Consider the following 115,343-nt stretch of genomic DNA (forward strand, 5'->3'; position numbering starts at 1 on the left):
CGGCAGCCGCTCTTTGCGCTGCGGCGGCTGCTGCTGCTCGCTGAGACTCCTGCTGCCGTCGTTGTTGCTCTTGTTGTTGCCTTCGTTGTTGCTCTTGCTGCTGTCGTCGTTGCTGCTCCTGTTGGCGCTGTCTTTGTTCTTGCAGCTGCTGTCTCTGTTGTTGTTCTTGCTGGCGACGTTGCTGCTCCTGTTGGCGACGTTGCTGCTCTTGTTGGCGACGTTGCTGCTCTTGTTGTCTGCGCTGTTGTTCTTGGCGACGTTGCTGTTCCTGCTGTTGCCTCTGCCGTGCTTCCTGCTGACGTCTTTGCTGTTCTTGCTGTTGTCTACGTTGTAGTTCCTGTTGGCGGCGTTGCTGTTCTTGCTGTTGCCTTCGCTGCTGTTCCTGTTGACGTCTTTGCTGTTCTTGCTGCTGTTGTTGACGTAGTTGGCTCTGCTGTTGCATTCCCCGCTGCGCTGCCTGCTGCATATTTCTTTGAACCTGCTGCGTTTTTTGGTTTTGTAAAGTAGGTTTTTGTAATTTTTGCACTGCGGGAGTGGAGCGAATTGAAGTCATTGGTTTTGCCGGTTGAGTTATCGCTCTCTGAGGTACCCTGGGTTGAGTATTTTGCATTGTCACTGGCGCAAAAAACCGTTGTGTTGAACGATGATTTGGATTAATGACATATACTGGTGCTTTAATGGGTACGCTAGGCTTATTCGATGATGTAGAACTGCTGGATATAGACTTATATACAGGCTGTATTCTTATTCCAGAAGAGGAATTTGGTACAGGTTTCATTGTAGGTAATGGTTTGTTATTCTCAGGGCATGGTTTTTGTATACTTTTATTTTGAGCAGGAATCGATTGCGTCTTACCTTTTGAATGATTGCTATTTGAATTATCTGTCCTGGGTTTATATGAATCTGGCTTTCTTTGATTGATATAATGCTGTTTTTGATTTTTTACCGCATTTTGTTGTTCAGCCAGAGCTTTCTTTTTAGATTCATTTGCTTTAGTGGTTGTTGTATTTAATGACGGCCTATAATTCATTCCTATTGTTGAAGATAATGAGTTTATAGGCTGTTTTGGCTGTGGTTTAATAGTGTAAGTTCTATTTAAACCTGGTTTTTTTACAATTTTTGGTTTATCAGTGTTATCGTGGCTTGCGTTTGATGTTAATTTTTTTTGCACATTTTTTAAAAAATCAGGTGCTGTTTCGTCTAAATTTTCAAATGTTAACTCCTTTTTAGTATATTGCTGCATGATACTTAAAAATGTTCTTCTGGGTGGAGGATTGCTATTTGATGCTTTGTGTTCATCTGGCTTTGCGTGACTGGCAGATGCTATTTCCTCAGTTTTTTCTAATACCAGCTCCTTTTTAGTATATTGCTGCATAATACCCAAAAATGTTCTTCTGGGTTGAGGATTAGCATTTGATGTTTTGTGTTCATCTGGCGTTGCGTGACTGGCAGATGCTATTTCCTCAGTTTTTTCTAATACCAACTCTTTTTTAGTATATTGCTGCATAATACCTAAAAATGTTCTTCTAGGTTGAGGATTTGTATTTGATGGCTTGTGCTCATTTGAAACTGCATGACCTACAGGTGTTATTCTTCCTGCGTTATTAACCGCGAGCTCCTTTTTAGTATATTGTTGCATAATACCTAAAAACGTTTTTTTGGGTTGACGATTGGTATTTGATAGCTTGGATTCATCCAATACTGGAGAATGCCCTGATAGGCTGTTATTTTCAGATCTCTCTTTTTTTGAATAGCTGTTCATTAAATCTTTAAAAGTTGGCTTTTCCTTCGGGGCACTCTTTGCAGACATATTTTTATTGATTTGTGTAGTTGCGTTTTTTGATGTGGAAGATTGGGTAGTTTTATTATTTCCATAAACAAAATACGGATCTTTTAGGTTATTTTGCTTTTTGTACTCAGGATGAATGGAATCCTGCTTGTTTTCACTTGCACTTTCCGGTTTCTTTGCTTCAGAATTACTGCTAAATTTAATTGCATTTGGGGCACAAATTGGAAAACAAGAGGGGTAGTTATATAATTTTGTTATATCGTATGCCGTCTGCTGTTTTTTGTTTTTGATAGTTGGATCAACTTTCAATACTTTTAAAAAATGCTTCAATGCAACGCTACGACCATTTTGAGCTGCGATATGAAAAGCTGTATTACCTTGAGAATCTTGAGAATTAAGGAATTCGTGGTTATGTCCTACCTCACTAACAAGCGTATCGATTAGTTGTAAATAGCCATTAGCAGCCGCCATGTGCAACAGTGTTTTATTATTTGAAGTAGAATGCGGTTGCGTTAACAACGCATGTAATTGCTTTTCTGTACAAATATTTTTTGCGTGAGCAAGTAAGGTTTGAAAATGTTTAAATAAATTATTGTGTACAGTATAGGAAAAGTAGGCATGCAGTTCTTCTGCTTTTAATTCAGGTATCTTTTTTAGTTCAATATTAGTGCTAGAATTTCGTTGTTTATTAGCCGGGGCGCCATTAGGTATTGCCCATTCATGATACCCACCTCGAGCCCTATAGTCAGGATGAATTACTCGCCAAAACATACTTTTAGAATTATGTTGTACCTCGGGTACCAAGCGCATTACCCCCAACCGCTGGTCACCTGCAGTACTTGATGAGCAATGCTCCCAACGAAATTTTTCATGACATTTTTGGGGATTCTCTTTAATACTTGAGATAAGCTCTTCATTGGTAATATCAGAACACAATTGCGTTTTTTCTAATGTTAGTTGCTCAAGGTGTTGTAATAATAATTGATTACAGATTTCATAGTGCTTTTCCCTGGATAAGCCAAATTGTTTCTTTTTTAACTGTATCTCAAAATAACAGCTATAAGCCGTTGGTTGCAACATTTTTTTACTGTTTAAACTATTTAACATCGTATAAAGACTCCAAAAGAAGATTGAAGTCAGACTTAATATAACTATGGCGGATAGGTGTAATATCCTCATCATCGTCACAATCATCCAACACCATTTCGCCGTACTCAAAGAGCCATACTTCTGGCCGATTATTATGCCACTTTAAATAATAGATAGAACCGTGATCATCCTCGGCAAATGGTAAAGTCTCGGCCGCCAACTCATCTGCAAAATTATTAATTGTGTCCCATATATTACGATCACCATTCTTAACAATACCAACAAAATAAAAATGACTTAATGTTAAAACATTATTATTTTCATCAAAAAAATAACTCCATTTTGGACGACAACCATTATAGTTAATCCAAATATCTTTTAGGTATTTTGGTATAGGATGGCCAAAGTGATACTCGAGTTCAGTTATATCCTCTTCAGCAATTTTTGGTTTATCTTTATGAACATAGGGAGAAAAATCTAACTGTTCAAGTGAAAAAGGATGCGACTTTCGAAATTTAATTAGTTGCTGATATGCGTTTTCATATTCATCATCATCTCCTAAAAGCAGCCTCTTATCTTCGTCCGTTAGTTTTTCTTCTGCGAATATTGTTTGATAAATCAAATGACCTCTCGCTAAATGTAAAGCCTCCACTCCATCGTTATTTTCAAGAGTTAGATCAGCATTTTCCTCTATTAAAAACTCCACAATATTTAAATGACTTCCACTCGCCGCATACATTAATGCTGAATAACCCTGATTATCTTGAAAATTAATTTCAGCACCCTTTCCCAGTGCCTTTTCTAGCGAAGGAAGATCATTTGTTTTTGCTGAAAAAAGCAGCTCATAATTAATGATTAATTGATAAAGTTCTTTGTTGTTTAGTGCATAATCACAAGCAACTTTACCATCATGATTGGTTAATAGCGGATTCGCCCCTATTGTTAACAGATATTCCGCAAGCTCCAGATTTGAATTTATGGCAGACAGTATTAAAGCTGTATTACCATCATCGAACTGTTGTAAATTTATATCGATACCTGATTCTGCTAAAGATTTTATTTCATTTAGAGATGCTGGATTACTTTTGACATGCTGGATAAAGTAATTTATTTCTTTGCTGTTATTGTTAACCATAATTTTCTAAATTTCCCTGTTATTAGCCCTGCGATAAAAAATTCTTAAATAGTATAAATACGACTTAATTACTTTTAGCACAACTTTTAAACCTAGTTAAAACCGGGCATACTACTTTCAAAAAAAACATTTTGATTTTGCTCATAGGTAATCACTTTGGGTACCTCAGTATTGTTTACTTCCAAAATTCCTTCTTCAACAAAGGTTGAAAATATATCGGGATCTGTTATTAAATCAAACATATTTTGTCCATTTTCAAGACATACAGAAGTATCTGCACCTTCACTAATCAAAAATTGAATGGCTTCAAGATTGTTATTTTCTGCAGCAATAAGTAGAGCTGTGTATCCATCACCGCCAGAAAAATCTATAGAAGCACCCCTTGCCAAAGAATTTCGCATAGCCTTAATATTGCCTTGGGAAGCTGCAATTAAAAATTCATAACTTTTTAATAATACATATCCATGGGACTGGCTTAATGCAAGATCACTTGCTTTTTCACCATGCTTATTAGTTATAAGAGGATTTGCGCCTTGCTTTAGCAGATATTCAACTAATCGCTCATTTTCAGCATCAACTGCAATCATTAATGCAGTATATCCATCTTTATTTTGAAAATTTATATCAGCACCCTCCATCAAAAACTCTTTCACCTTTTGCATTCGAACGTCATACCCACTTACATATTCTAAAAACAGGGTATTTGTTCGTTCTTGTACTGGTAACTTATTTAATAACGCTTTTTTCTCTAGCTTTAACAATAAATCATGGATTGATGAGCCAACGGGTGCCAGATCACTTGCTTTTTGCCCAAAAGAGTTTGTTACAAATGGATCAAATTTCGGCATCTTTGCAAGATATTCAGCTACTTCATAATTTCTATAAGCTATAGCTAACATAACCAGGGTATACTCATTGTATGGTGATAAAAGTACGTTAATATCATAGTCTTCCCGTTCACAACCGATAAACTCACAGATACTTTCCGTACATTCTTTATTCATAAGTTGTTTAGCAAGAGAATCAATGTGAGAAAGTTTCGATTTATAATAAGCTAATTTTTCCTCCTTTTTTTGGGATAAGACCGATTGAATGCGCTTAGCTTCCTCTATTTTTATGCGCTTTTTATTCTCTTTTTCGTTTAATATTTCTTTCTCAACTATAATCCTTAATAGCTCATTTGTATTCAATGGGCGCTGCAGTTCTTTTTCTGCTTTTTCTATTAAAGGCTTTGCCCGATACATTGCATCCCTTCTTTGAACTATAGCTGCATCCAGCCTCCAATTTTCTTCCCGTGTACGCACTTCGCTTTCTGTTTTTCTCTTAGTTTCTTCACTTAACTTAATCTTTTCTAGTTTTTCTAATTCTTTTAGCTCTTCAAGTTTTCTTGTCTCTTCTCGTTTTTTGGCTTTTATTTCTTTTTTAATCTCTTCTCTAAAATCAGCTTCTTCTTGTAATCTGGCTTTTACTTTTAATCTGACGGCTTCAAATTTTTCAACACTGTCATGACTGCCCCAGATTTGCGAGCGAGCCTCCTCTAACAATCTGGATTCTTCCAGCCAGTTAGCTTCCCCCTGCTTTCTAGCTTCTAACGACTTTCTGGCTTCTTCCAGCTTTCTGGCTTCTTCCAGCTTTCTGGCTTCTTCCAGCTTTCTGGCTTCTTCCAGCTTTCTGGCTTCTTCCAACTTTCTGGCTTCTTCCAACTTTCTGGCCTCTTCCAACTTTCTGGCTTCCTCCCTTTTTCTGGCTTCTACCAGCATTCTGGCTTCTTCTGGTAATTTGTCTTCCTCCAGCTTTCTTGCCTCCTCCAACTTTCTTGACTCCTCTAGCTTTCTTGCCTCCTCCAGCTTTCTTGCCTCCTTCAGCTTTCTTAACTCCTCCAGCTTTATTGCCTCTTCCAGCTTTCTTGCCTCTTCCAACTTTCTTGCCTCTTCCAACTTTCTGGCCTCTTCCAATTTTCTGACCTCTTCCAACTTTCTGGCCTCTTCCTGCTTTCTAGCCTCTTCTTGCTTTCTAGCCTCTTCCAGCTTTCTAGCTTCTTCCTCCGCTCTAAGCTTCTCTTGCCTTTCAGCTTCTCGTTCTTTAATCAGTTTCTTCCTTTTAACCTCTTCTTCTCTGAGCTTCACTTGTTCCGGAAATGTAAGTTTTTCAACATTAGGCATATCCGTAAAAGCTTGAGGGCAAGGAGAAATTACCAGCATATCTGGTCTTAAGTGCAATTTAAAAACTGTTTCATAGAGTGAATCTTTTGAAAATGTTGACCAAAAACCGCCCAATTCTTTCGACGCATAAAAACCGCTAGTTCTACAAAATATGGCATCTGATGAAAACTTCATTTGATTACTATATTTTCCAAAGACCATACTTGCTGTCCATAAATACCTGCAGTTATCAACCGGTCCAGATATAAAAATACCACCATTTTTTGGTGTGGGACACTCATCTGCCCTAGACAGCAAATAGCTAATCATAGCCATAGCAAATCGGACTCTATCTGCTTCATTTATTGGAAATACCTCCTTTGGTATATCTCCGACGGATTTTTCATTCTGGTTACTATTACCATACATTTCTGATATTCCTTTTATTATCCAAATTAATTGCGAGGATTAATCAATCTTATTGATTTTATTAACTAAATTTCCATTCAAGTTATTGAATTTTTTTGAATTATATTAACGCATTTTTTTCAAGTCAATTGAAATGTCAGCCATTATAAATTTCTATCTAACAATACATATAACAACTGCTATGAAAAATAATATTTTTTTCGTGCAGAACAATATTTGTAGGCTGGGTCGAAACCACCACATATTGCCTTGTACAAAGTATTTTTTTATAGAGTAATTATAAATTTTTCTCTCCTTTGTTATAATATTCCCTAAAATTTCTTATTAGCGTTTTAAAATGTCTGAAAAAAATAGTATGGATTTACAAAAGGTTAAAGCCAACTCCGAAGCTTTTGTCATTAATGCTGGCGGTAAAGTATTAGACTGGCTACCAATTATTGAATGGAGTGAGCCGCGACCATTACAAGATATAATAGAACGAGCATTAATTATAAACGCCATGTATCAGCTACACATTGGAGCGCCGAAACAGTATATTGCTGAATGGTTAAGCAGAAACAATCTTTCACATGCGTTAAGTTCCCAAGAAGCGTCAATTTTTGACAATCCTTCCTTCAACTTAACCGATGATGAAAATTTTTATCTATATTTTTCATTAGATGCATTATGGGCAATTGCCTGGGCAACCAATTTGACTAATGATTTATCGTTCAATGAGCCTATAGGAAGCGAGTTAGCTCAATTAAGTCCTAACTTGCAACTTAATGAGAATGGCGATAAATACATTAAAATGATGCGATTAAGGTCTACTATTGAATTATATTCAATGCGTGATTTGTATTACAGGCTGCATTGGTGGTTACAAAATGAGTTTGATAATACTGCGCTGGTAGATGAGCAGCTTTATTTTTCTGTGTTAGAAAGGCGGAAAGCTCTTGAATGGATTATGGATGTGAATAGTACATGGGATAGTGTTGATATGAGTCTGTAGGAATTGAGTGTTGAGCTTTACAGTCCAACATTCCTTAATTACGCTGCGCTGCATCAAGGCTAAGTCCAGTTTGAGTTAAAGTTCTCTTATGTACAATTGTTGTTCATTTTAATTAGACCCTGGGCCTGAAAGCCTGGGTTGCTTACTCCGATGCTCTACCTCTTCGCATTCTTTGCCTTTCTCCTTAGCGCCTTCCTGTTCAATCGCTCTTTTTAGCCCTTTGGGTGCACCAAGCAAGGTTATCGACAAGTAACTGCTTAACTTATAGTCAAAATCATTTTTACCTGCTATTGCCAGATTCATTTGTTCTGTATCTTTTGCTTCTCGAATTTTACTGAAAAAATAAGCATCAGATTCATAAATATTGCGAAGCACAAATTGAGCGCTTAAAAATTGTAGAGAAGGTACTTCCTGGTACAGGCGGAAATGCATTGAATTGAACAGGCATTGACATTTCCTAATATAATCGCCCGAAACATCCCCGGTTTTTAAGCTTAATAAATGCATGCGCATGGCTTTGTATATGGGAATTGCCTGATAGTGCTTAATGAAGGACAATGCCTCTTGTTTGGCTTGCAAATCAGCAGTTTCATCCGAACTAAAAATTGTGATGACGGCTAAAATGTAATTCGCTTCAAATTCCAGTTTATTTATTAAATCTTTAACCGACTTGAGATACTGTATTTCCTGAGCAAGCGTATGAGCAGTTTTGGTCGGATTGTTAAGCTTATCACCAGCTTCTAAACATTTTTTCCGCTGCTCTTTTAAATTATGAGCGATTTGATTAACCTCATTAAACAAAGTGGTAAATACTTGATCGTGATCAGTATAATTAGCCGCTTTTAACCGCTCGGACAGTTGCACTTCAAAGCCATCAAATTTATCCAATAAGCTCTCTATTTGGTGAAAAATTGCTGATAACCCTCCATTCCATGTCAAAGGAGGAAAAGGAATTTTAATAAATTTAAAATTATTGAGTACAAATTGTTCGTTGATATTAAGTAAATGCCTAAGTTCCTCCTGTAAATTACTATTCTTATCAAGTGTGGAAAGCCTGGCAAAATCATGTTCATCTAAAATTAGTTTTTTACGGAGGATGGACGGTATATTATCTGGAAATTTGCTATTAAATGCTAAAATCGGTTTCATTGCTTCGGCAAATGTCTCCATTATTTTAGCTTGCTCTTCAGTCAGATTAAAGCCAATGGCACCTCCAAACATTGCCAATAATTCCAGAAGTTTAAACACCGCTGAATTGAGTTTACTATAATCCTCATAGGTTTTTTTATAAGTTGCCAAAACAATTCGAAAATGCCTGTTTAACATGGACTCATGCCGCTTAAATCCCAAATTACTATTAAATCCCAAACTGACTAATTTCCAGCACAACTCTTCAATTTCAGCAACAGACTCTGGTTCAAGCGCCAGTGTTGGATTTTGACTCAAAGCAGAAAAAACAAGATCTAAAAGAGAATCATAATCGCATAGAATTGAACGCCTGGTATAGGTTGTGTAGTTATCTACGAGGTAACTGGCAACAGAACATCTTAGGCGCTTGACAGCAAAAGCCAATGCACTGTGTTCTCCGGGTAATAGCTGCAACGGTTCAAGACTTAGTAAATATTCCACCATGGGAATATTCCCTCTATCTATAGCGATTTCGACTGGAGTCCATCCGTGTCTACCTTTCTCAACAATCGAAATCATTCCTGAATAAGTCTCTAGCAAAGACTTTAACAAATCAAGCTTATCATCTGCAACCAATTCATGTACTAACATGTGCCGAACCTGGTCCCAAACTATATGAAATGTTTTTTTACTAATAATGCGCTTTATTAATTCGGTTAAAGATTTATATAGGGCACGCCCTATTACTGATGCGATATAATTATTTTGTAAAAAGTTATCAATTAAATAATCAACCGCCTGTTGCTTTCTTTGAATTTCAGCCAGGGATATTGCCTCAGTTAGCGAAAATTTGTTATCGTACTGTAGATAAAACTTGATAAGCCCCTCATTTTGCCGTTCAGCTGCTTGAACAAACATATGGTTGCGTGTCTCATACGGTATGGTAGTTGCTTTATGCCTGACGGCCAGCCTTATCATTAATTCCGTGTGTGCCGGGTTGAAATTTGCATTAAAAAACAAGGGATTATGCTCGTCAAGTTTTTCTAGCGGCTGTTGTCCATACATTGAAGGCCTATAACGGGATGAGAAAATCCCACAAAATATCTCGATATATTCTCTAACTTTTGGATATTCAATAATTTTGTCCAGTACAAACAACAAAGGATCGACATTTTGCAAACGACCAGTTGCCAGCTTTCTCGGTATACAGTGTTGCCGCAATAAACTCTTCATGACATCGAAACGGGCTTTTTCAAGCGCAATCACAAACGGCGTTATACCTTCATCAATACCAGAAGTTAACGGGTTTCACTGTTACAATCTACACCGATTCAGTATTAAAATGTTAGTTACGCTTTTAATTTTTTGATTTCCTGCTGATCAGAAAAATCAAAGCGGGTCTGGCCTATTTGCTGGTAGGATTCATGGCCTTTTCCGGCGACTAAAATAATATCATCGGCTGTTGCCAGGTTGATTGCTTTTTCTATTGCCTGACGGCGGTCGATGATTTTGTAGATACCGGTTTTTTTAGCCTGAATACCCTGTTCGATATCGTGCAAAATCTGCTCGGGATCCTCTGTTCTGGGGTTGTCGCTGGTAATAATAGCGATATCGGCGTAATCGCAGGCAATTTTGCCCATGAGCGGCCGTTTGGTTTTATCTCTGTCGCCGCCGCAGCCGAAGACAACGATGATTTTATCTTTCTTTACTTTGGCAAGCGTTGCCAGAACATTCTCCAGCGCATCAGGCGTATGGGCATAATCAACGATTGCATACGGTTTCTGGCTGACTACTTCCATTCGGCCAGGCGCAGGTTTCAGTTTTTGCATTACCGCCAGAACATGTTCTGCGGAATAACCGTTGAGCATCAGACTGGTAAAAATGGCCAAGGCGTTATAGATATTAAAAAATCCGAGCGCCTGAATAACCATTTCATGTCTGCCCCAGGGCGATTCGACTTCAATGCGTGTTCCGGCTAAATTAATATCCCAGCTAACCGCTCTGACATCCGCAGGATTTTTAATACCGTAAGTCACTACTTCACAATTTTTATGTGCAGCAGCCTTCATTAAACCGGCATAAGCGTCATCATTATTAATAATGGCTTGTTGCAGTGAGCCGACTGCGAACAGTTTTGCCTTGGCCGCCGCATAAGCTTCCATAGTCTGATGAAAATCGAGGTGATCATGGGTCAGGTTAGTAAAAATCGCCTGTCTGAAAGCAATTTCATCAACTCGATGCAGCGCCAGCGCATGAGAAGACACTTCCATACATGCCTGTTCAATGCCGCTTTTCAGATAATCGTGGAATAACCCTTGCAAACAAAGCGCATCCGGGGTTGTGTTATTCAGTGGCTGAATAGCGCTGACCTGCCCCTGCCCCAGAGTGCCGATATAAGCGGAATCATGACCCAACAGCTCATGAGCCTGCGCCAGCTGATAGGCAATTGTGGTTTTGCCATTGGTACCGGTAACGCCGGTTACTGTCAGCGCACGTGATGGCTCCTGGTAAAAACGGCTGGCGATCAGCGCCAGTAAGTTAGCCAGATTGGGAACAGGAACCATGGTCACAGTAGTGGGTAACAGTACCCCGACAGGCCAGTTTTCCGGCTCATAAACTATCGCTGCAGCTCCAGCTGAAATTGCCTGATTAACAAAAAGCCGGCCATCGGTTGCAGCGCCAGGATAGGCGATAAATAAATAACCCGGCTTTACCTTACGGCTATCATTATGCAATCCAACAATGTCGCAATCAGTGATTGCATGCTTGAGCCAAGGGTGCAGCAGTTCTGTCAGTTTCATAATTATTTACCTGTTGTGTTATCGGGGGGAACATCCAGGGTTCGTAACGCGCCCGCCATGACTTTAGCAAAGAGCGGGCCGGCAACTGCGCCGCCATAGTAACCGCTTCGTGTCGGTTCATGGATAACTACTACAACCGCAAGCCTTGGATTTGATACCGGAGCAATACCGGCAAAGCTTGAAATATGTCGATTGGCCTCATAGCCTTTTTTGCCAGCAATACGGGCTGTACCGGTTTTACCCGCTACCCGATAGCCCGGAACACGCGCTTGCTTTCCAGTACCTTCGTTACCCAGCACAGCTTCCATCATCGCTAAAACCTGAGCAGCAGTTTTTTCATCCATAACCTGCTCTCTAACCACATTTGTTTCACCATGTAACAGAGTCACCGGAGTAACCTTGCCATGATTGGCAAAAATCATATAGGCTTTCGCCAGTTGCAATACAGTCACAGACATACCATAGCCAAAGCTGACCGTAGCCAATACGAATGGATTGGCATCTTTTGCTTTTACTATGCCGCCATCGCTTTCACCAGGATAACCGCTTTCAGTACGCTGGCCAAACCCGCTGCGTTGCAACAGTCCAAGCAATTGCTCCGGCGGACTTAACAAAATCATTTTGGTCACGCCAACGTTCGAAGAATGCTGCAATACGCCGGTTACGTCGAGTACGCCATAGTTATGAACATCGCGGATCGTGTGGCCATGAACAGTCATCCAGCTGGGCCTGGTATCAATAATGGTTTGCGGCGTGATCAAGCCGCTGCCCAGCGCACTGGCAATACTAAATGGCTTAATAACCGAACCCGGCTCAAAAGTATCGGTAATCGCCTTATTGCGGTAACTGTCGCGCGTATAGCGTTCACGGGCATTGGGATTAAAGGATGGCGCGTTTGCTGCAGCCAGAATCTCGCCGGTTTGAGTATCAACAACAACAACCGAGCCGGATTTGGCCGAGAATTTCTCCAGAGTATTGGTAAGTTCATTATAGGCCAGATACTGAATACGTCTATCGATGCTCAAAACCAGATCGTGGCCCGGTCGGGGCTCTTTTAATACGCCAAGTTCTTCAATAACCCGGCCAGTCCGATCTTTTAAAACCCGTTTCTTGCCTGGCACTCCCATTAACCAATCCTGATAGGCAAGCTCCAGCCCTTCGATACCGGTATCATCAATATTGGTAAACCCGATTAATTGCGCTGTGCTGTCAGCCTCCGGATAATAGCGTTTGAACTCTTGTTGAAAATTGACGCCCGGGATCTTTAACTGCTCAATTTTTCTGGCAATAGCAGGCGGTAACTGTCTTTTCAGATATAAAAATTCGCGTTTGCTGGCATGTGTCACTTGGGCTTTTAATTTTGCCTGCTGAATATTAAGCAAGCGGGCTAATTGACCAAGTTGTTCTTTTGTTGGAGAAAACTCATGAGGATTAACCCATACTGATTTCACTGGCGTACTGACTGCCAGAGGGGTACCGTTGCGGTCAGTAATCATGCCGCGGTAAGCAGGGATATCGATCACCCGCAGGCTGCGGGCATCCCCCTGCCCTTTTAAAAATTGCCGATGCAAGACGGTCAGATCGAGCATGCGCCAACACAAAATACTTAACAACACAACAAAAAAGGTCGCGATAGTAATTAATCGCGCTTTATGCCCCTTTTTATTCATTTCGATTGCAATACAAACGTTTCTTTATCAGCAGGCAAGTGCATTCGCAATTCTTTGACTGCCATTGCTTCAACACGTGCCGGAGTAGCAAGGCTTGCCTGCTCAAGTAACAATTGTCCCCATTGTAATTGCAATTGATTCATTTGTTGTTCCAATTGCTGCAATTGACTAAAGCTCGAACGTTGCTCATTGGTCGTATACACAACCACTATTGCACTGACCAAGACTGCAAGCAACAGAGTTAATAACAGGCACACTTGTCCAGATAGTCTCATAGCACTTAATTGTCCATTAAATAAATTGCTTTGATTAATCGCCCTGGCTGCGGCATTCATGCTGTCTTCTCCCCTATTCTCAGTACTGCGCTACGTGCTCTCACGTTGGTATCTATTTCTTCTTGTTCCGGTTTAATCGCTTTGCCAATCCGCCTGAAATTGACTTTTATCTCCGAAGCCCTTATCGGTACACCTGGCGGTGGCCGGTCGCCCTCCTCCTGACGTTTCATAAACTGTTTTACAATTCGGTCTTCAAGGGAATGGAAACTGATAACCGCCACTCGCCCGCCTACTGCCAGAACTGCAAAAACCTGATTTAAAAAAGACTCCAGGTCGGCCAATTCCTGATTAATAAATATCCGAATCGCCTGAAAAACACGAGTTGCCGGATGCTTGTGTTTTTCCCATTTGGGATTTGCCTGTTTCACAATTTCAGCCAGGACGTCTGTAGTTGTGACAGGCGATTTTTGCCTGGCCTCCACAATCGCCCGCGCAATTCGGCCAGCAAACCGTTCTTCACCGTATTCGCGAAAAATTTTTGCCATATCTTCCGCTTTTGCGCTGTTAATATAACCAGCGGCGTCCAGCTCCTGTTCAAGGTTCATCCGCATATCAAGCGGCCCGGACTGCATAAAGCTGAACCCTCTCGCCGGATCATCCAACTGGGGAGATGAAACGCCCAGATCCAGCAAAATTCCATCTACTTTTCCCAATACCCCAGCTTCTCTGGCAAATTCACCAATCTGGGCAAACGATCCATGAAAAATCTGAAAGCGCGGATCATCGCCAAAGCATTTTTCAGCATGCGCAATCGCCTCGGGATCTTTATCGATTGCCAATAACCTGCCATTGGGCGCCAGGCCTTCCAAAATGGCTCGGCTATGTCCGCCACGGCCAAAAGTGCCGTCTATATATATACCGTCTGGTTTAATCGCCAGACCCTCGATTGCCTGTCTGAGCAATACCGGCTGATGCGCCATTACTTTTTCCACTATCTACAAATAATTACAAAGAAAACGTCTTCATTTCATCAGGAAGAGTATCTTGTTGCGCCGCTTCTTCAGCCAGCCAGCAATCACGTCTTTCCTGCCAAATTTTTTCATCCCAGATTTCAAATTTATTTCCTTGGCCGATTAACACCGCTTCTTTTTCAAGTTTTGCGTATTCACGCAGAAGCGGCGGCAATAACAGCCGAAAATTACTATCCAGCTCTACATCAGTGGCATGTCCCATCAATAAACGTTGGATCCGCCTGGCTGCTGCATTAAAGCTTGGTAAGCGCTGTAACTTTTCCTCAATTAGCAGCCATTCAGATGCCGTATAAAGCAACAAACATGTTTCTTCAGTATCAATAGTCACCACCAGGGAGGACTTTTGATCTTCCCCTAACGCATTACGGTAGCGCGTCGGCACAGCAAACCGACCTTTCCCGTCAATTGTGATCGCATTGATTCCTCGAAACATTTTTTTACTTGTGGGTCAAGTTAAAAAACCTTTCTCCACAATTCTCCACTTTTTTTATATTTTATTCCACTTTTATACACTATAGGTACACAAATTTCCAATCGTCAACACTTTTTCAGGATTTTTTATTGGAAAAATGTTGCGATTGTTTATATTGTGGATTTAATGCTGTTAATTTGGCTTTGTAGTATTAAGTAATTGCAATTGAATTGTTGGGCTTAACAGCCCAACCTACGCTGATTTGATCTTAATTTTTCGAAGACAACCACGTGATAACGGAGTTACAACTGAAAAAAACCATCGTTACAACAAAAAACCAACTATCTGTTCATTATCGCAGCTTGCCGCACACCCTGCAAGACCAGATCCGGCATTAATATATGGTAGATATCGCTCTTTTCAAACAAAGACGCGAAACCACCGGTTGCCAGAACCAGACAGTCCTGTTCAGGAAAAGCTTCCGCTTTGATATTCGCAATTAACTCCTTGCAAGCGCCGACTGCACCAAAGAAGACGCCTGACTGGATACTTTCTGAGGTTGAACGGCCAATTGCCTGTTCTGAGCGAATGATCTCTACCGCTGACAGTTTAGCGGTATTATTCGACAACGCATCGACCGACAGGCGCACTCCCGGCAGAATGGCACCGCCAAGATAGGCTTTGCGGGCGTCAATGACACAAAAAGTTGTTGCGGTCCCATAGTCAATAACAATAATGTTTTGGGCGGGAAACGCCTGTGTCGCGGCAATTGCATTGGCGATCCGATCAGCTCCGACTTCAATAGGATTGCGGTATTTGATATTAAGCCCTGTTTTTACTCCGGCCTGGAGAAAAAAAGGTTCAACATTGAAGTATTTAACGCAAGCTGACCGTAATGAGTAATCCATTTGCGGAACAACCGAGCATATGGCGATTTCATTAATCAATTCAGGGTCGCAATTATTTTCCCGTAGTACTGTTTTTAAGAAAATACCCAATTCATCCGATGTACTGGCTTTTGAAGTATGGCGAAAACGCAGACGAATTTCATCATCAGTAAAAACACCGCCATAGATATGGGAATTACCGACGTCAATACAGAGCATCATAGATAACAAGATTATGAAATTAAGAATGGATGATAGTAATAGCTGGATTCAGGATTGGCAAGAGAAATATCGGTGAGGAGTAAGGAAAAGTCGGTCGATAAGCCGGGTTCTGTCGCGGACAATCATTCATCTGGGATATGTGTCGCCACATACCTCAAGCAACCTACCCGAATCTCGTATGGGTCATACGTTCCTGCATAAGCAGGGCAGATTCCTATTTGGTCTTGCTCCGAGTGGGGTTTTCCCTGCCACGCCTGTTGCCAGTCGCGCGGTGCGCTCTTACCGCACCATTTCACCCTTACCTGCCGCATAATACGGAAGGCGGTATATTTTCTGTGGCACTTTCCGTAGGCTCGCGCCTCCCAGGAGTTACCTGGCACTTTACCCTATGGAGCCCGGACTTTCCTCCCTTTGACTAGCAAAGAGCGATTGCCTGACCGACTTTGTTACTAATAATAGCAAACTGCCCGCGTTAATACCAGATCTATTATCCGCGAGTTCCGATAAACTCATCATCAAAATAGCGTTTCAGTTTAGTACGCAATGTTCCACGGCTTACACCCAGGACACGCGCTGCTTTTGATTGGTTATAGCGGGTCATTTCCATAACAGTACGGAATAAAGGCGCTTCTACTTCTTCAACGATAAGTTGATATAGGTTAAGGTTCGCTTCTTTACTGCCAACTGTATTCAAATAGTTTTTAACTGCACTGACCACTTGTTGTGTCAACGCCTCATTTACCTGTTCGATACCTTGCATAACTGCGCTCATGATTCTCTCCATAAGGTTCAAATAGTTTATTTTTAAAACACCATTTTTTTGAAATAGTGCACCGTGCTTCATATACTAACAAACATGACAAAGAATGTAAACATTGTTTGTTTGATATTCATTTCTTAACGGAAGCTTAAGGAAAAAATGCGCATTTATCAAGCTTTTTTTATCAAAGTATGTCTTTTGAGAAAGAAATAATATCTTTTTGTACAATATATAGTCTATTTTGGCTTTTTAACTTATGTTGTATTGCTGGAGTAAGGCAGAACCAGTATTTCAAGACTTTGTGCTGGACAATTTTTTTGTATTACATGTAGGTTGGGTCGTTTTGAGTCATTAAAGATATTTATCAGGTAAGCTAGGTAACGCCGCTAAAGTTATTTTTTGTTTATTTAAAGCACAGATTTTTAAATTTACCCCGATCTGCCCCCTCTCCCGCGACAGGAATTTGAATAGTATACTGATGGTTCTTCGCGGGAGAGGGTTGGGGAGAGGGAAGTGGGCAAATCGATACTGTGCCATAGTCTAATAATAAGTCACGCCAGGCAGCCCCTGTTCGAAGGATTCAGCAAACAGCTTCCAAAAATTAGCGATCATTTTTCCCATGCCTCCCTTTAGGCTTTGGTAATAATTTTTTTCGTGACATTCCCTCTCCCCAACCCTCTCCCGCGAAGGACCACATCATACTATTCAAATTCCTTTCGCGGGAGAGGGGGCAGATCGAGGTAAATTTAAAAATCTGTGCTTTAAATAAACAAAAAATAACTTAATGGGCGTTACTTATTTCAATCATAATTGAAAATCCGAATGTTGGGTCAAAACGGCTCAACCTGCAATGTTGTTCTTCTGCAACCGCAATTACCAATTCTCATTAAGGGTAATTTTCAAGCTTAATAAATTTTTTTCCAGGAATTCTCACTATAATAAGAATTAAATAAAAATGAAATGGCGCCATTTTATGATCTTCTATGCACATACATTCTTCTCTTTCAGAATTGGAGATCGCTATACTTTTGCAAAAATTGGTTTAAATCAGTTTACTCTTCTTGAGAATGAGCTCGGAATAAAAAAAGGAGCATTTACCCAACGAATGAAAGATATCCGGGAGCTTGTTTTAACACATAAAGATCCTGCACTGAACTTGCAAGGTGGGGGCTCCAGCCAGCGGGAGATAAACCTTAATTGCGCTGCGTTGCATCAATGCGATTGATGCATTAATAAGATTTAATATCTGCAATACCATGAATTTCTACCGGGGCTCTATCAGGAAACTCAGCCATTAATTTTAAGGAACCTCCCATAGCTGAAATATATTTATTCAATGTTGAAATTAACATATCAGAGCGTTTTTCTAACCTGGATATCCCTTCTTGTTTCATATGTAAAACTTGACCAAGATCTTGCTGGGTCTTCTCAAGAGCCAAGCGTAAATCGCGTAGAGTCATTTCTTCTGCGATTAATTGATTAGCTCGTTTCTGGATCATACTTTTTCTCTCGGTTGAGAGAGAATTCATTTTATCCTTAAGTGATCTAGCCATATTCACCTCACTTTTTTAAGTTTGATAAATGCATATCAAACCGCTGATCAGCTTTTTTAATTAAATCTTTATAAAATCTCTTTTCACTTCCCCCTGATTTATCGCCGCAAATAAGCAAAATCCCTTGACGGGAGGATCAAAGGCAAACGCGAGTCGCCATACTCCATTATCGGCATTAAATCGAAGTTCTTTCATATTAGAATGTTTAGAACCCTTTAGAGTATCTACATGAGGCCGACCTAATTCTGGCCCAAACCTTTCTAAAACTTTTAAATGAGCCAAACATTCATTTTGAACTAAATCACTTAGTTCATCGAATTCCAAATCAAAATCTTCTTGAAATATAATTTTCCAGTTCATATTATTTATTATGTCTTTAAAAACATATGATGTCAAGTGCATATTTCTCGATGCACGCCGTGTAATTGTAAGCTTCCAATCTCTGCCAGTAAGTCCTTTCCTTTAAACGCTTTTTCCAAACCCTCAGATGCCAGAGTGGCATCTGGGAGCGTCAGGAGGGCTTCATACGTGTTTGGAAAAAGCGTTAAAGGAAAGGGCTTACCCGCTCTGAACTTGCAAGGCATAGATGCCTAAAAACGGGATAGAAACCTTGATTACGCTTCGCTGCATCAAGGCTACTCTCTATTTATTCAACAAAGCCCTCCCGGTACGGGAGAGGGGGAAATTTGAATCTCTGCGGTAAGTCCTTTTATGGGGGCAATTCCTACCTAAACTGTGAAGCTTTCGCCGCAGCCGCACTGTCCTTTTTCATTCGGGTTGGTGTAGACGAATTTCTGGTTTAAGCCTTGTCTGATATAATCAACAGTCATGCCCTTGATGAAAGGATAGCTTTTTTTATCAATATAAATTTTATATTCCTGAGATAAGGGCAGGACGATATCTGTTTCTTCCGCAGCATGAACATAGTCAATAACATAGGACAGTCCTGAGCAGCCGGTTTTTTTGACTGAGAAACGTACGCCGCTGCACTGCTGTTGCTGGTTGAGGTAATTTAAAATGTGTGCTTTGGCAGACTCGCTTAAGGTTAAACCAGTCAATTTGCTTGCTTCGTGTTGCACTACCTCAGTCATTACTCTTCTCCAATCTGCTATTCATTAAATTGACAATATCTTTATAACTTTTCTCAACCTTCAGGGCGATTGCATATAACTGGGCTGGTATTTCCAGTTTTTCCACCAAAAGCCTGTAATCCAGGCTCGGATGCCCGGTCAGGCTGGTCTGCTCGCAATGTCTGCAGACCCATTCCAGAGCGGCAATCAGATAAGGGTTGCCATAGGCTTTAAAACAGGTTCGGACAATCTGGCCAGCCTCGTTACTTTGCCAATAAAGATCAAAAAATTCGCCATGCTCGGGGTCGCCGGCTCTTACAGTAACCGTAAACGGCAGAGAAAGATCCAGCACACCTATGTGCTTTGGCTGAAAAAAACAGCTTTCGACTATTTTATTATAATTCATAAAGGTGAAATTTCACGCAAACGTGTAACCTGCTCAGTAATAATTTTAATCGCCTGCTCAACCTGCTCACGGGTAGTAAAACGGCCCAGCGATAACCGAATGGAGCTATAAGCCAATTCAGCGCTTAATCCCAGTGATTGTAACACATACGACGGCTGATGGCTTGCTGAAGTACAGGCTGACGCATTTGAAACCGCTAATTCGCGCAAGGCATATAGCAAGGATGTTCCTTCTATACCAGTAAAACTGATATTCAGGTTGCCGGCCACCCGCTGCTCCGGATGGCCATTTAACCGGATACCGGGCAAATGCCGGATGCCCTGCCATAATTGTTGCCTTAACGCCAGAATTCTTGCCTGGTCAGTCTCTCTGCACTGCTCAGCTATAGCAAAAGCTTCGCCCATTCCTGCAATCTGATGAGTGGGCAAAGTGCCTGAGCGCAGACCGTTTTCATGCCCGCCGCCAAAAGATTGCGGCTGTATTCTGACGCGCGGCCGTGAACGGACATACAACGCCCCTATGCCTTTGGGACCATAATTTTTATGGGCGGAAAACGCCATAAGATCCACCGGCAACTCACGCAGGTTTATCGCAATTTTGCCGGCGCTTTGCGCCGCGTCGCAATGAAAGATAATACCCTTGTTCCGCAAAGTGTTGCCAATGTTCACAATATCCTGCACTACGCCAATCTCGTTATTGACGTGCATAATAGAAACCAGAATCGTTTCGCTGGTAATCGCTTCTGCCAGATTATTTAACTCCAGAAGCCCATCTGGTTCAGGCTTAAGGTAAGTCACCTTGAATCCTTCTTTTTCCAACTGATGAAAGGAATCAAGAACAGCCTTATGCTCAGTGGTCATGGTAATGACGTGCCGGCCTTTGCGCTGGTAAAAACGGGCTGCACCAAGAATGGCCAGATTATTAGCTTCAGTAGCGCCGGAAGTAAATACTATTTCGTGCGGTTCGGCATGGACGGCAGAGGCGACTTGCATTCTGGCCTCTTCAACCGCACAGGCAGCTATTTTGCCGTAAATATGAGTCGTTGACGCCGGATTGCCAAAATGGCTGTCGCAATCAAGATAATCGAGCATTTTAGCCCGTACCCGCGGATCTAGCGGGGTAGTTGCCATGTAATCAAAATAAATCGGCAAATCACTCATGATCCTGGCTCCGATTGCTTCGGGCGGCCCATTTCAGGGCATTTTGCATGTGGCTTAAAATGCCTCTCAGAATATTAACTTCCATCTGTTCCAGCCGCGCCCGGTTAAACAGGCGGCGCAAACGCTGTTGCAGCCGTTTGCCATTTTCAGGTTTTAAAAAATTAATTTCTTTTAATACTTCAGCAAGGTGTTGGTAGAAGCGCTCGATTTCCTCAATATCCGCCTGCGGTTCCTGCCGGCAGGCAACCTGCCCGGCAGGAGACAGCAATTTCATACGTAATTCATAAACGATGATCTGTACCGCCTGCGCCAGGTTTAATGAACTGTATTCAGGATTTGAAGGAATATTGACGTGATAATTACAACGCAGGAGCTCTTCATTGGTCAGACCAGCATGTTCCCTGCCAAACACAATTGCAATTTCACTGCTATCGGAATTGCGGGCAACCATGTCTGCCAATTCAGTTGTCGTTAATCCTTCTAACGCCAAATCACGCGGACGGGCGCTGGTTGCAATAGCCAAATGACAACCTTGCAAAGCGTTATCCAAAGAATCGACTACCACACAATTGGCTAAAATATCATCAGCGCCGGCAGCCATTTCATTCGCCCTCAGATCAGGAAATATTTTGGGCGTAACCAGATACAGCCTGGAAAAACCCATAGTTTTCATCGCGCGCGCTGTGGCGCCTATATTTCCAGGATGAGTAGTAGCAACTAAAACAATACGGACAGAATTAAAGTTCATGAGTCAGGTTAATTTAAAATATCTGGATCTAATATACCATCTGTGCAAAAAAAATGTGATAGAATTGCTGCCTTTGTCGATCTAAAGAGCAATTTTTTATGCAACCATTACTAAATATAGCCGTTACTGCTGCCCGGCAGGCAGGCGATATCATTAATCGCCATATCGAAATGCTGGATAGAATCAAAGTCACTGCCAAAAGCAGTGACGAATCATTCAGTGAAGTCGATATCAAGGCTGAACAGGCAATTATCAGCACTATTCTTAAAGCCTACCCTGAGCACGGCATTATTGCAGAGGAAAGCGGTACGCATAACCCGGATGCTGAATCGGTATGGATCATCGATCCTATCGATGGTACAACCAATTTTCTACATGGCTTTCCTTATTATTGCGTCTCGATTGCTCATCGAATAAAAGGCCGTATTGAGCATGCTGTGGTTTATGATCCCATTAGACATGAATGTTTTTCTGCCAGCCGCGGCCGGGGGGCTCAGTTAAATGATCGCCGAATCAGAGTATCAAAGCAGACACAATTGAGCTCATCTTTGCTGGGTTCCGGCCTTCGCCTGCATAATGAAAATCTGGCGCAGCGTTATCTGCCGAGCTTTGAAGCCATGGTCGGCAAATGCGCGGGGCTAAGACGAACAGGCTCTGCAGCGCTTGATTTAGCCTATGTCGCCTGCGGCAGGCTGGATGGTTTCTGGGATTTTGGTTTAAGAGTCTGGGATATAGCGGCAGCGACTTTAATTCTTAAGGAAGCCGGCGGCCTGATTAGCGATATGCAAGGCGGAGAAGATTATCTCAAACAAGGTGATGTCGTTGCCGGTACACCAAAAGTATTTAAAGCGTTGTTACAGACATTGGCGCCGGTTGTCAGGCGGTAATTGTTTTTATTGCGTCAAATATTGAATCAGGATAATGTTGTGTCAGATGACTTATAGTCGTCAAATAAATGGATTTTGAACAAAAGTAACTATATGCTTATTTTCCCTTCTCATCGAGAGGGACTTTGTTAAATAAATAGTACTGTCATTCCCGCGAAGGCGGGAATCCATGTCTCAAGTTAGCGCCTAACTTTGTTTGATGGATGGATCCCCCGCCTTCGCGGGGATGACAAATGGTTGGTTTGATTATTTTACATACAATCAAACTTTCCCAAATGACTTATTCAACAAAGCCATCGAGAGGGGAAAGGGATGTTATTTTTATAAGGAGTGAGAATGACCAGGATTCATATGAACAATCTTGGCGAGCTTGTGGGGCAACAGCTGGATGAGCGGGATTTTGCTCAGCTGTCACCCGATGATATGTCTTTGCAGGCAGATGACATCATTTCAGTGTTAAGCACTCATATGAATGAATTGTTTGAACAGCAGGCAAACACTACAGAGAACGCCGTATACTGGGAAAATCTTAAGCCCGGACTGAAACAATCACTGATAAACACTCTTAAAGCTTTACAACGTAAAGCTCAAACCGAGCTAATTCGCCCTGACAGCAATGACATTAAAACCATTTTTTTTCAGCACGCTCAAACCACGCCCGCTCAAACGCCGCGCCATCATGCCCGGATACAAAACCAGGCGAGCAATCGGGCAGCCGCACTTTATGGCATGGCCATGCTGGCTGGGTGTTTTGTAGTATTGAGCGGAGCCGTGGTTGGTTCATTTCTTGTCTGTATGATTGGATTTACAGTGGTGATGGCAGCGCTTGTGGCTTGCCTGATTCATTATAAGGGTTGGCAGAATGTTCCTCAAGCGGAACCAGCTTTGCAGTCTTTGTGATGTTGGAGAGGAGTGTTGGGCTTTACAGCCCATAGCCGTCAAGCTAAGCCAGGTACATAGGAAATTAGAATAGTAAATGTACAAAATTCCTTAACTGCCTGCTATGGGTTTTACAGCACATATTCGTTCGGCCTGAGGAAAATGCGGAGCATTTGTCTCGAAGGCGTGGCACTGTACCACAGGCTTCGAGACAGCGCTAAAGCGCTTCCTCAGCCCGAACGATATTGTGAAATGTATAAATTTAATTCCTTAGCTTGACGGCTATGGGCTGTAAAGCCCAACACTCTTTTTTGGCCCTTGGATTTACTGATATTGCCGCCATGACTGTCTGCCGAATATTTGTTGTCCCGGGTTTTCACCAACTTTCTGGATGCCGCCGCTGGTTCCTGGTAAATACTTATACTCTTTAGTGCCGGCATTTAATACCGACGGAGTAGTGATAAGCCCTACTTCCGATTTAAGACCGCTTGCAGGCACAAGGTTACTGGTACCGCCAGAACTGTATGTTACTGAATCCGATTCATTAAACGCGCCATCCCGATTCATATCAAAAACATTATAATTCAAACGGCTGCCATTAAGTGCATTAAGTTCCATCAACCAACTCTCACCGCCATAGTCACAGGGATCGCTGGTTGGAATAATCGTTGAGAAAATCAGTTTGCCGCTGATATACAGCAAGCTGGAAACCACGCGCTCCCCTCTTGCCTGACCATTAACGATAAGGTCAAGATACCAGCCGCGATCATTATTGGCCAGCAAATTATCACTGACCACTCTGGCATTATTATCTTCTGACAGAATAAACTGCTGACGTAATTGCGCCCTGCCAGAGATTGCCGTGGTATTGTCATCCCGCAAAGCATAAACGCTCTGGACGCTTACATCGGTTTTATCGCTGGTTTCGATGTATTTACCCGTCGCAATATAAATCTGCAAACCAAAACTGCTATAATTCAGGCGGGAAACCGTTGGTCTGGCGGTAATAGGTTGCCGCTTGCCATTGCTGTCCACAGCCACAAAAAACGGACTCGGTTTGCCTGATTTTTTATAACTGAAATCCCAGCTGTTCGGGTTTTCCGACGTTATATCAATTTTCCACAAATTACCAAACAAATCACCGACATAAATATAATCAGCGATAAAATTACCATCCAGATCCACTACAATAGGGCTACTCATGCCATTGGGCCGGCCCTGGTTCAGAGGATCCTGGCTCATGCCAACGCCAGTGTCGAGTTTTTTAATCAGAGCGCCGGTTGTGATGTTGACGATATAAAGTACCGCGTTACCGGTTGTACTTACTCTGCCATCAGACACAGTATTATTATAACCATTACCGAAAATAGCGGCCCATTCGCCATTCGCTAACCGGACAATAGCAGCCTGGCTGTAACTATAACCCATATCAATATCGTCATTGTCATTGAATTCCCATTTAACGATATTACCAGCGTTTGCCTCGGTAAACTGAGCAGGATCAGTCACATCTAGCGCGTACACGCCCTGCCCGCCGGCATTGAGTGTTCCAACCAGCATTGTGCGCCAATTACCCGACGCAAACACATCAATCACTGTCGGCGAACCATCGGTATAATAACGGTGGGTATAGGCCGCATTAGTTAACTGATTTAAGTTGCTGTACACTTCCGAAGGGACATATGCAAACAGTTCATTTCCTTCCATTGCATCAAATGCATGCAGTAAACCGTCATTACTGCCGACATAAATAACCGGTTTGCGGTTTAGATTATTTTGCCTGAAACTGCTGTATGAAACAGCATTTTCAGCAGCGGAGCCTGACCAGATTGCCGGGTAAAATAATGACGGCGCACCAATTACGATAGGTGTTGAATTAATAATGTCGCCGAGCAACGTGCTTCGATTACGGAAACTGCCGCCATTGCTGCTTTCCTGTGATTTATCGCCCCGTAAATAATTTAACCGTATACCGCCTAATCCATCCGCAACTCCTGTTACCGGATTAAGATTGAGGGCATTTATCTGTACCGTATCCAGATCGCTGGTTCCTGGCATTGCCGCATTAGAGGGCCAGCGGAATTTTATTCCTTTTCTGGTAGAGGGTTTGTAGGTCAATATATTTCGGCCGCTATTATAATTTTGAGCATTTAATTTTACGGCGGCATCCCATAAGGAGCCCATCGGCCCGCCGCCGTTAGTCAAAATATTTCCAGTTGCCGGATCAATCGCATAGGACAAAAGCTGGCCGCTCCAGTCCTTGGTTTTAAATATCGCCTGATAAATACGGGTATTGCTGGTCAGAAAACCGCTACTAAGCGCCGCTGCTGAAAATGAACCGGAACGGTCAAGAATTTGCTCAAATGCTTTGGCCAGGCTAAGTCTAAGGTTATTAGCATTCGTGACCATAAAATAATTATCCGGATCGCCGCTCTCCGAACTGCTATACTCACTGACCACATCAGGAACATTATTGCCGTTGGTATCATTAAAACCACCCCATTTGGCCGCATACCACAATGGGGAATTGAATGTTATGGCTGACGGCGTACCGCTTGGGGTAAATACTCTGGTTGCTATTGTCGGTAAACGGCCTCGCGGCGTATTCAGAAAATAATCAATATCGGAGCTCAAAGGCGTATCCAAATCCCTGACTTCCAGATACACGCCATCAGCAGTGGTTCCTGAAATAATATATCCCATATGCTGAATAATTGAGCCGGCAGCGTAAATGCTCTCGGAGGTAATAGTCAGGGTATTATTAGCATTTACCGTGATCGTATATTTGACAATTGCATCCATATCAAAATCCGCGCCCTGCTGTAAATCGGCAAAATTAACCCGAAACACCCCGCCAGTATCTGTTAATGATTCAATATAAAAATCAACAATTTCATTGGTTGGCTGATATTGCCCCTGCGCACTGTTAATACTCAAGCCGGATACAGACTTTCCAAATGGAATAATAGTGATCGTGTTATTGCCGACCTTGAATTTGATCTGCGGCTTGGGCGAGGATAGCGCAACAAAATAGGATTTTGCATTTTGCTCCCCTTTAGCGCTGTTTAAATCATTGGTATACGCATAATAGGAAACACTGGCCGGATAATAACTGCCCTGTGAATTGGTTTCCTGAGGGGCAAGGCCGCGGATATTGCCAAAACCGGTCACTATTTTTGGCGTTGGCGCGCCATCATTATTACCTTGCGACTGGCCAATAAAAGCAAGTACGCTTGAAAAACCTTCATAATTAAAAATAGTCTGCGCCAACCCATTTGCATCAAGCGGCGGATTTAAATCGCCGGAAAACGAATCAAAATAACTGCCCGGTACCTGATCGCTATCATAGGTAGGCTCGACATCGCTTAACACCAGAATATTGGATTTGGCGCAATAAGGATTGGTCGAATAAGGATTTTGCCAGGCTGGTTTGGGCAAACCAAGCGTCACATCAGGACCAGTCGAATAGTTAAAGGCGGCCGTTGCCGCGCCTTTGCCGGCCAGATAACGCACCGCTTCATACATGATTTCGGCCAGCGGATTGCCCCACATTTCACACTCGCCGTTAACGATATTGCGAGTCGAAATATAACCGCAGGAATAATTATAATCGGTACCAAAACTGGTTACGGTAAGCTTATTAATCGCAGAGATGATGCCATTGACGGTGGTAAATTGTCCGGTATTGAGGTTGATTTCATTAGTGATGCTGCTAATATTTTTACGCAACACGCCGCCGCTTAAGTTATTTTTATAACTGCCGGTCATTAACCCAAACATCATGGAATTATTTTCGCCAAACTCCTGCAGCAGACCAATAGGCTTATATTGACCATTAGGATACAAACGGCAATTGTCCTCAAGGCCAACGGCGGAATCACAGACTTTAACCCGCACAACATAATCGGTAATGCCGGAAATAAGCGGTCCGCTACCGCCATTCAGCGCCCTTGAGCCGGCAACGGGAACCTCGATACTCACCCACTCCCAAATACGGTAGGGTTGATTTAATGCCACTCGAAGCAGGGGATTGGTTGTACCATTGCGCAGAGTGGTATTGGCAAATAAATGATACTTACCCGCTGAGGGCGTAGTAAGCGGTGTATAATCACCAATGTTATAACCATTAACTGCAAGGCTCTGAAATTCCTTACCCCAGCTATGGCCGTCCTGAGGAATATACGCCCGCTCCAATATGGTGGCTGACGTACTGTCAGTCTGGCGATAACCGCCATACAATACTTTGCGGATCGCATCAAGCCGGGACGTGGTCAGATAATTTAAAAAATTTCCGCTCCATGAGCCTGGGCATTTTCCATCTGCCGTTACTGAGGTTGGATAAAAATATTGCCCGGAGCTATTGTAGGCATAACATTTTTTGTTATCAAAATAACCATAATAAAAAATCGACGGTTTAAAATAGATATCAATCTGGCCATCGCCATCAATATCAGAAGTATCATTATAAGCTTCAAAATACAGTTTATGATCCCGGCTCATGACAAGCATATTCAACGGCGGCACGCGATCGGTGATAAACAGCGGCGACTGCGAAATATCCAGCGGCGCTGCCGATACTTGCGGAGCGACAACTAACAATAACAGGAAAATCTGCAACCAGGAGCGATACATCAGAACCTCCTTGCGGTTGTGGTTTGTAAAATTGTTACCGCGTCATCCGTTGCCCCGGTACCGCGTGCAGTGACCTGATAATAATAAACACCAGTACTTTTGGATGAGGAACTTCCCACCACTGGCGAATCAGGAACAAACTGCAAAAACTCGATAATATAGCGAGGCGGTGCGGCAATATTTTTCAATGCACCATTAAAAGCAGCGGAATTAGCCTGCCACCAGGAGGCTGACTGGCCCGCATAATCAAAATTTATAAACAAATTCTGTACACAGGGAAACTCTGGGCACTGTTCATAAAGCGTCGGTTCCTGCTGTAAGGATACGATCCAGTCTTCACCGGCCGATAACGCCGACTCTGCTGCCCTGAAAGACAATTCCTTATCTTGCAGATTGGCAGTCATTTTTTCCTGCATATGAGTCACCTGAATTGCTGTTACCCCAATCAGAGTAATAACAAACAGCAACAATAAGGTTGTCGCCAGCGTTGCTCCCTGCATTGTCTTCATGTTGAAAGCCCTCGATTCCGCAACGTAACAAATACTTCCCATTGCCGCCTTAATTTTCTGTCTGTCGGTGTCACAGTTGACCCGTTATAAACATAAGGCTGAATTTTATTGTTGACATTTTCGACCGTGGCAAGCAATAAATTAATACGGATGCTGATAACGTTGTTCCAATTATTAGCCGCGTTAATCTGGGTAGCAGTCTGGTAGCTGTCTACAACATTGTCGGTATTGGTATCAACGCCATAAGTAATACGCATACGTTCTACGCCTTCGGCCAACTCTATTTCATTACCGTTTATATCCTGCCTCATCAAGGCATAAACGGGTTGTCCCTGTGCATTAACCCGTCCGGTATTTTTAATATAATAGGCATAATAAAGCAGTTGCATAATCTGTGCGGTATGCAAGTAAGGTATGCTTAAGTCATTGGCATTATTATTAGTTACAGTGTGAGTAATCGCGGTTGCATTGGAATTTGCGCCAGCGATAAATATATCACCGATAACACAGTTGGTGATCATAATTGGCATACCGGCCTGAATATCCAGGCGATCGTAGACCAAAATTGGATTATTGGTTCTGTTCATATCCTCACGAAGCTGTACTCCTCTATTGGAAGCCATACGGATTTCAACCACATCATTTCCGGTAACCGCCTTGCCGGTAATATTAGCAGGTAAAGCCGGACTGAAAGTACTGCTTAAGCCATCAAAACCAAGCAATGGCGTGTCATAATTTAACACTATAGAGGGATTTGTGACCAAATTTGTCACTTTTACCTGACGCTGATTTGCACAGCCCTGAAAGCCGGCCATTCGGAGATCTTTGGCGAGAATATAGGCCGCATATCGGCCATTTTCCTGCAAACGGGCCAAGCCATCCTGAATTCGGTAAGTCGTTTTGTTACTTAAATAAACCGCACCGGCTATTGCGATCAGAAGCGCACCCAGACTGGTTGCGATTAAAAACTCTACGATTGAAAAGCCTGCAGCTGATTTAAACCTCATATGACCACCTCCATAGCCAGACAAGTTAAATCAACATCCGCATCCCCGCTACATCCGAGGCCAGCCGCGCCGGTTCGCGCATTATCCCAGCGTATGGTAATCACAAACTGATTGCCATTCCGGGTTATTGTTCCCTGCCCTGAAGGCAATAACAGTCTATTGGCGGTATTCCATTCATTAGTATCACGCAAGGCAATTTCGGAAGCGGAACAGGTAGTGCAGCTGGGCATGGCCGGGATACCAGTCACTGAATTATAAAAGCCGGCCGTGACTCCGGTTGGATTGGCAACCAGGCGATCAATCATGTTACTGATTTGTGCAACGGCAATAGAACGCAGCTGGGCCGATTGGTTGTATCGAATTGCATTTGCCTGTAATGCGGCAATACCAAGCAAGCCGATAGCGAGCACTACGGTGCTTATCAGGACTTCCAGTAGGCTAAATCCATTCTGTCTGCGAAGTTGTCGCTGCATTGCTGTACTCGAAAAAAGGGTAAATTACTTTCAAGCAAGATTTGTTCCTCTTATAATTATAGCATGTAGGTTGGGTCGTTTGACCCAACATTTCCCTTTATTCAACCATCTTTTGTTGGGTCAAACGACCCAACCTGCACAGAGAGTTATTATTGTCAATAAATGATCTTTTATTGTAAAATAAGATCAATTCAATCACAAAAAGAATATTCTATGTTTGATGCCATTTACCAAGCCGCCAAAAATAACAAAACTTCCGAATTGAAAGATCAATTCCTTAACTACATAAATTCAAAACCGCCCTTTCTGACCCCCGCAGGTCAACACGCATTGGAGGGAAATGATAAAGCCGTTGAACTCTTAAGACGTTACGGCGCCTGCCCGAACAGTATTGCCATGGGATATGCAATTGCTGGCAATCACGCCAAAGTTGAGGAATATCGAGCCCCTCCGCATAACGCTGACAAAGATTTAATCGCACATGGTTATGCTTTCGTCGGAAACGAAGAAAAAGTGGCGTGGTACCGAGACAAACTTAAAGCAGACATAGCATTTATTGCTGCAGGTTATGCCCTTGCCGGCAATGATAGCAAAGCGGATGAGTATTTTAAGCAGGATAAAGACCTGGCCCATTTTATTGCCGCGGCTTATGTCAGTGTTGGAAGCGACAAGAAAATGAAAGTGTATCGCGATATACATAAAGCTGATCCATCGTATATTGCTCTGGCCTATGCAACGCATAATAACCATAAAAAAGTTGAAAAATACCGAGAAAAATACAAGGCAGATGTAAATGAAATAGTTATTGGTTATGCGCTGGCTGCCAATTATGACAAAGTTGAGGAATATCGCACTAAATACAAAGCGGATGTAAACGCTATTGCCTTTGGTTATGCTTTGACGCAAAACCATGACAAAGTTGAAGAGTATTATAGCAAGCATCATGCCTGTGTAAGAAAGATTGCCAGAGCGTATTCTCCTGGTGACATGCCTGTGTTTTACAAGGCGGTTTACTATTTGGATAAAAAGAAAAATAACACAGCCAATGAACTGATTGGAGTATTAATTCGTTTGAAAAATGGCCAAAATAGCCATAATCCTTACTGGATGAACAGTAAACAGAAGCTCGATCGTCTGGTCAAAGCGATTAATAAGTTAGAGAAAGACGCGCCTCTCTCAACTCTGGTGCAAGATAAAAACTCTGAACTTCACAAGGCGCTTAATTACCAGCGGATTACCCCGGGATGGTTCAGCAATGCCCGTTCGCTGGAGAAGGTGATTAATGCAGCAAAAGCGCCAGAGGCCGTATCTCGACGTGGAGGAAAACCTTGAGTAAAGGAATAAATTTCCACATTTCACTACATCGTTCGGGCTGAGGAAGCGCTTTAGCGCTGTCTCGAAGCCTTTGTACAGTGCCAAGCCTTCGAGGTAAATGCTCTGCATTTTCCTCACTGCCATTAAGTTAAGAAAATATGTCATCCCCGCGAAGGCGGGGATCTATCCATCAAACAAGGTAAGGAGCCAACTTGAGAAATGGATTCCCGCCTTCGCGGGAATGACAGTATCATTAACTTAATAGCAATGCGCATTTTCCTCAGGCCGAACGGATATGTCAAACGACCCAACCGCATTTACATTTTTATTCCGGGTTGTAATCCTAATGCTGCGGGTAAGCGATCGGCCATGGCGGTGCCAATATTTTTGCTTACGCGCTCGAATACGCTTTCTTTATAGGTATAGTCAACAACCTGATCAATTTTTATAATATCGCGCGCTACCTGACCGCTGCTGGCGAAGCCGTCAATTAAACCGCGTGTTTTCGCTTCCATACCGGTCCAGAACAAACCGGAAAAAGTCAGGTTATCGATTTGTAAACGATCGCCGCGGCCTTGTTTGACTTTGGCAATAAATTGCTGATGTACTTCATCCAGCATAGTTTGCAAATATTGCTCCTGTTCAGGTACAACAGGTGAAAACGGATCAAGAAAGCCTTTATTCGCGCCAGCTGTTCTTAAACGGCGGGTAACACCGAGTTTCTGTATCGCATCGACAAAACCAAAACCATTAAACAAAACGCCAATTGAACCAACCATACTGACTTCATTGGCATAAATCTGATCAGCCGCCGCGGCAACATAATAAGCGGCCGAAGCACACATATCCACACATACCGCATAGACTTTAACGCCAGGATACATTGCCTGGTAACGTTTCAGCGAATTATACATATAATCCGCCTGCACCGGGCTGCCGCCGGGGCTGTTAATACGCAAGACTAATGCTTTCAGGCCGGAATTCTTATAAGCAGCATCCAGACCCTTGGTAAAATTCTCAGCGTTGGCATCTGAAGTATCAAAAATCTCGCCGTTAATATCAATCAGGCCGACATGCGGTTTGGTTTTCCAGCCCTTGCTGTCCTCTGAAAAACCAAATCCCTGAAAAAATATCCATACCGCCAGCAATAAAACCAAAATTCTTGTAATCCACCGCCAGCGCCTCTTGCGGCGCTGTTCGCGCATAAACTCAATAACAATCTGATTTAACAATGTCTGCGAATCTGGCGTATTATTAGGAGATGAGTTAGAAATATTAATCATGCTAGCTACTTGATTTTATTAAATGTAACCTCATTTTACGGTAGGTAGCCAATAATTTAAACCTATTTTCCCAAGAGGTGCCCTGATGCGTATGGACAAGCTTACTTCCAAATTTCAAATGGCGTTAGCTGATGCTCAATCACTGGCGTTAGGCAAGGACAATAATTTCATTGAGCCTGAACATGTCATGAAAGCCCTGCTTGATCAACAAGGCGGCAGCGCCCGGCCCTTGCTCACTAAAGCAGGAGCCAATTTATCACAATTACGCAATCAGCTTGACCAGGCAATCGCTGCCTTCCCCAACGTATCAGGAACCGGCGGCGATGTTCATATTTCAAGCGCTCTGAATCGGCTGTTAAATTTAACCGACAAGCTGGCGCAACAAAAAAAAGATGCTTACATCTCCAGTGAATTGTTTATTCTCGCTGCGATCAGTGAAGAAAGTCAGCTAGCCCGTATCCTGAAACAGTCAGGCGCCACCCAACAAACAATTGAACGCGCAATTAATGAAGTCAGAGGCGGCGAAACAATCAATGATCCCAATGCAGAAGAACAAAGGCAGGCATTGGAAAAATATACGCTGGATCTCACCGAACGTGCCGAGCAAGGCAAACTTGATCCGGTAATTGGCCGTGATGATGAAATCCGGCGCACTATTCAGGTATTGCAGCGCCGAACCAAAAATAATCCCGTGTTAATCGGCGAACCGGGGGTAGGTAAAACCGCTATTGTCGAAGGGTTGGCGCAACGGATTATTAATGGCGAAGTTCCCGAAGGATTAAAAAACAAACGCCTGTTGTCGCTTGATATGGGGGCGTTAATTGCCGGTGCGAAATTCCGCGGTGAGTTTGAGGAAAGGCTTAAAGCTGTGTTAAATGATCTCGCTAAACAGGAAGGCCAGATTATCCTGTTTATTGATGAATTGCATACCATGGTTGGCGCCGGTAAGGCCGAAGGCGCCATGGATGCGGGTAATATGCTCAAACCTGCCCTCGCCCGCGGCGAATTACACTGCATAGGCGCGACTACTCTGGATGAATATCGCCAATACATCGAGAAAGACGCAGCGCTTGAACGCCGTTTCCAGAAAGTACTGGTGGACGAACCAAATGTAGAAGATACCATTGCGATTTTGCGTGGCTTAAAAGAACGTTATGAAGTTCACCATGGCGTTGAAATCACTGATCCGGCCATTGTTGCTGCAGCCACGCTATCACATCGTTATATCAGCGATCGCCAGCTGCCGGATAAAGCCATTGATTTAATTGACGAAGCAGCCAGCCAAATCCGAATGGAAATAGACTCTAAACCGGAGGCGCTTGACAAGCTGGAACGCCGCCTGATCCAATTCAAGATTGAGCGTGAGGCGCTTAAAAAGGAACCCGATGAAGCCTCGAAAAAGCGATTACATGATTTGGAAGGCAGTATCAGCGAACTGGAGAAAACGTATGCTGATCTCGAAGAAATCTGGAAAGCTGAAAAAGCGACCCTGCAAGGGGCGACTCAAATCAAAGAATCGCTTGAGCAGGCCAAAAACGAGCTGGAAACAGCCCGCCGCGCCGGCGATTTGACTCGCATGTCTGAACTGCAGTATGGCCGTATACCAGAACTGGAAAAACAGCTTGCCCGGGTTAACGAAGTTGAAAGCGCTGAAACCACGCTGGTGCGTAACAAGGTAACTGAAGAGGAAATTGCCGAGGTTGTTTCCAAATGGACAGGCATACCGGTTGCCAAAATGCTGGAAGGCGAGCGCGAAAAACTGCTGCACATGGAAGAAGAACTGCATAAACGCCTGATAGGCCAAAACGAAGCGGTCGATGCGGTTGCCAATGCAATTCGCCGTTCACGCGCCGGTTTGTCCGATCCTAACCGCCCTGTCGGCTCATTCCTGTTTTTAGGCCCGACCGGCGTTGGTAAAACCGAATTATGCAAGGCGCTGGCGATTTTCCTGTTTGATACGCCGGAAGCAATGGTACGCATTGATATGTCTGAATTTATGGAAAAACACTCTGTTGCCCGCTTGATTGGCGCTCCACCCGGTTATGTCGGTTACGAGGAAGGCGGGTATTTAACTGAAGCGGTACGGCGTAAGCCCTATTCTGTGATTCTGCTTGATGAAATTGAAAAAGCGCACCCTGACGTCTTTAATATTTTATTGCAGGTAATGGACGATGGCCGATTAACCGACGGCCAGGGCCGTACTGTCGATTTCCGTAATACAGTAATTGTCATGACCTCGAATCTGGGTTCGCATTTAATTCAGGATATGGCCTCCAAACTTAATTATGAGCAAATCAAGGAAGCCGTTATGGGCGTAGTCAGCCAGCATTTCCGGCCTGAATTCATTAACCGCATTGATGACGCAATTGTTTTTCATCCGCTTACCAAAGAGCAGATTGCAACCATTGCCGCCATCCAGATTGGAAGTCTGCAACAACGGCTGGCAACTCAGGATATCAAATTGCAGGTTGACGCAGAATCCCTGGCTCATCTCGCTGCCGCCGGTTTTGATCCGGTTTACGGAGCAAGGCCGCTGAAACGAACCATTCAGCAAAAACTGGAAAACCCATTAGCCCAGGCTTTGCTGACTGGAGAGTTTAAGCCAGGAGAGACCATTAAAGTAACCTGGGAAGAGGATAAATTAAAGTTTACGGCAGACAAATCCTGATTGATGCAATTTTAGTGCAGCGCAATGCTGCACTAAAGTTTTACCCGAACATATATGTATTCGTATTGCACTAACCAGCAAGGCCAGCGTCCTCAAGGCAGCGCACATCCACCTTTGCACAGGACAACCACTCCTGTTATAGAATTATTAAGAAAATTATATTAGCCTATTAAGCACACTCAATAGCGATTTGTTAACAAGACTTAAGGATAAAAGGATGCAAAGGAATAGCAAAGTTACAATGCTGCAAAGGATAGGGGCAGGTTTACTATTCTGCCTGACAGCAATGGCGGCGCAGGCGGGCATACCACTGTGGACAATAGTGCCGGCATTAGGGAGTAACCCGACCCAGATTATACCAGCTAATGGCACAGGCAGCGTACAATATGTGGTGCAAAACCAGTCTCAAAAGCCTAAGCAATTAGTGATAACGCCGATACCCGGCATTGCCCAAACAGCGCCATGCCATCTGAGCCCTAAAGGCCAGGCAGGCAGCAGTTGCAACTTAACGCTTGCCATTACGGGCAGCGCCTTGCCTCCCGGCGGCATCCATGGCGGTCCGGTATTATGTCAAGCCAATGCAGACGGCAGCCCAAACTCAGACCAATGTTATCGGCCAAGCCAGGCCAATAGCCTCAACATTACGCTGATTACCGCCCCAAACGTTGCGACTATTACAGTGACAGGCTCGCCATTACTATTATTCCCTGCGTATCCAAATCTCTCCGGTATCACCCGGACAATAACCGTAACCAATCAATCAACCGACGTAACCGCGATGAACGTCACGGCCACGCTTCCGGCTGACTGGGCGGATGTGACGCAAGATGCGTCTAATTGTACTACGATTGCCCCCGGGGCAAGCTGCGTGCTAGCCTTTACCCCCGGCACTTCGGTGCATGAAGCGACCCTGGTACCGGTTGCAGGAAGCAATACCAACACCCTTAACCCAAGCCTTGCCGTGCGCTACCCATGGGTAACTAATGAGCGTGTGTATGCCATTCTGCCAGACCTTGCCAATAATGTCATTTATCTGGGGGGCGATTTTAGTTATGTTGGACCGAACACCGGGTATGGCGTTCCAATCGATAGCGGCAGCGCGCAGCCGTTGGCCGCTTTCCCCCGCGTAAATGGTAGTGTTTATGCGGTTATTTCCGACGGCAATGATGGCTGGTACATCGGTGGAACGTTTACTCAAGTGGGCGGCATCACGCGCAACCGGATAGCCCATATTTTATCTGATTATAGCGTGGACACCACGTTTGACCCTAATGCCAATAACAGCGTGTACGCTTTGGCGCTAAGCGGCAGCACTGTGTATGCCGGCGGCTTATTCACCACCATTGGCGGCCAGGCCCGTAGAGGCATTGCCGCCCTGAATGCCAGCGATGGGCTCGCGACCTCCTGGAATCCCAATGCTAATAGCTTCGTGTACGCCTTGGCGCTAAGCGGCAGCACGGTATATGCGGGCGGCGACTTCACCGCCATCGGTAATCAGATTACACAAGGTTTTGCTGTCTTAGCCCAATAAAATGGAGCCGGAGCGCTGAAAGAAACGCCCCGGCAAGGCCCTGCGTCCTCAAGGCGGCGGACATCCACCTTTGCACAGGACATCCACTCCTACTATAGAATTATTAAGGAAATTATATTAGCCTATTAAGCATACGCGTAGGTTGGGTCGTTCCGACCCAACATTACCAATTTTAGTGCAGCGCAATGCTGCACTAAAGTGTTACCCGCACATATATATTTTCGTATTGCACTAACCAATGAGACAGACTTTCTGCATGTAGAGGCTTTAAAAAAATACTATCTCGCTTACGATTTAATCTGACCTATTGCATGATTTTTAGCTTACAAATCAATAAGATTTAATACACGCTCTGGGATTGTGATATTAATGGGTTTTTATTATTGGTAAATAATCGAAATAAAATGATACACTATGAACATATTAATCAAATAAAACACAATTATCATGAAGTTACCTTTAAAAGAACCCTTAACTGCGCGCTACCTCTATCTAAGTCCTGAGAACACCATCCACATTTTCATGCCCATAGTCAGTGGCTCAACTATTGGCTTGGACAATACTTGCAAGGCGGTTTATGCTTTACAAGTATTTTTTGGCAAAGGCAGCTACTCAAATAAAAAGGAGAGCCTCAAAACGGAGTTATTAGCCTATAAAGAAGCTTTGGAAAGCGATATGAGCCTACCTGGAGCAACCTCGTGTCTGACCACAAAAAAACAAGAAAGGCTGGCTCAAATTGATGGGTATTTAACGGTGCTCGCCGCTGTGGAAAACCATTCGGAACTGAACTGCCTTAATTCAGGATTTCCAAGCTATCCAGAATCGTTAGTAGGCATGATGAAAAACCACGCCACATCAAACCTGTACAGCATGGTTCTGCGCCCCGAAGAGCAAGATGGTTATCTACGTACTGAAGGAGTAAATCCTCTATTTCGTGTGGCACACAAGAGCGTATCACGAAATATAGAGTCCGCCCAGTCGCCATTACAAAAAGCACTCATCAAAGCCTTTACCCCCTTAACCTTTCAGGATTTAAAAGCACAGATAATCAATAAGGTATTGGAACAATTAGAGGCAGACAATCAACCGTTTAAATTTGAAATTTTAATATCCCTTCTAGAAAAAACAGTACAAAAAAAATTGGGTGTCGCCCTTGATTTTAGCAAAACGTCCGAAGGTGTGCCCATCACCCAAGATTATATAAACAATGTCTTGTGTTTTGATAACAACATCAAGTTGGAATACTATATCGGCGCCTTATATGATTTCTGTGCCGAAGATGTATTCACAACAACAATAGTATCGCCCTTTAAATACTTAACCGAGGCAGAACGCTGGTCCATAGCCACCCAATTTTTATTAGGCCTGACCAACATCTATGCCGTGACAAAAGATAAAACGCGCGAGGAGTCGAATTGGGGGGAGGTTCTTGATAAGCAGCCGGAGTTAAGTACGGAACTCGCTCAAATTATGGCTCAAGCGCAACAAGACAATGCAAACATTGAAGAGGTGTGTTTGTTATGGCTAAATAAGAAGGCTCACGAATTCAAATTAAAAACTCCATTCACTACTGAAGACATCAAAACCATCAAACAAGACTTTGCAAAGCGTTACATGCAAATCAAAGACGCACCGCATTTTGATGAGTTTTTTGTATTAGACCCCGAGAAAAAAGGTCCCTTCGTCATGCACCAAGGGTCAATAGGCGTCAGTTTTGCCAGCTTTGTCAGCTTATTGGGTTTAGCGCCCGAATTACTCCAACCTTTAGAAAAAGCGCGTCAAGAAGCACCTCACTTAAATGTAGACATCTCCAATGAAAACACACTGGTGCAAAACGATGTGGAAATCAATACCGCATCCCTCGATAAGGCTGAATTGCAGGCCTTATACGAACGAATAAACAGCCACCAAGACCCAAAACTTAAAGAGCAACTCGCAGCCCAACTCAAAATAGAGCGCCCTGATTTCGAACCGCAAATCAATTCCAGGCAATTCTTACAATTAGTGGCCTACGGCCAACAGAATGAGGCCGAAAATCTACTTAAAAAAGATCGGGAGCTTGCGCAAGAACTTCTCATAGCTTATGACATCCCCTTCACCGATTATTCCGGCCGCACCTTTACCTGCAGTGCCTACGAGTATACCTGGTGGGCCAAAGACTCGCATATGCGCTTTATGCTGGAGCGCTACATGAATGATGACACTAAAAAAACGCTCTTAAAGCGCGTGCAATATATTGAAGAGCTTATAGATTCAGACACTTTTTTTAAACGACCCAGAGGACTTGTCTATACTCAACAGGCGAAAGAATACCGCAGTGCTCATTTTGATTTAACGCCCTTAAAGAATGCATTAAGGACGTATATTGAAGCCTACGAGCAAAGCCCTAAGCGCACGAAAGAGGATTGGGAGGCACTCGATGCAGTCTGGATACAGGTAAACTTACCACAACGAGAAGTGCCCGCTCATATTGCTCAGGAATATTGTCACCCTGCGCGGTCATTTGACGATGTAGCCAAAAACCCTGCCTTATTGGACGCGTCAAATCCTGCCAATCTCGAGCGAACGCTTAAATTTTATAACTGTAATACAGGTTTCTTTCATGAATGGTTTACTCCCCAGCAGGTTCCAGAGGGTTCTGGGTTGGGTTCTTCATTTGCTATAATGCGCGCGACGCGTGCGAGTGGGGCGGGTGGGGATGAATCTTCGTGCTCTCAATTCGCCGCCATTGATTTATCGGCTATAGAAGCTATTGATGAAGTGAGAACAAAAGACCTTAAGCGGTCTTTTAAGCATCTTGCGGAAGTAACAATAGAGGGAAAAGCGGCGGTGTTAGAGTAAGACATTTGCGATATTTGCATTTACGCTTGCATAACCCATCCCCTGACAACATACTCGCAATTTCTGCCCGCAACTATTCTCCACTCAAAACACGGACATACTGCTTTGTAATCTGGCCGTAGGCCTGGCGGGCTTTTCTTGTAACGCCTTCCATTCTTTTATCGCATTACCCTGAGCTACGCCAAATGCCTTGTCAAATTCTCCTCTGCCGCCACAGTCAGCAAATATCGTGTTTTGAGATGCATCCAATGAACTGATGACACACTCCAAAACCTCATAAGCAGCTTTACGGCTCGCAGGGTCAGGTTGATTATTGACATTGATTTCCAACAGAGGTTCCAAAATAGCGTTTAGAGCTTTATTCTTCTGCTCCCAGACTAAAAAATAACAACCTTGCAACGCGTAATAAAAGGCATCATGCATTTTACTCTTGAAACTCTCAAGCTCCTCATTGATATTCTGTTTATTGATTATTTCGGGAAAACAGGTATTAATATAAGCAAGCATCCCACCCATGGGAAAAATTCGAGTAAATTTACCTAGCGCTTCTTTCCTCGGAATTTCTTTCTTTTTGAATTGCTCTTTCAACTCTGTTATCGCGTCATCAATCAATTTTTCCCGCCGGAGCATTTCCTGATAGAATTTTTTGATAAACAGAACAGGTTTGGCCTGTTGAACAGCCGGCATTTTTTCTACAGCAACTTTGGCACGCGAAATAATGTTCTCAAGGTGTTCGACGAGATCTTTACCGTCATCAAGCTTCTCTTCGGCGATGAGAGCATATCTTTTAGGGTCTTTTTTTATATAATTAAGGTAGGCCTCACAACAGGTGAGGAAAGTAAGCATATCCAAATGCTGTTTTATGCCTAATCCCCATTCCCTGGACTGAGCGACTGCAGTGCCTTTCTCATCTAATGACTCAATATGGAACAACTCCTTGATAATTACAAAAAGCTCACTGTTCTCAGGCTTACCGTTTACTGTTCTGAGAGCCGCTTGAAAAAGACTTGGGGCGTAAGGGGCTGGATTTCGGTATTGATTAAAGATCCGCATATACCGATAACAAACAGAGCCGAAAATTATTTGTTTTGCATTGCTTATCTGACCTTCATGCTTTACATCCAAATTCTCAGTAGCATCCTTTTGAATTGCTTTAATATGGTTGATTTCATTCAGGCGTTTATTGTCAGGCAATTCACCTTTCTTCTTTTTGATAGCCAGGTAACTTTTTTCGAGTTCTTCTGTAATAATTTTCGTTAATTCTGTAAAGTCTATTTCATAACAGTTATTGGCATAACGGTAATTTTTCTCAAATTCAGGGGTTAGTTGATACAGATCTTTCGTTAGTATATATACTTTTGCTTGCAAAGAGTTGCCAGGCATAATGTCCTCCTTAACAGGGGCAATCACTTCCTTTTGTATCACTCAAGTGCCCTTTCTTTTTTTATAACAGTCTGTTAAACAATTTGCAACAGGACCGGGGACATTAGCTTTTGTAGTCTGCAAATTGGATCGCAGACTACAAAACATGAGAGCAATATGAATATTATGCAGGCAAAGTAGAAAAATGCAAATCAAGGCGATTGGCTAACTGCTGATGAATATTGTCAAAACCGCGGTTACTCATAATAACAATACCATCACCCGCTTTAGCGTAATCAGCAACGTTTTCTATAATGGCATTGGTATTTGCTAATAACTGATGCGGACATGACCAGTTTTTTGCTAATGAAGCCAAATCAAATTGCTCAGGATTAAGGATAAATGCCATATCGACCTGAGACAGCGCTTTATCCATACTATCGCCATGAACACCTGAGCGCATGGTATATGAAGCAAATTCCAGTACAGCCAGAATCCGTTTATGGCGCTTGCTTTGGGTTAAAGCCTGAATCGTTTTGGTAATCGCAGTGGGATGATGGGCAAAATCATCATACACGGTAATGCCATGGCGTTCTGCTCTCACTTCCAGGCGGCGTTTGACCGGCATAAATGATTCAAGCGCGTGAGCGGCCACCTTGGGGTCAACACCAGCATGAAAACTGGCGGCAATTGCAGCAAGGCCATTTTCAACATTAAACCGGCCTATTAATGACCAATGTACCTCGGCAACCTTTTGACCTTTATGCCAGACCGCAAAAGCGCGGCCGCTTTCTTCCAGCAGCTCAGCCCGCCAGTCGCTATCGCCATCAAAAGCCATTTCTTCCATCCGGGAAAAAACGCCGCGGGCAACAACGGCATTCAACGCTGCGTCATCGCGGGGCTTAAGAACCACGCCTTTACCGGGAACGGTTTTCAGATAATAGTGGAATTGCTGTTGTATTGCCTCAAGATTGGCATAAATATCCGCATGATCAAATTCCAGATTATTAAGAATGGCTATTTCAGGCCGGTAATGCATCAGTTTGGGCCGTTTATCAAAATAGGCGCTGTCATACTCATCCGCTTCAATCACGAACCAATTGCCGCTACCCAAATGCGAGCTGGCATTAAAATTGGGCGCTACGCCGCCAATCAGAAAACCGGGGTTTAGACCCGCCTGATGTAAAATATGCGCTAACATGGAGGTAGTGGTTGTTTTACCGTGCGTACCAGAGACAGCAAGAACTCTGTAGCGGGGTAAAATATTTTCGGCCAGCCATTGCGGCCCTGAAATATAATTTTTACCAGCATCAATCACCGCTTCCAAAACTGGCATGCCGCGTTTGATTGCATTTCCCACAATAACCAGATCCGCTTTTAAAGCAAGCTCAGTATCCTCGTAACCTTCAACCCACTCAATGCCTTTTGACTGGAGCAAGTCGCTTACCGGCGGGTAACAATTAGCATCACAACCGGTTACTTTAAAGCCCGCATCTCTCGCCAGCACCGCCAGGCCGCTCATGAATGTTCCACTAATACCGAGTATGTGTAAATGCATAGGTTTATATCCTGAATAATTTGCACTTTTTTAGCATAATTTTACCGTGAAAAGCAAGATGTGGAAGAATGTGGGAAGGAGCAGGCCGGGTCGTTCTGACCCAGCCATACTTAATTAACCGATAGTATAAGTCACCTGACCAGGAGAACGGGTTTTCTCAACAGGATAATCAGTTTCTGTTGTTTTATCGTCATGCTCGCAGATTGCCAGCTTACCTTCCAGGGTAAATTTCAGTTTGATTTTTTTGGCATCATTTGTATCGGTTTTAAAGTTCATTTTACCGAACATCAGAGCGCCATCTGGGGTATTTTCAACAACATAAACACGCTCTGAATGGGCAGGAATTGTCTGGTCATTATTAGGGTTAATTACAGCGCCGTTGCTTAAAGTAATCTTTTGGCTGGTAATCGCATGCGGCAGGTTATTTCTGATTTTTATTTGAAAGCCGTTGCATAAAGTAGATGCATGAGATACACCAACAGATAACAAAGAAGCAAAGCAAATTAATTTTAATTTATTCATGATAAACCTCATTATTTTTATTAAGTAAATCTCTACTTTTTCTCACCACCAATAGTGACATTATGAGATTATTATTTAGTGACTATTATGTCAATATTTTTGATACATTATTTTGACATAAGTAGAATAAAGTGAGCATAGTAGTTCGCTGGAGGTTTGTTTTTAATCTTATTCGTAACTCCCCACGTCATCCCGAGCGCAGCGAGGGATCTCCCTGCAGCGGCACATACTAAAATATTGAAAAAAACACTCGAAAGATTATGCGGTGGATCGACTGGTGTATTTTGAAGTTTGTTCGGGTATCGTCGTGGCTATTGAGCGAGAAAAGCAAATCAAAGGCTGGTCACGAAAAAAGAAGCAGGATCTGATTAATTCATTAAATCCTGAGTGGGACGATTTATATCGATCGTTATGTTAGAGATTGTGCCACTGCAGGGAGATCCCTCGCTGCGCTCGGGATGACGTGGGGAGTTACTCTTATTCAGCGTATGTTTATTGAGTGTTGGGCTTTATAGCCAACACCCCATTTTTTAATTAAGATAGGAAACCGCAAGAACATTAAAAGCGAGTAGCCCGAAACTGATAAGAATTGAGGTTAACCAATCAATTTCTATCGCGGCTTTAAAGATATAAGCCGTTGCCAGAAACTGCCATGCGCTAAGCGCCATGGTAACCAGCAGATACAAAATTGCCAATAATAACATTACCATCTGCTCCAGGTTTGATTTCAGCAAAAAAGGCGCAGTCAGCATCAGCGGAAACGCTAACAGATGAATAATCCAGCTGCAAGCAATCAAGGTAGTAAAAGTCTGCAAAAATCGACTGGTTTTATTATGTAATCTAAGCACCAGCCAAACATACAAACCATATGAACCCAGTAAAATTAATCCAGCGAAAAAAAGCATTGCCAATGGCGCAGCTATTGGTTTAGGCGCATAGGTCCACTGGAACACAAGCGTTAGCCAATATACGATTAGGAATAATCCCAATAAAAAAGCAGAGTAAGGCGTATTAGCCGGCGATTCTTTAAACAGGGCAACCAGCCAATAACGCTTGAGCAGTTCTTTCATACATCACCCTATACCTTTTTCTTTTTGATAATACTTACCTGCTGCACCACCGGCTGCTTCCATGGCCCGGAAACTTTATAGGTATAACCGCTGATTTTCTGCATTCCCTTACTGATGATTTTACTGGCAACCCAGGTTGCAATACCGGCAATCGGACCGCCGGCAATGGTCGCGACTACGGGCAAACTCGCAGTGATATGCGGAGAAATCCTCAAATCGAGGTTATATAATTGCCGCGCGATATCCAAATCGCCAGCCATGCTGGCATAAGCAATCGGGCCATCAATATAGCTGTCGGTTGTTGTCATCAGTCCTTTTTTTATTTTAAAAGACCCGGTAAAAATATCAAAACTATATCCGTCATTGGACAGATCACTGAAATCAAGTTTCAACCGTCTTGGAATTGTTTGCAAGCTCAAAATACTTAAGAGTTTGCCAAGCCCCAGTTTTTCCTCTGTCTCAGCGCTTAAATTGGTAATTCTGCCATTTTTTAATGTGATTGCCAGTTGGCCGGAAACATCCGACAGTGAAAAATCCTGATATGCGCCGGGCCACTTTCCTTCAAAGCTTATCAGTCCTTTTTTCGCTTCAACCGCAGGACTTATTTGCAGACGGTGCAGAATTCCCGCCAGATTCATCACTTTAAGATTGGCATTAATTTCAGTCTGGTTAATCGTATCATTTTGAGTCCAGGAGCCGATGGCGCTTAACGAATAATCCGGGGTTGTCATCTGACAACTGTCCAGTTTCCAGCTATCATTGACTACCGTCGCCTTGATTGCGAGCTCACCCAAATCCATTGTATTGTATTTAAAGTCACTGATAATCAGATCAAGGTTAGGCATATCTTTGACTTTCAAATCTGAAAGTTGTTTGTTGTTGGGATTGTCTGGCGCTTTCTGCCAGTATAAACGCCGCAATTGCCCCCCTAGCTGGTTATCCTCAAGACGATAATTTAATTTACCGGCAATTTTCTCCTGATTCACTTCAACCGACCATTCACCAGATTTTATCTTGGCGGCACGCAAAGCGGCATTATCAAATTCCTGACCCGCAATTAACGCTTTTTTGATAGAAATATCAATAGAATCAAGATGCGTGCTTAATGAGTTATTGTTGGTGACCGGCGGTAATTTTGCCAGCGCTGAGCGCCATTGCTCCCAATCAAATACCGGCACAACTCCGATCACGCGCACCCCTTGTTGAACCGAGCCTGATGCTGATACATTGCCTAGCCGAATAATACCTTTTTGCAGGCTAAAATCGCTCTTGCTGCCTGAAAACCATAAATCACTGCTTATACGCCTGTCATAATCCGACCTCAGATGAACGGCTTTCTCCGGATTAAAATCAACATCAATCGTCAACGGGGTTTTATCCTGGGCTTTTTTACCTAACGGTTCCGGCAAGTTAATCGCAACACCCTGCAAGGTCGTTTTGATCTGCAAATGATCCAGATCGGTCCGGTTATCGGTTAAAATCAGCAGGCTGTCTAACGCCAGCTCCCCCTCCATTAGTGAAAAAACAGCCAGCTTTAATTTGTCGCGTAAGACATCAATGGTGGTTTTTGCTTTAATTTGAACCCGGGTATACGGGCTCGGTTTGCGGAATGATTTGATTAACAGGCTGACCGGATAATCCATAATTTCCGCTTTCAATGTACTGTCTAACACACCTTCCTGATCAAATTGCAAAGAACCGTTCACCGCCTTTAACTGGACATCATTTAATGATTGTTTAACCAGAATAGCATTATTATCAAATTCGACATCCCCTAATGCCAGAACATCATCATTTTCCGGATAAAGAGGAACTTCAAGCTGCAAATCAAGATTAACCGGCCCGGTCAACTCAAGCATTTTCAGAGTAGAGAGTTTTTGTTTTAATGGCGTTGTAAACACATAAGCCAATGCCCGGGCTGAATCCAGTTGTGAGCGACTATGAATCAGCAGCGTTTCGCGATCGAGCCCTACGTCATCAATACGCAGATTGGCGTTATTAATAATATTACCCTGCAGATTGCCATGAACGACATTGACATCCAGATTACGTTTGTCAAACTGGAGATAAGCTTCTAAATCGGTTGCTAACGGCCAATGCGGCGCAAAAACCAGATCAACGCCCTGCGTATACCCTTTTATCCAAAACTCCCCGGGCTGTTTATCAAACGGAAAATCGGCCGCCTGACCATTGATTGCAACTTCGGCAACCAGGCTTTCAATTTCCTTGATATCATTTTTAAGCCAATCTTCAAGTTTTTTCTTCAGATACTCCCCAGGCAGATATTGCAACCAGTGCTGTGCATGTTTTGCAGATAATTGTGCTGATAAATTAATTTGTCCTGCTGAATCAGCCGTTACATCGTCAATTGCTCCAGTTGCGCTCAGCACCAGATCGGGATGTTCTATCACCATGCGCTCCATCGTGACGCGCGTACCACGACTAAGCTCTTTCCATTCCAGAGCGCCATTAAGCGTCTTCAGTGTAACCGCAGGCAACCATTTAGGTTTAATAACCAACTGTTCACTATCAAACTCAACCTGCCCTTCGGCCGGCTGCCAGTTCAATACGCCGGACAGATTTTTAACCGCAGGAATAGTATCTTGCTGCCGCCAGCTTAAACCGGAAAAATGAGTCAATAAATATTCCGGACTACCGTTCACCAGATCAAGCCGGGTATCGATTAATTCGCCTCTGGGCGATGAGGCAAGAACAGGTTTCACTGTATCTGGCCAGCGCGAAACCAGATTCACCAAGGAACGGATAAGCAAATGCTTTGCATACAGCGACAAAGTATCATTTGCTTTCTTATAGCTGACCATAAACTGGTTTTCGGGCCATTCAATACCATCGGCTTTCATGCTGATCCTGTCGCCGCTCAGCTTCCAGCCATCAGCATCAGGCTGCCAGGCCAGATTAGCCTTTAACCATTCCAAATCATGTGTTACTTGTGTTTTTTTGTCATACCAGGCTATTTCACTGGCTGAAACCCGGCTCTGAAAATTTTTAATTTTATTGGCGGTAACATCAAACCATGCCTGAATATCAGCCGTCCCGCCATCAACCTTGAAATCACTGGCGGGCAGAAATTTTTGCCACTGGGCTAACTGCACATGAGTGGCTTCGAAAAAAATCTCGCCGGCTAACTGCACAGGCGATCCGGATTTAATTGCCATCTGTGCCTGCACCACAACCCGGGTTTCATCCGGCTGCGCAAAATAAGCCTTGCCTTTAATGCGGTAATTGCCGCCATGGTTAGCAATTTTCAGGTTTAACTTGCGTAAGGGAATGATAGTACCATCCTGCAAATGAATTTCAGTGGTAAAGTTTTTTATGATAATTTTCTGTTGTGCCAGCAACCAGCCGAGCAAGGCGGTATAAGCGCTGTTACCCAGTTTCACTGCCGGGTTGCTTGCAACCGATAAACCATCGATCTGCCATTGTTGATCATGCTGTCTGAGCGTTAATTTCAAATCGTCAATGTATAAAACACCGGGCTGGATCTGCCAGTGCCATAATGAACCTAAAAGATTGATTCCTACCAGCAGTTTTTTAAGCTGAATAATATCCTGGCCGCCATTCGCTACTGACACCTGTTTTAATTTAATAACCGGTTCAAACCAGTACCAGCCAGTTTCCATACTCTGAATACTGACAGGTTGTCCGATAAGCGTGGTCAGATGCCGCTCTACTTCCGATTTATACTGTTTTGCCCAAGGCGTCAAAGCCCGAAATATGCTGGAGACGACTGCAGCAGTAATAATCACTATCGCCAGACCAAACCAGCACCGTTTTAGAATTTTGCTCACTGTTTTTATTAGTTATCCGTTTTATTTTTACTATACCATTGCTTTTGTGCATACTCATCACTTTCTTTCTGTTCTGCACGTTCCTGTTTTAACTGCAACGTCAATTTTACCTTTTCAATCAATTTAACCACCGCATCTTGTTCAGCCTTTTTCTGCATATACAATTTCTCAAAATGAGTACGCTGTTTTATCAAGTGTGAAAGCTGTGCGTTGAGTTGAGATAGTGCGGTGTCAAGCTGTGAAATAAACTCGATCCGCCGGCGTAAATACCCGACCGTTGTAGCTGGCAGGTTAGTGGCGTTATTTAACTGAGTTACATAGTCCTGCCGATAATTCAATAACTGATCATGGCGTTGTTTACTGGTTAAAAACTGCTGCCTTGCCCTGGCCCAATCATTCGCGGCCTGCTGCGTGGCTTTTTCTTTAATCGCAAGCAGCTGTGTTAAACGCATCAGACGCTGGTTCATTCCCCTAGCCTTCCAATGAAGAAGCTATTTCAGCCAATTGGATTAAACTTTGTTCGAAATCAGCCTTTTCATCAATCGCCTGAGCAATATATTCCCTGATTTTTTCACGGTAGACAATGGCTTTATCCAATTGCTTGTCGCTACCCTTGGTATAAGCGCCTAATAAGACAAAATCCTTGTTTTTCTCATAAATTGACAGATATTTCTTTAATACGAGCATTTGCTCCATTTGTTCTTTGGAAACAATAGACGGCATAACCCGGCTGATAGACGCCTCAAGATCAATTGCCGGATATTGTCCTGACTCAGCCAGCTCACGGTTTAAAACAATATGACCATCAAGAATGGCGCGCGCAGCATCCGCAATAGGATCCTGTTGATCATCGCCTTCGGTTAATACAGTATAAAAAGCAGTGACTGAACCACTGCCCGGCAAGCCATTTCCTGCTCGTTCCACTAACTGGGGCAATTTGGCAAATACGGATGGCGGATATCCTTTTGTTGCAGGCGGTTCGCCGATTGACAGGGCAATTTCCCGTTGCGCCTGGGCAAAACGGGTTAATGAATCCATCAGTAATAAAACATGCTTGCCTTGATCGCGAAAATATTCAGCAATACTGGTCGCAACCATAGCGCCATGCAAACGCATCAACGGGCTTTCGTCAGCGGGTGCTGCAACCACCACTGCCCGCTCCAGCCCTTCGTCACCCAAAATGCTTTCAATAAATTCCTTCACTTCCCGGCCGCGCTCGCCTATCAGGCCAACCACAACCAAATCGGCGGTTGTATAGCGCGTCATCATACCAAGCAATACAGATTTACCAACACCACTACCGGCAAACAAACCAATCCGCTGCCCACGGCCAACTGTCAGCAGACCATTAATTGCACGCACGCCGACATCCAGCGGCCGGTCAATTACTGCCCGTTTCAGCGGATTAAAAGGCTGGCTTAACAAGGGATAGGTTTCAAGCATTTCCATCATACCGCGGGTATCGATAGGTAAACCGGCGCCATTTAATACCCGGCCCAGCAAATGATTGCCGACACTGACCTGAGCAACCCGGCCGCTGGGAGCGATAAGCATACCAGGTGCAATACCCTGAGTATGGCCAATAGACATCAAATAGGCTTTGTCATTGTCAAAGCCGACAACTTCGGCTTCAACCCGCTCTGATTTGCTAATTTTCACCCAACATCGCGCCCCTACCGGCTGATGAAACCCCTTGGCCTCGAGAGTCAACCCCACTGCCCGGCTAACCCGTCCGCAACGCCTTAATCCTGTTCCTGGATTCACACGCATTGCACGCAATGTGTTGCCCAGGGCCGACAGGAACATCATGAAGCACCATTATTATAAAAGTCAGTATCTTCTATCGCTTCGTCGGTACTGAAATAGTTGCTGAACAGATTGAGCAGCCGTGATTTAAGCCGCCCATCAAGCTCGGTGTGTTCGCCTCTTAAATAAAAATCGCCTTTAACCAACTCTTTATCAGAGGACAGCATAGTCAATAATTTACTGAATTTATTCTCATCAAGATTGGCTTTCAGCCATTCGACATCTTCGGGATTCATTACCAGTTGACGCGCCCCCTGTACTGAAGGTAATTCTGCTTTAATCTGTTCAACTATCGCCAACAGCTTTTCAGGGTGCAGGGAAAGCTCTACTCCAATACAGGCTTCGCAAATCCATAAAATAGTCTGAATCACTTCATCATTAATGGCCTTATCCAATAACCGCACCGGCTCCTGGATTAACAATAGCCATTCGGATAGCTCCGTCATTTTGGGAATGGCTTCGATTTCGGCCTGTTTTCGTCCTTCCTCATATCCCTTTTCCCGTGCCTGTTGAAGCACTTGTTCGCGCTGGGCCTCCTGCTCGGCCTGTAAATCAATCGGCGGCGGTTCAGGCTCCTTTTCTTCGGGCATCTTTAACTCCCAGACACTGAATTGGTCCGGTAATTTTTCTTCAAACGCCGGCTGGAAATCTTCGTTTTTGTCCTTCTCAATCATCATCCAGTCCTTAGATCATTTCCTCGCCGCCCTTAGTGCCAAGCGCAATCTTGCCTTCATCCGCCATGCTTCTGGCAATTGCCAGAATTTCTTTTTGAGCCTTCTCAACATCGCTGACTTTAACCGGCCCTTGCATTTCCAAATCTTCACGCAAGAGATCGCCGGCTCGTTTCGACATATTGGCGAATATTTTTTCTTTAACCGGTTCGGTTGTCCCTTTTAATGCCAGCATCAACTGTTCTGTCGACACTTCGCGCAACAAGGTCTGCACACTGCGGTTATCCATATCAATAAGGTTTTCAAAGACGAACATTTTGTCTTTAATTTTTTCGCAGACCTCCTGATCCCAGTCATTAATTTTATTCAGTACCTCTTCTTCAACTGCCCCTTCAAGGTAATTGATTACGTCAGCAACAGCTTTAATGCCCCCGACTGATGCCATTTTATTGACTTTCTGACCGCTGATCTGCTTTTCAATGACATGACCGAGCTCTGAAATCGCCTCTGGTTTTACAGTTTCGATAGTACACATCCGCAATAGCACTTCAGCCCGTTTCTCAGGCGTAAAATAACTTACAACCTCAGCGGCCTGCTCACTATCAAGGTGAATAAGGATGGTTGCAATAATCTGCGGGTGTTCGTTACGGATAACATCAGCAATGAGCCTTCCATCAAGCCATTTCAGGCGGTTTAAGCCATTGTCTTTATCAGAAACCAGAATTCGGTCAATAAAGGGTATTGCCATTTCCTCGCCAAGCGCGTTGATCAAAACCCGGCGCAAGTAGTTTTCCGCATCAACAGCAAGGCTGGTCTGATCTTCAATTGCGTGAAGAAAATCATTAAGCACATTCTGCATTTTAGCTTTACTGACATTATTCAGCGTAGCAATAGCCACGCCGACTTTTTGTACCTGCCTCGGCTCAAGATGTTTTAACACTTCAGCGGCATTTTCTTCACCCATACCCAATAGCAGTATTGCTGCACGTTCTATTCCATCCATACCTATTACCCCCGATCAACCCAGGTTTTTACTACTTGTGCAACACGCTTTGGTTCCTTATCAACAACAGTACGCAACAATGCTATCTGGGAATCATAATCTGTCGCGGCCGGCAATCCCCCTGCTCCTTCTTTGGTTTCTGACTCAGCTGTTTGCTCAACTTCTTTTTCAACAACCTTGTCGGCGGCCAGTGTCTTGAATAAAGGCCTTAAAACTCCAAAAAGTATCATAAGAATCAATAGTGCACCGGCAGTTTGTTTAACGGCAGGCCAGAACCAGTCCTGTTGCCAGAACTTCAGCTCCGGTAACGGTGCAAGCGGCTCAGGTTTGACAAAATTACTATTAACCACATTAATGCTGTCGCCGCGTTCGGCATTAAAGCCGATTGCATCGGCAACCAGGACACGGACCTGATCCAATTCTTCTTTGGATAAAGGTTTCATTTCCATTTTTTTGGTTTTTTCATCATAAACCGGCCTGTTATCAACCAATACCGCCACTGTCAAACGTTTGACAGTACCTGGCTGATTTTTGGTATGGCTAATGGTTTTATCGAGTTCAAAGTTTCTTGTACTTTGTTTCTGAAAGTCATTAGCCTCAAAATCATCGGTTTGATCGGTACTGACCTGACGGTTATTCTGCTGATTACCGGTATTGTTTTGTGGTTGCTGCAGAGCAGCGCTGCCTGGGGCACGGTTGGAGAGCGCACCTGGTACGCCAGTAGGACCCGCGCCGACATTACGCTTCTCTTCCATCGTCTGTTCGCTGCGAATAGCCGCCTGCTCGGGATTATACATTTCCTGTGTCTGCTCAAAGGATGTAAAATCGACGTCGGCAGAAACTTTTACTTTTACCCGGCCATATCCTACAAACGGCGTCAGAATATCCTGAATTTTCTGAGTATACTGTTGCTCCAGAGTCTGACGGTAATCCATAAAACGTTCAGTATTGGTAAAGAGCGTCTGTCCCGCGCCTTCACTTAATAATTGGCCATTCTGATCAACAACTGTAACTCGGCTGGCATGGAGGTTCGGAATACTTGAAGCAACCAGGTTTACAATAGATGAAATGGTTTGCTTGGTCACTTCGGCGCCAGGGTAAACATCGATAAATACCGAAGCGCTGGGTTCTTTATTATCGCGGACAAAGGCTGATTCACGAGGAATTGCGAGATGCACACGTGCGGTTTTTATATCATGAAACTGACTGACAGTACGCGCCAACTCGATTTCGAGCGCCTGTTTATAACGGGCGTTTTCCATAAACTGGCTGGTATTAAACGCATTGCTATTACCAAAAAGCTCTGCTGTAGCGCTATTGCCGCGCGGCAAACCCTCAGCGGCCAATTTCATTCGAGCCCGCTGCACATCGCTGGCAACAACCATAACTGTGCCGTTATTTTCATCCACTTTAAACGGAATGGCATTTCGTTGCAGTACATCGACTACGTCTGCGGAATCTCTTGGCGTCAACTGCCCATATAATGGCATGTAGTTAGGTTCACGCGACCATAAAACGACCGAAACGCCTATAGCAATACTTGCAGCCAAACCTAACAACAAACCCAGTTGCCTGGCCAAAGAAAGGCTGGCAAACCGGGTTGCTGCATTCAGAGCGTTTTCAGCCAATGCCATTGTTTATCTCCTGCGTCGCATATTAAACACTTGCTTCGATTAGATCGGCATATTCATGATATCCTGATAAGCCTGAACCAATTTGTTCCGAACTTGCAGGGTAGCATCAAAGGCAAGGGATGATTTTTGAGCGGCAACCATTACATCGCCAATACTGACGTTAGGATCGCCAATTTCATAACTGGTGCGCAGGTTTTCGGTAGTTTTCTGCAGGCCATTGACTTCATTCAACGCTTTACGGAACAGCGCATTAAAGGGCGACGGATCAGCCAGCGCTTCAATACTGCTGCCTCCAGCCCGGGCTGCCATAATTTGCATCTGATTAATTAATGATACTGTATTGCTTACATCACTCATGGTATATCCCTTTTCTCACACATTCTGCCTCGCCCCAAGCCTTTTGGCTATTGACCACTATGGCAACGCCCAATGCTGTATTAATTATAGTCAAAATTACACTACATATCCTTCTTCACGCATTTTTGCCAATTTATATCGCAATGTACGCTCACTGACGCCTAATACAGCAGCAACCTCCTGTCTATTACCATTATGCGCTTTTAAAGTCTGCTCGATAATATCAAATTCGTGATCCTGCAGATTTTTTTCTTCCATTTTAACTGATTCTGGCTGGCGAATGCTAGTAAAATCAGGCAGTTGTAAGTGTTCTGCTTCAATTACGCCTTGTGCCTGCAAAATTAATGCCCGTTGGATCACATTATCGAGCTCGCGAGCATTACCTGGCCAGGAGTAATTTAGCAGAAATCGCTCAGCACATGGGCTTAAACTTGGTACAATCGGCATATTATTGCTGCAATGTTTGCGAATCAGGTATTGCGCCAATGGAATAATATCGCAGGCCCGCTCGCGTAATGGCAGCCAGTGTAAGGGAAATATATTCAGACGATAATATAAATCTTCCCGGAAACGCCCATGCCGGACCTCCTCCAATAACTGCCGGTTACTGGTTGCCAACACCCGCACATCGAGACTAATCATTTTGTTGGAACCAATACGCTCAACTTCTTTTTCCTGTAATACCCGTAGCAATTTTGCCTGTAAAGGCAGGCTCATTTCGCTGACTTCATCAAGCAACAACGTTCCTCCCTGCGCTTGTTCGAATTTACCCGGCGTTGATTTATAGGCGCCGGTAAACGCCCCTTTTTCATAACCAAACAATGTTGCCTCCAGCATTTGCTCTGGAATTGCCGCACAGTTAATCGCCACAAAGGGATGTGAACGCCGGGGAGAATGATCATGGATAAAATGAGCCAGTACTTCTTTTCCGGTTCCGCTTTCACCGGTAATCATCACGCCAACATCAGACTGGGCTACCCGTAGCGCCATTGACAGTAAAGCCTGACTTTTGGGATCAGCGGCTACCGGCTGATTATCGCTGCCGTCAAAATCAGCTTTAATGTATTTATTAATTTTTTCGGTAAGCGTATTAGCGCTGAATGGTTTTTGCAGATAATCCACTGCACCGTGGCGCATGGCATTTACGGCATCATCAACTGAGCCATGAGCAGTCATCAGAATTACTGGAATCCCAGGATTTCTGCGCTGAATTTCAGCAAGAAGCTGTTGACCGTCCAGTTTGTCCATTCGAATATCGCTCAATACAATTGCAGGACTATGGCGTTCCAGCATTGCCAAAGCTTCACGGCCATCACGTGCTGCCAGGTATGAATGACCGGCAATATTCATAGTTTCCGCAATCGCTTCACGCAACACAGGATCATCTTCAACAATTAATACGTCGCTCATGATTTAATCCTTTAACATTGAACGTGTTTTAAACACGCCTTAAGGTAGATGAATAGTTATACAACATCCCTGACCGGGCGATGAAACCAGATCAGTATAACCGCCGTGTGCTTTCACAACAGCTTGCACTACCGCTAAACCAAGACCTGTTCCCTGTGCCTTGGTAGTATAAAAAGGAGCAAACGCCTGTGCTTTCACCTCCTCTGTCATACCTGGCCCGTCATCCTGGACACAAATAAAAAACGCCTGTTCACCATCAGGCTTCATCATCAAAAATATATTCTCAGCTCCAGCCTGTAAAGCATTATTTACCAGATTTAATACTGCACCGGCTAAGGATTCCTGATGAAGATAGTAATTAATGGAGGGTAATTGATTATCAATCATTATTTTTACTGCCGCTCCGTCTTCAATCATCCTGACTCTGTTCTCCAAATCCCTTGACCATGAGGGCAAGTCGACCATTGCAAGCTCTATTGCTTCGCCGCGGGCAAACAGCAGTAAATCCTGAATCTGATGTTCTATACTACGATGCGATTCCTGAATGCGGTTTAACCATTGTTGGCTGCGCGAATCGTGCGCCAACCGGTTAGTCAGATGATCGCAATAAAGCGTAGCCGACGCCAGTGGCGTCCTGATCTGGTGCGCAAGCTGTGCCGTCATATTGCCAATAGCCGCCAACCGCCCCTGATGCGCCTTGCTATGCTCATATTCCCTGCTTGCCGTCATATCAATCAGCGTAATCAGCGAACCTGGTATGCTATCCAGGCTGGATACGGAAACATTAACCCGCCTGCCATCAACCAATGAAATTTCATGGCCATCATCCTCCCGCGGCGAGAAGGCTCTGGCAATCACTGAAAGCCAGACCGAACCAAGCAAATCATTGCCAAGAAAATTTTTCGCGGCAGCATTAACCCATATCACCGTCCCCCGGGCATTCAGTACAACCAGACCACAGGTTAAGGTATTAAGAATCTCATGTTCCAATAATGCAAATGACTGCTGGCTTTTCACCGGACTTTCACTGCATAGCATAATTTATAGTGTTTTAAATAGGTTTACTATGACTTTAACAAGTTTTTCAACAAAATAGAATATGCTTGGCATAGGTTGGGAGGGCTTTGTTGAAATTATGTCGAGAAATTGAGTGTTGGGCTTTACAGCCCAACACTCCTTTGGATAAGCAGGTAAAAACTACTTTTTTTTCGCCTGCTCATCCAGTGTTTTCAGCCAGGCCAGCTTATCGGCGATTTTTGCTTCAAGCCCCCGATTCACCGGCTGATACCAGCCCGGCTCTTTCATACCCTCAGGAAAATAATTTTCACCGGCAGCATAACCATGAGGCTCATCATGAGCATACCGGTATTCGTGGCCATAGCCCAGATTTTTCATCAACTTTGTAGGCGCATTGCGCAGATGGATAGGGACTTCCCGGGTTTTGTCCTGTTTTACATAACTTCGTGCCTTGTTGTACGCGACATAGCCGGCATTGCTTTTTGCAGCGGCGGCTAGATAAATAATAGCCTGCGCCAATGCCAGTTCCCCCTCCGGCGACCCCAGTCGTTCATACGTTGCGGCCGCATCATTGGCAATCTGCATGGCGCGGGGATCGGCAAGGCCTATATCTTCCCAGGCCATCCTAATAATCCGTCGTGCCAGATAACGCGGATCGACTCCCCCATCAAGCATCCGGGTTAACCAATACAGAGCTGCATCAGGATTTGAGCCGCGTACTGATTTATGCAGGGCTGAAATCTGATCATAGAAATAATCACCGCCTTTATCAAAGCGACGTCCCGCTGGCGATAATACTTCTTGTATCAAATCAGCATTGATTGTTCGGGTCTTTTTTACTGCTGCCGCTATATCCAGTTGCTCCAGCAAATTTAACATCCGTCTGGCATCACCATCGGCGTGGGCAATCACAACGTTTATAGCCTGTTCATCAAACTCAAGATTATTTAAGAAAGGCAAGGCGCGCATAAATAGCTGCTCAAGTTCATCTTCACTTAAAGATTTAAGTACATAAACCTGAGAGCGGGATAACAGCGCTGAATTAACCTCAAACGAAGGATTCTCTGTTGTTGCGCCAATAAAGGTCAGCAAACCAGATTCAGTGAAGGGCAGCAAAGCGTCTTGCTGGGCCTTATTAAAGCGATGAATCTCATCAATAAATAAAATGGTCTGGCGCTGCATAATCAGATTCTGACGCGCTTGCTCAACCGCATCCCGAATATCCTTCACACCAGCCAGAACTGCTGACAGGGCAATCCACTCGCAATCAAAGGCTTTCGCGCTGATTTGCGCCAACGTGGTTTTACCAACTCCGGGCGGTCCCCAGAATATCATGGAGTGCGGTTTGCCTGACTCAAAAGCAAGTCTTAACGGTTTGCCTTCGGCCAGAAGATGGCTCTGACCTATCACTTCATCCCAATGCGCAGGACGTAAACGTTCCGCTAACGGAATATGGACCGGTTTGTCTTTCATTGCTTCACTACATCAACGCCTTTGGGCGGTTTGAATTTAAAAAGAGTATCAGACAAACCTGGATTATTTTTAATTTTGCTTAATTTAACAACGGTATGCTGATTGAGCTGGTCAAAAAACTCTATGCTTGTCAACGTTTCACCATTAAACGTCAGCTTGACGCGCTGAAAATTTTCTTTGCCTGATTTAGCATGTAGATCAAAGGTTTTAGTTTTCTCATTCCCGCTGGCAGTGACCGTAAAATCCCGGTTTACCGTATCATCATAACCGCTTAAAAATAATGCCGGTGTTCCCCCCAGGCCCTTCTCTTGTTTTTTAACCGTTACCTGCTCCAGATCAACGTCATAAACCCATAATTTCTGGCTATCAGCAACCACCAGTTGTTCCATAGGGCTTTTGGTTTGCCAGCGAAAACGGCCGGGACGGGAAAGCGCCATCGTACCTGACGAACTGGATACTTCCCGTTTGCCCGCTTTCACGATCTGACTAAAATTGGCAGTCATGCTATGAATCGCATTCAGTCTCGCCTGCACATCTTCGGCAGCAGTTAATGCAAAAATCGGTTTAAGAATCAGTAAAGCCAACAATCCAATGGATTTTCTCATCATTATTCCTCTGTAACTGAATTGACCAATACATCCCGGTAGCCGCCATCAAGCGGGCCAACAATCCCGGTACGCTCCATCTCTTCAACCAGACGGGCAGCGCGGTTGTAACCAATTTTTAACCGGCGCTGCACTGCTGAGATACTTGCTTTGCGGGTCTGAATAACAAACTCAACCGCCTGATCATACAAGGGATCGCTTTCTTCAGTGGCCTGTCCGCCCTCACCCTCCCCGCCGCCTTCAGCGGGATCAAAAGTCTGGGTAATCTCATCAATATACTCAGGCTCTCCTCGCGCACGCCAGTCTTCAGCTACGCCATGCACTTCATGGTCATCAACAAATGCGCCATGCACCCTTAACGGCGCACCGGTACCTGGCGCCAGATACAACATATCACCATGACCGAGCAATTGTTCTGCGCCCTGTTGATCAAGGATAGTACGAGAATCAATTTTTGAGGAAACCTGGAATGAAATTCGAGTAGGAATATTCGATTTGATTAAACCAGTCAGGACATCCACAGACGGCCGTTGGGTAGCAAGAATCAAGTGGATACCGGCCGCACGCGCCTTCTGAGCGATACGGGCAATCAATTGCTCCACTTTTTTGCCCACAACCATCATCATATCCGCTAACTCGTCAATGACGACTACAATATAGGGTAATGTCTGTAACTCAGGCGCTTTATCATCGACAGAATCAATCGGTTTCCATAATGGGTCAACCAGCGGCTCTCCGGCTGCTATTGCGTCCGTGACCTTGGTATTAAACCCGGCAAGGTTCCGTACTCCGAGAGCCGCCATCAGACGGTATCTGCGCTCCATTTCCGCCACACACCAACGCAGAGCGCTCGCCGCTTCTTTCATGTCGGTAACCACGGGCGTCAGCAAATGCGGAATACCATCATAGATTGATAGCTCAAGCATCTTGGGATCGACCATAATCAGCCTGACCTGTTCCGGCGTTGCCTTAAATAACAGGCTTAAAATCATGGCGTTAATTCCTACCGATTTACCAGAACCGGTTGTTCCTGCAACCAGCAAATGCGGCATTTTTGCCAGATCAACCACCATCGGGTGGCCGGCAATATCAACCCCCAAAGCCAGAGTTAACGGTGAGTGAGCCTGCAAATAAACGTCTGCAGACAATACGGCAGACAGTCTGACCATATCACGATACTGGTTAGGCAGCTCAAGGCCGACTACAGTTTTACCGGGAATAACCTCCACTACCCGTACGCTGGTAACAGAAAGGGAGCGGGCCAGATCCTTGGATAATGCAGACAGTTTGCTGACCTTGATTCCTGCCGCCAATTGTAATTCAAAACGGGTAATCACTGGGCCCGGATGCACCGCAACTACATCGGCCTGAATGCCAAAATCAAGCAGATGCTGCTCAACTTCACGCGACATATGCTCAAGCTCCTGATGAGTATAACCGCCCAAGGGTTTACCGGGCTGAGCTTTGTCAAGCAGCGATAAGGATGGCAGGCTGCCGGAAACGGCCGATTTTGCCGCACGCGGCGGTTTGACTGGTTTTTCAACCGGTTTTTCAACAATAGTCACTGCCGGCGCTGTCGCTGCAAGCACAGGCATCGGCTCGGCCGATTGAGGGGTAATCGCGGTCGGTGCAGACACTGACGGCTTTTCTTTCGGCTCTTTTTTTGCTGCGATTGGGAACAGGCGTTTTTCCGTTTTTGGAGCCTCAGCGGATTTGGCTCGCTGCTCTTGCATGCGCTGGCTCCACCGCATCATTTTGCCTGCCCCTGATCGGGCATAGCGAACAACAGTATTAATGGCAAGCAGAGTATAACAACCAATAAATTCGGTGGTGCGAATCCAGGAGAGGCCCGTCAACCAGGTTACGCCAACCAGAAAAATAGCCAGCAGCAACAGAGTGGCGCCCTGAATATTTAACGCATAATTAAAGCCTCTGGCTATATAATCTCCCAGCAGCCCGCCTGCACTCTGGCTGCCGTCAATTGCGATTATTCCAGGCTCCAGGCTCAATAAACCACAGCCGCCCGTCATGGCAAGAATTAAACCGCTGGCCTTCAGCAGCAAGCCATGTTGATTGACCGTACGCGTGGTACGGTGTTCCTGCAAGACTACCCAGGCAACATATGCGGCACAAACTGGCAGCAGGCAGGAAAAATAACCAAAAAGCCAATACAGGGCGTCAGCAACATATGCCCCCACTTGTCCGCCGGCATTGGCCACGCTGCCGCTTCGGCTGACATGAGTCCAGCCTGGATCAGCGGCGTTATAGGTTCCAAGCGCCAAAAGGATAAAAAGTGCTATAGTTAATACTAGAATGAACCCGCCTTCACTAAGGCGTTTCATCAAAAACACTGGCAGTTTCTTTTTTAGGTCGCCAGCGCGCTGACCTGATTCTTGTTTTGCCATAATCTATTTTAAAGTCTATGTTTTTATCTTACTATTCGTTATCTTAACATAATTGTGAGGAAGGCAGATATGCTCAGCACTACCAATCACCACCGCCTGATAATTCTAGGTTCAGGACCAGCAGGTTATACTGCCGCGGTCTACGCTGCAAGAGCTAATTTAAAACCAGTGCTTATTACCGGGATGCAACCGGGAGGTCAGCTGACTACAACAACTGAAGTTGATAACTGGCCTGGCGATGTCGAAGGCCTGATGGGTCCGGCTCTCATGGAGCGTATGCAAAAACATGCCGAACGCTTTGATACCCAGGTTGTTTTTGATCACATTGTCAAAGCTGATTTGCAGCAACGTCCTTTTGTGCTGGAAGGCGATAGCGCGACTTATACTTGCGACGCGCTGATTATTGCAACCGGCGCCTCTGCCCGTTATCTGGGGCTGGAATCGGAGCAGGCCTATCAGGGCCGCGGGGTTTCTGCCTGTGCAACCTGTGATGGCTTTTTCTATCGCAACCGTAATGTCTGTGTAGTCGGCGGCGGCAATACCGCTGTTGAGGAAGCGCTGTATTTATCCAATATTGCAGCCTCAGTCACTTTAATTCACCGCCGCGACACATTACGCGCTGAAAAAATCATGCAGGATAAATTGTTTGAGAAAGCACGCACCGGCAATATTAAACTGCAATGGAACCAGACGCTGGAAGAAGTAGTGGGTAACGGTATGAAAGTCACAGGGGTCAATCTGCGTAATACGATTGACGGCTCGATTACCAATCTGGAAACGGATGGCGTTTTTATCGCTATCGGCCATGATCCAAATACGGGTCTGTTTAAAGGCCAGCTTGATATGAGCGCTGAAGGTTATCTGAAAATCCGCTCAGGTCTGGAGGGCATGGCAACAATGACCAATATTCCAGGCGTTTTTGCCTGCGGCGATGTTGCTGATCATGTCTATCGTCAGGCAATCACTTCAGCGGGCTTTGGTTGTATGGCAGCGCTTGATGCCGAGAAATATTTCGAGCTTGGCGGCCATTGATTGTGCACGAGGATTTTTATTTCCCCCATCCTGAATATAGCGATAAGCAGGGTTTGCTGATGATAGGCGGTGATTTATCACCGCAGCGCCTTCTTACCGCCTATCAGGGCGGTATTTTTCCCTGGTTTGAGCCTGGGTGTCCTATCTTATGGTGGTCGCCCAATCCACGTCTGGTTATTTATCCGCAAGATTTTAAAGTGTCCCGCAGCCTGACGAAGTCGCTAAAAAAACCGTATCGTTTTACCATCGATACTGATTTCAAAGCCGTCATCAATGCGTGCGCTACTGTTTCAGGCCGTATTGGCAATACCTGGATCAGTAAGGATATGCTGGCAGCATATTGTGAGTTGCATGAGATGGGCTATGCCCATTCATTTGAGATCTGGAATGAACAGAATCAGTTAATTGGCGGTCTGTATGGCGTAAGCCTGGGGCGGGCGTTCTTTGGCGAATCAATGTTTCACCATGAGCGCGATGCCTCCAAAATCGCTTTTTATCATTTATGCCAAACTATGCTGGCCTGGAAGTTTGACTTTATTGACTGTCAAATGCCGACTGCCCATTTAATGCGCCTGGGCGCTAAAATTATCAGCCGGAAAGAATTTCTTTATCGTCTTGGGTTGGCGGTACAAAAACCGACTTGTGCAGGTTTATGGAGTAACAATTGCTAGAAGCATTGCCATTTTTCCGGTTTTAGTGCACTATTTGCCCTTATTTGAATATTATTTATTTTTGAGAGATATATGGCTAAAGAAGATCATATTGAAATGCTTGGTACTGTAATCGATACCCTGCCAAACACCATGTTCCGAGTGGAATTGGAAAACGGGCATATCATAACCGCGCATATTTCAGGCCGCATGCGTAAAAATTACATCCGCATTCTGACTGGTGACAAGGTAAAAGTTGAATTAACGCCTTATGATTTGACAAAAGGCCGGATTATTTTCAGAGATAAGAACTGATTATATTTGTTGGGCTATACAGCCCAACACATCCCCGTTAATCCCCCGCAATCATCATCTCATTAACCAGAATCGATCCGCACCGGGTGGAAATATTCGGGTTGACATCATTGCCCACTGCAACAATCCCTGAAAACATGTCTTTCAAATTACCTGCAATAGTAATTTCTTCAACCGGAAATTGAATTTCGCCGTTTTCAACCCAAAAACCGGTAGCGCCTCGGGAATAATCACCTGTAATACCGTTCACTCCATGCCCCATCAATTCAGTTACCAGTAATCCAGTATCCATTTTGCGCAGTAAATCCTGTAAATCACCTGCATTGGGGTCGAGGGTCAGATTGTGGACGCCGCCTGCGTTGGCTGTTGTTTTTAATCCCATGCGGCGGGCTGAATAACTACCGAGAACGTATTGGCATAAACGGCCGTCTTCGATAAAAATATTATTACGGGTAGGCACACCCTCACTATCAAATGGTGAACTGCCCAATCCTCGTAATAGATGAGGCTGTTCATAAATTTTAAAGCCGGCCGGAAAAATCTGTTTACCAAGAGAATCCAGTAAAAATGAATTTTTGCGATAAAGATTCGAACCGCTGACCGCGTTAATGAAGCTTGATAATAAGCCGCTGGACACCCGTGAGGAAAATAAAACCGGCGCCTTTTGAGTTTTTACTTTCCGCGCCCCCAATCGCCGCGTAACGCGCTCTGCTGTGCTCTCAGCCAACTTCAGCAGGCAGGATAGATCATCAGGATGACGGGCGGTTATATAATCATAATCGCGCTGCATAAGTTCGCCTTCGTGGGCAATCAGTGAGCAGCTGACGCTATGGCGTGAGCCGTGGATAATCCCTTCACCGCCATACGTATTGGCAAAGGCGTGATGAAAGGTATAAGTAGAAAAATTTACGCCATCCGAATTTTTAATCCGCGCATCCAGCGACAAGGCATGTTGTTCACAGGCCAGCGCCTTTTCAATTGCCTGTGGCGGTGTAATTGACCAGGGATGGTACAGATCAAGATCTTCAAACTGGTTAGTCATCAAATCACGATCAGCAAGCCCAAAACAGGGATCTTCAGCGCTGACCCGGGCAATATCGCAAGCAGCCGACACCAGAGCGTCAAGCGCGGCTGGCGAAATATCCGTACTGCTTGCACCACCCTTACGCTGGCCAATATACACCACCAGGCTCACGCCTTTATCTTCGCTAAATGCAACTGTCTCTACCTGCTGCATGCGCACATCAACCGAATAGCCAATGTCGTTATTCACTGAAACAGTCGCATCAGTCGCACCTTGCGCTTTCGCTCTTTTCAGGACATCATGCATTAATGCCGATAAATCGCTTGCCGTATTTTGCTGCACTCTGGTAAGATTTTCTTTAGTTTTTGGCATGGCCTTTCCAATGCTGAATAAATATGTAAACAAGGATACAAGAATACTATGTCCAGTCAAACCATTACTACAACAAAATGGCTGCAGCGCATCTGGAAACCCTTAATTCTGATTATATTTATTGTGTTCCTGTTAAATTTTGCTCTGGCAGCCACTAGCTGGCGCACTCTGTCCAAAGGGCTTGAATACCGTGATATCGATCGCAGTTATATTACACCCTGGTCGCATATTCATACTTTTCGTATTGATCTGAACGCCAATAAGCTGTCTTCAATTATGGCAAAAGACCTGGCGCTCAAACACGCTTCTGCCGATGAATACGCCAAGCACAGCAAGGCATTAATCAGCATTAACGGGGGATTTTTCGATGAGGAGTTTCACCCATTGGGTCTGCGGATCACCGATAGTCACTTGCAAAGCCCTATGAAGCAAATCAGCTGGTGGGGCGTTTTTTATACGCGCAATAATAAAGCTCATGTGGTTGCCGCACGGCAGTTCAAACGCGACAAGCAGATAAACTTTGCTATTCAGAGTGGTCCTCGCCTGTTAATTAATGGCCGTATTCCGCCGCTGAAACCAGGACGGGCGGAACGCTCAGCGCTTGGAGTAACGGCCGATGGCAAGGTTATTCTGCTGGTTACAGACAATAGCCCTCTTTCAACTACCGAGTTGGCTCAAATTATGAAAGCAGCCCCGCTTAATTGTATGAATGCGATTAATCTTGATGGCGGCAGTTCAAGTCAGTTGCGTGCACAGATTGATAAATTCCACCTTAACGTGCATGGTTTTTCTAATGTTAGCGACGCAGTGGTTGTGACGCCGCTGTCTTTGCCCTCTCCCTAACCCTCTCCCGATACGGGAGAGGGAACATCACTACTCCATTATGCCCTCTCCCGTACCGGGAGAGGGTAACATCTAAAATACTCCCTCTCCCGTATCGGGAGAGGGCTGGGGAGAGGGTAACATCTAAAATACTCCCTCTCCCGTATCGGGAGAGGGCTGGGGAGAGGGTAACATCTAAAATGCTCCCTCTCCCGTATCGGGAGAGGGCTGGGGAGAGGGTAACATCTAAAATGCTCCCTCTCCCGTATCGGGAGAGGGCTGGGGAGAGGGTAACATCTAAAATGCTCCCTCTCCCGTATCGGGAGAGGGCTAGGGAGAGGGTAACATCTAAAATGCTCCCTCTCCCGTATCGGGAGAGGGCTGGGGAGAGGGAAATTAATTTATTGCGGAGCCGGACTATAAACCGGTGGAAGCTCCATTAACACTGGCAGCTCTGTCAGGCATGTTTTAAAATTTTTGTAATTAACCCTACTGCTTTGCCCGTAAAGTAAAAAGATACGATCTAACAACATTGTACGGAAAGAATGATTATAGGTATTGCCATTACTCTTTTCAGAAAGATAATCAACAATTTTCCGTTGTAAAGTCATGCAATCATGCTCATCTTTAATGGAAAGCAAAAACTCTTCAGCACGCTCAATCCCGGTCTCGCCATGGCGGTGCCAGAATGACAATTTACATTCTTTTCTTACATAATCACTATATTCCTGCACCACAGCCTGTAGTTCTCGCTTAAGGATTGCAAGCCCTGTCTCGTTTAAAAGAATAGTATCATTTACCCTCATACAACGATAACTGGGCGACAGCAGGTTTTCACGATCCGTTGTTGCGGGCACAACTGGCAGCTGAGAAGGAACTTTCGTTTCTTGGGGGAATAAAGTATCAGCCTTGGGAAGTTTTCGCTTTTTCTTCAAAATCGATGCATCAGCCTGTGGCCTGTTATATCGATATGAATCTACAGTAACCTTTATGCCATTTCTTGGAAAATTATCTATTAAATCAACCAAATTGGCGCGCTTTGATAAATTATTATCTGATAAATCAATATGCGTCACATGGTTTGGCAACGATTTAAATAATTCCGTCAATTCGCTGTCTTTGAGTTTATCGAGACAGTTATTTTTAAACGACAGGCTGTTTACGGTCGGTTGGATATTGGCAAAAACAGTTTTTGCTTTTTCCAGCAATTTGTATTTACTGGCAAAATTATTAAAATTATGCCACTGACTTTGAAAAATAGAATTCAATGCCAGTTTCTCACAGTTTTTTGACCATGTTTCAATAATAGGAGCAAGCTCGGTAAGGTTGAACAAGCCAATATGGTTACCCGAGTAATCGATTTCTTTAAAAGAACCCTTCAGAATACGCCGAGTTAATTCTGATCCGCTTAGTTGTTCTAAATGATTATTGGCCAGATTTAATTTTATCAATGAGCCAGGTAATCCGCTCAACAAATCAAAAGCTGCGTCAGTCATGGCCCTGACAACAGTGGCAGGTTTCGGCTTGCCCAGATTTAAGCCAGATAAATCCAGTTCGATTTCATTAGCAGGGATAATAGCCAAAGCAATCTTGCCCGCATTGGGCCGCTCAGGGTTAAACTTGGATAACTTATACACAACAGAACCTCAAAAGAAAACATCATGGGCAATAATAATTCATTGAATGGTTTTTAACAATCATTATTAGATTGTAGCCTGAGTGCACTGTCATTAAATTAAGAAAATTGTCATCCCCGTGAAGGCGGGAATGACAGAATAGAAGATATTTCGGTTTATTTTACGTCAGGTTGCCATCCTGAATTGTTAAAATTCTGTCCATTTTGCTAGCCAGAGAAGTATCATGGGTAACAATTACAAGTGCGGTACTTAATGTTTTATTTAACTCAAGCATTAAATCAAACACTTTGCCCGCCGTCGCCTGATCGAGATTGCCCGTTGGTTCATCAGCGAGCACGCATTGAGGTTTATGGACTAACGCTCTGGCAATAGCCACCCGTTGGCGCTCCCCGCCCGATAATTGGGCTGGCTTATGATGAATACGATGCTCAAGCCCTACCTGTTGTAAAATATCAGCCGCCTTTTGTTTTGCTTCGCTTACAGAATGATCGCTTAATAACAAAGTCATACTAACATTTTCCAGGGCGGTAAATTCTGGCAGCAAATGATGGAACTGGTAGATAAAACCAAGATTCTGATTCCGCAGCTGACAACGCTTTTTTTCGCTGACGGATTGCCAGGAGGTACCATTAATCAGCAACTGACCGGCATTGGGGTTATCAAGGCCGCCCAGCAGATGCAGCAATGTACTTTTGCCTGAACCAGACGGTCCGACAATCGCTATCCGCTCGCCTTGCGAAACAGTTAAATTGATACCTTTTAACACTTCGACATAGGTCTGACCGTCATGGTAAGTTTTAGTCAAATTAACGCACTCAATAATCGCCTTACTCATAATGCAATGCCTCCGCAATAACTGTCCGTGACGCCCGCCAGGCTGGGTATATTGTTGCGATAAAGCTCATTAACAAAGCGACTGCACATATCTGTACCAGATCTGTTATCAATATTTTTGACGGCAGGTAATCAACAAAATAAATACTGGATGAAAGAATCTGCATGTTAAAGAACGATTGCAGACTGTTGACAATCGCAGTTGCGTTACTGGCAAGCAACACCCCGCCAATTAATCCCAACAAGGTTCCTATTGCACCAACCAGCATGCCCTGAACAATGAATATCCACAGAATAGTTGCCGGAGTAGCTCCTATGGTTCGTAAAATGGCAATTTCTGATTGCTTGTCGTTAACCACCATAACTAGCGATGAAACCAGATTAAAGGCAGCTACCGCGATAATCAACAGCAAAATAAAGAACATCATTGTTTTTTCCATTTTGACTGCCTGAAAAAATTCGCCAAACTGATCTGTCCAGTTACCGACCAGGAATTCTTCGCCCAAATCACCCGAAATTTTATACGATAATTCTGGCGCCTGATAAATATCGGCAAGCTTGAGCTTGATACCGGTGACATCATTACCTAACTGTAATAATTTCTGAGCATCTGCCAGATTAATAAAAGCAAGCTTGGTATCAAAATTAAACCCGGTACCGGCAGAAAACACGCCAACTACTGTAAACCGCTTAAAGCGAGGGATCATCCCAGCCGGCGTTACGCTGGCCTGAGGGATCATAATTGTCACTTTATCACCAACCATGGCTCCCAGATTATCAGCCATGCCGCGCCCGAGGATAATGCCAAAATCCGTTAATTTCGCCATGTCTCCAGCCAGCAGCTTCTCGTGCAGATGAGTTACCTTTTCCTCACGTTCGGGTAAGATGCCTGTAACCACCAATGGAACAACCTGACCATTAAAGGTCAGCAATCCCTGGCCGCCAATATAAGGCGCTGCAGCGGTTACACCGGGATAACCAGACAGTTTTTTCTCCATTTCCTGCCAGTTTGCCAGTTTGCCGTCCATACCGCTCACCGTAATTTCAGGCGCCATACCAAAAAAACGCTTATGGATTTCTTCATCAAAACCATTCATTACCGACAATACGGTTATTAACACCATAACGCCCAACCCGATACCAAGCATGGAGCTTAACGAGATAAAGGATACAAAATGGTTGCGTTTTTTGGCGCGGGTATAGCGTAAACCAATATAAAGCGCTAAGGGTTTGAACATAATCGGCTTCAATAATTGAAAAACATGATTGTAGTGAAATTTATGGTATTGCGAAAGCGATAGTTGATATCCGCGCGAGCAACTAACAGTCTAAACAAAAAAGACAAAAAACATTTTGATCTTAATTTTAACAATTAAGTTTATTTTTGACTATATTTATAGTAGAAGCAAAAAAATCCAGAGGACGGATCCCATGGACACTGTTGTTAATGCCCGCATCTTAAAACGTTTCCTGCTCGAAATGAGTTCAGATCCCGGTATATCGATTTCGGATGAAGTATTACTTACCTACCAACCATTATTTAAAGCGCTTGATTATGTAAAAAACCTTGCAGGCGATATTTTGAACCTGCAGCAATTGGACAACGATGTTAAGCAATGGCATATATTGCGCGATATCCTGCAGTCGGGTTGTCAATTTGGCGAAGGCAAACCTCCCGTTCTCAAAGGCATCAATGAAAACAACCTGCAAAGAAGGATTGATTTCTGGCGTCGGGATAAACAATTAAGTCACTTGCCGCAATGTGACTACTATCAGCGCACGACAGAATCGACCCTCAGCCTGAGTCTGGATGATTTGATAAAAAACAGTCAGAAAAAACTGCAGTCGTTGATCAGAAGCTTTGTCCGGCCAGAAATGAATATCAATGTAAGCAATCCGTCAGACATCTACCGGTTAATTAGCATTCTGGAATCGAAATTTAAAAAAGCGCAAAAAGAAAACAACCCTATTGCCGAAGATCTGCGTAAACGGCTGACAATAGCGCATGATCTTAAGAAGCTTAATGAATTATCAGTGCTCAATATTCCTGATGAAAAAAATGTTAATACGAAATATTGTACCCTGGCAGAATCCGCAGGCGGCGTCACTGAAAAAATATCATTAATCCGGCTGGATAAGGCCACCGAACAATTACGCAATCTCTGTAACAGCAGTTTTGATTCTATTGATGATTACTTAAGTAATCATTATGAATATAAGTTAAGCACGGAAGCGATTCTCAAATTGCCAAAACACGGCGATATTCGTGAAGTACAGAAAGAAGCCGTTGCGTTAAATATTTCACGCCTGCTTGGCTTAAATACTGCCCATTCAACCATGCTGAGCCATCAGGGACAGCCTGCGTTGTTTATCCCATTTGATCACATCAAGCTGATTAAGGAATTTGCCCGCGGCAAGGTCATGACCAAGCTCATAACAATGAGCCTTGAGCACCAGACCTATGAACATTATTCAACTATTAATCCGGTTGGCGCAGGTCTGCAGCCTAATTTGTTTATTGATGATTTTGGCAATGCCCTGGGTTTATCGTATGCCACTAACGATACTGATGCTATTGGCGGCCGGAAGAACAATAAAGGATTAATTAACAGCCGCTCTCTTTATATTTTTGATCAGGTTACCCAGACCTCAGAATGTCTGGAACTGGATTCGCGACTGAGCATGCAGCCATGCGGGCTGATCATGAAGCATACGCGGCATGGTCAGGGCCGTAACAGAACATTGATCGAAGATTCATCCTTCTGCGCCAAGTTCGACAGCCTGATGAACCTGATTCAGCAACGCAAAATGCTTCTGCAATATATCGAACGCACTATTCATCTCCACCAGGCGCGAATTAAACAACTGAACGTCATTATGGCACAGGATCTGCCCGCTCAAGAGCATAAAAAATTTGCTCAGGAACATAAACAAGTCAGCATATTGCTGGATGATATGAAACTCATCAGGCGCGCAGTTAAAGACCGTATAGCCAAAATCCATGAAATACTTCCCGCTCACAGCGAAACCATTAGCAGTATTGAAATCAGGCAGGCGCTGATTCTGGAAAAATTATTGAATAACCCGGTGCTTTATAGTGATATCGGGCGCCCTTACCGCAATCCGTGGACTTATCGCCATAATCTTAAAGTCAGTAAAATTGAGCATTACAATGACGACATGGTTGCAATAAGCTTTGACGGTAAAGTTCCACAGCCAATAAAAGCATTTATCGAGCGGCGTGGCTCGGTGTTGCTTGCCGGCAGGGGTAGCAGGCAGTTGCTGATTAGCCGCACTGATTTAGCCTCGTTGACTGAAAGTTTATTGCATCCGGAATATGTACCCAAACTACAGGCCGGACAAAACTACCTTGATCGGGCTGATTTGCTGGTTATTAGTGAAGCCTACGATAAAGGCCATCGCGATCGCATTATTGAGCGCATTGACAGTTACCAGAAAGTTATGGCCAGTCCGTCAGTAGACATTATTACCAAGCTTGAAATCATGACTGCTACTGCAGAAGATATCAAAAATCATATCCAGACTGCGAATAATAAAGGCTTTGGCATGCATGTCCTTAAAAAACTGCAGTTTGATATTCAGCAACAATTACGCAGGATGGCCTCTTTTCCAGACTTGGTTAATGACGCATTTTCAGCCGCTGTACAGCTGGATCGGATAGAAGAATTTAATAATGTATTAAAACAGGCTGTTCTGAAAAATAAAACCGGCTCGCCTGCTCTTACTCAATTTTTTAAAGATTGTATTACTAACGCCAGATTTGCCGCTAATCATTGTGAGGCCGTTGCGCAAAGCCAGCTCGTTGCCGAACTGGCGAAAGAGACAATTGCTCAGCTTACCTTAAATCCCATGGCGCCATTATTGCAGAATAAAGCAAAACGCCCTGCGCCAGCTTCTATATCAGCGCCTGACCTACTGGCCGAAGACGGAGTAGTAAAGTCTCCCAACAAACAGCCGAAACTAATAAAAGATCCCGAGGTGACACCTGCAGATGAAACAATGCCGGAAACAAGAATATTAAATCGATAACAGTATCAATTGAATTGAGGAGCCGCTATGCCTGTGCATGAACGAAGACAACATTTTCGAATTGAGGATCAGATTTATTTTGAATATAAAGTCCTTGATGCAGGAAGTTTTATCTCTGAAAAAGCCATTACAGAAGAATTATTAGGCAAAACAGGACAGCGCTATCTGGAAACTACCCAATATTTCCAAAGCCTTGATCATGAACTTGCCGAATTAACCCAGACTCTTGCATTGGGTGAGCCGACATTAGCTCATTATTTAAATCTGCTTAATGCCAAAATTGATTATCTGGCCAGGCATTTAACGATCGGCGAAAAAACACACCTCCGTAAAGTGAATATCAGCCTGGGCGGTATGGCCTTTAAATCCCGGGAGCGAATTAAAGAAAAAACCCGGTTGAAAATTGTTATTTATACCAAGCCTAAAATGATTCCAATTGTAGTTGGGGCGATCGTGGTTTACAGCCAATATTTGTCCGAGCATAGTTATCGTACTGCCGTACAGTTTGAAACATTAAACCAGGATCAGGAGCAATTATTATCACAACATATTATGCTTACCCAGGTTCAAAGCCGATTTGACTAGGTTATACTCCAAAGAGGTGTTGAGCGGCAACGCCAACACTCCTTATTGGTTTTTGATATTGCGTTTCGACATGTTCCGTTTGATTGCTTGCATGCAGCTCCGTCATGCAGGATAATCGGCTTTTATTTGTTGCAGGTTGATTATGTCAAGACAAGTATTTTGTGTGAAATTAAAACAAGAAGCGGAAGGTATGGATAAAGCGCCCTTACCCGGCGCATTAGGTGAAAAAATTCTTAATAATGTATCCAAACAAGCCTGGAAAATGTGGTTGTCTCATCAAACCATGCTAATCAATGAATACCGCTTAAGCCTGATCGATCCCCAAGCCCGCGAATTCCTGACTACCGAAATGGAAAACTACTTTTTTGGCGATGGCTCATCCAGGCCAGCAGGCTTTACTCCAAAGGAATAAAAACTGTTGGGCTTTACAGCCCATAGCCGTCAAGCTAAGTCAGGTACAGAGGAAATTAGAATAGTAAATGTACAAAATTTCTTAACTGACTGCTATGGGTTTTACAGCACATATTCGTTCGGCCTGAGGAAAATGCGGAGCATTTGTCTCGAAGGCGTGGCACTGTACCACAGGCTTCGAGACAGCGCTAAAGCGCTTCCTCAGCCCGAACGATATTGTGAAATGTAGAAATTTAATTCCTTAGCTTTACGGCCATGGGCTTTACAGCCCAACATTCCTTTGATGAAAACCTTGATTACTGTGCGCATCCTCTGCCTACTTAATAAACAAACTCATTGGCAAGGCAAATAATTTAATTTCATTTTGAGAAAAAGGTAATATCTCTTTTCCGGAATAAAAAATAACACCATATTGAAATTTAGAGGGATTAAACTCTGCCAATTTTATTAATCCTTTAAAATCATGCAAATTAACCGTGGCTGATGCTTTAATTTCAATCCCAATGATCTGATGATTATCCCTCTCCAAGACAATATCCACCTCATTTTGATACTTATCGCGAAAATGCAATAATTCCACCTTTTCTTCTGACCAACTATTTTGTTTGAGCAATTCCATATAGATTAAATTTTCTAAAAGCCCGCCAAAATGTGGGCTACCGAGTAACTGCTCTTCATTTTTTATACCTAAAAGGCTACAAGCCAAACCAGTATCTATTGATTGCAATTTCGGCATTGTGACGGCTTGTCGTTTTGCTTTGCTCTTTAAATAAGCTGGAACTCTTTTGATTATAAACATCAACTCCAAAACTTCTATATAAGCTTTAATTAACTTATCATCTTCGCTTAAGTCATTCGAAACACTTGAATATTTTAGCAGGTTCCCTGAAATACCAGCTAAATAAGGAATGAGAGATGCAAGTTTAGAACGGTAGTCGCCTTTAGCATGATATAAAACCTCAAAATCTTTAAAAAGACGACCTTCTATATATGATTTATACCATAGCTGCTTTGCACGGGGGCTTTTATTCTGAACCTCAGGGTATCCCCCTTCAAGAATACAGTTAGCCAGATCAAAGCGTGTAAGTGGAGTCAGGTTACGTACGTGAAAATTTTCGTTACATAGCAAATCGATGACATTATAATTAATGCCGTATTTTTCTGATAATGCTAATGGATATAATTCCAGTCTCGCCATATGTCCTGGTAGAGCTTCTTGTGTTTTTCCAGATCGAAAAATATCAGCTGAGCCTGTTAATAAAAATTTTCCTCTCACATGCGGCGGAAGATTATCCGATTCATGTTTTATAGCCGGGATTAATTCTGGTATATATTGAAACTCGTCTAAAACAACTTTTGTATCATGTAATGAATGGATAAAACCAATTGGATCGTTTTTTGCGGATTGGTAAATTGTTTGGTTATCAAAAGAAATATATTCAAAGCCAAAATTTTGGGCAATTATTTTTGTTAAAGTTGTTTTACCTGATTGTCGAGGTCCTGTTAAATAAATAATTCTGAACTCATCTAATAACTCACGAATAACAGGAGATAGTTTTCTTTCAATCATTGATAAACTCATAGGATTTAACATACTGTTTAATATATAACATCTATAGATAATAGCCAACTATAATCCGAGAAATCCAAGATAATAACCCGAAATATCCATGGCAATAACCCGAGAAATCCAAAATAATAATCCGAGAAATCCACGGTTTCACGCTCTATGTACATGTGCTTGGGTTCAGACCCATAGGATTAAGACTTATTCGGAATCTTGAAAAAGCCTATCAGCGCCTATCAAGGGAATAATTCGATATAACACCTCATCCATTACGGGAGGTTCTGCTTCAACAATAAACTTTGCTTTTCTATCTTTCCAGGATAGTGTTTGAATAAGGCTGGCTGCGACAACAGAGGGTTGATCAAGATTGTTGACTGGAACTTCAGTATTGCCTCCTCGAATGCTGGTACTTATTGGACAGCAGATAATCAATCCAGTCATTCTATTGTATTCTTTGGAAGATAAAACTAAAGCAGGGCGATATTTACCCACTTCTTTCCCTTTAGTTGGTTCAAAATCTAGCCAAATAATATCATTTCTTTCAGGTATGTATGAAGCAGACATTATTGCCCAACCTCATTAAGCTGAGGAGAGACGAGTAAATCTGCATGGGCTGTTTGCTCTGACAAACCTTTTAAGAGATCTGACTCGTTGAATGGAAAGTGTTTTCTTTTTTTTGATTTAGTCACAGTGAAACCTGCTTCAGAGACTTCAATATCCACTTCAGTTCCTTCTTTAAGATGAGGTATCTCACGCATTGCACCGCTTATACGTAAGGCTAAGCCGTTTCCCCATTTTTGAATTTTTGCGTGTAATGTCATATTAGCGCCTTAGGTATCAACATTATCTATAAAAAGTATACACCATGTATCAACACTTTTCCAGGAAATTGTATTAGGCAATAGCGGATTCAATAGATGCTCGTGGTTCTCAAGCTGAAAACACTACATTGAGTCTACATGAGATTTTAGATATTTGGGTTGATGCTGCATAAGCGCTTGATTTGCATGGTGGCCAGAGACGGAATCGAACCGCCGACACGAGGATTTTCAATCCTCTGCTCTACCGACTGAGCTATCTGGCCATCAAGTAGCGCTATTAAACTCTGAGATTGATTTAGAGTCAAGAAAATTTTTTAATTTCTTGCTTCTGTTTGCTTTATCCGATCAATTTGTTCTTGTTTATTACAATTAACTCTTATGTAAAGCATCAGCAAGCTCTTGCGCGATTAAATAGAGATCCTCGCCCTTGGCATAATGACTGATATTCACCGTCAAAATTACGTCACTGGATTTTAACCAGATCATCAGCGAGCTAAAACCAAGTGTGCCGCCGCTATGCCACCATGCCTCTTCGCCGAATGTTTTATCATCATGGATAATCCCCAGGCCATATTGTACCTTCAGCTTATTGGGGAGCGTTGCATTTATTGTGGTCATGAGCTCCTGCATTTGTGTGGGCGGCAATATATATCCCTGAGCCAACGCTTTTATCCAGAGTGCAGTATCATGCGATGTAGCAACCATCCCGCCTGCGGCATTTGTCCAGGAATGGCTAAAGTCAGTGATATCTTTCGGTTCATCTGGAAAATAACCACGATCCGAATAGCCATGGGCCATACGCTCCATGATCTGAGGGGAGTAACTGGCAGGTAAATAAAAAGTATCCTGTAATTGCAACGGCTCGATTAAACGGGCTTTTAATTGCCCGGTTAACTCACTACCGCTCACCTGCTCTATAATCAAACCGGCTAAAACATAGTTAGTATTAGAATAATGCCACCCAGCTCCCGGTTCAAAGTAAAGCGGTTCTTCCGTAACCAGATTTACCAGCTCTTCCGAAGTCCATTGCTGGTTAAAATCAAAATCCCCCTGGCGCACTTTTTTGTCGAGTACATCAGTATAATTATAAATACCGCTGGTGTGGTTTAATAATTGTCGGATCGTGATATTTTGCCAGGACTGCGGCAAATCAGACAGGTATTCACTAACTGAATCATCAATCGATAACTTGCCCTCCGCCTCCCAAAGCAAAATCAGCGCGGCAATAAATGATTTGGTTTCACTGCCTATCTGGAACAGGTTGTCAGGTTTTAATGCCGCACTCTGCTCAAGCGTGGTATAACCGCTGACAAAATCCCGCGGTGTACTTTCACCAGGACAAATAATACTGACTTCAATGCCGGGAATATGGTATTTCTCGCGATCAAGGTCGATGATTTGCTGCACTTTGGACGTAATATTGTCGTTGCAATGGGCATATATTGGTTGAAACACAAAGGTCAGGGTTAACCCTGCGGCAAGGTATAGATTTTTGAAATCAGGCATGCTATTCGTCCTAAAAATACAGGACGAAACTATAACAATATTTACTAATTTTGTAACTATTCCGCCGGGGAAATGTATTTTAACGAGACACCGTACCAATCTCTGAATTGGATTCCCGCCTGCGCGGGAATGACAGAGTTCATTATGGAGCAGTTCTAAACTCGGCTGAATTACTCCATTTACAGCTCCTCAGAGAGGCCATCGCCTTTGCTAACTTTACTCCCCCGGAATAAAAACCTGAACTTGACAATAATTCCCCGGACTTGGCAGCCGGGTTTTGATTAACCGCTTGTTCATTAGCCGCTGAGGCAATTACCTGTTTTAACGCTGAATTGGACAGAGTCATGACCTTGGGATCATAGACATGAAATCCAGACAATTTCAGCGCGTCCAGGTAATAGTGTTGATTGACCAGAGCCTGATTATTATTTTCATGGCTATCAATAACCGTATTCAGGGTTTGTTGTAATAGTTTGAGGTTGTGAGAAACAGGCAAAAACTGGCTTAAATTTTTAGTCAGTCTTTTTACAGAATTATAAACTTTAAGTGTATTATATTGGTCTTCTGAAGAAAGTTCATTACCTTGTTTATAAGTCAAAGCAAAGCTCTCTAACTGAGAAAAGGCATTATATAGATGACTCAGAACAAGGGTCATTTCCTGATTGCCATTTGCTTCAGCTATTGCTTTTTGCAGCCTGTCCACTACTTGTTTTGAATCCAACGTGCGTAAAAGTAACTTTGCTTCACTTTGGCCAAGGCTGCCGCCAACCTTTTTGATTTTAATTGCCTGAAGCGAGCCAAACTGTTTGAAATCAGGTATTTGCCCATAGGTTAAAGGACGCATAATAAAGTTTGCAGCATTGATTTTTTTAGCAAATTCACCTGTAAAAAACAACAAATGATCCACCAGTGCATTTCTTAATAATTCATTAGCCGCAATACCTGAATTGATTTCAAAAAAATTGGCAACCACATGCACTGTTCCTGGCTTATCTCTGTCTTCACCAAAAAATAACCAATTACCACATACTGGTAAACCCGTATGATTATCAATCACCACATGCATAAACATGGCTTCATCCATGCGCCGTTGTATCATTGCGTTAAAATAAGCTCCATCGGTCGCAAGACAGCAACTCAGTAAATTGCCGAGAAAAAATGTCAGCATTTTATTTTTATCCCAGCTCTCAACATGGAAGGAGCGAGGTTTGGTATTGGCAGGTTCTTTCTTAACCCGCATATCGATATGCAGATCTTGTAAGATTTTATAAGCTTCAGAAAAGTGATAACCCTGTTCAAAAACTCCCCCTAGCGCATCCAATACGTCGCCAGGCGTAACAGCAGATTTTATTCGTTCAATTTTAGCCGTAATTTTATTTGCTAAAGCAACAATATCATTATTTATCAATCTGGATTTGCACTTTAAAAATGCCTGCTCATCATCTTCATCACGAGCCGTTTTCAATAATTGATTTCGAAATTTCACGATTGCTGTTGAAAGCTCTGATAGCTCTTTCTTGAGGCTATTCGGATAGTGTTGTTCGAAATTGTTTACATGTTCGCGAAGTAATTTGAATGAATTCCATATAGCCAGATATTGACCATCCAATTTATAACTACATTCACCCCCAACCTCAAATGGCAATATATAGGGAAAATTGCGGGCTAAATTAACATTGACTCCGCTTTCGATAAGTTGTCGAATAATCCTTTGATTGTGTTGATTTAGCTGTTTTATCGACTCAGAGTCGCTAGCAGCATTAGTTACAAATTGCCTCAGGTTCGTGCCTTTATCCAGATCTGCCAACAGCATTTGGTCAAAAAACTCGGCATATTCATTGTGCTGTAATCTTTTTCGAGCATAGGCCAGCTTTGGCAACATCTCAATAGGCAGCTTTTCTAATAATACGTCTGCACTGATTGCTTTATCTTCAGGGAAGCGGAAGCAAGCTACAATCCTTTCGGCGAACCAGTGACTTAGAGTAGAATAATACTGATCGAGAGTATCCGCCTGCCCAGAAAACATAGCCGATTTTTTCTTAGAATCTTCTGTTAATGCAGCACCCTCTAAAGAATGTAGTTCTCCCCAGATATACAAAATATTTACCCACTTCATTCTGTGTTGATCTTGCCTTATCTGTTGTTTGAACTTCGAATAGATCTCTCGGCACGATTGTATGCCATCATCGGATATAAGTTGATACGCCTCAAGTAACCGTTGTACAGGAGCCGTTGAATTAACGCCGGTTTGTTGTAAAAAGCTAAAAATATCCTCGCCCATTATTGCTATTAATTGATTGATTTTTGGCTGATATTTTACAAAAAACGAGATTATATCTTCCTGATTTATATTCAAACCTTTACTATGAATTTTAAAAAAATGCTTAAAAAATTTTTGCGCCAGATTTTTCTGTTGGCATGTTAGCAGGGTGTCTTTAATCAAAAAATCGATCAGCTGCTCCGCTGGCTGACTAATAACGTCTTGTATTGAGTAGCCTTGTTCTTTCATTATTTGAAGAGCACGGGCAACTTTTACTGGCTGGGAATAATTGAGAACAGTACTAAAATTAACTTGCGCTTGCGGGCCTGTAAACAGTCCTCCATCTATCGATAGAAAATGGATAAGTGCGCGCTTAATTTCCTCAGGATTGGTATGTTTAATTATCATGTCAAAATAAGGCACATCGATTTTTAACAGATTTGCAAGCCTCATCTCTAAAAACAGCTCAGCAAGAGCAAGAGGATTTTCATGCTCTAATATCGCATTTAAAATAATAGGGGCAGCAGCGCCAGTAAATACACGACAACGCTTCAACATCTTTAAATACTGCTCTAAAAAAGCTTTTTGTTCATAATCAATGCCTCTGCCGAGATTAATAGTTGCCCAAGCCTTACAAGTCGCTTCGGCATTATCAACTTTTATCAGATCCGTTCCTCGAAAAATTACCAGCGCATTAGCTATGGCAGGCGGATAGTCACTACTTGTAAGAAGCTTACGGTAAAATTGCCCATCATCGCCTGCTAATAAACCTTTCCTTTGTAAGAGTAGGAGGGAATCAGCAACCCATGTTGGATGTTGATGTCCGATGACTGCATTACGATTTTCTTCGCCGTCATTCCCGGTTAATAAGCCGCTGCTATTTAAATTCTCAAGTGCCTGAACTAACTGAAATACCTGTTCATGCTTTACTAAACCATTAAAGTTAGCCTGAGCGCCAGGACCTGTTAATAATTCGGAATCATCCAGATCTTCCAGTGTATCTAGCAACCACTCTGGTTCTGTATATTCTATTAGTGCAGTGAAATTATTTTGCCCATTAATACCCTTTAGTAAACCTAATTGCTTTAAAAAAGATAGAATGGCACATACTGCAACCTTATCTTTATGCTCCAATACAGCCTTGATGTTAATGTCCGAGAGTAAATCAGTATCTTTAAAAAGTTCGCTCAAATATTCTTCTGTAATATTATTTGGTTCTTCTTTTAACATTGGCATGATTAATAACCCTCTCTCAATGAATTGGTGTCATTGTAATCTTTCAAGATTAAGTGGATATTAAGCATAAATCGGTCAATTGTATTTATCTTTGCACAGGACAGTTTTTGTAATTATATATCGATGGTAAGTTGTTTTAGGGAGCTTAGATATGCGGCGCAATTTTCAACATCCCGGGCAGGTAAGCTGCTTTGCAATCCGGTCAATAGCAATTGTGAAAATTGATTAAGTTCAGCTAGTACGGACTGGTACTCCAGTAGACTGGTGTCCTGATTGAACTGTGCTATTTTTTGCTCGACTCCGGACAAATCAAAGCCGCATTTCTCAGCCGTATTACGGGCGCCTGCCTGATCCAGGCTCGTGCTAATATGATTAATCGCTGCCTGCACCAAAACCAGTTTTTCATGCGTTTCTTTCCTTCCATCCAGCAACGCTTTTTTTGCTGGCTTTAATGGTTGGTTCTGGATTGACTCCAACAAACCTCGGCAAATCCAGAAAGCGTTGGTCAGATCATAGAGCTTTGCTTTCGCCGGCAACATAATTTGCTGGCGGTTATAGCGTAAATAAGACGCCAGCTTTTTTAATTGTTTTTGCAGCATGGTTTGCAAATCGGTGCGCCAAATCAAATTGCCCACTAGAAAACTGGTCGTAATTCCGATAAAAATACCGCCTAAACGTTCCAGCGGCGGCGCCAGATCCAAAGGCGGCCCGCCCGCCTGAGCAAGCGTGATAATGAGAGCAATATTCGCCTGTAATCCGATATAGGCATATGTAGTCAATTTAAATGAAAAATAACTGAAACCCCATACGCCAAAAAAGATCAGCAGGATTAGCAAATACAGATCCATACTGGTACATGCCAGCACAGTCAATGCTAATCCTCCACCCAGCATACAGCCCAGCGCCCGGTGCGCACTAATATTTTTCATCTCGAATAATGTTTTCCGGATTGAGATAACAATGCTGCTTACAATGCCATTTAATCCGCCCGGCCAATCGGCAAGTAACCAGAACGCCAGCGCCATGGTTGCCGACAGACCCGCTTTTATTCCATGCACCATCACATCGGGATCAGAGCGCAATTGTTCTTTGTTTGAAATTACGGCTGAGGCATTTGTCCGTTTGCTGGAAATATCGGTTAATACGGTACTGAGATTAAGTACAAAATCATGAATCTGCCGTAAGAAATGCGACACCGCAAGATATGTTGCTAATTGACTTCCTGAGTTTGCGAGAGCGGTATTAAGCGCCGAATCAAACTGATTCAGAGCCTGCCGGCTTTGCAGAGTAATATCGGCTGGCTTGCTGAAAAATTCAACGCTCAGGGTATTTAAATCCTGTTTCATGGCCTGAAATAGTTGCCTGACTGGCACTAACTCATCAGTAATTAATTTCTGCCCAGGTGAATGCTCCACTGTTGCAGTAAAAAAACTGATTGTCCGGCACAAGCCAAAACCGGCATCCAATAAGAAACGGAATTGATCAATTCTCACCCGCTCAAAGCCTATCTCGCGCCGCATAAAATCAAGCATTTCAGTCGCTTTGCGAATTTTCTTTTTCAATAGCAGTGTCTGTTTATCAACTTCGATAAATGCTTTCGGATCATTGCTGATTAATAATTGCTCGGTCTGATCCAATAAATTGGTCAACGCATTAAATACGGCTTTGACTTCTTTGTTGACATTTTCGTAAATGTTATTAGGAAAAAGACAAAAAGCAGATGCGGCAGACACCAGGACGCCAAGGCCAATATCTACCGGTCGCCAGATAGCAATATAAAACGCCTGCTCAGGATTAACAGCTACCTCAGAAATCACAAGAAAGGCGCTAAGTGCGGCAAGCAAATAGGCATAAGCGTAACGGCTGAAATTGTAGTAGTACACTGCCATGGCAATTAATGAAAAATTAGCCAGTAAATACAACGCAAAACTGTTAGCAATAAAACCTGCAATAAAAAAACCTGCCCAAGCGCCGATAATAGACCCAGCAATACGCATTAATGCTTTATCAATAATATTTCCAGTATAAATATTTGCCAGGATTACCACTGTCATCCCGGACCAATAGGGTTTATCCACATGCAAGGCAAAAGCAATTAAAACAGCCGCCAGAGCCGCAATCGCGGTTCGCAGGGCGGCTCTGTTTTCCAGTGTTCGGGGAATAAACTGTTGTAATGCGGGTAAGTATGTCATCGGTAGGTTATCGTAGTGGCGCTCGCACCTATTCGAAGCGGGTAATTCGGATCGGGATTATCAAAATAAATCCTGACCGGAAATCGTTGGGCAATCTTAATCCAATCTTCAGTCGCTTCGAGATAAGGCAAAGTAGACGGCGCAACTTTACCAGCCTGTACACGGTTGATCCCCCAGCCAATGCTGTTAACATGACCATAAAAAGTTTTACCCGGGTACATATCAAGATAGATTTTTGCCTTGTCGCCTGGTTTGATTAACCGTATTGCGGTTTCACGGTAACGGGTTACTACCCACCACTGGCTGGTTTCAACCAGGGCAAACAACCCCTCCCCTACTTTAATGTACTGGCCGGTGCGCAAATTAAAATTACTGATATAACCATCTGCCGGAGCGATAACCAGAGTATGTTCATAGAGGTAACGCGCTTTATCATAGACGGCCTTGGCCGACAGCACTTTATTATTATCAAAGTGAAGCTGAGCCATTTTTAGTTGCTGGGTATCAGCGATAACCGCCGCTTCCTGTTCTTTGATTTTTGACTCGACATCAATCAGTTTGATTTGAGCCAGGTCGCCCCGCTGTTGTAAGCGCAGGTAGCGGCTGTAATGATCTTTACTTAATGCCAGAAATGATTGGCTTTGTTTTAATTTCTGTTCGGCGACATCAATTGCCAGTTTATCATTTTCGTAATCAATTTTTGCGATATTCCAGGCGGCTTTAGCCTTGTTCATCGCGTAGAGATAGGGTCTGGGATCGATCTGGATCAGCTTTTGGCCTTTTTTGACCTGTTGGTTTTCAACCACATATAATTCAGTGACCGGACCTGCGACTAGTGATGCCATATTGACAATATTGGCAGAAACATAGGCATCGTTAGAGCGTGTGTAGTGATAGGCAAAAAAACGATAGCCCAAAAAACCCAGGCACAGCAAGGTTACCGTTGCCACATGCGGCCAATATTGAAAAGCAGCCAACCGCTCCCGATTCATTAAACAAATCCCTGGTTATAATAATATGAGGTTCAATTAACAATATAGCCAAAGGCATTGCAGTTGTGGAGTATTTCACTGATTTATTTTAATTATTTGTTATTTTGGAGGGGAATGTTGGGTCAAACGACCCAACCTACTGCATTAAACCCGAGGTTGCCAACTTTCTGATATTCATCGGCTGCTGCCTTGCTAACATTGCTGCAGGCAATTCATCCAGATAGGAAATTTGAAAATATTTCTTCCCTGCCAACGACATTAATTCTGGATCTTCCGGATATTGCAACAGCATAGGGAATAACACTGAGCCGCCTACAACTTCCCGTCTATTTGCCGGGTTCGGACTTAATCCCCACAGATTTTGGTAGGTCATTGCCATAGTCGTGCCGGGCTGATTGGGATTATCGTAATTACCAATATACATAACAACATGGCCGCCTATATAAATCAGCGATAAAAATGGCTTGCCATGAGATTTCAGGTAGTCAAGACGCTGAGCTGCTGACATTGGGGAAACATCTTCCATTTTGCCGATTGAAACTTGTTGAGAAGAATTACGCGGCAACCATATTCCGAATGGGGTTAACAAGCTTTTCATTTCCGCTGAGCAGTCATTATAAAAATAGATACCGCCCCACCCATAAGGTCTTTCAATCAACGTTTTCATCAAGTTGGCAAAATGATGGGGTGTTGCTGTAACGGGCATAATCTGAGCCTTATCGGCAGGCAATTTTGCCATTTTAATGACTGCCTGATGTCCGCTGTCAACAACAGGCACCATGACTTCAGTGACATTGGCAGCAGAATGGGCCGGGAATACTGCACCTACATAGGCGGTAAAGAGGTATTTGTCTTCTTCGTCAATGATTTCTGTTTGAGTAGAAGTAATTGCGGCCATGTGTTGTCTGGCGACGGTTGTCCAGGCATTAACGAACGTCTCATCGGTGCGTGCGATTCCCTTGCTTTCAACCCAGGCAATATACTCCGGGGTTACAACCAGCATCCAGGCGCGATCGCGTGTTTCAGCAAGGATATACACCGGCGTTCCAGCCCAAACTGCAGACTCTTGCAAGTTATCAAAAGGATAGCCCTGGCCTGCAATTTTATAATGGTAAAAATGCGCATCAGCAGTTGGTAATGCCCGGGCATTTAAATTATCCACTGCTATACCACGCCTTTCAGCAGAATAAATAATCTGACTTAATTGATCCCAGTTAATATTATTAGCAATTTTATGAATCCAGCGTTCAGAATAAGGGCGAAAATTTTCACCGTATCCAATCTGATTATCAGACTTTCCTTCATTACTGAAAAATGCCAGAATCTCCTTCTCAGTATTTTTTAAATTATTTTCTTCATTTTGTTGCGTGATTTGTCTGATATATCCTTCATCCCAGGGAGACATCATCCCAAAATAATGGTCATAGAATAAGGCCAAATGTTGTTTTTGCGTCGCGCTACTCAATATAGCTTTATCATAACCAGGGTCGGATGGATTAATCCAGTGTGATATTTTCTGGTTATAGTTTCCCATTGGAAACAAAGAAATTACATCCTGTTCAGCGTTGATTTCACCAAATAAAAACAGGCAAAAAAATATAACAAATAATTTGTTTATAATTCTCATAAAAAACACTAAAACCCTGAAAAATTTCTATTGTACATTAAACAGGATTTAATTACACAATTTAACATCATTTCGCAGCACCCGAATCAGGTTTCACACAGGCTACTTTCTATTGCAGGTAAATAGCGCCAGCTGATAATGCCTGCTTTGGCAGGCACTGCTTTTTGTGATAAACAGGGTTTATATTGGCCTGCACTGGCATAACGGATCTGCAGTACTGAAGCGAATGCCTGGATTGTTAACCGCCAATGCTCGCTGCTGAACAAGCCGAGCTCGTTTTCAATAATCAGGCAGGGCAAAAAGCCCGCGTATTCCAGAAAAAAGCGATATTGCTCACCGTTGCTGCTAATCTGACAACCCTGACCTGCAGCCAGACGCCGAATTATTTGATTAGGACTGGCTTCATCAATAATACAGCCAGGATTGATAGAATTACGTTCAGCAAATAATTGGTTGGCATGCTGTTCAAGTTTTGAGAAATTTTTCCGTTGTTCAACAACAATAGCGATTGACCTGGCATGAAGGGCAACGACTTTCAATTGAGATAACACTAATAAGGCCAACAGGCTTATAATTAGTAAGGTTGTGAATAAAACCACACCCTGTTGCCGGCGATTGCTCATGCTCTTATCCGCGTGGTAAGCGGCAATTTCTTATCATCGCCATAACCCAGAGTAATATTCAGCAGTGATGGGTAAACGGCCTCAACTGATAGCGAATTAATCAACTCGGATAACTCTTCGCTATGGCCATTCTGATAATAAAGAGTAAGTTGACTGTGCGGATTTTTGTGGATATAAAAACGCTCCTCTAGCCACTGCCCCACATAAATCGGATCGATATAAGAGTAAGCAAGCGGTTTTTGCAGAGTAAGCAGCATTCCCTCTTTCACTGATCTGGCGGTTTTAAGCAATTGGACTTCAGCATGGTAGCAATCAGCAATTAAAACCGGCTGCTTTAATGCAAAATAAGCACCGGGTTCAACTAATATCTGCTGTGCAGAATATTGATACTGTACCGTAGCAAAATGCTCACTCATTCGATTGAGAACCAGCCCATGATCGTCAATAATATATGCCAATAAGGGTACAGATTTATCCCTTCTGTCCACAGTTTCCAACTGCCCCACACTCCTGCATGGAGCAAATCCTGCCTGTCTGACACTATTTTTTATCAAATCACTGACCAGATTCAGTTCAAAATTTTGATTTAACTGTTTTTGCAGCGCCAGATAATGCTTTTTAGCGGTAACATACTGTTGCAGTAATAAGCTGATTAAAAGCGTTGATAAAAAAAGCGCTATCATAAGTTCAGTCAGGGTTAAGCCATATTCCTTTCGCATGTGGGATAAACTCGCTCTAGCTGATTACTGACCTGAAGGGATAACATGGCCTGTTCGACCGATTGATTTAGAAATTGCTGGCTTTGCCATTGCCGGGTTAAAAAACCGAGGGATGCACAGCTTATAAGAACCAAGGCGACAAGCACCTCAAAAAGGGAAAACCCTTGAAAATTCACCATTTTTATTCCTTAGACTGGACTGCGGGCATAGGGTAATCGAGTTGGCGTTCCGAAGCAAGAAACAAAAAATATTCGTTTAAGGCGCCTCGGTTGGGTCGTTTGAGCCAACATTTCTTTTATTCACCATCTTGTGTTGGGTCAAACGACCCAACCTACGGGCTTATTCGCGTTTTTTGCAATTTTAAGTATATACTAGGGGACATTTCAAATTTACAGGGAGAGTATTTTGGCTTGTGATTTTGCTGCGTTGTCCCATGCCGGGATACAGAGTTTAAGTCCTTATGTACCAGGTAAACCGATTGAAGAATTGGCTCGTGAGTTGGGAATAAGCGATATCATCAAACTGGCAAGCAATGAAAATCCGTTAGGATGCAGCCCCAAAGCGCAGGAAGCCCTGCAGCGCTTATCGATCCAACAAATTGCAAATTACCCTTCTTCGGCAATTCATCCAATGCGGGAGAAATTAAGCGCAAAACTGGATGTTGAGCCAGCAATGCTATGTCTTAGTAATGGTTCAGATTTACTATTCGGCCTCTTGCTAAAATTGTTTTGTTTACACACCGGCAAGCATGCCTTAACCCATGATCTGGCCTTTATCACCTACCAGATTCAGGCACAGGAGCTGGGCATCCCGATACGCTTTTCGCCGATTAATGAGCATTGGGACGTTGATATCCAGGCGATGATAGCGATGTGTAATAAGGACACGGGAATCATTTTTATTGCCAATCCCAATAACCCGACCGGCAAATTTATCCCTCATAATGAAATAGTACAACTATTAAATAATGTACCAGCAACAACCATTGTCGTTATTGATGAGGCTTACTATGAATTTGCTTATCCGGAGGGCGATACCAGTACCATAGAGCTGCTTGCGCAATTCCCTAATCTGGTTATAACCCGAACCTTCTCCAAAATATACGGTCTGGCTGGTTTACGGTTGGGTTATGCCATTGCCCATCCGCAAATTGTTGAACTGATCTTACGGCTTCAACTGCCCTTCAGCGTCAACCAGGCAGTATTGGAAGCAGGTTACGCGGCTCTGGATGATCAGGCGTTTATTGCCAAAACCCTGGCTAATAATACTGCCGGGATGCAGCAGATGGTCGCTGGTTTAATCAAGGCTGACTGTCATGTCATTCCCTCTCACTGTAATTTCGTTACCTTTAGTTGCCGTCTTGCTGGAGCCGTTATTTATAAACACCTATTAAGCCATGGCATTATAATCCGGCCATTGGCCGGGTATGGTTTGCCTGATTTTTTACGGGTCAGTATTGGTAAATTAGAGCAAAATGCCCGTTTTCTTGATAAATTATCATTTTGTTTATCCGAATATAGCGAGGAGTAAAATTATGACTAGCGATTTACGACAAAAACATTGTGAATCTTGTGAAGGCATTGGACAGGCGCTGTCGCCTGAACAAATTAAAAACCTGTTGCCGCAAGTCGATAAACAATGGCAGGTTATTAACAACAACGAAATTAAACGCTCTTTCAGTTTCGCCGATTTTTATGAAACCATGGCTTTTGTCAATGCAATCGCCTGGATAGCTAATCAGGAAAATCATCATCCCGATTTGGAAGTAGGTTATAACTACTGCCATGTCCGCTTTCAGACCCATGCACTGGAAGGACTATCGATGAATGATTTCATTTGTGCAGCAAAAATTGATGCTTTGATTTAAGTTTTTTGTTCAAATTGATTTAAATTTAAACTAAAAACCATTTTTTTTTAATTCTTTGTAAAGTTTTACTAGCAAAACTGTTTATCAGTGTTACAATCATGTCTGAGTTAGAAAAGGAAAAAACATGTCAGAGAAAATACGCGGTACCGTTAAGTGGTTTAACGAAGGTAAAGGTTTCGGTTTTATCGAAAGCAATGGTAAAGACTATTTTGTGCATTTCAGTGCAATTTTAGGCAGCGGATTCAAAACGCTGGCTGAAGGCGCAGCTGTAATGTTCAAACCAGGCCAAGGCCAAAAAGGTCCTCAGGCTGAAGAAGTTGAATTAGTCTAAACCCCTTCGCTATGTTGCATAAATACTGGTCGATTTTATCGATTAAGTTTATGCAACACGCTTTACCACCTTTCTAAAAGAATTCAGCAAAAATTTTATCGTTTCGCTACTATTTACAACCCAAACAATTATCTTACAATTCTACAAGCCTATATTGTGAAACGAGTATTGAGCTTTACAGCCCAACACTTCTCTTAAAAGCTACTCTTAATTATACGCCTTGGTTAGATTGGACAAATTCCTTCATTTTGATTAAAATAAATCCACTTGGTTAATTCAGGCGATAATTTATGACTGCTGCAGAAAATGATGCCCAAGACCATAATGCTAAAATTGAACAACTTCGGCAACAATACTATGATAATTTGCTATCACAAGATCAGTTCGCAGCTCAGTACAGGCAATTAATGCCTGATCTTCACCCAGAAACCTTTGCAATGATAATTATTCCTGAAATTAAAAAACGGAAAATTGGAAATAAAAACACTAATTTCATCAGGCGGACCTCTCATCACAGGCAAGAACTTATTGATAGTCTTACCAAATATATCAATAGAATTGAGCGGCCACAAAAGGTTGATAATGGACGCTCGGTGGTGAATTATGCCTTTGGATTTCTTTTCTTTAAAGAATCACAGGCTACTAACCGACATGCCAACCACTTATTGGCTGAAGAATTGAGAACCAGACTGCAATCTTCTGGCGAATCAATCAAGTCAATCTTTAGGGATGTGGAAGAGCAACGCAGGAACCTTGCACGGAATGTCAGAAACTTTAAAAATGATGACCGGGGAATAAATAGTGGTGAATTGAATGACATTATACACCAGGCAGCGCTTTGGGCCAGATTTGAAGGAATCGACCAAACCTTAGCATCAGCAGGTTTTTAACTTAATATTGGAGCTATACAGCCCATAGCCATCAACCGCCACAGTCAGCGGCATACCTATATGAGTTATTTGATTAATAATCAGAGTAAGAACCATTACCAGTCTCTCCAGTAATCCCTTTCCTTTAAAGGTTTTTTGCAAACCCTCAGATGCCAGGGATGGCATCTGGGAGCGTCAGGATGACTTCATGCGTGTTTGCAAAAAACCTTTAAAGGAAAGGGATTACCCGCTCTGAACTTACAAGGCATACGTGCCTGAACACGTGATAGAAACCTTGATTACGCTTCGCTGCATCAAGGCTACTCTCTATTTGTTCAACAAAGCCCGGGGGCTCAGACCGAACAGATATAAGTTTTACACCCCAACGCTTTTTAAATAAAGCCCCAACTTTTAAACAAACAATTCCTCCTTTTGACACTGTCGGACTCTATTCACAAAACACCCACATTTTATCCACAGGATATTCTCTTGTAATCGAATCAAAAACTAAATATAGTATCCATTCTTGTGTCTTCACTACTATATATTGTTTTCATGCTATACTTATAAAGTAGTGGATAAGTTTTAAAAAACATTGACAAAACTTATTTTCCGTGGAGCAAAAATGTCATCAGAACTTCTTGATTCGGTAAAAGATGTGCCGTACACAAGTCAACTGGAATTGACCGCGAACGCCCCTGGCTTATTGAAAATCATTAAGCGTAACCGTAAGGTTGTCAGCTATGATGAAAGAAAAATAAGGGTCGCCATTACTAAAGCATTTATTGCTGAAGAAGGCGCCAGTGCCGCAGCGTCTAATCGCATTCATCAGGAAATTGATGAAATCACTCAGCAGATTACTCAGGTTTTTAAACGCCGTTTTACTTCTGGCGGCACGATTGATATTGAGGAAATCCAGGATCAGGTTGAACTTGCTCTGATGCGTAACGGCCATTATAAAGTTGCCCGCCGTTATGTTGTATACCGCGAAGAACACCGCAAAGCGCGTGAAACAAAACTGCAACAGGATGCTGCTGAAAGTAAGGCTATCCTGATTACCATGCCCAATGGCGAACTGGAGCCGCTGGATATGGAGCGCGTGCAGACAATTGTTAATGAAGCATGCCGCGATCTGGATAATGTTGATGCAGAGCCGGTTATTAAAGATGCGCTGCGTAATCTCTACAATCAGGCCAAACTGGATGAAGTGCATAAAGCGTTGATTATGGCTGCACGTGCACTGGTTGAAAAAGAGCCTAACTATACTTATGTAAGCGCCCGTTTACTGCTTGATAGCCAACGCAGTGAAGCGCTGACCAAACTGGGTATGCAACACGAAGCGACATTTGATGAAATGATTGCGCTGTATCCTGCTTACTTTAAAACCTATATTGCTCAAGGTATTAAACAAGGTATTCTGGATTACAAACTTGGCGAATTTGATCTCGATAAACTGGCAAAAGCATTGTTGCCCAAGCGTGATATGCAGTTTACCTATCTGAGCCTGCAAACGCTTTACGATCGTTATTTCATCCATGAGCGCGGCGTACGCTATGAATTACCGCAAGCTTTCTTTATGCGGGTAGCGATGGGGCTGGCAATCAGAGAACAAAACCGTGAAGAAAAAGCTATTGAATTTTACACCCTGCTTTCTTCCTTTGATTATATGGCTTCGACACCAACTCTGTTTAACGCTGGTACAGTCAGACCGCAATTATCAAGTTGCTATCTGACCACCGTACCGGATGACCTGGACGGCATATACGGCGCGATAAAAGACAATGCCCTGCTCTCCAAGTTTGCCGGCGGTCTGGGTAATGACTGGACGCCTGTGCGTGCTATGGGCGCACACATTAAAGGTACAAACGGCAAGTCGCAAGGTGTTGTTCCTTTCTTAAATGTTGCTGACGCGACAGCAGTTGCAGTTAATCAGGGCGGTAAACGTAAAGGCGCTGTCTGCGCTTACCTGGAATGCTGGCATCGGGATGTTGAAGAGTTTCTGGAGCTGCGTAAAAACACGGGCGATGATCGCCGCCGTACACACGACATGAACACCGCGCTCTGGATTCCAGACCTGTTTATGAAACGGGTTGAAGAAGAAGGCGACTGGACTCTGTTCTCTCCTGATGAGGCCCCGGAACTGCATGACCGCTATGGTAAAGATTTTGAAACCATGTATGTTGAGTGTGAGGAAAAAGCCAGACGCGGCGAGATTCGTAACGCCCGGACATTACCAGCAGTAAAACTCTGGCGTAAAATGCTGTCCATGCTGTTTGAAACAGGTCATCCCTGGATCACTTTTAAAGATCCCTGTAACCTGCGTTCACCGCAACAGCATGCCGGCGTTATCCACAGTTCCAATCTCTGTACCGAGATTACACTGAATACGTCTGCCGATGAAATCGCGGTCTGTAACCTGGGCAGCGTCAATCTCCCGGCTCATATTAAAGACGGCAAACTGGATAAAGAAAAGTTAAAGCGCACGATTAAAACAGCAATCCGCATGTTGGATAACGTGATTGATATTAACTACTATTCTGTACCTCAGGCTCGTAACTCTAACCTTAAACACCGGCCAATCGGTATGGGTATGATGGGCTTCCAGGATGCGTTGTATGAATTGAAACTCGATTATGCCTCACAGGCTGCGGTAGAATTTGCTGATGAGTCTATGGAATTAATCAGTTACTACGCTATCGAATCATCCTGTGATTTGGCCAAAGAACGCGGCAGTTATTCTTCTTATGAAGGATCGCTGTGGAGCAAAGGTATTCTGCCGATTGACTCGATTAATCTGCTGCAGCAGACTCGTGCGCAATACCTCGAACAGGATCGTTCGCAACGGCTGGATTGGGAAAGCCTGCGAGTGAAAGTTCGCACTCAGGGCATGCGTAACTCCAATGTTATGGCAATTGCGCCAACTGCGACAATTTCCAATATTTGCGGTGTATCGCAATCGATTGAGCCGACTTACCAGAATCTGTATGTGAAATCTAACCTTTCTGGCGAGTTTACCGTGATTAATCCTTATCTGGTTGCTGATCTGAAAGCGCTTAACCTGTGGGATGAGGTAATGGTTAACGACCTGAAATACTTTAATGGCAGCGTACAACCCATTAACCGTATTCCAGCGGCGCTGAAAGCGCGTTATGCCACTGCTTTTGAAATTGATCCAATGTGGCTGGTTGAAGCGGGCTCACGCCGTCAGAAATGGATTGATCAAGCGCAATCACTGAATATTTATATGGCTAAACCATCCGGCAAAAAACTGGATCAGCTATACAAGCATGCCTGGATAAGAGGCTTAAAAACAACTTATTACTTACGCAGCTTAGGCGCCACCAACGCTGAAAAATCAACCGTTACCGATGGCGCACTTAACGCAGTCAAGATTGAGGCTGAACCTAAAGTATGTTCAATCCTTGATCCGGATTGTGAAGCCTGCCAATAAGAGGAGAATACTAATGTCATTATCAACCCTTGAAGCTGAAGCCCTCCAAAGGGGGGCAACAGGACTTGAGACTCTGGAAATGGGGGCTCACCGTATCCATGTTGACGATAAGCAAATTATTAATTGCCGTGCTGACCTGAATCAGTTGGTGCCCTTTAAATATACCTGGGCTTGGGATAAATACCTGAAAGCATGTGCTAACCACTGGATGCCCAATGAAATCAATATGAGCGCTGACGTTGCCCTGTGGAAAGATCCGTTTGGGCTTACTGAAGATGAGCGCTTGATTGTTATGCGTAATCTGGGCTTTTTCTCAACAGCAGATTCGCTGGTTGCCAATAACCTGGTACTGGCTGTTTATCGCCATATTACCAATCCGGAATGCCGTCAATACCTGCTGAGACAGGCATTCGAAGAAGCATTGCATACTCATGCCTATCAGTATGTCATTGAAAGCCTTGGACTCGATCAGGCCGAAGTATTCAACATGTATCGCGAAGTACCCTCTGTTGCGACGAAAGCGGCATGGGCCTTACCGTTTACTCAGAGCCTGGGCGATTCAAACTTCCGTACCGGCACGCCTGAAAATGATCAACGCCTGCTGCGTGACCTGATTGCGTTTTATGTCGTCTTTGAAGGTATTTTCTTCTACGTCGGCTTTACCCAGATTCTGTCTATGGGCAGACGTAACAAGATGGTTGGTACTTCTGAGCAATTCCAATATATTCTGCGTGATGAATCAATGCACATGAATTTTGGTATTGACGTTATTAACCAGATCAAAATTGAAAATCCGCATTTGTGGACCCCTGCTTTCAAAGAGGAAATGATTCAAATGATCAAAGAAGGCGTTGAGCTTGAGTATCAATACGCCAAGGACACTATGCCGAACGGTATCCTTGGTATGAATGCAGAAATGTTTGAGCACTATCTGCACTTTATTGCCAATCGCCGTCTCACTCAAATCGGCCTCCCAGAGCAATATCCAGGGGCAGAAAATCCATTCCCATGGATGAGTGAAATGCTGGACTTAAAGAAAGAAAAGAATTTCTTTGAAACCCGCGTCATCGAATACCAGGCAGGCGGAACGCTGAGCTGGGATGATGAGGAAGAACAGTCTTAATCGCAGTCGTACCCATGGAGCCAAGAGAATTTTCTTTGGCTCCTTCCTGTTGTTTACCCTTGCCAGACTAACGTATATACTTGCCTGTAAATTATCTTTGAATTCTGACAATTTATGAGTATCAGTCTTTTTGATTTGTTTTCTATTGGAATAGGACCTTCAAGCTCACATACTGTCGGCCCTATGCTCTCCGCCAATGCATTTTTACAGTTACTGCAGGAGCAGAGCCTGTTCGATGCCGCTGCCAGAGTCAAAATAGAATTGTATGGTTCTCTAGCCTTAACCGGTAAAGGTCATGGTACTGATAAGGCAATCCTGAATGGCCTGGAAGGTCAGGCGCCGGAAACAGTTGATCCGGACACCATGGTACCGCGTATGCGTGAAATTATAAGTTCGCAGACACTTAAGCTTGGCGGTACGAAAACTATCCCGTTTAACGATACCAGTGATTTTTTATTCCTGCAAAAAGAATTGCTGCCCAAACATAGTAACGGCATGCGTTTCAGCGCTTATGATGACCAGAACAGACTGTTGGTTGCTCAGGTCTATTATTCAATCGGCGGTGGTTTTATTATCACTGAGGAAAAGTTTGATCAAGCCTGTGCTGAAACAATATCGTTGCCCTACCCTTTTTCAACGGCATTTGAATTATTACAATTATGCGAACAGAACAAATTAACCATTGCCGAACTGATGATGGCCAATGAGTTAACCTGGCGTGATCGCAATAGCGTAGAACAAGGTATTCTGGCAATAGCCAAAGTGATGAATGACTGTATTGACAATGGTTGCCATCATCCGGGTATTTTACCAGGTGGATTATTATTGAAACGGCGTGCGCCTGAACTTTATCAAAAACTGATTAAACACCAGGGCATACCCAGTATATTTGAACAGTCTGACATTATGAACCGTCTTAATCTGTATGCCATGGCGGTGAATGAAGAGAATGCGGCAGGCGGACGTATTGTAACCGCTCCGACCAATGGAGCAGCGGGAATTATTCCGGCCGTATTGCGTTATTGTCAGGAGGCTCATGCCAAATTAAGCAACGAAGACATTTATGCTTATTTCCTGACGGCAGCGGCGATAGGTATTTTATACAAAAAAGGCGCTTCAATTTCTGGCGCTGAAGTGGGATGCCAGGGTGAAGTCGGGGTTGCCTCTTCCATGGCGGCAGCTGGTTTAACCGCAGTCCTGGGCGGTACTATCGGCCAGATTGAGAATGCCGCGGAAATTGCCATGGAACATCATCTGGGCATGACTTGCGACCCGGTATTAGGCCTGGTACAAATCCCCTGCATTGAACGCAACGCCATGGGCGCAGTTAAAGCGGTTAATGCCTCCCGGATGGCATTGATTGGTGATGGCCAGCATCAGATTTCACTGGATAAAGTAATAAAAACGATGAAGCAGACTGGTATGGATATGCAAAGTATCTATAAAGAAACATCCATGGGTGGGTTGGCAGTTAACCTGCCAGAATGCTAGTCAACAGAGTATGATATAGGAAGCAGTCATGGCCTGGATTTGTTTAATATTAGCCGGAATTTTTGAAGTGATATGGGCAGTTGCCTTGAAGCACACCGCTGGATTTACCAAACTTTATCCCTCAATTATTACGCTTACCGGTGCAGTAATAAGCTTTATACTGCTGGCCCAGTCCTTCAAAACTCTGCCGATTGGAACCGCCTATGCGATCTGGACAGGCATTGGAGCCGTTGGTACTGTTATTTATGGTATTTATTTTCTTGGTGAACCTGCTACTTTCATTCGGATGGGCTGTATTCTTTTAATCATATTCGCCATTATTGGTTTAAAAATAACTCACCACGGATAAGTATGCTCGTTTCCCTTTCTCGATATCATCGTAGGTTGAGTCGTTCTGACCCAACATAACAATTTTCAATATTGACTGGAGCCTGGTTATTTGAGCATGATCATTGTTGGGTCGGAACGACCCAACCTACTAACTCATTCTTTTTAAACGAAAATAAAAATCCAATTTGATTATTAATTAATCACAAATTATACTTTTACTTAAAATAATTATCGGACAGTATCATGGCAGAACAAGTGAAGGACCTGCGTGAAACCATTGATAATCAGGATATTAAGCAGTTGGAAAAGTTTTTAAAAGAAAATCCGCTCTTTGATTTAAACCATATTACAGCGAATGGATTATCTGCATTGTGGTGGGCTATTACACCGAATGACGATCAACCCTTATCCAAAGCAATTATTGCCTGCCTGCTGGAGAGCGGCCGCATTAATCCTGCTCAACCGTATTGTGGCTTTACGCCGTTTGCCGCTCTTCAAAGCCAGGATAATACCGCGGATATTCTGATAATGCTTCAGGACTGCCTGTACCGTCAGGCAACCCAACCAGCTCCCTTCTCAGGCCAGCCAGCAGCAGACAACGTAACCCTACCATCGCTGCAGGAATGGGAGATTAGCGATCAGGTATTTATTAATAGTGATTTACGCGGTACCGATTTGGCAACGGTTGATCTGAGTAATGTCACGTTCAAACAATGCGACTTGCGGTTAACTGGTATAGAGCTCAACCCAACCATCACTGCTGACCATATCAGAACGAATAAAATTGATGAGAAATTTCTTAAAATTGCCATCACTCTCAGGAATTTGGCAGCGGTGAAAGCTGCTCTTGCCAAAGGCAGTTTAACCACTAATCCGCTTTGGGAAAGCAAGGGCTGCCATCCAACCTTGCTGCATCAGGCAATCTGGCATTGGGAAAATGATCTGGATACTGAAATCATCCGGGAAATACTTGCCAGCTCCTGGTGTGTTCCTGATATTTTGACTGAAAATAATGAATTTTCTGGTAATGTATTGGAACTTGCCTGTGCCAGGAATAATTTAGCTGTGGTTAAATTACTGTTAAAAAATCCTGGTTGCGCTGAAAAATGTCTGGGGAGTATTGATCCGAAGCATTATGCCGTGTCTGATGAGTTGAAAAAGGAATTGATTAAGGCGATTGCGCAGATTCGGAAATATCGTTAAGTGTTTATCAAAGGATGTGTTGGGGCTGTAAAGCCCATAGCCGTCAAGCAAAGGAATTAAATTTCTACATTTCATAACATCGTTCGGGCTGAGGAAGCGCTTTAGCGCTGTCTCGAAGCCTGTGGTACAGTGCCACGCCTTCGAGACAAATGCTCCGCATTTTCCTCAGGCCGAACGAATATCGGCTGTAAAGCCTAACACTCAATAAACCTACCCATTATCTATGCTGTAAACATCACTGCCTGACTCGGCGTAAAAATCATCACTAATTGCATAACCTGTAATCGCTGCCAGTTTATCATTGATATAGAGAAATGGAATCTGATTGCGCTGCCAATGTGGAATCTGCCATTCCTGCAACAATTTTTTCACCGCTTTGGTCTGGCCGTGCCAGCGCATATGTTCTCCGCCAGAGCGAAAACGGATAATGATTTTACTGTCTGGCGTTATTTTTATTCCCTGCTCGCTTTTTATCGCCGTCAGTGAGCCATAGGGAAGCGGTAATGGATTAGGAAAATCATTCCATTCCAATTGGCTGTTATTAACCAGTTTCTCTTTTAGCAGATATAATTTCTGCTGATGCCTTTTTATCCGATTATCCAGCCAGGCAATCTCTGAAACACTGCCCGCTTTAGCATGAATTACTTCGGGGTAAATGCGGTTAAACGTCACGGTATCCGGCAAGCGGACTTTATTGGACTTAAGCCACACCCGAAGTACATTGTTTGCTCGCTGCCAGTCCAGATTATTTAAATATTTCAATGGCAGTTCTGTACCCGTTATTTCCAGGCAATCAAGAACCGCAAGCTGTTCAAGCAAGTCCTGCCCCTGCTGACAATGATTGGCTGTACGGGCAATAGTAGCCTGCACATTTGGCCACCGCGTCTGGATTAATGGCATGAGTTGATTACGGATAAAATTTCTGGAAAAATCACTGCTCAGATTGCTTTCATCATCAATCCATTGCAATTGATGCAATACGGCGTATTGTTCAAGTTGCTGACGGGAAAAATTCAGCAATGGCCTGGCCAGTATCCCCTTTTCAAGCGCTTTGATTGCTGGCATTGCCGCCAGACCGCTAATGCCTGCACCACGAAACAAATGCAATAACAGTGTTTCAGCCTGATCATCCCGATGGTGGGCCAATAATAAACAATCATCTTCAGTCAACAAGGATTGAAAGACTTGATAACGTGCCTCGCGGGCGCGTTCTTCAATATTGGCATCGCGAATAAATTCAACCTGCCTTGCTATAAAGGAAATATTGTGTTCCCGGCAAAATTGCTCGCAATGCAGTTGCCAGCTCAGGGCATTTTTGCTTATGCCGTGATTAATATGAACTGCTGTAATTTTGGAAAGTAAATCTGGCTGGCTGGCAAGAATATGCAGCAGTACGGTTGAATCCAGACCGCCGCTATATCCTATGTAGAGCTGGTTATAGCCTTTATAGGCCGGCCACCAGCCAGTCAGATCATTAGTCACAGGCGCCCATTGCCATAAATTTCTGATAACGCGCTTCCAGTAATTGTTCTACAGGCTGATGCTTTAAGGTATGCAACTCCTCTATCAGAATCTTTTTCAGGCGGCCAGACATTTCTTCAATATTACGGTGCGCACCGCCCAATGGCTCCTGAATGATTTCATCCACCAGGCCATGCTCAAAAATTTTATGGGCAGTAATACCCATTGCTTTTGCAGCTTCACTGGCTTTGGCAGCATCTTTCCAGAGAATAGAGGCGCAGCCCTCGGGTGAAATCACAGAATAAATACCAAACTGCAGCATTAATACCCGATCGCCAACGCCAATAGCCAACGCACCGCCGGAACCTGCTTCGCCTGTGACCGTACAGATAACCGGAGTACGCAATTTTGCCATTTCCAGCAAATTACGGGCAATCGCTTCCGACTGGTTACGCTCTTCCGCACCAATACCAGGATAAGCTCCGGCGGTATCGATAAAAGTAAACACGGGCAGTTTGAATTTTTCAGCCAGCTTCATTAAACGTAATGCTTTTCGGTATTCTTCTGGCCGTGCCATACCAAAATTGCGGTAAACCTTTTCTTTGGTACGCTTGCCTTTCTGATGGCCAAGCACCATAACCGGCTCGCCATTAAGCCGTGCCATACCGCCAATAATCGCGGGCGCTGAGGAATAATGCCTGTCGCCATGCAACTCCTGAAAATCAGTGAAAATATGCTCGATATAATCAGTAGTTTGCGGCCGCAGCGGGTGCCGTGCCATTTGAGCGACCTGCCAGGGCTCAAGGTTGGCAAAAATACTGGCGGTCAAATCGCCGCATTTTGCCTCCAGACGTGCAATTTCTTCGCTTAAATTGACTTCATTATCATTTCCGACCATGCGCAGAGCCTGAATTTTTTGCTTCAACTCTTCTATAGGCTGCTCAAAATCCAAAAATTGTAAACTCATGAATTAACTCATTGGCTTAATAAGACTGAATACGTTATGATAACTCTATCTGATTTACTATGCTACTAATTCATATCCTGATGTATCACCGCTTTGTTTCTTTACAGGCTATAACGCCTGAGAATTGCCAATTACAGGCAGATAAAATTGATATCTGGCAATTTTCCCTGAACCAGTTACTGCCGATTTTTGAAAATAAATTAAGCATTGATGAGCAGGAACGAGCCAATCGTTTTCATTTCGAGAAGCATCGCCGCCGTTTCACTGCCGCCCGCGCCACATTGCGCATTATTCTGGCAAGCTATCTGGCTTGCAAACCCGAGCAAATAGTTTTTAATTATAATTGCCATGGCAAACCCGGCATTAGCCATGCTTCGGGTATTGAATTTAACTTAAGCCATTCTGGCGAGCTGGCACTGCTGGCTGTCGGCTTAAGCCCAGTCGGCATTGATTTGGAGTTTTTTTCCGAGCGCCCCTACCTTGGTATCGCAAAAAATCTGTTTTCTGGAGAGGAATATGATTCGTTGAGCAATCTGCCGCCTGATTTAATTCAGTTGGCTTTTTTTCACATCTGGGCGCAGAAAGAAGCATTTATTAAAGCATGCGGGCTGGGCCTGTCTTATCCGACCTCGCAATTTACCGTACCAAGCCTGCCAACCACTGATCAGTTAATTAGCGATGAATTGCACAATAAACACTGGCATATGCTTTCATTTATGGCACAACCAGACTGCTGTGCTGCGGTTTGTTATGAACCATCCATCAAAACCCTTGAAAAAATTATCATAGAGCAGTAAATATGAAAAAATTTACAGCGTTACAGTTAAGTCTATTGCAACAATTAGGTGATGGACATTGCCACAGCGGCAGCGAACTAGGCCGAAAGACCGGCGTTTCACGAACAGCAATCTGGAAGCAGATCAGTCAATTAACCAATTGGGGGCTTGGTATAAACCGTTTGCCTCAGCAGGGATACCAGTTTGATAAACCATTCATTCCTTTAGATGAAACCCAAATTTTAGCGCGGCTGGCAGACAAGAATCTGCAACAACCGGTTAACATCCATTGTTTTGCTGAAATTGATTCCACTAACCAGTTTTTAAAAGAATTACCCCTAAGCAGCGATTTGGTCATTTGTTGTGCTGAAACGCAAACTCGGGGACGCGGGCGTTTTGGCCGGTCATGGATTTCCCCTTTTGGCGAAAATATTTATTTTTCAAGCCGCTGGCGGCTTGATTGCTGTTTATCAAAACTGTCCGGGTTAAGTCTGGTTGTAAGCCTGGCTGTCAGTGATTGCCTGCGTAATTATGGGATAGGTGATGAGGTAAAAATTAAATGGCCTAATGATTTATTATGGCAGCATAAAAAACTGTGCGGCATACTTATCGAAATCGTCGCGGAAAGCAATGATTGCGCCCAGATTATTATCGGCATAGGCCTGAATGTAAATGGCACCCCTTCAGCACAGCAATGCTATGAAAAACCGGCATGCTCGCTTCATGAAATCAGCGGCCGGCTTTTTGATCGCAATCAGATAATCGCTGACTTGCTGGCTGCGCTGGACAGGTATATGCAACGCTTCCTTGCTGAAGGCTTTGGCCGGTTTATTGAGGAATGGAATAAAACGGATTATTTGGCAGGAAATCGCGTTACTCTTACCCATTATGGCAACCAAATCACGGGAATGATAACCGGGGTTAATGAGCAGGGGCAATTGTGCCTGCTTAATGATGCAGGAGAGGCAGTCAGTTTTTCATCTGGGGATACGTCTTTACAGCAACCGCAGCCTTGATGCAGCGCAGTTTATCAAAGGAAGGTTGGGCTATAAAGCCAACACTCCATTAAATTACTTAACGATGCTTTGGGAATTTTTATTAAAAATCAGGAAATTAGCAAGGAGAGATAAGAGTACTTCAAGATTTCGTTCCGAGCTACTCTATTTCACTCGGAACCGGATGACTGCGAGGAAACCCGTTGTTATACCGCTTCTTCAGAATCTGTAGATTCTTTTTCTTGTTGTATGCGTAAATAGATTTCTTCCCGATGAACAGAAACATCTTTTGGCGCATTGATACCAAGGCGAACCTGGTTTCCTTTAACACCTAACACAGTGATATTAACATCATCACCAATAATTAACGTTTCACCAATACGTCTGGTTAGAATTAACATAAACTATCTCCCTAGATTGCAGTAACCGTTTAAATTTCCATAGAACGCTTCCATGGTGCTTTTAGATACCGCATATTGAATAATAATTAAACAAATTTAATTGCTTAATCTTAATTGTATACGATGTTTATTAAGAAATTATTAAGCTAACGGATTTTTTTAGGCGAAAATTTATTTTTTCTCCGCCTGAAATTTTAAGGCAACTATTATCAGGGGAATATAAACAATTAACAACCCCTAAATGCTATTAATTATATTATCTTACGAGCAACAACAACTCTTGATCCGCCACAAACAAAATTGATGCCTGCTTTAAGCGCTATAAGCTCAAAGTCAAGTATCTTCTCCAAAAGCTGATTTAACCAGCCGGGAATCTTTAATTCAGAACCGGGTTCTGAAGTGGCTGATGGAAAATATTTTTGCTTTAGCCGCGAAGCGAGCATAGCAGGCAACAGGAGAGATACAAATGATGTGCTGCGAATTATTTTAAAACCAGCCTGACGAATTTTTTGATGCAACTCATTTGCCGAATATCGGCGTACATGGCATGAGTAATCATCAACAGGACTCCACAGCCAATTATGTTGGGGAACAGTAATGATCAAAGTACCAGATGGCTTTAATGCCGTGTGCATTTGCTTAAGAACAGTTTCATCTTCTTCAATATGCTCCAGAACATCAAATGAACCAAGGCAATCAAATTCTTCGATAAAAGGCATATTTCTGGCATCCATCTGCATGAACTTGGCAAAAGGCACTCTTGACGCGGCATGACCAAGCCCCGCAGTAAACAATTCGCTTCCAGACATTTCCCGTCCAGGAAACGCATTGGCTATCCCGGACAATACGTAACCCGTACCACAACCTACTTCCAGAAATGATTTAAAATCAGGGCAATATTTTCGAATTAAATAGATAATTAATTTATTTCGGACTTTAAACCAGAAGTTTTCCTCTTCAAGTGCCGCTAAAGTTGTAAAATATTCTGATTTGAAACCTACTCCTTCAATAGCAACCGGCGAATAAGCCGGAAAACCATCTATTATATCCGTATTTGTTCCACACGAGATGCAAGATTCAATCGATGTTAAAAACACCGCGCTGCAGTTGAAACATTTTTTCATTACATACCTGTAAGTTTTAAATTAATGGGAAAGACAAAGTACTTAAATAAAATAAATAGAAATCCAGCCACCACAATTGTGGCTATTGCCTGAATCAATGCATAGGAATAATTCAACCTATCGACAAAAACAATTAATAAACCCAGATTTAGCAAATAACCCAGAAAATAAGCACAAATAAATCGCATTGAGGTGTAGAGCGCATTCCCCTGATAGGCAAAAGTCCATTTCCAGTTGCCAACCATGCTAACCGCTACCCCCAATAAGTATAGGGTTGTCATGGCAATTTTAGGGGAAAACCCTTTATATGCCATCAAAAGAAATACCAGATAGCCTAAAAGATTATTAACAAAGCCGATTAAACCATATTTAATAAATTGGATAACCGTACATCGATTGTCTTTAAGTTTTAAAGAATTAATCATCTTTCTAACACTGCGATTCCAAAACCTGCCTTACCATAATGATTGCCATTATAAAGCATATACCTCTGGCCCTCATGGTCGAATACAAAAGGATAACAGATCATTTGCGAATCCCATCCTGACGGAGAGACATCTATCCCAACCTGAGCATCATCTTTGCGCTCCCAATGGATTCCATCCGGTGATTCCGCATAACGGATACGATAAGTATCACAATTTTCAGTTGCTCGGGAGCAAAACCACATCTTGTAACAATCGTTGTCTTTAATTACTCTTGGCACCCCTAGAGCGTATTCATGCTGATCACGAAAACCGATCGCGACTGTTCCATTTCGTTCCCAATTAATACCATCCACGGATTCAGCATATTCCAGATGATAAAAGTGCTTTGCTGCTTCAGGCGTTTCTTCCCAGCGCACGCAGGAAGTAAACCAGGCTCGATACTTCCCATTCTCATAAATAACCTCTGGTGTTGCCACAAAATGAGGCTGATTGCGAGTCCGGTCAATAACTGGCCCCTGAAAACATCGCTCAAAACATTGTGTTTTTTCATTCCACTGAGCAAGCCCAATAGAGTTCCTGATTTTGACCGTTACACCGAGATTAATGCCGGTATAATAAAGCATTTTTTTGTTATTAACATTAACAATAGCATTGGGTAAAGCGCCGCTATCATCAAAGCAGCCCAATTCACCCGGCTCAAGCACTGGCTTATCATGCACATAGATCACCTTAGTAGGATCGCGCATATCAACTTCAAGAAAAGCGCCATGCCCCCGGTTATGTTTATCCCGGCACGAAAAATAAATTCGGTAAAGCGTATTATCGATTTGTTCTGCAACCGGGATCATTGCATGGGAGTACATCCAATCACTTTGTCGATCGGCGCAAAATATATGTCCAAGTTTATGCCATTTCATTATTCAATATTCCTGCTTTTAAATTTTTTTCAACCGGTGGCTTGGAACTCTGGACCGTTCGGTTGCGCTACCAATATAGACACCCTCTGGCTCACAGGATGACAGAATTAATGATCCTGCGCCAATAATTGTTTTTGCGCCAACAGTAATATGATCTCGAAAGGTTGCATTAACGCCAATAAAACAACATTCACCAATTTCCACTCGCCCAGAAATGACTATATGGGAAGCTAGAAAACAATGATCGCCTATCCTTGAATGATGGCCAATATGATTTCCGCTCCATAACGTCACATTATTGCCTATAGTTACAAAGGGTTGAATAGTATTGTCTTCAAGAATAAAGCAATTATCACCAATATTATTATTTAATACGGTAGCATGTGGACTGATATAACTTGCCAACCGGTAGCCCATTTCTCTGGCGGCATAATATTTCATTTTTCTGTTTTGGTTTAAATTTGAATAACCAAGCGCAATAAATAAATCATATTCATTTGGCGGATACGTTGCAGCCAATTGCTCGAAAGGAACAACGGGCAGCCCGCAAAATCTATCTGTGTCTAAATACTCCCGATCAACAGAAAACGCTGTAACGTGATACTCAGTATCACGAGAAAAATAATAATGGGCAAGTTCAGCCGCATCTGTTATACCAAAAATAATTAATTTTTTCATAAATCCCTGCTCCACTATTTTCGATTTAATCAGCCATTAACTCTTCCGCTACATTCTGATTATCCGCCACTGACTCTGCAATCAGCTCTTTTTTGTATATCTGCCGCACGATACTATAGGGCCGTTGTTTTACTTCGGAAAAAATCTTGGATAAGTAAATCCCGATAATTCCGATAAAGGAAATAATCAATCCGCCCAGCAGCCATACCGAGGCCATAACAGAGGTCCAGCCACTTAATATGGTATGGAAAACAAGCCGATTGATAACCAGATATCCGCTGTAAAGACCAGCAAAACTCAGAATAATTAAGCCAATATAAAAAATAGCAATCAGCGGCATATTGCTAAACGCTGTAATGGAATTCACAAACATTGCCATTTTATGGCGAAAGGTGTAAGTTGTTTCACTTGTATTAAGTTTTCGAACCATTTGCGGGGATTGCTCAAAACCGGTTATGTGCCATAAGCCAGCCATAAAAATTTCTCGCTCATTATGAAGCGTCAGCGCCTGGACATAACGCTTGGACATCAATCGGGCAACGACAATATTAGATGGCAGATTCAAGCCGGTAATTTTGCGAAACAGACCATAAAACATTTGACCGGTGACCCGCTCAAAAAAGCTACCCTGCCTCTGTTCCTGAATCCCATAGACCACATCGCATCCTGTCTTCGCCATTTGCTGAGAAAACGGAATAAGCCATTCAGGTTCTTCTTCAAGATCGCTATCAATTAAAAAAACCTTCTCGCCGCGAGCATGAGACAGGCCTGTCATCATTGCCTTATGATGACCAAAATTTCTGGAAAAATCGATTACGATAATATGCGGATTTTTCTTAGCTATTTGCAGTGCAAGCTCAAGGCTGTTATCTGGAGAACCATCATTAACCAGAATAATTTCATAAGATGAGCCGGCAAACTCGCGGGCAACTCGCTCAGCACGTGCGCAAAACTCATTAACATAAGGTGCAGATTTATAGAGCGTTGAGACAATTGAAAGCTTCATTGTGAAACATACCTCATGTAATTTTTTGAATCCTCACCACAATTAAACAACAGATCAATAATACTTACGCTACCAATAAAGTCACCCCAGAGCTGCTGATATGGCGGGTAATAGTCATAGTTAAACCAGGTCAGCGTAATGTTTTTATTATTGAACAATTCAGGATCTATATAGCAACGGGCGGCAGGACCAGATACATACTCCGAAGCCCCGGCCTGAATACACAGATTAATAATACGCTCATTTCTGCATCCATTCAGCTCATAATCCCAAGAATTCGAGATTTTGGTTTTTATTCCCAGATAATTGCAAACCAATTCGATAAAATACCTGTTCAATGCAGACAGGTTTTCAAATGATTGTTCATAAGCAGGCGCAAGAATTTGAGCTATCTCCTCATAATGTGCTGCTTTGCGATAATTGCATTCAAACTTTGCCCAATGCTTTCTTTGCCAATGTTGTGCAGGAACCACAACTTCCCGTATTGTACGATTAATGTCCTGTCCGACAGGGATACTAATCCACTCAGTGCCTTTAGGTGTTTTTATCTTATTACGGTTACGCCAGTCATTTTTAGTAAATTGCATCTCGTCATATAAAATAAACTCATCCACTGCTGCAATCATATCGAAATAGCCTTTCCAGGGAATATAATTTGACTGAGAAATAGCAATCTTTTTCATATTTTTGCCTGATACACGATAAAACATAAAAATTATGCAGCTATATTACTTGAGATGGCCCATAAGCGGAAGATTAGCTGAACTTAAGGGTTTAATAAATGAGCGAAAAATGATATTTTGAAGCAAAATCACAAAGAAGTTACGCATGATGCAATTAACCGAGCTAGGTTCCTGGAAATTACTTGAGCAGCACGCTCATAAAATGAGAGTAAAGAATTTCGGTGATCCTGATAAGAGCGACAATACTCTGTCTTTTGTTTCCCATAAAAATATTCAGATCGATTTTAGCTATCAGTGTGCTAACAGACAAACACTCGCTTTATTAGTTGCGCTGGCAAATGAACGGAATCTGAAAAATAAAATCAAGCAATTATTTCATGGCGAGTTGGTTAACCAAAGTGAACAGAAGCCAGCTCTGCATACCGCTTTACGTGCTATGGATAATAAGCCCCTGCTGGTTGATGGCAAAGACATTATGCCGGCTATTTTTGATACACGAGCGAAAATTGCGAATATTGCTGAACGCATGAATTCTGGCCGGTGGATTGGTTATTCTGGCAAAGCCATTACCGATATCGTTAATATTGGCATTGGCGGCTCTGATTTAGGGCCACGTTTCTGCATGAAAGCATTGTCTGATTTGACCAATATTAATTTGCGTTATCATTTTATATCCGATGTTGATCCTAACGCCTTTGGCAAAGTTGTCAAATACCTAAACCCGGAAACAACGCTTTTTATTATCGCTTCCAAATCCTTTACTACCCGAGAAACGCTTTATAATGCCAAAAAAGCCTTAGCCTGGATTAATCAACCCTTTTTTGTTGATCGACATTTTATTGCTGTAACCGCCAACGCTAAAAAAGCACATGAAACAGGAATTAATAATGTCCTGCCAATATGGGATTGGGTTGGTGGACGTTATTCGTCCTGCTCAGCAATTAATTTAATTACAGCAATCGCTATTGGGCATGAGCAGTTTATGGAATTACTGGCTGGTGCGAATAGTATGGATCATCATTTTTACAATACCGAATTTGATTGTAATCTGCCTGTCTTGCTTGCGCTGTTTGGAATCTGGAATAACAACTTTTTGCATATCCATAATCTTCTAATGCTGGCGTACGCGCAGCAGCTTGAGTATTTCATTCCGTTTATCCAACAGATTGATATGGAGAGTAATGGTAAATCAGTAGATAATAGCCGCCGCTCGGTAAACTATGCCACAGGACCTATGATTTGGGGAGGTCTTGGTAATCAGGCGCAGCATAGTTATTTCCAGCTTTTATGCCAAGGGACTCACCGTCTGACTGTCGACTTTATCACTATGAAGTCTTATGACCAATATCTAATTAATCAAATGTGCGCTGCAAAAATGGGCGTGCTAAGCCAGGGAGTTTATAACACTGAAAAGCCTGATTACTGTATTCCAGGCAATATTCCGCTGAATAACATTATCCTTGCCGACTGCACGCCTTTTACTATAGGCCAGTTGATTGCCCTTTATGAGCATAAAATATATGTTCAAAGTGTAATCTGGGATATTAACCCATTTGACCAGCCTGGAGTCGAAAGCGCTAAACAGCATACACTGTTAAAATCAGCCTCTGAGCTTAACTAAAAAAGCGAACAACAGCTTTAATGACAGTATCTACTTTGTCATCGGTTAAATTAAACCATAATGGCAAGCGAACCAGTCGCTCGCTTTCCGTTGTGGTATGAATATCCTCGCCAGCAAAAACCCCATATTTCATTCCGGCAGGACTGGAATGTAATGGAACATAATGGAAAACTGTTTGAACGTCAGACTGTTTCATAAAGTTAATAAAAGCAGTACGCGTTTGAAAATCGGTGCACCTCAGGTAATACATATGGGCATTATGGCTGCATCCTTCCGGAATTACAGGTCGTGCCGCTTCACCGCTTTTTTCCAAATACTCAAAAGCCGTATGGTAGTTATTCCAAATTGCCAGCCGGCGATCATTAATTTCAATTGCTGCATCAAGCTGGGCTTGCAGGTAGGCGGCTTGTAATTCGCCAGGCAAATAGCTTGAGCCAATATCACGCCAGGTATATTTATCAACTTGTCCACGTAGAAACTGTGAGCGATTAGTGCCTTTCTCGCGCATAACCTCCGCACGCTCAACAAAATCGGGATCATTAATTAATAAGGCCCCGCCTTCACCACCAGAAGTATAATTTTTGGTTTCATGAAAACTGAAACAACCCAAATGCCCTATTGTTCCTAATGGCTGGCCGAAATAATTTGCCATGACGCCTTGAGCTGCGTCTTCAATAACAAAGAGATTATGTTTTTCTGCAATGGCCATTATTGTATTCATTTCACAGGCTACGCCAGCATAGTGCACAGGTACAATTGCTTTGGTTCTAGATGTAATTGCAGCTTCAATTTTGTTTTCATCAATATTTTTAGTATCTGGCCGAATATCCACAAAAACAATTTTTGCGCCGCGTAATACAAACGCATTGGCGGTGCTGACAAAAGTATAGGACGGCATGATTACTTCATCGCCCGGCTGAATATCGATAAGTAATGCAGACATTTCCAAAGCGGCTGTGCAGGATGGGGTAAGTAAAGCTTTCAGACACCCAAAGTTAGTTTCAAACCATTGCTGGCAGTTACGTGTATAAAAACCATCACCCGATAATTTCTGATTCCGGATTGCATTTAATACCAGGTTATCTTCATTGCCTATATAGGGAGCTTGGTTAAATAAAATCATAATAATACCCTTAGATCACAGATTCTGTCTCATTAAATAATGAGAGTAAATAACTGCCATAACTATTGTTGCGATACTGTTGAGCTAGATCATATAACTCTGCTTCTGACAACCAGCCATTTTTATAAGCAATTTCCTCAAGGCATGCAATTTTAAAACCCTGCCGGTGTTCAATAGTCTGAACAAACATCCCCGCTTCCAACAGACTTTCATAAGTTCCGGTATCCAGCCATGCAAAGCCGCGGCCCAGCAGTTCAACTCTCAGCTGGTTTAATTCCAGATATATCTGATTGATTGAAGTAATCTCATACTCACCACGATTTGACGGCCTGATTTGTCTGGCAAAGTCAACCACATGGTTATCATAAAAATAAAGACCAGTTACCGCATAATTTGATTTTGGGTTCTCGGGTTTTTACTGCTTGCATTCTGTCATTAAAACTAACTACACCAAAGCGACCAGGATCTTTCACTTGATAGCCAAAAACAGTAGCCCCATTCTGGCGTGCAGCAACACTCCGCAGTAGAGGAGTAAACCCCTGACCATAAAAAATATTGTCACCCAAAACCAAAGCGACATTATTTCCAGCAATAAACTCTTCGGCAATAATAAACGCCTGGGCAATTCCTTCTGGTTTTGCCTGAACAGCGTAGCTTAAATTAATCCCAAAGTTAGAACCGTCATTTAATAACCGCTCAAAAGAAGGTTTGTCTTCAGGTGTGGTGATAATCAGAATATCTTTTATACCTGCCAGCATTAATACGGACAACGGATAATATATCATGGGCTTATCATAAATGGGTAATAATTGTTTTGATATGCCTTTGGTAATCGGGTGCAGTCTGGTTCCTGCCCCGCCTGCAAGAACGATACCTTTAGTCTTTATGTCCATCTTATTCCTGTCTCTCTAATGAATATTGCTTCAGATACCACTGGATCGTTTTCGCAATTCCGGTATGAAATTTTTCTTTTGGCTCCCAGCCCAACTCGCGTTTTATTTTGCTGTTATCAATTGCATAGCGTCTATCATGACCTTTTCTATCATTAACAAACTGAATTAAATCAGCGTAACTTTTGACCCCTGCCGGTTTATTGGGCGCCATTTGCTCCAGAAGCTCGCATATCATATGGACTATATCAATATTTTTTATCTGGTTTTGGCCGCCAATATTATAAGTCTCTCCAATTTTCCCCTGTTCTAAAACCAATTGCAGTGCTCGCGCATGATCCTCAACATATAACCAATCACGAATCTGAGCGCCATCGCCATACACAGGCAGCGGCTTGCCTGAAATAGCATTATGGATCATTAATGGAATCAATTTTTCAGGAAACTGACGCGGCCCGTAATTATTAGAACAATTTGTAATTACAACCGGTAAACCATAAGTCCTGTGCCACGCTCGTACCAGATGATCAGAGCTGGCTTTACTCGCTGAATAGGGCGAACTAGGCGCATAAGCCGTCGTCTCTGTAAAAGGCGCGTCATCTACCTCCAGGTCACCATACACTTCATCGGTAGAAATATGATGAAATCTGAACTGACTGCGAGCAGCTTCTGGAAGTGTCTGCCAGTACTCATACGCCGCCTGCAATAAATTAAACGTGCCGACAACATTGGTCTGGATAAAATCAGCAGGTCCGCTAATAGAGCGATCGACATGGGTTTCTGCTGCCAAATGCATTACGCCATCAGGCTTATACTCATCAAAAAGTCTTCTGATTTCAGGTAAACAAACAATATCAACCTGCTCGAAGAAATAGCGAGTACTGGCAGTAATTGAAACCAATGAATTTAAATCTGCCGCATAAGTCAGTTTATCAATATTAACGATCGTATGTTCAGTATTTGCAATCAGATTGTGAATTACTGCTGAACCGATAAAACCGGCTCCGCCGGTTACAAAAATTTTCATAATTATTATTTATCTATATTGAATGATACTACCGTGACACAAAATGCCAACAGTTCCCTTATCTATTGCAGCAAAGATGTTTTGCAGCATTAAAACTTTGTTCACAGAGCCTAGGCCCAATTCGGAAATTTAACAATACTCACATCACCTGGAAAAACTAAAAAATATTCCTTATTATCTGAAACCAGTGAACTACAATATGTCTGTTCTTTCTTAAAAAAATGCTGATTAAGTTCTATTTTATGAACGGTTTCTTGCAGATCGGCTATTGTCTGTGCGATTAGCTTTTTATCCATCTCGGCGAGATTCGGATATTTCTTGTCCACATCATTGCGTAAAAAACTCAATGCGCCTTTGGCATAGCTCAAAAAATCCCGACACTGATTAGAGATAAACCCAAAGTTATAAACATAAGATGTTATCGGGTGATACATGAGCGCTTCACGGTAAGCAAGGCTTCCTGCATAGTATTTATCCAGAACAATAGCATGCATGGGATCAGCCTTAATTTTATCAAAATCGGCTTTTTGTTTTAAAGGATACTGCGAAAAAACCTGAAATTGTCTGTCGTCAAATGCGAACCCCTGCAGGTTACTAAAAAAACATCCTAATAACATTGTAAATAACAATACCAGCCTTGTAATCCGCTTCCCATGTTCTGGTGTATATAAACTTTGCCAGAAAAATACTATATTTAAAGCACCTAATACACTATTGGTATAGTCTTGAATGTCTTTCATTTCAGAAATTGAAAATCCATTCAGCAGATTAAAATTACTCAGTAAAAAAGTTGCCACAGTAGTAATCAATAACCAGTTACGGGCATTTTGATTACCTGGTTTTTTTATAAAATTGGAAATAATATAGAGTATTAATCCGAAAACAGTTGTCACTGGAATAAAAAGATATCTTATCTCTGCGTAATTAAAAAATACTTGCGCCAGCTCCTGGCGAGTTTCAGGACTTAGTGAAACATAGAAAGCAAGCCTGGTAAAAAAAACGAGTATCAAATAGCTAAGCAATGAAATAACGCCAATCCTTGCAATCGGGTTTCTGATAACAATGCTGCGTTCTATAAAACAATAAAGCAAAAAATAAACATAACCCACAAAAACGGTAAAATGTAAGAAAAACAATGGCGCGAGAAGCAATAATTTGTTTTGATTAAAATGAAGATAGAGGAAACCAAAAAAGACAATAAAAAAATAACCTAAAAAGGGTGACGGTACTCTGAATACCGACGGGTAAGTTTCCCAACCAGCAACTAAATGATATAAATGGTCAGCGGTAGGTTGAACAATATAGTGACTGATTAAGGGATTCGCCCGGTTAAATAAAATTGAGCCAAAAATAATAATTAAAGCATAATATACCGCCAGAGGTTTTATTATTTTCTGTTTTTGCACTATTTTAACTAACAGAGCAAACATGATAGGTAATAAAATCAAATTGCAGGCCAGTGTTATATTCGCACCTGAAATCCCAATATACTGCAAGAATTCAAGTAAATAATAATAAAAACAACCCGGCGAATTTTTTACGCCCTGTATTGCCTGGATAGTTAAAAAAGTTTCCTCGTCCCAGGCAGTAACCGTGTAATGCGCCCCAGAAATCAGGACTAATAATTGCGGGATTATACAAGAGAAAAAGAAGAGTCCTGCAACTATTATTGAAAACCCATAACTTGGGTAAGAATATTTTTTCAAAATCGAATCCACTCCTTGCAACTTGCGCAAACGTTATTTTTTTCCTGCCTGATATTTTAGAGCAAGGATTACCAGAGGAATATAAGCTATCAATACGCCTAAAAGGCCATTAATCAGCTTATCGCTTACCAGTATCGCAAGGGGAAGCAGCCATAAGGCATTAATAAACACAACAGCAAGGGTTACCTTTAAATGACTGCCGTAATAGCGTGCCGCATGTTGATAGGCATGGCTATTATGCGCTTCTGCCAGATTTTCTTTATTAAGGGCTCGCCGCAATAATGTCATGGTGGCATCTACGATAAAAACCCCTAATAAAATTAGCCAGCTCCATAAATAATCAGGGTTAACTGTTGCTGCCTGAATTGAGAACACACCCAACACTAATCCTAAAAAACCACTACCGGCATCCCCCATAAAAATACGAGCCGGCGGAAAATTCCAAATTAAAAAACCGGCAACAGTTCCTGCCAGTACAAGCGGTAAAATCATTGCCGGGCCGTTTCCTTGCAGATAATAAATTATTGCCGCGCCACAGCAGCAAAAAATTGCTTCGCTGGCTGCAATGCCATCAATGCCATCCATGAAATTATATAAATTTAACAGCCAGACAAGATAAAAAACAGCCAGTAAATTTGTGAATACGACTGATGTCAGTTTCAGGCTGCCGATTTCAATAGCCGGCATACCACCTACCAATAATAGTGCCAGACTACAACTGGCGAAATGGACAAGTAACCGCTTTTTAGCGGAGACACCTTGCCTGTCATCCAGAAAACCGATGCTGGCAATCAGTATGCCGGAAATCAGCAGACTTAACATGTCTGATAACGTAACCAGTTTTACGGTAAACAAAACCAGCAGTGATAACAAAAAAATAATGACAAAAACTAGACCGCCGCCACGGGGGGTTGGCACTTTATGAGCGCTACGGTGGTTAGGCATATCCAGGATTTGGTTAGCCAGCGAATACTTACGGAATGAGCCGGTTAACAGATAGGAAATAGTGAGGATCAAAATCAGATACAATCCAGGCATTCGCACTCCATAGTTTAAAACGTAGCTATCTATAAAAACCCGCATATTATTTCCTCAATACAGGCGAATTACAAGCTATTCCAAAGCATGACCCGGCAAAAAAATTATAAAAGCGCTTTACAAGCAATTTAGGGAAACATATATTGCCGATAAATACTAAAAGTTACATCTTTAGGAAGGATATTACATGAGACTGCTCGTCACTGGAGCTACAGGCTTTGTTGGCAGGGAATTAATTTCTTTGCTTTCCAAACAGGATTTCGAGATTAACATGACTACCCGCTCGCCTGAAAAACTGGCCATGGGCAGTAATATTCATGTGTTTCCAGGAATAAATTTGTCAGAACAGACTGATTGGCAACCCGCCCTGACTGGTTGTGATATCGTTGTTCATCTTGCTGCACGCGTTCATATTCTCAATGATTCCGCTGCAAACCCACTAGAGGAATTCAGAGCAGTAAATACCGCAGGAACCATTAATTTGGCTAAACAGGCTGCTGCTGCCGGGGTAAAACGATTTATTTTTGTTAGCTCAGCACATGTGCTAGGAAATCAGTCAACTAATAAACTGCTTGATGAAAGTGCCCCTTATGCGCCTCATACAGATTATGCGATTTCAAAAATGGAGGCTGAGCTGGAATTAAAAGCGCTTGCAGCGAAAACCAATATGAAATTGGTCATTATTCGCCCGCCCTTGGTTTACGGCAGCGAAGTTGCGGGCAATCTCCAGCGGCTTATGTGGCTATTAACAACTGGAATACCGTTACCATTTGCCAATGCAGTCAATAAAAGAAGTATGATTGCCAGCGCCAATCTTGTTGATTTCATTTCCGTTTGCATAACCCATCCTAACGCAGCAAATGAAACGTTCGTAGTGACAGACAATCAGGATATTTCTACCGCACAGTTAATCCGGCTTCTGGCAAAAGGTATGGGAATCAAACCGCGTCTGTTTGCTTTCCCTATTTTTTTGCTGCGTACCAGCTGCAAACTACTTAAGTGTAAAATGCTCTTCAATCAGCTATACGGTTCGTTACAACTTGACGCGACCAAATCCAGAGAATTATTACAGTGGCAACCGCCGGTTGAGGTTGAGCGAGCCCTTTTTTTAACAGGCCAGGGATATATAAAGAGCAGATAGACGGCTTGAAATTTTAGCGATTTTCTGATTGAATATGCCCCCCCTTGGGGCTATCTATCCATCTTATCATAAGGCAGGAGAGCATGAATATAAATTTTGGGAGAAAGGCAATACTGACGGGAGTTGCCGGATTAGTACTGATAAACACAGTTCATGCCCAAATAGCAAACAGTCATGCGGATCTATATACCACATCGGCCTGTAATTTTGTAATTAATGCCCCCCATTATTTTGATCATAGTGTTGGAGGAGTGGATTTTACGGAGTTTAATACCAAATACATTTGGTTAAGCGCAAACATGGGTAACATGATTAGCCGATTTGACACTGATCATGATTACGAGATCATTACGCCTTTTGGCCCCTACTACTTCCGCTTGAACGGGATTGCTTATAATCCTACTGGAACCGATCAAACGTACATTTATGATATTACCTGGGCATTTGGTTCCGTGCCATCAGCAGCTGGCACTTATACGGTAAATGCGTATAATTCTGAGCGCGCGCCTGTATTTTACCGCACCATTGATACAATTGGCGATTCCATCACGTGGTGGCAGTATGGGCGTTATTTACGCTGTTTGATGCGCGATGGCGGCTTACATTATGATTTTACAGGTACTCACACCGATGTTTTCGGCTTCCCTCATGACGGCCATGGCGGCGATACCACAACGGATGTTTTAAACCGTATGGCAACTATACCAGTCGCCGACGCGTATTTTGTCCTGATTGGCACAAATGATCAAACAACCGCCATACAAACAAGCGACAATATTATTGAAATTAGCAACGAACTGCACAATAAAAACCCTTGCGCTAAAATCTATATCAGTACATTGTTACCGCGCAATGACAGCTACAACACACTTAATCAAAAAATCAATGCTAACTTAAGAAACTATAATAATTGGTGCGATAAATGCACTTTGATTGATTTAGGTAAGTATGTTTATAGCAATGTCAATTGGCCAACTTACTTCATGCCAGATGGATTA

97 protein-coding genes, 1 tRNA gene, 1 other RNA gene and 2 pseudogenes (2 of these 101 running past the window's edge) are annotated in these 115,343 nt (G+C 43.1%); 30 read left to right on the forward strand and 71 right to left on the reverse strand.

The window, feature by feature from the left end:
• From ACFORL_RS01995 to ACFORL_RS02005, 3 genes are all read right to left on the reverse strand, one after another.
• Positions 1-2,896, reverse strand: the 5' portion of a protein-coding gene (locus ACFORL_RS01995) for an ankyrin repeat domain-containing protein (protein WP_382340581.1). It extends 65 nt beyond the left edge of the window; the window shows 2,896 of its 2,961 coding nt (coding positions 1-2,896); its start codon is at positions 2,894-2,896; its stop codon lies beyond the left edge, outside the window.
• The gene (locus ACFORL_RS02000; RefSeq protein WP_382340582.1) at positions 2,886-4,013 is read right to left on the reverse strand and encodes an ankyrin repeat domain-containing protein; all 1,128 of its coding nucleotides are present in this window, start codon (positions 4,011-4,013) and stop codon (positions 2,886-2,888) included. The genes ACFORL_RS01995 and ACFORL_RS02000 overlap by 11 nt, the downstream gene beginning before the upstream one ends.
• 92 nt (positions 4,014-4,105) lie before the next feature.
• Positions 4,106-6,583 carry an ankyrin repeat domain-containing protein gene (locus ACFORL_RS02005; protein ID WP_382340584.1) on the reverse strand — a complete coding sequence of 826 codons (2,478 nt, stop codon included), beginning with the start codon at positions 6,581-6,583 and terminating at the stop codon, positions 4,106-4,108.
• Positions 6,584-6,920: 337 nt separating this feature from the next.
• On the opposite strand from ACFORL_RS02005, the gene ACFORL_RS02010 reads away from it, so the two are divergent.
• Positions 6,921-7,574: a DUF4272 domain-containing protein gene (locus ACFORL_RS02010; RefSeq protein ID WP_382340586.1), complete on the forward strand. Its 654-nt coding sequence runs from the start codon at positions 6,921-6,923 to the stop codon at positions 7,572-7,574.
• A 108-nt stretch (positions 7,575-7,682) separates the two neighbouring features.
• On the opposite strand, the gene ACFORL_RS02015 is transcribed toward ACFORL_RS02010, so the two are convergent.
• The 9 genes from ACFORL_RS02015 to ACFORL_RS02055 form a co-directional block, all read right to left on the reverse strand.
• Positions 7,683-9,968, reverse strand: a complete 2,286-nt coding sequence (locus tag ACFORL_RS02015) for a hypothetical protein (protein WP_382340588.1) — start codon at positions 9,966-9,968, stop codon at positions 7,683-7,685.
• An 83-nt stretch (positions 9,969-10,051) separates the two neighbouring features.
• Complete coding sequence (locus tag ACFORL_RS02020; protein ID WP_382340590.1) at positions 10,052-11,503, reverse strand: UDP-N-acetylmuramoyl-L-alanyl-D-glutamate--2,6-diaminopimelate ligase; 1,452 nt, start codon at positions 11,501-11,503, stop codon at positions 10,052-10,054.
• A gap of 2 nt (positions 11,504-11,505) precedes the next feature.
• Complete coding sequence (locus ACFORL_RS02025) at positions 11,506-13,173, reverse strand: peptidoglycan D,D-transpeptidase FtsI family protein (RefSeq protein WP_382340592.1); 1,668 nt, start codon at positions 13,171-13,173, stop codon at positions 11,506-11,508.
• On the reverse strand, positions 13,170-13,508 hold the full coding sequence (gene ftsL / locus ACFORL_RS02030; RefSeq protein ID WP_382340594.1) for a cell division protein FtsL: 339 nt from the start codon (positions 13,506-13,508) through the stop codon (positions 13,170-13,172). The genes ACFORL_RS02025 and ftsL overlap by 4 nt, the downstream gene beginning before the upstream one ends.
• Positions 13,505-14,428 (reverse strand): 16S rRNA (cytosine(1402)-N(4))-methyltransferase RsmH, encoded by a 924-nt coding sequence (rsmH, locus tag ACFORL_RS02035; RefSeq protein WP_382340596.1) that lies wholly within the window; start codon positions 14,426-14,428, stop codon positions 13,505-13,507. The genes ftsL and rsmH overlap by 4 nt, the downstream gene beginning before the upstream one ends.
• A 25-nt stretch (positions 14,429-14,453) precedes the next feature.
• Positions 14,454-14,912, reverse strand: a complete 459-nt coding sequence (gene mraZ / locus ACFORL_RS02040; RefSeq protein WP_382340599.1) for a division/cell wall cluster transcriptional repressor MraZ — start codon at positions 14,910-14,912, stop codon at positions 14,454-14,456.
• A 320-nt stretch (positions 14,913-15,232) separates the two neighbouring features.
• Positions 15,233-16,000: a type III pantothenate kinase gene (locus ACFORL_RS02045; RefSeq protein WP_382340601.1), complete on the reverse strand. Its 768-nt coding sequence runs from the start codon at positions 15,998-16,000 to the stop codon at positions 15,233-15,235.
• 82 nt (positions 16,001-16,082) lie between these two features.
• An RNA gene (gene rnpB, locus ACFORL_RS02050) (RNase P RNA component class A) lies at positions 16,083-16,445 on the reverse strand.
• A gap of 42 nt (positions 16,446-16,487) precedes the next feature.
• Complete coding sequence (locus tag ACFORL_RS02055) at positions 16,488-16,772, reverse strand: helix-turn-helix domain-containing protein (protein WP_382340604.1); 285 nt, start codon at positions 16,770-16,772, stop codon at positions 16,488-16,490.
• Positions 16,773-17,733: 961 nt separating this feature from the next.
• Between ACFORL_RS02055 and ACFORL_RS02060 the strand changes: the two genes are divergently transcribed.
• Positions 17,734-17,985 carry a hypothetical protein gene (locus ACFORL_RS02060; protein WP_382340606.1) on the forward strand — a complete coding sequence of 84 codons (252 nt, stop codon included), beginning with the start codon at positions 17,734-17,736 and terminating at the stop codon, positions 17,983-17,985.
• Between the two features lie 4 nt (positions 17,986-17,989).
• Here ACFORL_RS02060 and ACFORL_RS02065 read toward each other — a convergent pair whose 3' ends face one another.
• From ACFORL_RS02065 to ACFORL_RS02090, 6 genes are all read right to left on the reverse strand, one after another.
• Positions 17,990-18,313: a helix-turn-helix domain-containing protein gene (locus tag ACFORL_RS02065; RefSeq protein WP_382340607.1), complete on the reverse strand. Its 324-nt coding sequence runs from the start codon at positions 18,311-18,313 to the stop codon at positions 17,990-17,992.
• Between the two features lie 60 nt (positions 18,314-18,373).
• A complete protein-coding gene (locus ACFORL_RS02070; RefSeq protein ID WP_382340608.1) occupies positions 18,374-18,673 on the reverse strand; it encodes a type II toxin-antitoxin system RelE/ParE family toxin in 300 nt (99 codons plus the stop codon).
• Between the two features lie 368 nt (positions 18,674-19,041).
• Positions 19,042-19,404 (reverse strand): HesB/IscA family protein, encoded by a 363-nt coding sequence (locus ACFORL_RS02075; protein ID WP_382340609.1) that lies wholly within the window; start codon positions 19,402-19,404, stop codon positions 19,042-19,044.
• Positions 19,397-19,789, reverse strand: a complete 393-nt coding sequence (locus tag ACFORL_RS02080; RefSeq protein ID WP_382340611.1) for an iron-sulfur cluster assembly scaffold protein — start codon at positions 19,787-19,789, stop codon at positions 19,397-19,399. The genes ACFORL_RS02075 and ACFORL_RS02080 overlap by 8 nt, the downstream gene beginning before the upstream one ends.
• The gene (locus ACFORL_RS02085; protein WP_382340613.1) at positions 19,786-20,949 is read right to left on the reverse strand and encodes an IscS subfamily cysteine desulfurase; all 1,164 of its coding nucleotides are present in this window, start codon (positions 20,947-20,949) and stop codon (positions 19,786-19,788) included. The genes ACFORL_RS02080 and ACFORL_RS02085 overlap by 4 nt, the downstream gene beginning before the upstream one ends.
• On the reverse strand, positions 20,942-21,697 hold the full coding sequence (locus ACFORL_RS02090) for an RNA methyltransferase (protein ID WP_382340614.1): 756 nt from the start codon (positions 21,695-21,697) through the stop codon (positions 20,942-20,944). The genes ACFORL_RS02085 and ACFORL_RS02090 overlap by 8 nt, the downstream gene beginning before the upstream one ends.
• Before the next feature lie 98 nt (positions 21,698-21,795).
• Here ACFORL_RS02090 and ACFORL_RS02095 point away from each other — a divergent pair, with 98 nt between their 5' ends.
• The gene (locus tag ACFORL_RS02095; protein ID WP_382340616.1) at positions 21,796-22,584 is read left to right on the forward strand and encodes an inositol monophosphatase family protein; all 789 of its coding nucleotides are present in this window, start codon (positions 21,796-21,798) and stop codon (positions 22,582-22,584) included.
• A 336-nt stretch (positions 22,585-22,920) separates the two neighbouring features.
• A complete protein-coding gene (locus ACFORL_RS02100; RefSeq protein WP_382340618.1) occupies positions 22,921-23,484 on the forward strand; it encodes a hypothetical protein in 564 nt (187 codons plus the stop codon).
• Between the two features lie 303 nt (positions 23,485-23,787).
• On the opposite strand, the gene ACFORL_RS02105 is transcribed toward ACFORL_RS02100, so the two are convergent.
• From ACFORL_RS02105 to pilV, 4 genes are read right to left on the reverse strand one after another with little or no spacing between them, the layout of a single operon-like run.
• Positions 23,788-28,095 (reverse strand): pilus assembly protein, encoded by a 4,308-nt coding sequence (locus ACFORL_RS02105; RefSeq protein WP_382340620.1) that lies wholly within the window; start codon positions 28,093-28,095, stop codon positions 23,788-23,790.
• Entirely contained in the window at positions 28,095-28,604 is a 510-nt protein-coding gene (locus tag ACFORL_RS02110) for a pilus assembly PilX family protein (RefSeq protein WP_382340621.1), read from the reverse strand. The genes ACFORL_RS02105 and ACFORL_RS02110 overlap by 1 nt, the downstream gene beginning before the upstream one ends.
• On the reverse strand, positions 28,601-29,611 hold the full coding sequence (locus ACFORL_RS02115; RefSeq protein ID WP_382340623.1) for a PilW family protein: 1,011 nt from the start codon (positions 29,609-29,611) through the stop codon (positions 28,601-28,603). Before ACFORL_RS02115 ends, ACFORL_RS02110 begins: the two co-directional genes overlap by 4 nt.
• Positions 29,608-30,084: a type IV pilus modification protein PilV gene (pilV, locus tag ACFORL_RS02120; RefSeq protein WP_382340625.1), complete on the reverse strand. Its 477-nt coding sequence runs from the start codon at positions 30,082-30,084 to the stop codon at positions 29,608-29,610. Before pilV ends, ACFORL_RS02115 begins: the two co-directional genes overlap by 4 nt.
• A gap of 213 nt (positions 30,085-30,297) precedes the next feature.
• Here pilV and ACFORL_RS02125 point away from each other — a divergent pair, with 213 nt between their 5' ends.
• Positions 30,298-31,416: a hypothetical protein gene (locus ACFORL_RS02125; protein WP_382340627.1), complete on the forward strand. Its 1,119-nt coding sequence runs from the start codon at positions 30,298-30,300 to the stop codon at positions 31,414-31,416.
• Positions 31,417-31,715: 299 nt separating this feature from the next.
• Here the strand turns inward: ACFORL_RS02125 and ACFORL_RS02130 are convergent, their stop codons facing one another.
• Positions 31,716-32,681: a S49 family peptidase gene (locus tag ACFORL_RS02130; protein ID WP_382340629.1), complete on the reverse strand. Its 966-nt coding sequence runs from the start codon at positions 32,679-32,681 to the stop codon at positions 31,716-31,718.
• 85 nt (positions 32,682-32,766) lie between these two features.
• Here ACFORL_RS02130 and clpB point away from each other — a divergent pair, with 85 nt between their 5' ends.
• The 3 genes from clpB (at position 32,767) to ACFORL_RS02145 (ending at position 39,721) form a co-directional block, all read left to right on the forward strand.
• Positions 32,767-35,349, forward strand: coding sequence for an ATP-dependent chaperone ClpB (gene clpB, locus ACFORL_RS02135; RefSeq protein ID WP_382340631.1), 2,583 nt, complete (start codon positions 32,767-32,769; stop codon positions 35,347-35,349).
• A 217-nt stretch (positions 35,350-35,566) separates the two neighbouring features.
• Complete coding sequence (locus tag ACFORL_RS02140) at positions 35,567-36,880, forward strand: delta-60 repeat domain-containing protein (RefSeq protein WP_382340632.1); 1,314 nt, start codon at positions 35,567-35,569, stop codon at positions 36,878-36,880.
• A gap of 447 nt (positions 36,881-37,327) precedes the next feature.
• Positions 37,328-39,721: a SidC gene (locus tag ACFORL_RS02145; RefSeq protein WP_382340634.1), complete on the forward strand. Its 2,394-nt coding sequence runs from the start codon at positions 37,328-37,330 to the stop codon at positions 39,719-39,721.
• A gap of 84 nt (positions 39,722-39,805) precedes the next feature.
• On the opposite strand, the gene ACFORL_RS02150 is transcribed toward ACFORL_RS02145, so the two are convergent.
• From ACFORL_RS02150 to ACFORL_RS02160, 3 genes are all read right to left on the reverse strand, one after another.
• The gene (locus ACFORL_RS02150) at positions 39,806-41,104 is read right to left on the reverse strand and encodes a hypothetical protein (protein ID WP_382340636.1); all 1,299 of its coding nucleotides are present in this window, start codon (positions 41,102-41,104) and stop codon (positions 39,806-39,808) included.
• A 163-nt stretch (positions 41,105-41,267) separates the two neighbouring features.
• On the reverse strand, positions 41,268-42,641 hold the full coding sequence (gene mpl, locus ACFORL_RS02155; RefSeq protein WP_382340638.1) for a UDP-N-acetylmuramate:L-alanyl-gamma-D-glutamyl-meso-diaminopimelate ligase: 1,374 nt from the start codon (positions 42,639-42,641) through the stop codon (positions 41,268-41,270).
• Between the two features lie 114 nt (positions 42,642-42,755).
• Positions 42,756-43,163 carry a hypothetical protein gene (locus ACFORL_RS02160; protein WP_382340639.1) on the reverse strand — a complete coding sequence of 136 codons (408 nt, stop codon included), beginning with the start codon at positions 43,161-43,163 and terminating at the stop codon, positions 42,756-42,758.
• Between the two features lie 265 nt (positions 43,164-43,428).
• On the opposite strand from ACFORL_RS02160, the gene ACFORL_RS02165 reads away from it, so the two are divergent.
• Complete coding sequence (locus ACFORL_RS02165; protein WP_382340641.1) at positions 43,429-43,581, forward strand: hypothetical protein; 153 nt, start codon at positions 43,429-43,431, stop codon at positions 43,579-43,581.
• Positions 43,582-43,693: 112 nt separating this feature from the next.
• On the opposite strand, the gene ACFORL_RS02170 is transcribed toward ACFORL_RS02165, so the two are convergent.
• The 14 genes and pseudogenes from ACFORL_RS02170 to ACFORL_RS12795 all read right to left on the reverse strand — a co-directional run.
• Complete coding sequence (locus ACFORL_RS02170) at positions 43,694-44,233, reverse strand: hypothetical protein (RefSeq protein WP_382340642.1); 540 nt, start codon at positions 44,231-44,233, stop codon at positions 43,694-43,696.
• Between the two features lie 8 nt (positions 44,234-44,241).
• Positions 44,242-48,042: a YhdP family protein gene (locus ACFORL_RS02175; protein ID WP_382340644.1), complete on the reverse strand. Its 3,801-nt coding sequence runs from the start codon at positions 48,040-48,042 to the stop codon at positions 44,242-44,244.
• 8 nt (positions 48,043-48,050) lie between these two features.
• Positions 48,051-48,509, reverse strand: coding sequence for a flagellar export protein FliJ (fliJ, locus tag ACFORL_RS02180; protein WP_382340646.1), 459 nt, complete (start codon positions 48,507-48,509; stop codon positions 48,051-48,053).
• Between the two features lie 4 nt (positions 48,510-48,513).
• Positions 48,514-49,851 (reverse strand): flagellar protein export ATPase FliI, encoded by a 1,338-nt coding sequence (gene fliI, locus ACFORL_RS02185; RefSeq protein WP_382340648.1) that lies wholly within the window; start codon positions 49,849-49,851, stop codon positions 48,514-48,516.
• On the reverse strand, positions 49,848-50,525 hold the full coding sequence (locus ACFORL_RS02190) for a FliH/SctL family protein (RefSeq protein ID WP_382340650.1): 678 nt from the start codon (positions 50,523-50,525) through the stop codon (positions 49,848-49,850). Before ACFORL_RS02190 ends, fliI begins: the two co-directional genes overlap by 4 nt.
• A 7-nt stretch (positions 50,526-50,532) precedes the next feature.
• On the reverse strand, positions 50,533-51,522 hold the full coding sequence (gene fliG / locus ACFORL_RS02195) for a flagellar motor switch protein FliG (protein ID WP_382340652.1): 990 nt from the start codon (positions 51,520-51,522) through the stop codon (positions 50,533-50,535).
• A 5-nt stretch (positions 51,523-51,527) separates the two neighbouring features.
• Positions 51,528-53,156 carry a flagellar basal-body MS-ring/collar protein FliF gene (fliF, locus tag ACFORL_RS02200; RefSeq protein ID WP_382340653.1) on the reverse strand — a complete coding sequence of 543 codons (1,629 nt, stop codon included), beginning with the start codon at positions 53,154-53,156 and terminating at the stop codon, positions 51,528-51,530.
• A gap of 39 nt (positions 53,157-53,195) precedes the next feature.
• Positions 53,196-53,513 (reverse strand): flagellar hook-basal body complex protein FliE, encoded by a 318-nt coding sequence (fliE, locus tag ACFORL_RS02205; protein WP_382340655.1) that lies wholly within the window; start codon positions 53,511-53,513, stop codon positions 53,196-53,198.
• Positions 53,514-53,609: 96 nt separating this feature from the next.
• Positions 53,610-54,923, reverse strand: a complete 1,314-nt coding sequence (locus ACFORL_RS02210; RefSeq protein WP_382340657.1) for a sigma-54-dependent transcriptional regulator — start codon at positions 54,921-54,923, stop codon at positions 53,610-53,612.
• 39 nt (positions 54,924-54,962) lie between these two features.
• The gene (locus ACFORL_RS02215) at positions 54,963-55,961 is read right to left on the reverse strand and encodes a sensor histidine kinase (protein ID WP_382340659.1); all 999 of its coding nucleotides are present in this window, start codon (positions 55,959-55,961) and stop codon (positions 54,963-54,965) included.
• Between the two features lie 159 nt (positions 55,962-56,120).
• Positions 56,121-57,413 (reverse strand): replication-associated recombination protein A, encoded by a 1,293-nt coding sequence (locus tag ACFORL_RS02220; protein WP_382340661.1) that lies wholly within the window; start codon positions 57,411-57,413, stop codon positions 56,121-56,123.
• Entirely contained in the window at positions 57,410-58,018 is a 609-nt protein-coding gene (lolA, locus tag ACFORL_RS02225) for an outer membrane lipoprotein chaperone LolA (RefSeq protein ID WP_382340863.1), read from the reverse strand. Before lolA ends, ACFORL_RS02220 begins: the two co-directional genes overlap by 4 nt.
• A 2-nt stretch (positions 58,019-58,020) precedes the next feature.
• Positions 58,021-59,910: pseudogene (locus ACFORL_RS02230) on the reverse strand (DNA translocase FtsK); the annotation flags it as partial.
• A pseudogene (locus ACFORL_RS12795) lies at positions 59,899-60,423 on the reverse strand (DNA translocase FtsK 4TM domain-containing protein); the annotation flags it as partial. The pseudogenes ACFORL_RS02230 and ACFORL_RS12795, both read right to left, overlap by 12 nt.
• Positions 60,424-60,492: 69 nt before the next feature.
• On the opposite strand from ACFORL_RS12795, the gene trxB reads away from it, so the two are divergent.
• The 3 genes from trxB (at position 60,493) to infA (ending at position 62,420) form a co-directional block, all read left to right on the forward strand.
• Positions 60,493-61,455 carry a thioredoxin-disulfide reductase gene (gene trxB / locus ACFORL_RS02235; RefSeq protein WP_382340664.1) on the forward strand — a complete coding sequence of 321 codons (963 nt, stop codon included), beginning with the start codon at positions 60,493-60,495 and terminating at the stop codon, positions 61,453-61,455.
• A gap of 59 nt (positions 61,456-61,514) precedes the next feature.
• Positions 61,515-62,126, forward strand: a complete 612-nt coding sequence (gene aat, locus ACFORL_RS02240; RefSeq protein WP_382340866.1) for a leucyl/phenylalanyl-tRNA--protein transferase — start codon at positions 61,515-61,517, stop codon at positions 62,124-62,126.
• Between the two features lie 72 nt (positions 62,127-62,198).
• Positions 62,199-62,420, forward strand: coding sequence for a translation initiation factor IF-1 (gene infA, locus ACFORL_RS02245; protein ID WP_382340666.1), 222 nt, complete (start codon positions 62,199-62,201; stop codon positions 62,418-62,420).
• 37 nt (positions 62,421-62,457) lie between these two features.
• Here infA and pmbA read toward each other — a convergent pair whose 3' ends face one another.
• Positions 62,458-63,816: a metalloprotease PmbA gene (gene pmbA / locus ACFORL_RS02250; RefSeq protein WP_382340667.1), complete on the reverse strand. Its 1,359-nt coding sequence runs from the start codon at positions 63,814-63,816 to the stop codon at positions 62,458-62,460.
• Between the two features lie 48 nt (positions 63,817-63,864).
• On the opposite strand from pmbA, the gene ACFORL_RS02255 reads away from it, so the two are divergent.
• The gene (locus ACFORL_RS02255; protein ID WP_382340668.1) at positions 63,865-64,659 is read left to right on the forward strand and encodes a phosphodiester glycosidase family protein; all 795 of its coding nucleotides are present in this window, start codon (positions 63,865-63,867) and stop codon (positions 64,657-64,659) included.
• 380 nt (positions 64,660-65,039) lie between these two features.
• Here the strand turns inward: ACFORL_RS02255 and ACFORL_RS02260 are convergent, their stop codons facing one another.
• From ACFORL_RS02260 to ACFORL_RS02270, 3 genes are all read right to left on the reverse strand, one after another.
• Positions 65,040-66,275, reverse strand: coding sequence for a hypothetical protein (locus ACFORL_RS02260; RefSeq protein ID WP_382340670.1), 1,236 nt, complete (start codon positions 66,273-66,275; stop codon positions 65,040-65,042).
• 160 nt (positions 66,276-66,435) lie between these two features.
• A complete protein-coding gene (gene lolD / locus ACFORL_RS02265; RefSeq protein WP_382340672.1) occupies positions 66,436-67,110 on the reverse strand; it encodes a lipoprotein-releasing ABC transporter ATP-binding protein LolD in 675 nt (224 codons plus the stop codon).
• A complete protein-coding gene (locus ACFORL_RS02270) occupies positions 67,103-68,347 on the reverse strand; it encodes a lipoprotein-releasing ABC transporter permease subunit (protein ID WP_382340674.1) in 1,245 nt (414 codons plus the stop codon). Before ACFORL_RS02270 ends, lolD begins: the two co-directional genes overlap by 8 nt.
• A 193-nt stretch (positions 68,348-68,540) precedes the next feature.
• On the opposite strand from ACFORL_RS02270, the gene ACFORL_RS02275 reads away from it, so the two are divergent.
• The 3 genes from ACFORL_RS02275 to ACFORL_RS02285 all read left to right on the forward strand — a co-directional run bounded on the left by ACFORL_RS02275 (position 68,541) and on the right by ACFORL_RS02285 (position 72,156).
• Entirely contained in the window at positions 68,541-71,159 is a 2,619-nt protein-coding gene (locus ACFORL_RS02275; protein ID WP_382340676.1) for a hypothetical protein, read from the forward strand.
• A gap of 27 nt (positions 71,160-71,186) precedes the next feature.
• Positions 71,187-71,744 carry a PilZ domain-containing protein gene (locus tag ACFORL_RS02280; RefSeq protein WP_382340678.1) on the forward strand — a complete coding sequence of 186 codons (558 nt, stop codon included), beginning with the start codon at positions 71,187-71,189 and terminating at the stop codon, positions 71,742-71,744.
• A 142-nt stretch (positions 71,745-71,886) separates the two neighbouring features.
• Positions 71,887-72,156 (forward strand): oxidative damage protection protein, encoded by a 270-nt coding sequence (locus ACFORL_RS02285; RefSeq protein WP_382340680.1) that lies wholly within the window; start codon positions 71,887-71,889, stop codon positions 72,154-72,156.
• A 315-nt stretch (positions 72,157-72,471) separates the two neighbouring features.
• Here the strand turns inward: ACFORL_RS02285 and ACFORL_RS02290 are convergent, their stop codons facing one another.
• The 12 genes from ACFORL_RS02290 to ACFORL_RS02345 form a co-directional block, all read right to left on the reverse strand.
• Positions 72,472-73,725: an ATP-binding protein gene (locus ACFORL_RS02290; protein ID WP_382340682.1), complete on the reverse strand. Its 1,254-nt coding sequence runs from the start codon at positions 73,723-73,725 to the stop codon at positions 72,472-72,474.
• A 198-nt stretch (positions 73,726-73,923) separates the two neighbouring features.
• Positions 73,924-74,286, reverse strand: a complete 363-nt coding sequence (locus ACFORL_RS02295; RefSeq protein WP_382340684.1) for a type II toxin-antitoxin system PemK/MazF family toxin — start codon at positions 74,284-74,286, stop codon at positions 73,924-73,926.
• A complete protein-coding gene (locus tag ACFORL_RS02300; RefSeq protein ID WP_382340686.1) occupies positions 74,286-74,543 on the reverse strand; it encodes an AbrB/MazE/SpoVT family DNA-binding domain-containing protein in 258 nt (85 codons plus the stop codon). Before ACFORL_RS02300 ends, ACFORL_RS02295 begins: the two co-directional genes overlap by 1 nt.
• Positions 74,544-74,730: 187 nt before the next feature.
• Positions 74,731-74,806 (reverse strand) — tRNA-Phe (locus tag ACFORL_RS02305).
• A 106-nt stretch (positions 74,807-74,912) separates the two neighbouring features.
• A complete protein-coding gene (locus ACFORL_RS02310; protein WP_382340688.1) occupies positions 74,913-76,049 on the reverse strand; it encodes a serine hydrolase domain-containing protein in 1,137 nt (378 codons plus the stop codon).
• A 142-nt stretch (positions 76,050-76,191) separates the two neighbouring features.
• A complete protein-coding gene (locus ACFORL_RS02315) occupies positions 76,192-79,545 on the reverse strand; it encodes a hypothetical protein (RefSeq protein ID WP_382340690.1) in 3,354 nt (1,117 codons plus the stop codon).
• A 113-nt stretch (positions 79,546-79,658) separates the two neighbouring features.
• Positions 79,659-81,737, reverse strand: coding sequence for an FUSC family protein (locus tag ACFORL_RS02320; RefSeq protein ID WP_382340692.1), 2,079 nt, complete (start codon positions 81,735-81,737; stop codon positions 79,659-79,661).
• Positions 81,734-82,729, reverse strand: coding sequence for an HlyD family secretion protein (locus tag ACFORL_RS02325; protein WP_382340694.1), 996 nt, complete (start codon positions 82,727-82,729; stop codon positions 81,734-81,736). Before ACFORL_RS02325 ends, ACFORL_RS02320 begins: the two co-directional genes overlap by 4 nt.
• Before the next feature lie 136 nt (positions 82,730-82,865).
• On the reverse strand, positions 82,866-84,356 hold the full coding sequence (locus ACFORL_RS02330) for an SH3 domain-containing protein (protein WP_382340696.1): 1,491 nt from the start codon (positions 84,354-84,356) through the stop codon (positions 82,866-82,868).
• A gap of 86 nt (positions 84,357-84,442) precedes the next feature.
• Positions 84,443-84,979: a hypothetical protein gene (locus ACFORL_RS02335; protein WP_382340698.1), complete on the reverse strand. Its 537-nt coding sequence runs from the start codon at positions 84,977-84,979 to the stop codon at positions 84,443-84,445.
• Positions 84,976-85,698, reverse strand: coding sequence for a PilW family protein (locus ACFORL_RS02340; protein WP_382340700.1), 723 nt, complete (start codon positions 85,696-85,698; stop codon positions 84,976-84,978). Before ACFORL_RS02340 ends, ACFORL_RS02335 begins: the two co-directional genes overlap by 4 nt.
• On the reverse strand, positions 85,677-85,877 hold the full coding sequence (locus ACFORL_RS02345; protein WP_382340702.1) for a type IV pilus modification PilV family protein: 201 nt from the start codon (positions 85,875-85,877) through the stop codon (positions 85,677-85,679). Before ACFORL_RS02345 ends, ACFORL_RS02340 begins: the two co-directional genes overlap by 22 nt.
• 226 nt (positions 85,878-86,103) lie before the next feature.
• Between ACFORL_RS02345 and hisC the strand changes: the two genes are divergently transcribed.
• The 9 genes from hisC to ACFORL_RS02390 all read left to right on the forward strand — a co-directional run bounded on the left by hisC (position 86,104) and on the right by ACFORL_RS02390 (position 96,363).
• On the forward strand, positions 86,104-87,228 hold the full coding sequence (gene hisC, locus ACFORL_RS02350) for a histidinol-phosphate transaminase (RefSeq protein WP_382340703.1): 1,125 nt from the start codon (positions 86,104-86,106) through the stop codon (positions 87,226-87,228).
• Positions 87,229-87,232: 4 nt separating this feature from the next.
• Positions 87,233-87,565, forward strand: coding sequence for a 4a-hydroxytetrahydrobiopterin dehydratase (locus ACFORL_RS02355; protein ID WP_382340704.1), 333 nt, complete (start codon positions 87,233-87,235; stop codon positions 87,563-87,565).
• Between the two features lie 124 nt (positions 87,566-87,689).
• On the forward strand, positions 87,690-87,896 hold the full coding sequence (locus ACFORL_RS02360; RefSeq protein ID WP_382340706.1) for a cold-shock protein: 207 nt from the start codon (positions 87,690-87,692) through the stop codon (positions 87,894-87,896).
• 290 nt (positions 87,897-88,186) lie between these two features.
• The gene (locus ACFORL_RS02365; RefSeq protein ID WP_382340708.1) at positions 88,187-88,786 is read left to right on the forward strand and encodes a hypothetical protein; all 600 of its coding nucleotides are present in this window, start codon (positions 88,187-88,189) and stop codon (positions 88,784-88,786) included.
• Between the two features lie 604 nt (positions 88,787-89,390).
• Positions 89,391-92,216 carry a ribonucleoside-diphosphate reductase subunit alpha gene (locus tag ACFORL_RS02370; RefSeq protein ID WP_382340710.1) on the forward strand — a complete coding sequence of 942 codons (2,826 nt, stop codon included), beginning with the start codon at positions 89,391-89,393 and terminating at the stop codon, positions 92,214-92,216.
• Between the two features lie 13 nt (positions 92,217-92,229).
• Positions 92,230-93,339 carry a ribonucleotide-diphosphate reductase subunit beta gene (locus tag ACFORL_RS02375; protein ID WP_382340712.1) on the forward strand — a complete coding sequence of 370 codons (1,110 nt, stop codon included), beginning with the start codon at positions 92,230-92,232 and terminating at the stop codon, positions 93,337-93,339.
• A gap of 114 nt (positions 93,340-93,453) precedes the next feature.
• Positions 93,454-94,830, forward strand: coding sequence for an L-serine ammonia-lyase (locus ACFORL_RS02380; RefSeq protein ID WP_382340714.1), 1,377 nt, complete (start codon positions 93,454-93,456; stop codon positions 94,828-94,830).
• Between the two features lie 28 nt (positions 94,831-94,858).
• Positions 94,859-95,179, forward strand: a complete 321-nt coding sequence (gene sugE, locus ACFORL_RS02385) for a quaternary ammonium compound efflux SMR transporter SugE (protein ID WP_382340717.1) — start codon at positions 94,859-94,861, stop codon at positions 95,177-95,179.
• A 224-nt stretch (positions 95,180-95,403) separates the two neighbouring features.
• Positions 95,404-96,363, forward strand: coding sequence for a pentapeptide repeat-containing protein (locus ACFORL_RS02390; protein WP_382340719.1), 960 nt, complete (start codon positions 95,404-95,406; stop codon positions 96,361-96,363).
• Between the two features lie 210 nt (positions 96,364-96,573).
• Here ACFORL_RS02390 and tilS read toward each other — a convergent pair whose 3' ends face one another.
• Complete coding sequence (tilS, locus tag ACFORL_RS02395; protein WP_382340721.1) at positions 96,574-97,845, reverse strand: tRNA lysidine(34) synthetase TilS; 1,272 nt, start codon at positions 97,843-97,845, stop codon at positions 96,574-96,576.
• Positions 97,838-98,791 carry an acetyl-CoA carboxylase carboxyltransferase subunit alpha gene (locus ACFORL_RS02400; protein ID WP_382340722.1) on the reverse strand — a complete coding sequence of 318 codons (954 nt, stop codon included), beginning with the start codon at positions 98,789-98,791 and terminating at the stop codon, positions 97,838-97,840. The genes tilS and ACFORL_RS02400 overlap by 8 nt, the downstream gene beginning before the upstream one ends.
• 59 nt (positions 98,792-98,850) lie before the next feature.
• Between ACFORL_RS02400 and ACFORL_RS02405 the strand changes: the two genes are divergently transcribed.
• Together ACFORL_RS02405 and ACFORL_RS02410 are read left to right on the forward strand one after the other, a co-directional pair.
• The gene (locus tag ACFORL_RS02405; RefSeq protein WP_382340724.1) at positions 98,851-99,588 is read left to right on the forward strand and encodes a 4'-phosphopantetheinyl transferase family protein; all 738 of its coding nucleotides are present in this window, start codon (positions 98,851-98,853) and stop codon (positions 99,586-99,588) included.
• A 2-nt stretch (positions 99,589-99,590) separates the two neighbouring features.
• Complete coding sequence (locus tag ACFORL_RS02410; protein WP_382340725.1) at positions 99,591-100,583, forward strand: biotin--[acetyl-CoA-carboxylase] ligase; 993 nt, start codon at positions 99,591-99,593, stop codon at positions 100,581-100,583.
• A 185-nt stretch (positions 100,584-100,768) separates the two neighbouring features.
• Here ACFORL_RS02410 and csrA read toward each other — a convergent pair whose 3' ends face one another.
• The 7 genes from csrA to ACFORL_RS02445 form a co-directional block, all read right to left on the reverse strand.
• Entirely contained in the window at positions 100,769-100,963 is a 195-nt protein-coding gene (csrA, locus tag ACFORL_RS02415; RefSeq protein WP_045105668.1) for a carbon storage regulator CsrA, read from the reverse strand.
• Positions 100,964-101,214: 251 nt separating this feature from the next.
• The gene (locus tag ACFORL_RS02420) at positions 101,215-102,087 is read right to left on the reverse strand and encodes a class I SAM-dependent methyltransferase (RefSeq protein ID WP_382340727.1); all 873 of its coding nucleotides are present in this window, start codon (positions 102,085-102,087) and stop codon (positions 101,215-101,217) included.
• On the reverse strand, positions 102,087-102,512 hold the full coding sequence (locus ACFORL_RS02425; protein ID WP_382340729.1) for a GtrA family protein: 426 nt from the start codon (positions 102,510-102,512) through the stop codon (positions 102,087-102,089). The genes ACFORL_RS02420 and ACFORL_RS02425 overlap by 1 nt, the downstream gene beginning before the upstream one ends.
• The gene (locus ACFORL_RS02430; protein ID WP_382340731.1) at positions 102,509-103,432 is read right to left on the reverse strand and encodes a hypothetical protein; all 924 of its coding nucleotides are present in this window, start codon (positions 103,430-103,432) and stop codon (positions 102,509-102,511) included. The genes ACFORL_RS02425 and ACFORL_RS02430 overlap by 4 nt, the downstream gene beginning before the upstream one ends.
• 18 nt (positions 103,433-103,450) lie before the next feature.
• Positions 103,451-104,110, reverse strand: a complete 660-nt coding sequence (locus tag ACFORL_RS02435) for an acetyltransferase (protein ID WP_382340733.1) — start codon at positions 104,108-104,110, stop codon at positions 103,451-103,453.
• Positions 104,111-104,135: 25 nt separating this feature from the next.
• Positions 104,136-105,116, reverse strand: coding sequence for a glycosyltransferase family 2 protein (locus ACFORL_RS02440; protein ID WP_382340734.1), 981 nt, complete (start codon positions 105,114-105,116; stop codon positions 104,136-104,138).
• Complete coding sequence (locus tag ACFORL_RS02445) at positions 105,113-105,799, reverse strand: WbqC family protein (protein WP_382340736.1); 687 nt, start codon at positions 105,797-105,799, stop codon at positions 105,113-105,115. Before ACFORL_RS02445 ends, ACFORL_RS02440 begins: the two co-directional genes overlap by 4 nt.
• Before the next feature lie 145 nt (positions 105,800-105,944).
• Here ACFORL_RS02445 and pgi point away from each other — a divergent pair, with 145 nt between their 5' ends.
• Entirely contained in the window at positions 105,945-107,420 is a 1,476-nt protein-coding gene (pgi, locus tag ACFORL_RS02450; protein ID WP_382340738.1) for a glucose-6-phosphate isomerase, read from the forward strand.
• Here the strand turns inward: pgi and rffA are convergent.
• From rffA to ACFORL_RS02475, 6 genes are all read right to left on the reverse strand, one after another.
• Complete coding sequence (gene rffA / locus ACFORL_RS02455; protein ID WP_382340740.1) at positions 107,413-108,543, reverse strand: dTDP-4-amino-4,6-dideoxygalactose transaminase; 1,131 nt, start codon at positions 108,541-108,543, stop codon at positions 107,413-107,415. The genes pgi and rffA overlap by 8 nt on opposite strands.
• A gap of 10 nt (positions 108,544-108,553) precedes the next feature.
• Positions 108,554-108,898, reverse strand: coding sequence for a sugar phosphate nucleotidyltransferase (locus tag ACFORL_RS12800; protein WP_449280251.1), 345 nt, complete (start codon positions 108,896-108,898; stop codon positions 108,554-108,556).
• A 7-nt stretch (positions 108,899-108,905) separates the two neighbouring features.
• Entirely contained in the window at positions 108,906-109,436 is a 531-nt protein-coding gene (locus ACFORL_RS12805) for a sugar phosphate nucleotidyltransferase (RefSeq protein ID WP_449280252.1), read from the reverse strand.
• 1 nt (position 109,437) lies between these two features.
• On the reverse strand, positions 109,438-110,460 hold the full coding sequence (gene rfbB / locus ACFORL_RS02465; protein ID WP_382340742.1) for a dTDP-glucose 4,6-dehydratase: 1,023 nt from the start codon (positions 110,458-110,460) through the stop codon (positions 109,438-109,440).
• A 110-nt stretch (positions 110,461-110,570) separates the two neighbouring features.
• Complete coding sequence (locus tag ACFORL_RS02470; protein WP_382340743.1) at positions 110,571-112,166, reverse strand: hypothetical protein; 1,596 nt, start codon at positions 112,164-112,166, stop codon at positions 110,571-110,573.
• A gap of 33 nt (positions 112,167-112,199) precedes the next feature.
• Complete coding sequence (locus tag ACFORL_RS02475) at positions 112,200-113,204, reverse strand: MraY family glycosyltransferase (RefSeq protein ID WP_382340745.1); 1,005 nt, start codon at positions 113,202-113,204, stop codon at positions 112,200-112,202.
• Between the two features lie 187 nt (positions 113,205-113,391).
• Between ACFORL_RS02475 and ACFORL_RS02480 the strand changes: the two genes are divergently transcribed.
• Both ACFORL_RS02480 and ACFORL_RS02485 read left to right on the forward strand, forming a co-directional pair.
• Positions 113,392-114,345, forward strand: coding sequence for an NAD-dependent epimerase/dehydratase family protein (locus tag ACFORL_RS02480; RefSeq protein WP_382340747.1), 954 nt, complete (start codon positions 113,392-113,394; stop codon positions 114,343-114,345).
• Between the two features lie 83 nt (positions 114,346-114,428).
• Positions 114,429-115,343, forward strand: partial view of an SGNH/GDSL hydrolase family protein gene (locus tag ACFORL_RS02485; RefSeq protein WP_382340749.1) — the 5' portion only. 60 nt of this gene lie beyond the right edge of the window; the window shows 915 of its 975 coding nt (coding positions 1-915); it begins with the start codon at positions 114,429-114,431; its stop codon lies beyond the right edge, outside the window.

This window comes from Legionella dresdenensis, from assembly GCF_042649825.1.
In the GTDB taxonomy this organism is placed as follows: domain Bacteria; phylum Pseudomonadota; class Gammaproteobacteria; order Legionellales; family Legionellaceae; genus Legionella_C; species Legionella_C dresdenensis.

Bases quoted from the DNA above. Each gene is read 5' to 3' on its own strand.
- ACFORL_RS02000 (WP_382340582.1), bottom strand. From the start codon at position 4,013: ATGGTTAACAATAACAGCAAAGAAATAAATTACTTTATCCAGCATGTC.
- ACFORL_RS02005 (WP_382340584.1), bottom strand. From the start codon at position 6,583: ATGTATGGTAATAGTAACCAGAATGAAAAATCCGTCGGAGATATACCA.
- ACFORL_RS02010 (WP_382340586.1), top strand. From the start codon at position 6,921: ATGTCTGAAAAAAATAGTATGGATTTACAAAAGGTTAAAGCCAACTCC.
- ACFORL_RS02020 (WP_382340590.1), bottom strand. From the start codon at position 11,503: ATGAAACTGACAGAACTGCTGCACCCTTGGCTCAAGCATGCAATCACT.
- ACFORL_RS02025 (WP_382340592.1), bottom strand. From the start codon at position 13,173: ATGAATAAAAAGGGGCATAAAGCGCGATTAATTACTATCGCGACCTTT.
- ftsL (WP_382340594.1), bottom strand. From the start codon at position 13,508: ATGAATGCCGCAGCCAGGGCGATTAATCAAAGCAATTTATTTAATGGA.
- rsmH (WP_382340596.1), bottom strand. From the start codon at position 14,428: ATGGCGCATCAGCCGGTATTGCTCAGACAGGCAATCGAGGGTCTGGCG.
- mraZ (WP_382340599.1), bottom strand. From the start codon at position 14,912: ATGTTTCGAGGAATCAATGCGATCACAATTGACGGGAAAGGTCGGTTT.
- ACFORL_RS02045 (WP_382340601.1), bottom strand. From the start codon at position 16,000: ATGATGCTCTGTATTGACGTCGGTAATTCCCATATCTATGGCGGTGTT.
- ACFORL_RS02055 (WP_382340604.1), bottom strand. From the start codon at position 16,772: ATGAGCGCAGTTATGCAAGGTATCGAACAGGTAAATGAGGCGTTGACA.
- ACFORL_RS02060 (WP_382340606.1), top strand. From the start codon at position 17,734: ATGATCTTCTATGCACATACATTCTTCTCTTTCAGAATTGGAGATCGC.
- ACFORL_RS02065 (WP_382340607.1), bottom strand. From the start codon at position 18,313: ATGGCTAGATCACTTAAGGATAAAATGAATTCTCTCTCAACCGAGAGA.
- ACFORL_RS02070 (WP_382340608.1), bottom strand. From the start codon at position 18,673: ATGAACTGGAAAATTATATTTCAAGAAGATTTTGATTTGGAATTCGAT.
- ACFORL_RS02075 (WP_382340609.1), bottom strand. From the start codon at position 19,404: ATGACTGAGGTAGTGCAACACGAAGCAAGCAAATTGACTGGTTTAACC.
- ACFORL_RS02080 (WP_382340611.1), bottom strand. From the start codon at position 19,789: ATGAATTATAATAAAATAGTCGAAAGCTGTTTTTTTCAGCCAAAGCAC.
- ACFORL_RS02085 (WP_382340613.1), bottom strand. From the start codon at position 20,949: ATGAGTGATTTGCCGATTTATTTTGATTACATGGCAACTACCCCGCTA.
- ACFORL_RS02090 (WP_382340614.1), bottom strand. From the start codon at position 21,697: ATGAACTTTAATTCTGTCCGTATTGTTTTAGTTGCTACTACTCATCCT.
- ACFORL_RS02095 (WP_382340616.1), top strand. From the start codon at position 21,796: ATGCAACCATTACTAAATATAGCCGTTACTGCTGCCCGGCAGGCAGGC.
- ACFORL_RS02100 (WP_382340618.1), top strand. From the start codon at position 22,921: ATGACCAGGATTCATATGAACAATCTTGGCGAGCTTGTGGGGCAACAG.
- ACFORL_RS02105 (WP_382340620.1), bottom strand. From the start codon at position 28,095: ATGTATCGCTCCTGGTTGCAGATTTTCCTGTTATTGTTAGTTGTCGCT.
- ACFORL_RS02110 (WP_382340621.1), bottom strand. From the start codon at position 28,604: ATGAAGACAATGCAGGGAGCAACGCTGGCGACAACCTTATTGTTGCTG.
- ACFORL_RS02115 (WP_382340623.1), bottom strand. From the start codon at position 29,611: ATGAGGTTTAAATCAGCTGCAGGCTTTTCAATCGTAGAGTTTTTAATC.
- pilV (WP_382340625.1), bottom strand. From the start codon at position 30,084: ATGCAGCGACAACTTCGCAGACAGAATGGATTTAGCCTACTGGAAGTC.
- ACFORL_RS02125 (WP_382340627.1), top strand. From the start codon at position 30,298: ATGTTTGATGCCATTTACCAAGCCGCCAAAAATAACAAAACTTCCGAA.
- ACFORL_RS02130 (WP_382340629.1), bottom strand. From the start codon at position 32,681: ATGATTAATATTTCTAACTCATCTCCTAATAATACGCCAGATTCGCAG.
- clpB (WP_382340631.1), top strand. From the start codon at position 32,767: ATGCGTATGGACAAGCTTACTTCCAAATTTCAAATGGCGTTAGCTGAT.
- ACFORL_RS02140 (WP_382340632.1), top strand. From the start codon at position 35,567: ATGCAAAGGAATAGCAAAGTTACAATGCTGCAAAGGATAGGGGCAGGT.
- ACFORL_RS02145 (WP_382340634.1), top strand. From the start codon at position 37,328: ATGAAGTTACCTTTAAAAGAACCCTTAACTGCGCGCTACCTCTATCTA.
- ACFORL_RS02150 (WP_382340636.1), bottom strand. From the start codon at position 41,104: ATGCCTGGCAACTCTTTGCAAGCAAAAGTATATATACTAACGAAAGAT.
- mpl (WP_382340638.1), bottom strand. From the start codon at position 42,641: ATGCATTTACACATACTCGGTATTAGTGGAACATTCATGAGCGGCCTG.
- ACFORL_RS02160 (WP_382340639.1), bottom strand. From the start codon at position 43,163: ATGAATAAATTAAAATTAATTTGCTTTGCTTCTTTGTTATCTGTTGGT.
- ACFORL_RS02170 (WP_382340642.1), bottom strand. From the start codon at position 44,233: ATGAAAGAACTGCTCAAGCGTTATTGGCTGGTTGCCCTGTTTAAAGAA.
- fliJ (WP_382340646.1), bottom strand. From the start codon at position 48,509: ATGAACCAGCGTCTGATGCGTTTAACACAGCTGCTTGCGATTAAAGAA.
- fliI (WP_382340648.1), bottom strand. From the start codon at position 49,851: ATGATGTTCCTGTCGGCCCTGGGCAACACATTGCGTGCAATGCGTGTG.
- ACFORL_RS02190 (WP_382340650.1), bottom strand. From the start codon at position 50,525: ATGATGATTGAGAAGGACAAAAACGAAGATTTCCAGCCGGCGTTTGAA.
- fliG (WP_382340652.1), bottom strand. From the start codon at position 51,522: ATGGATGGAATAGAACGTGCAGCAATACTGCTATTGGGTATGGGTGAA.
- fliF (WP_382340653.1), bottom strand. From the start codon at position 53,156: ATGGCATTGGCTGAAAACGCTCTGAATGCAGCAACCCGGTTTGCCAGC.
- fliE (WP_382340655.1), bottom strand. From the start codon at position 53,513: ATGAGTGATGTAAGCAATACAGTATCATTAATTAATCAGATGCAAATT.
- ACFORL_RS02210 (WP_382340657.1), bottom strand. From the start codon at position 54,923: ATGAGCGACGTATTAATTGTTGAAGATGATCCTGTGTTGCGTGAAGCG.
- ACFORL_RS02215 (WP_382340659.1), bottom strand. From the start codon at position 55,961: ATGCTATGCAGTGAAAGTCCGGTGAAAAGCCAGCAGTCATTTGCATTA.
- ACFORL_RS02220 (WP_382340661.1), bottom strand. From the start codon at position 57,413: ATGAAAGACAAACCGGTCCATATTCCGTTAGCGGAACGTTTACGTCCT.
- lolA (WP_382340863.1), bottom strand. From the start codon at position 58,018: ATGAGAAAATCCATTGGATTGTTGGCTTTACTGATTCTTAAACCGATT.
- trxB (WP_382340664.1), top strand. From the start codon at position 60,493: ATGCTCAGCACTACCAATCACCACCGCCTGATAATTCTAGGTTCAGGA.
- aat (WP_382340866.1), top strand. From the start codon at position 61,515: ATGATAGGCGGTGATTTATCACCGCAGCGCCTTCTTACCGCCTATCAG.
- infA (WP_382340666.1), top strand. From the start codon at position 62,199: ATGGCTAAAGAAGATCATATTGAAATGCTTGGTACTGTAATCGATACC.
- pmbA (WP_382340667.1), bottom strand. From the start codon at position 63,816: ATGCCAAAAACTAAAGAAAATCTTACCAGAGTGCAGCAAAATACGGCA.
- ACFORL_RS02255 (WP_382340668.1), top strand. From the start codon at position 63,865: ATGTCCAGTCAAACCATTACTACAACAAAATGGCTGCAGCGCATCTGG.
- lolD (WP_382340672.1), bottom strand. From the start codon at position 67,110: ATGAGTAAGGCGATTATTGAGTGCGTTAATTTGACTAAAACTTACCAT.
- ACFORL_RS02270 (WP_382340674.1), bottom strand. From the start codon at position 68,347: ATGTTCAAACCCTTAGCGCTTTATATTGGTTTACGCTATACCCGCGCC.
- ACFORL_RS02275 (WP_382340676.1), top strand. From the start codon at position 68,541: ATGGACACTGTTGTTAATGCCCGCATCTTAAAACGTTTCCTGCTCGAA.
- ACFORL_RS02280 (WP_382340678.1), top strand. From the start codon at position 71,187: ATGCCTGTGCATGAACGAAGACAACATTTTCGAATTGAGGATCAGATT.
- ACFORL_RS02285 (WP_382340680.1), top strand. From the start codon at position 71,887: ATGTCAAGACAAGTATTTTGTGTGAAATTAAAACAAGAAGCGGAAGGT.
- ACFORL_RS02290 (WP_382340682.1), bottom strand. From the start codon at position 73,725: ATGATTGAAAGAAAACTATCTCCTGTTATTCGTGAGTTATTAGATGAG.
- ACFORL_RS02295 (WP_382340684.1), bottom strand. From the start codon at position 74,286: ATGTCTGCTTCATACATACCTGAAAGAAATGATATTATTTGGCTAGAT.
- ACFORL_RS02300 (WP_382340686.1), bottom strand. From the start codon at position 74,543: ATGACATTACACGCAAAAATTCAAAAATGGGGAAACGGCTTAGCCTTA.
- ACFORL_RS02310 (WP_382340688.1), bottom strand. From the start codon at position 76,049: ATGCCTGATTTCAAAAATCTATACCTTGCCGCAGGGTTAACCCTGACC.
- ACFORL_RS02315 (WP_382340690.1), bottom strand. From the start codon at position 79,545: ATGCCAATGTTAAAAGAAGAACCAAATAATATTACAGAAGAATATTTG.
- ACFORL_RS02320 (WP_382340692.1), bottom strand. From the start codon at position 81,737: ATGACATACTTACCCGCATTACAACAGTTTATTCCCCGAACACTGGAA.
- ACFORL_RS02325 (WP_382340694.1), bottom strand. From the start codon at position 82,729: ATGAATCGGGAGCGGTTGGCTGCTTTTCAATATTGGCCGCATGTGGCA.
- ACFORL_RS02330 (WP_382340696.1), bottom strand. From the start codon at position 84,356: ATGAGAATTATAAACAAATTATTTGTTATATTTTTTTGCCTGTTTTTA.
- ACFORL_RS02335 (WP_382340698.1), bottom strand. From the start codon at position 84,979: ATGAGCAATCGCCGGCAACAGGGTGTGGTTTTATTCACAACCTTACTA.
- ACFORL_RS02340 (WP_382340700.1), bottom strand. From the start codon at position 85,698: ATGCGAAAGGAATATGGCTTAACCCTGACTGAACTTATGATAGCGCTT.
- ACFORL_RS02345 (WP_382340702.1), bottom strand. From the start codon at position 85,877: ATGGTGAATTTTCAAGGGTTTTCCCTTTTTGAGGTGCTTGTCGCCTTG.
- ACFORL_RS02355 (WP_382340704.1), top strand. From the start codon at position 87,233: ATGACTAGCGATTTACGACAAAAACATTGTGAATCTTGTGAAGGCATT.
- ACFORL_RS02360 (WP_382340706.1), top strand. From the start codon at position 87,690: ATGTCAGAGAAAATACGCGGTACCGTTAAGTGGTTTAACGAAGGTAAA.
- ACFORL_RS02365 (WP_382340708.1), top strand. From the start codon at position 88,187: ATGACTGCTGCAGAAAATGATGCCCAAGACCATAATGCTAAAATTGAA.
- ACFORL_RS02370 (WP_382340710.1), top strand. From the start codon at position 89,391: ATGTCATCAGAACTTCTTGATTCGGTAAAAGATGTGCCGTACACAAGT.
- ACFORL_RS02375 (WP_382340712.1), top strand. From the start codon at position 92,230: ATGTCATTATCAACCCTTGAAGCTGAAGCCCTCCAAAGGGGGGCAACA.
- ACFORL_RS02380 (WP_382340714.1), top strand. From the start codon at position 93,454: ATGAGTATCAGTCTTTTTGATTTGTTTTCTATTGGAATAGGACCTTCA.
- sugE (WP_382340717.1), top strand. From the start codon at position 94,859: ATGGCCTGGATTTGTTTAATATTAGCCGGAATTTTTGAAGTGATATGG.
- ACFORL_RS02390 (WP_382340719.1), top strand. From the start codon at position 95,404: ATGGCAGAACAAGTGAAGGACCTGCGTGAAACCATTGATAATCAGGAT.
- ACFORL_RS02400 (WP_382340722.1), bottom strand. From the start codon at position 98,791: ATGAGTTTACAATTTTTGGATTTTGAGCAGCCTATAGAAGAGTTGAAG.
- ACFORL_RS02405 (WP_382340724.1), top strand. From the start codon at position 98,851: ATGCTACTAATTCATATCCTGATGTATCACCGCTTTGTTTCTTTACAG.
- ACFORL_RS02410 (WP_382340725.1), top strand. From the start codon at position 99,591: ATGAAAAAATTTACAGCGTTACAGTTAAGTCTATTGCAACAATTAGGT.
- csrA (WP_045105668.1), bottom strand. From the start codon at position 100,963: ATGTTAATTCTAACCAGACGTATTGGTGAAACGTTAATTATTGGTGAT.
- ACFORL_RS02420 (WP_382340727.1), bottom strand. From the start codon at position 102,087: ATGAAAAAATGTTTCAACTGCAGCGCGGTGTTTTTAACATCGATTGAA.
- ACFORL_RS02425 (WP_382340729.1), bottom strand. From the start codon at position 102,512: ATGATTAATTCTTTAAAACTTAAAGACAATCGATGTACGGTTATCCAA.
- ACFORL_RS02430 (WP_382340731.1), bottom strand. From the start codon at position 103,432: ATGAAATGGCATAAACTTGGACATATATTTTGCGCCGATCGACAAAGT.
- ACFORL_RS02435 (WP_382340733.1), bottom strand. From the start codon at position 104,110: ATGAAAAAATTAATTATTTTTGGTATAACAGATGCGGCTGAACTTGCC.
- ACFORL_RS02440 (WP_382340734.1), bottom strand. From the start codon at position 105,116: ATGAAGCTTTCAATTGTCTCAACGCTCTATAAATCTGCACCTTATGTT.
- ACFORL_RS02445 (WP_382340736.1), bottom strand. From the start codon at position 105,799: ATGAAAAAGATTGCTATTTCTCAGTCAAATTATATTCCCTGGAAAGGC.
- pgi (WP_382340738.1), top strand. From the start codon at position 105,945: ATGATGCAATTAACCGAGCTAGGTTCCTGGAAATTACTTGAGCAGCAC.
- rffA (WP_382340740.1), bottom strand. From the start codon at position 108,543: ATGATTTTATTTAACCAAGCTCCCTATATAGGCAATGAAGATAACCTG.
- ACFORL_RS12805 (WP_449280252.1), bottom strand. From the start codon at position 109,436: ATGGACATAAAGACTAAAGGTATCGTTCTTGCAGGCGGGGCAGGAACC.
- rfbB (WP_382340742.1), bottom strand. From the start codon at position 110,460: ATGAAAATTTTTGTAACCGGCGGAGCCGGTTTTATCGGTTCAGCAGTA.
- ACFORL_RS02475 (WP_382340745.1), bottom strand. From the start codon at position 113,204: ATGCCTGGATTGTATCTGATTTTGATCCTCACTATTTCCTATCTGTTA.
- ACFORL_RS02480 (WP_382340747.1), top strand. From the start codon at position 113,392: ATGAGACTGCTCGTCACTGGAGCTACAGGCTTTGTTGGCAGGGAATTA.